The sequence below is a fragment of the Enterococcus dispar ATCC 51266 genome, assembly GCF_000406945.1.
GTDB lineage: Bacteria > Bacillota > Bacilli > Lactobacillales > Enterococcaceae > Enterococcus_C > Enterococcus_C dispar.
Genome location: NZ_KE136354.1, coordinates 1,693,249 through 1,808,591 on the forward strand (window position 1 = coordinate 1,693,249; position 115,343 = coordinate 1,808,591).

Annotated in this window: 99 protein-coding genes, 1 tRNA gene, 2 pseudogenes, 1 riboswitch and 3 other annotated features; of the genes and pseudogenes, 24 read left to right on the forward strand and 78 right to left on the reverse strand. The window is 36.3% G+C overall.

The window, feature by feature from the left end; genetic code table 11:
- Positions 1 to 79: 79 nt before the first annotated feature.
- The 4 genes from csn2-St to cas9 form a co-directional block, all read right to left on the reverse strand.
- Positions 80 to 1,117, reverse strand: coding sequence for a CRISPR-associated protein Csn2-St (csn2-St, locus tag RK01_RS08150; protein ID WP_016172818.1), 1,038 nt, complete (start codon positions 1,115 to 1,117; stop codon positions 80 to 82).
- The gene (cas2, locus tag RK01_RS08155; protein ID WP_016172819.1) at positions 1,117 to 1,425 is read right to left on the reverse strand and encodes a CRISPR-associated endonuclease Cas2; all 309 of its coding nucleotides are present in this window, start codon (positions 1,423 to 1,425) and stop codon (positions 1,117 to 1,119) included. Before cas2 ends, csn2-St begins: the two co-directional genes overlap by 1 nt.
- Before the next feature lie 11 nt (positions 1,426 to 1,436).
- A complete protein-coding gene (gene cas1, locus RK01_RS08160) occupies positions 1,437 to 2,342 on the reverse strand; it encodes a type II CRISPR-associated endonuclease Cas1 (RefSeq protein WP_016172820.1) in 906 nt (301 codons plus the stop codon).
- A gap of 144 nt (positions 2,343 to 2,486) precedes the next feature.
- Positions 2,487 to 5,852 carry a type II CRISPR RNA-guided endonuclease Cas9 gene (gene cas9 / locus RK01_RS08165; RefSeq protein ID WP_016172821.1) on the reverse strand — a complete coding sequence of 1,122 codons (3,366 nt, stop codon included), beginning with the start codon at positions 5,850 to 5,852 and terminating at the stop codon, positions 2,487 to 2,489.
- Positions 5,853 to 6,026: 174 nt separating this feature from the next.
- On the opposite strand from cas9, the gene RK01_RS08170 reads away from it, so the two are divergent.
- On the forward strand, positions 6,027 to 6,866 hold the full coding sequence (locus RK01_RS08170) for an aldo/keto reductase (RefSeq protein WP_016172822.1): 840 nt from the start codon (positions 6,027 to 6,029) through the stop codon (positions 6,864 to 6,866).
- Positions 6,867 to 6,925: 59 nt separating this feature from the next.
- Here RK01_RS08170 and RK01_RS08175 read toward each other — a convergent pair whose 3' ends face one another.
- From RK01_RS08175 to maeA, 5 genes and pseudogenes are all read right to left on the reverse strand, one after another.
- Complete coding sequence (locus tag RK01_RS08175; protein ID WP_016172823.1) at positions 6,926 to 7,711, reverse strand: Cof-type HAD-IIB family hydrolase; 786 nt, start codon at positions 7,709 to 7,711, stop codon at positions 6,926 to 6,928.
- 111 nt (positions 7,712 to 7,822) lie between these two features.
- Positions 7,823 to 9,127: a coiled-coil domain-containing protein gene (locus tag RK01_RS08180; RefSeq protein ID WP_016172824.1), complete on the reverse strand. Its 1,305-nt coding sequence runs from the start codon at positions 9,125 to 9,127 to the stop codon at positions 7,823 to 7,825.
- A 12-nt stretch (positions 9,128 to 9,139) separates the two neighbouring features.
- Entirely contained in the window at positions 9,140 to 9,655 is a 516-nt protein-coding gene (locus RK01_RS08185; RefSeq protein ID WP_016172825.1) for a hypothetical protein, read from the reverse strand.
- A 195-nt stretch (positions 9,656 to 9,850) separates the two neighbouring features.
- Entirely contained in the window at positions 9,851 to 10,816 is a 966-nt protein-coding gene (locus RK01_RS08190) for an AEC family transporter (RefSeq protein WP_016172826.1), read from the reverse strand.
- Between the two features lie 17 nt (positions 10,817 to 10,833).
- Positions 10,834 to 12,521 (reverse strand): annotated as a pseudogene (gene maeA, locus RK01_RS13940) (oxaloacetate-decarboxylating malate dehydrogenase).
- A gap of 148 nt (positions 12,522 to 12,669) precedes the next feature.
- On the opposite strand from maeA, the gene RK01_RS08210 reads away from it, so the two are divergent.
- Entirely contained in the window at positions 12,670 to 13,560 is an 891-nt protein-coding gene (locus RK01_RS08210) for a LysR family transcriptional regulator (RefSeq protein WP_016172830.1), read from the forward strand.
- 109 nt (positions 13,561 to 13,669) lie between these two features.
- On the opposite strand, the gene RK01_RS08215 is transcribed toward RK01_RS08210, so the two are convergent.
- The 8 genes from RK01_RS08215 to RK01_RS08250 form a co-directional block, all read right to left on the reverse strand.
- Complete coding sequence (locus tag RK01_RS08215) at positions 13,670 to 14,002, reverse strand: hypothetical protein (protein WP_016172831.1); 333 nt, start codon at positions 14,000 to 14,002, stop codon at positions 13,670 to 13,672.
- An 8-nt stretch (positions 14,003 to 14,010) separates the two neighbouring features.
- A riboswitch (SAM riboswitch) is annotated at positions 14,011 to 14,106 on the reverse strand.
- A 63-nt stretch (positions 14,107 to 14,169) separates the two neighbouring features.
- A complete protein-coding gene (locus tag RK01_RS08220; RefSeq protein ID WP_016172832.1) occupies positions 14,170 to 14,637 on the reverse strand; it encodes a flavodoxin domain-containing protein in 468 nt (155 codons plus the stop codon).
- Between the two features lie 331 nt (positions 14,638 to 14,968).
- Positions 14,969 to 16,816 carry an ABC transporter ATP-binding protein gene (locus RK01_RS08225; RefSeq protein ID WP_016172833.1) on the reverse strand — a complete coding sequence of 616 codons (1,848 nt, stop codon included), beginning with the start codon at positions 16,814 to 16,816 and terminating at the stop codon, positions 14,969 to 14,971.
- Positions 16,817 to 16,828: 12 nt separating this feature from the next.
- Entirely contained in the window at positions 16,829 to 19,219 is a 2,391-nt protein-coding gene (locus RK01_RS08230; protein WP_016172834.1) for an ABC transporter ATP-binding protein, read from the reverse strand.
- Between the two features lie 14 nt (positions 19,220 to 19,233).
- Entirely contained in the window at positions 19,234 to 19,920 is a 687-nt protein-coding gene (locus tag RK01_RS08235) for a TetR/AcrR family transcriptional regulator (RefSeq protein WP_016172835.1), read from the reverse strand.
- 462 nt (positions 19,921 to 20,382) lie between these two features.
- A complete protein-coding gene (locus RK01_RS08240; RefSeq protein WP_016172836.1) occupies positions 20,383 to 21,123 on the reverse strand; it encodes an alpha/beta fold hydrolase in 741 nt (246 codons plus the stop codon).
- Between the two features lie 13 nt (positions 21,124 to 21,136).
- Positions 21,137 to 21,664, reverse strand: a complete 528-nt coding sequence (locus RK01_RS08245; RefSeq protein ID WP_016172837.1) for a dihydrofolate reductase family protein — start codon at positions 21,662 to 21,664, stop codon at positions 21,137 to 21,139.
- A gap of 184 nt (positions 21,665 to 21,848) precedes the next feature.
- Complete coding sequence (locus RK01_RS08250) at positions 21,849 to 22,613, reverse strand: class I SAM-dependent methyltransferase (RefSeq protein WP_016172838.1); 765 nt, start codon at positions 22,611 to 22,613, stop codon at positions 21,849 to 21,851.
- A 424-nt stretch (positions 22,614 to 23,037) separates the two neighbouring features.
- Between RK01_RS08250 and RK01_RS08255 the strand changes: the two genes are divergently transcribed.
- On the forward strand, positions 23,038 to 23,331 hold the full coding sequence (locus RK01_RS08255) for a hypothetical protein (protein WP_016172839.1): 294 nt from the start codon (positions 23,038 to 23,040) through the stop codon (positions 23,329 to 23,331).
- 331 nt (positions 23,332 to 23,662) lie between these two features.
- Here RK01_RS08255 and RK01_RS08260 read toward each other — a convergent pair whose 3' ends face one another.
- The 4 genes from RK01_RS08260 to RK01_RS08275 all read right to left on the reverse strand — a co-directional run bounded on the left by RK01_RS08260 (position 23,663) and on the right by RK01_RS08275 (position 27,685).
- The gene (locus tag RK01_RS08260; protein WP_016172840.1) at positions 23,663 to 24,406 is read right to left on the reverse strand and encodes a hypothetical protein; all 744 of its coding nucleotides are present in this window, start codon (positions 24,404 to 24,406) and stop codon (positions 23,663 to 23,665) included.
- 46 nt (positions 24,407 to 24,452) lie between these two features.
- Positions 24,453 to 25,745, reverse strand: a complete 1,293-nt coding sequence (locus RK01_RS08265; RefSeq protein WP_016172841.1) for a hypothetical protein — start codon at positions 25,743 to 25,745, stop codon at positions 24,453 to 24,455.
- Positions 25,746 to 26,085: 340 nt separating this feature from the next.
- Entirely contained in the window at positions 26,086 to 27,369 is a 1,284-nt protein-coding gene (locus RK01_RS08270; RefSeq protein WP_016172842.1) for an MrcB family domain-containing protein, read from the reverse strand.
- Positions 27,370 to 27,436: 67 nt separating this feature from the next.
- Positions 27,437 to 27,685 (reverse strand): helix-turn-helix domain-containing protein, encoded by a 249-nt coding sequence (locus RK01_RS08275; protein WP_034864780.1) that lies wholly within the window; start codon positions 27,683 to 27,685, stop codon positions 27,437 to 27,439.
- Between the two features lie 93 nt (positions 27,686 to 27,778).
- Here RK01_RS08275 and RK01_RS08280 point away from each other — a divergent pair, with 93 nt between their 5' ends.
- Entirely contained in the window at positions 27,779 to 28,156 is a 378-nt protein-coding gene (locus RK01_RS08280; protein ID WP_016172843.1) for a hypothetical protein, read from the forward strand.
- Here RK01_RS08280 and RK01_RS08285 read toward each other — a convergent pair.
- The 3 genes from RK01_RS08285 to RK01_RS08295 form a co-directional block, all read right to left on the reverse strand.
- Entirely contained in the window at positions 28,153 to 28,434 is a 282-nt protein-coding gene (locus RK01_RS08285) for a hypothetical protein (RefSeq protein WP_016172844.1), read from the reverse strand. The genes RK01_RS08280 and RK01_RS08285 overlap by 4 nt on opposite strands.
- A 331-nt stretch (positions 28,435 to 28,765) precedes the next feature.
- On the reverse strand, positions 28,766 to 29,752 hold the full coding sequence (locus RK01_RS08290) for a replication initiator protein A (protein ID WP_016172845.1): 987 nt from the start codon (positions 29,750 to 29,752) through the stop codon (positions 28,766 to 28,768).
- 85 nt (positions 29,753 to 29,837) lie between these two features.
- Positions 29,838 to 30,128 carry a MerR family transcriptional regulator gene (locus tag RK01_RS08295; RefSeq protein ID WP_016172846.1) on the reverse strand — a complete coding sequence of 97 codons (291 nt, stop codon included), beginning with the start codon at positions 30,126 to 30,128 and terminating at the stop codon, positions 29,838 to 29,840.
- Positions 30,129 to 30,327: 199 nt separating this feature from the next.
- Here RK01_RS08295 and RK01_RS08300 point away from each other — a divergent pair, with 199 nt between their 5' ends.
- Together RK01_RS08300 and RK01_RS08305 are read left to right on the forward strand one after the other, a co-directional pair.
- Positions 30,328 to 31,071, forward strand: coding sequence for a helix-turn-helix domain-containing protein (locus tag RK01_RS08300; RefSeq protein WP_016172847.1), 744 nt, complete (start codon positions 30,328 to 30,330; stop codon positions 31,069 to 31,071).
- Positions 31,072 to 31,135: 64 nt separating this feature from the next.
- Complete coding sequence (locus RK01_RS08305) at positions 31,136 to 32,299, forward strand: site-specific integrase (protein WP_016172848.1); 1,164 nt, start codon at positions 31,136 to 31,138, stop codon at positions 32,297 to 32,299.
- Between the two features lie 96 nt (positions 32,300 to 32,395).
- Here RK01_RS08305 and sufB read toward each other — a convergent pair whose 3' ends face one another.
- From sufB to RK01_RS08365, 12 genes are all read right to left on the reverse strand, one after another.
- Complete coding sequence (gene sufB / locus RK01_RS08310; RefSeq protein WP_016172849.1) at positions 32,396 to 33,787, reverse strand: Fe-S cluster assembly protein SufB; 1,392 nt, start codon at positions 33,785 to 33,787, stop codon at positions 32,396 to 32,398.
- A gap of 63 nt (positions 33,788 to 33,850) precedes the next feature.
- Positions 33,851 to 34,348 (reverse strand): Fe-S cluster assembly sulfur transfer protein SufU, encoded by a 498-nt coding sequence (gene sufU, locus RK01_RS08315; protein ID WP_016172850.1) that lies wholly within the window; start codon positions 34,346 to 34,348, stop codon positions 33,851 to 33,853.
- Positions 34,335 to 35,570, reverse strand: a complete 1,236-nt coding sequence (locus RK01_RS08320) for a cysteine desulfurase (protein ID WP_016172851.1) — start codon at positions 35,568 to 35,570, stop codon at positions 34,335 to 34,337. Before RK01_RS08320 ends, sufU begins: the two co-directional genes overlap by 14 nt.
- Positions 35,567 to 36,847 (reverse strand): Fe-S cluster assembly protein SufD, encoded by a 1,281-nt coding sequence (sufD, locus tag RK01_RS08325; protein ID WP_016172852.1) that lies wholly within the window; start codon positions 36,845 to 36,847, stop codon positions 35,567 to 35,569. The genes RK01_RS08320 and sufD overlap by 4 nt, the downstream gene beginning before the upstream one ends.
- Positions 36,848 to 36,862: 15 nt before the next feature.
- On the reverse strand, positions 36,863 to 37,633 hold the full coding sequence (gene sufC / locus RK01_RS08330; protein WP_016172853.1) for a Fe-S cluster assembly ATPase SufC: 771 nt from the start codon (positions 37,631 to 37,633) through the stop codon (positions 36,863 to 36,865).
- Positions 37,634 to 38,048: 415 nt separating this feature from the next.
- On the reverse strand, positions 38,049 to 38,888 hold the full coding sequence (locus RK01_RS08335) for a MetQ/NlpA family ABC transporter substrate-binding protein (RefSeq protein WP_016172854.1): 840 nt from the start codon (positions 38,886 to 38,888) through the stop codon (positions 38,049 to 38,051).
- 43 nt (positions 38,889 to 38,931) lie between these two features.
- Positions 38,932 to 39,618, reverse strand: a complete 687-nt coding sequence (locus tag RK01_RS08340; RefSeq protein WP_016172855.1) for a methionine ABC transporter permease — start codon at positions 39,616 to 39,618, stop codon at positions 38,932 to 38,934.
- Positions 39,611 to 40,645, reverse strand: a complete 1,035-nt coding sequence (locus tag RK01_RS08345; RefSeq protein ID WP_016172856.1) for a methionine ABC transporter ATP-binding protein — start codon at positions 40,643 to 40,645, stop codon at positions 39,611 to 39,613. The genes RK01_RS08340 and RK01_RS08345 overlap by 8 nt, the downstream gene beginning before the upstream one ends.
- Positions 40,646 to 40,720: 75 nt before the next feature.
- Positions 40,721 to 40,976: a binding site (T-box leader), on the reverse strand.
- A gap of 73 nt (positions 40,977 to 41,049) precedes the next feature.
- Positions 41,050 to 41,388 carry a glycine cleavage system H family protein gene (locus RK01_RS08350; protein ID WP_016172857.1) on the reverse strand — a complete coding sequence of 113 codons (339 nt, stop codon included), beginning with the start codon at positions 41,386 to 41,388 and terminating at the stop codon, positions 41,050 to 41,052.
- 1 nt (position 41,389) lies between these two features.
- Complete coding sequence (locus tag RK01_RS08355; protein WP_016172858.1) at positions 41,390 to 41,746, reverse strand: arsenate reductase family protein; 357 nt, start codon at positions 41,744 to 41,746, stop codon at positions 41,390 to 41,392.
- 46 nt (positions 41,747 to 41,792) lie between these two features.
- Positions 41,793 to 42,977 (reverse strand): FtsW/RodA/SpoVE family cell cycle protein, encoded by a 1,185-nt coding sequence (locus RK01_RS08360; RefSeq protein WP_016172859.1) that lies wholly within the window; start codon positions 42,975 to 42,977, stop codon positions 41,793 to 41,795.
- A gap of 386 nt (positions 42,978 to 43,363) precedes the next feature.
- Positions 43,364 to 43,603, reverse strand: a complete 240-nt coding sequence (locus RK01_RS08365) for a hypothetical protein (RefSeq protein WP_016172860.1) — start codon at positions 43,601 to 43,603, stop codon at positions 43,364 to 43,366.
- A gap of 126 nt (positions 43,604 to 43,729) precedes the next feature.
- Between RK01_RS08365 and RK01_RS08370 the strand changes: the two genes are divergently transcribed.
- Positions 43,730 to 43,802, forward strand: a tRNA-Thr gene (locus tag RK01_RS08370).
- Between the two features lie 318 nt (positions 43,803 to 44,120).
- On the opposite strand, the gene upp is transcribed toward RK01_RS08370, so the two are convergent.
- The 8 genes from upp to RK01_RS08410 all read right to left on the reverse strand — a co-directional run bounded on the left by upp (position 44,121) and on the right by RK01_RS08410 (position 52,633).
- A complete protein-coding gene (gene upp, locus RK01_RS08375) occupies positions 44,121 to 44,750 on the reverse strand; it encodes a uracil phosphoribosyltransferase (protein ID WP_016172861.1) in 630 nt (209 codons plus the stop codon).
- A 60-nt stretch (positions 44,751 to 44,810) separates the two neighbouring features.
- Positions 44,811 to 46,430: a hypothetical protein gene (locus RK01_RS08380; protein WP_016172862.1), complete on the reverse strand. Its 1,620-nt coding sequence runs from the start codon at positions 46,428 to 46,430 to the stop codon at positions 44,811 to 44,813.
- On the reverse strand, positions 46,423 to 47,181 hold the full coding sequence (locus tag RK01_RS08385; protein ID WP_016172863.1) for an ABC transporter ATP-binding protein: 759 nt from the start codon (positions 47,179 to 47,181) through the stop codon (positions 46,423 to 46,425). The genes RK01_RS08380 and RK01_RS08385 overlap by 8 nt, the downstream gene beginning before the upstream one ends.
- 296 nt (positions 47,182 to 47,477) lie before the next feature.
- Positions 47,478 to 48,728: a serine hydroxymethyltransferase gene (glyA, locus tag RK01_RS08390; RefSeq protein ID WP_016172864.1), complete on the reverse strand. Its 1,251-nt coding sequence runs from the start codon at positions 48,726 to 48,728 to the stop codon at positions 47,478 to 47,480.
- A gap of 129 nt (positions 48,729 to 48,857) precedes the next feature.
- Entirely contained in the window at positions 48,858 to 49,889 is a 1,032-nt protein-coding gene (locus RK01_RS08395) for an L-threonylcarbamoyladenylate synthase (RefSeq protein ID WP_016172865.1), read from the reverse strand.
- A gap of 201 nt (positions 49,890 to 50,090) precedes the next feature.
- On the reverse strand, positions 50,091 to 50,924 hold the full coding sequence (gene prmC, locus RK01_RS08400; RefSeq protein WP_016172866.1) for a peptide chain release factor N(5)-glutamine methyltransferase: 834 nt from the start codon (positions 50,922 to 50,924) through the stop codon (positions 50,091 to 50,093).
- Complete coding sequence (gene prfA / locus RK01_RS08405) at positions 50,917 to 51,990, reverse strand: peptide chain release factor 1 (RefSeq protein WP_016172867.1); 1,074 nt, start codon at positions 51,988 to 51,990, stop codon at positions 50,917 to 50,919. Before prfA ends, prmC begins: the two co-directional genes overlap by 8 nt.
- Positions 51,991 to 52,063: 73 nt before the next feature.
- Complete coding sequence (locus tag RK01_RS08410; protein ID WP_016172868.1) at positions 52,064 to 52,633, reverse strand: thymidine kinase; 570 nt, start codon at positions 52,631 to 52,633, stop codon at positions 52,064 to 52,066.
- Positions 52,634 to 53,033: 400 nt separating this feature from the next.
- Between RK01_RS08410 and RK01_RS08420 the strand changes: the two genes are divergently transcribed.
- The 3 genes from RK01_RS08420 to RK01_RS08430 all read left to right on the forward strand — a co-directional run bounded on the left by RK01_RS08420 (position 53,034) and on the right by RK01_RS08430 (position 56,653).
- The gene (locus tag RK01_RS08420; RefSeq protein WP_016172869.1) at positions 53,034 to 54,440 is read left to right on the forward strand and encodes a TrkH family potassium uptake protein; all 1,407 of its coding nucleotides are present in this window, start codon (positions 53,034 to 53,036) and stop codon (positions 54,438 to 54,440) included.
- Positions 54,441 to 54,615: 175 nt separating this feature from the next.
- The gene (locus RK01_RS08425) at positions 54,616 to 55,968 is read left to right on the forward strand and encodes a Mur ligase family protein (protein WP_016172870.1); all 1,353 of its coding nucleotides are present in this window, start codon (positions 54,616 to 54,618) and stop codon (positions 55,966 to 55,968) included.
- Positions 55,961 to 56,653: a type 1 glutamine amidotransferase gene (locus RK01_RS08430; RefSeq protein ID WP_016172871.1), complete on the forward strand. Its 693-nt coding sequence runs from the start codon at positions 55,961 to 55,963 to the stop codon at positions 56,651 to 56,653. The genes RK01_RS08425 and RK01_RS08430 overlap by 8 nt, the downstream gene beginning before the upstream one ends.
- Positions 56,654 to 56,838: 185 nt before the next feature.
- Here RK01_RS08430 and RK01_RS08435 read toward each other — a convergent pair whose 3' ends face one another.
- The 5 genes from RK01_RS08435 to RK01_RS08455 form a co-directional block, all read right to left on the reverse strand.
- Positions 56,839 to 57,645 (reverse strand): metallophosphoesterase family protein, encoded by an 807-nt coding sequence (locus tag RK01_RS08435; protein WP_016172872.1) that lies wholly within the window; start codon positions 57,643 to 57,645, stop codon positions 56,839 to 56,841.
- A complete protein-coding gene (gene phnE / locus RK01_RS08440) occupies positions 57,645 to 58,427 on the reverse strand; it encodes a phosphonate ABC transporter, permease protein PhnE (protein WP_016172873.1) in 783 nt (260 codons plus the stop codon). The genes RK01_RS08435 and phnE (RK01_RS08440) overlap by 1 nt, the downstream gene beginning before the upstream one ends.
- Positions 58,424 to 59,203: a phosphonate ABC transporter, permease protein PhnE gene (gene phnE / locus RK01_RS08445; protein ID WP_016172874.1), complete on the reverse strand. Its 780-nt coding sequence runs from the start codon at positions 59,201 to 59,203 to the stop codon at positions 58,424 to 58,426. Before phnE (RK01_RS08445) ends, phnE (RK01_RS08440) begins: the two co-directional genes overlap by 4 nt.
- Entirely contained in the window at positions 59,193 to 59,960 is a 768-nt protein-coding gene (phnC, locus tag RK01_RS08450; protein WP_016172875.1) for a phosphonate ABC transporter ATP-binding protein, read from the reverse strand. Before phnC ends, phnE (RK01_RS08445) begins: the two co-directional genes overlap by 11 nt.
- Before the next feature lie 84 nt (positions 59,961 to 60,044).
- On the reverse strand, positions 60,045 to 60,962 hold the full coding sequence (locus RK01_RS08455; protein ID WP_016172876.1) for a phosphate/phosphite/phosphonate ABC transporter substrate-binding protein: 918 nt from the start codon (positions 60,960 to 60,962) through the stop codon (positions 60,045 to 60,047).
- A gap of 220 nt (positions 60,963 to 61,182) precedes the next feature.
- Between RK01_RS08455 and RK01_RS08460 the strand changes: the two genes are divergently transcribed.
- From RK01_RS08460 to RK01_RS08475, 4 genes are all read left to right on the forward strand, one after another.
- Positions 61,183 to 61,839: a cyclic nucleotide-binding domain-containing protein gene (locus RK01_RS08460; RefSeq protein ID WP_016172877.1), complete on the forward strand. Its 657-nt coding sequence runs from the start codon at positions 61,183 to 61,185 to the stop codon at positions 61,837 to 61,839.
- Between the two features lie 112 nt (positions 61,840 to 61,951).
- Positions 61,952 to 62,593 carry an NAD(P)H-binding protein gene (locus tag RK01_RS08465; protein ID WP_016172878.1) on the forward strand — a complete coding sequence of 214 codons (642 nt, stop codon included), beginning with the start codon at positions 61,952 to 61,954 and terminating at the stop codon, positions 62,591 to 62,593.
- 140 nt (positions 62,594 to 62,733) lie between these two features.
- Positions 62,734 to 63,516: a hypothetical protein gene (locus tag RK01_RS08470; protein WP_016172879.1), complete on the forward strand. Its 783-nt coding sequence runs from the start codon at positions 62,734 to 62,736 to the stop codon at positions 63,514 to 63,516.
- Between the two features lie 79 nt (positions 63,517 to 63,595).
- Entirely contained in the window at positions 63,596 to 64,273 is a 678-nt protein-coding gene (locus tag RK01_RS08475) for an HAD family hydrolase (RefSeq protein ID WP_016172880.1), read from the forward strand.
- Positions 64,274 to 64,325: 52 nt separating this feature from the next.
- On the opposite strand, the gene RK01_RS08480 is transcribed toward RK01_RS08475, so the two are convergent.
- Together RK01_RS08480 and RK01_RS08485 are read right to left on the reverse strand one after the other, a co-directional pair.
- Complete coding sequence (locus RK01_RS08480; RefSeq protein WP_016172881.1) at positions 64,326 to 65,138, reverse strand: endonuclease/exonuclease/phosphatase family protein; 813 nt, start codon at positions 65,136 to 65,138, stop codon at positions 64,326 to 64,328.
- Between the two features lie 104 nt (positions 65,139 to 65,242).
- Positions 65,243 to 67,420: a PTS transporter subunit IIBC gene (locus RK01_RS08485; protein ID WP_034864864.1), complete on the reverse strand. Its 2,178-nt coding sequence runs from the start codon at positions 67,418 to 67,420 to the stop codon at positions 65,243 to 65,245.
- 337 nt (positions 67,421 to 67,757) lie between these two features.
- Between RK01_RS08485 and RK01_RS08490 the strand changes: the two genes are divergently transcribed.
- Entirely contained in the window at positions 67,758 to 70,025 is a 2,268-nt protein-coding gene (locus RK01_RS08490; RefSeq protein WP_016172883.1) for a glycoside hydrolase family 65 protein, read from the forward strand.
- A 195-nt stretch (positions 70,026 to 70,220) separates the two neighbouring features.
- Positions 70,221 to 71,240 (forward strand): LacI family DNA-binding transcriptional regulator, encoded by a 1,020-nt coding sequence (locus tag RK01_RS08495; protein WP_016172884.1) that lies wholly within the window; start codon positions 70,221 to 70,223, stop codon positions 71,238 to 71,240.
- Positions 71,241 to 71,306: 66 nt separating this feature from the next.
- On the opposite strand, the gene RK01_RS13835 is transcribed toward RK01_RS08495, so the two are convergent.
- From RK01_RS13835 to RK01_RS08565, 14 genes are all read right to left on the reverse strand, one after another.
- Entirely contained in the window at positions 71,307 to 71,471 is a 165-nt protein-coding gene (locus RK01_RS13835) for a hypothetical protein (RefSeq protein ID WP_211212135.1), read from the reverse strand.
- Positions 71,472 to 71,509: 38 nt separating this feature from the next.
- On the reverse strand, positions 71,510 to 71,722 hold the full coding sequence (locus RK01_RS08505; RefSeq protein WP_016172886.1) for a hypothetical protein: 213 nt from the start codon (positions 71,720 to 71,722) through the stop codon (positions 71,510 to 71,512).
- 162 nt (positions 71,723 to 71,884) lie between these two features.
- On the reverse strand, positions 71,885 to 72,841 hold the full coding sequence (gene manA / locus RK01_RS08510) for a mannose-6-phosphate isomerase, class I (RefSeq protein WP_195516729.1): 957 nt from the start codon (positions 72,839 to 72,841) through the stop codon (positions 71,885 to 71,887).
- A gap of 87 nt (positions 72,842 to 72,928) precedes the next feature.
- On the reverse strand, positions 72,929 to 73,960 hold the full coding sequence (locus RK01_RS08515) for a serine hydrolase domain-containing protein (protein ID WP_016172888.1): 1,032 nt from the start codon (positions 73,958 to 73,960) through the stop codon (positions 72,929 to 72,931).
- Between the two features lie 303 nt (positions 73,961 to 74,263).
- Positions 74,264 to 75,100 (reverse strand): VOC family protein, encoded by an 837-nt coding sequence (locus RK01_RS08520; RefSeq protein ID WP_016172889.1) that lies wholly within the window; start codon positions 75,098 to 75,100, stop codon positions 74,264 to 74,266.
- A 255-nt stretch (positions 75,101 to 75,355) separates the two neighbouring features.
- Entirely contained in the window at positions 75,356 to 76,123 is a 768-nt protein-coding gene (argB, locus tag RK01_RS08525; RefSeq protein WP_016172890.1) for an acetylglutamate kinase, read from the reverse strand.
- A 51-nt stretch (positions 76,124 to 76,174) separates the two neighbouring features.
- Positions 76,175 to 77,362 (reverse strand): bifunctional ornithine acetyltransferase/N-acetylglutamate synthase, encoded by a 1,188-nt coding sequence (gene argJ, locus RK01_RS08530; RefSeq protein ID WP_016172891.1) that lies wholly within the window; start codon positions 77,360 to 77,362, stop codon positions 76,175 to 76,177.
- Positions 77,363 to 77,378: 16 nt separating this feature from the next.
- The gene (gene argC / locus RK01_RS08535; RefSeq protein ID WP_034864860.1) at positions 77,379 to 78,410 is read right to left on the reverse strand and encodes an N-acetyl-gamma-glutamyl-phosphate reductase; all 1,032 of its coding nucleotides are present in this window, start codon (positions 78,408 to 78,410) and stop codon (positions 77,379 to 77,381) included.
- 193 nt (positions 78,411 to 78,603) lie between these two features.
- Positions 78,604 to 79,746, reverse strand: a complete 1,143-nt coding sequence (locus tag RK01_RS08540; protein ID WP_016172893.1) for an acetylornithine transaminase — start codon at positions 79,744 to 79,746, stop codon at positions 78,604 to 78,606.
- A gap of 324 nt (positions 79,747 to 80,070) precedes the next feature.
- Positions 80,071 to 81,387, reverse strand: coding sequence for an FAD-binding oxidoreductase (locus RK01_RS08545; protein WP_016172894.1), 1,317 nt, complete (start codon positions 81,385 to 81,387; stop codon positions 80,071 to 80,073).
- A gap of 31 nt (positions 81,388 to 81,418) precedes the next feature.
- The gene (locus RK01_RS08550; RefSeq protein ID WP_016172895.1) at positions 81,419 to 82,078 is read right to left on the reverse strand and encodes a methionine ABC transporter permease; all 660 of its coding nucleotides are present in this window, start codon (positions 82,076 to 82,078) and stop codon (positions 81,419 to 81,421) included.
- A complete protein-coding gene (locus tag RK01_RS08555; RefSeq protein WP_016172896.1) occupies positions 82,078 to 83,100 on the reverse strand; it encodes a methionine ABC transporter ATP-binding protein in 1,023 nt (340 codons plus the stop codon). The genes RK01_RS08550 and RK01_RS08555 overlap by 1 nt, the downstream gene beginning before the upstream one ends.
- Before the next feature lie 28 nt (positions 83,101 to 83,128).
- A complete protein-coding gene (locus RK01_RS08560) occupies positions 83,129 to 83,971 on the reverse strand; it encodes a MetQ/NlpA family ABC transporter substrate-binding protein (RefSeq protein WP_016172897.1) in 843 nt (280 codons plus the stop codon).
- Between the two features lie 85 nt (positions 83,972 to 84,056).
- Positions 84,057 to 84,297: a binding site (T-box leader), on the reverse strand.
- Between the two features lie 198 nt (positions 84,298 to 84,495).
- Positions 84,496 to 85,527: an aromatic acid exporter family protein gene (locus tag RK01_RS08565; protein ID WP_016172898.1), complete on the reverse strand. Its 1,032-nt coding sequence runs from the start codon at positions 85,525 to 85,527 to the stop codon at positions 84,496 to 84,498.
- A gap of 285 nt (positions 85,528 to 85,812) precedes the next feature.
- Here RK01_RS08565 and RK01_RS08570 point away from each other — a divergent pair, with 285 nt between their 5' ends.
- Positions 85,813 to 87,735 carry a fructose-bisphosphatase class III gene (locus RK01_RS08570; RefSeq protein WP_016172899.1) on the forward strand — a complete coding sequence of 641 codons (1,923 nt, stop codon included), beginning with the start codon at positions 85,813 to 85,815 and terminating at the stop codon, positions 87,733 to 87,735.
- Between the two features lie 288 nt (positions 87,736 to 88,023).
- Positions 88,024 to 88,317, forward strand: coding sequence for a rhodanese-like domain-containing protein (locus tag RK01_RS08575; protein WP_016172900.1), 294 nt, complete (start codon positions 88,024 to 88,026; stop codon positions 88,315 to 88,317).
- Between the two features lie 51 nt (positions 88,318 to 88,368).
- Here RK01_RS08575 and RK01_RS08580 read toward each other — a convergent pair whose 3' ends face one another.
- Positions 88,369 to 89,526 (reverse strand): AI-2E family transporter, encoded by a 1,158-nt coding sequence (locus RK01_RS08580; protein ID WP_016172901.1) that lies wholly within the window; start codon positions 89,524 to 89,526, stop codon positions 88,369 to 88,371.
- Between the two features lie 185 nt (positions 89,527 to 89,711).
- The gene (locus RK01_RS08585) at positions 89,712 to 90,119 is read right to left on the reverse strand and encodes a PTS glucitol/sorbitol transporter subunit IIA (RefSeq protein ID WP_016172902.1); all 408 of its coding nucleotides are present in this window, start codon (positions 90,117 to 90,119) and stop codon (positions 89,712 to 89,714) included.
- A gap of 255 nt (positions 90,120 to 90,374) precedes the next feature.
- Here RK01_RS08585 and RK01_RS08590 point away from each other — a divergent pair, with 255 nt between their 5' ends.
- The 3 genes from RK01_RS08590 to RK01_RS13750 are packed head-to-tail and all read left to right on the forward strand — an operon-like array spanning position 90,375 to position 91,947.
- Entirely contained in the window at positions 90,375 to 91,397 is a 1,023-nt protein-coding gene (locus tag RK01_RS08590) for a lactonase family protein (RefSeq protein ID WP_016172903.1), read from the forward strand.
- 26 nt (positions 91,398 to 91,423) lie between these two features.
- Complete coding sequence (locus RK01_RS08595) at positions 91,424 to 91,774, forward strand: hypothetical protein (RefSeq protein ID WP_016172904.1); 351 nt, start codon at positions 91,424 to 91,426, stop codon at positions 91,772 to 91,774.
- Positions 91,775 to 91,785: 11 nt separating this feature from the next.
- Entirely contained in the window at positions 91,786 to 91,947 is a 162-nt protein-coding gene (locus RK01_RS13750; protein WP_016172905.1) for a hypothetical protein, read from the forward strand.
- A 60-nt stretch (positions 91,948 to 92,007) separates the two neighbouring features.
- On the opposite strand, the gene abc-f is transcribed toward RK01_RS13750, so the two are convergent.
- Both abc-f and RK01_RS08605 read right to left on the reverse strand, forming a co-directional pair.
- Positions 92,008 to 93,519, reverse strand: a complete 1,512-nt coding sequence (gene abc-f / locus RK01_RS08600) for a ribosomal protection-like ABC-F family protein (RefSeq protein ID WP_016172906.1) — start codon at positions 93,517 to 93,519, stop codon at positions 92,008 to 92,010.
- Between the two features lie 1,062 nt (positions 93,520 to 94,581).
- On the reverse strand, positions 94,582 to 95,019 hold the full coding sequence (locus RK01_RS08605; protein WP_016172907.1) for a hypothetical protein: 438 nt from the start codon (positions 95,017 to 95,019) through the stop codon (positions 94,582 to 94,584).
- A gap of 141 nt (positions 95,020 to 95,160) precedes the next feature.
- On the opposite strand from RK01_RS08605, the pseudogene RK01_RS08610 reads away from it, so the two are divergent.
- A pseudogene (locus tag RK01_RS08610) lies at positions 95,161 to 97,907 on the forward strand (cation-translocating P-type ATPase).
- 194 nt (positions 97,908 to 98,101) lie between these two features.
- Here the strand turns inward: RK01_RS08610 and nhaC are convergent.
- The 6 genes from nhaC to metG form a co-directional block, all read right to left on the reverse strand.
- Positions 98,102 to 99,532 carry a Na+/H+ antiporter NhaC gene (nhaC, locus tag RK01_RS08615; RefSeq protein ID WP_051113721.1) on the reverse strand — a complete coding sequence of 477 codons (1,431 nt, stop codon included), beginning with the start codon at positions 99,530 to 99,532 and terminating at the stop codon, positions 98,102 to 98,104.
- A 49-nt stretch (positions 99,533 to 99,581) separates the two neighbouring features.
- Complete coding sequence (tyrP, locus tag RK01_RS08620) at positions 99,582 to 101,018, reverse strand: tyrosine-tyramine antiporter (protein WP_016172910.1); 1,437 nt, start codon at positions 101,016 to 101,018, stop codon at positions 99,582 to 99,584.
- 77 nt (positions 101,019 to 101,095) lie between these two features.
- Positions 101,096 to 102,967, reverse strand: coding sequence for a tyrosine decarboxylase (gene tdc, locus RK01_RS08625; protein ID WP_016172911.1), 1,872 nt, complete (start codon positions 102,965 to 102,967; stop codon positions 101,096 to 101,098).
- 461 nt (positions 102,968 to 103,428) lie between these two features.
- Positions 103,429 to 104,685 (reverse strand): tyrosine--tRNA ligase, encoded by a 1,257-nt coding sequence (gene tyrS / locus RK01_RS08630; RefSeq protein WP_016172912.1) that lies wholly within the window; start codon positions 104,683 to 104,685, stop codon positions 103,429 to 103,431.
- A 158-nt stretch (positions 104,686 to 104,843) separates the two neighbouring features.
- Positions 104,844 to 105,044: a binding site (T-box leader), on the reverse strand.
- 297 nt (positions 105,045 to 105,341) lie between these two features.
- Complete coding sequence (locus RK01_RS08635; protein WP_016172913.1) at positions 105,342 to 108,014, reverse strand: cation-translocating P-type ATPase; 2,673 nt, start codon at positions 108,012 to 108,014, stop codon at positions 105,342 to 105,344.
- Between the two features lie 342 nt (positions 108,015 to 108,356).
- Entirely contained in the window at positions 108,357 to 110,366 is a 2,010-nt protein-coding gene (metG, locus tag RK01_RS08640; RefSeq protein ID WP_016172914.1) for a methionine--tRNA ligase, read from the reverse strand.
- A gap of 297 nt (positions 110,367 to 110,663) precedes the next feature.
- Here metG and RK01_RS08645 point away from each other — a divergent pair, with 297 nt between their 5' ends.
- The gene (locus RK01_RS08645; protein ID WP_016172915.1) at positions 110,664 to 110,939 is read left to right on the forward strand and encodes a hypothetical protein; all 276 of its coding nucleotides are present in this window, start codon (positions 110,664 to 110,666) and stop codon (positions 110,937 to 110,939) included.
- A gap of 19 nt (positions 110,940 to 110,958) precedes the next feature.
- Positions 110,959 to 111,792, forward strand: coding sequence for an NUDIX domain-containing protein (locus RK01_RS08650; RefSeq protein ID WP_016172916.1), 834 nt, complete (start codon positions 110,959 to 110,961; stop codon positions 111,790 to 111,792).
- A 175-nt stretch (positions 111,793 to 111,967) separates the two neighbouring features.
- Here RK01_RS08650 and RK01_RS08655 read toward each other — a convergent pair whose 3' ends face one another.
- The 3 genes from RK01_RS08655 to rlmN all read right to left on the reverse strand — a co-directional run bounded on the left by RK01_RS08655 (position 111,968) and on the right by rlmN (position 114,994).
- Positions 111,968 to 112,900 carry an RNA-guided endonuclease TnpB family protein gene (locus tag RK01_RS08655; RefSeq protein ID WP_016172917.1) on the reverse strand — a complete coding sequence of 311 codons (933 nt, stop codon included), beginning with the start codon at positions 112,898 to 112,900 and terminating at the stop codon, positions 111,968 to 111,970.
- Positions 112,901 to 113,202: 302 nt separating this feature from the next.
- Entirely contained in the window at positions 113,203 to 113,760 is a 558-nt protein-coding gene (locus RK01_RS08660; protein WP_016172918.1) for an aminoglycoside 6'-N-acetyltransferase, read from the reverse strand.
- A 142-nt stretch (positions 113,761 to 113,902) separates the two neighbouring features.
- A complete protein-coding gene (gene rlmN, locus RK01_RS08665; protein WP_016172919.1) occupies positions 113,903 to 114,994 on the reverse strand; it encodes a dual-specificity RNA methyltransferase RlmN in 1,092 nt (363 codons plus the stop codon).
- Positions 114,995 to 115,343: the final 349 nt, after the last annotated feature.

The following is a 115,343-nucleotide window of genomic DNA, read 5'->3' on the forward strand; positions in this document are numbered from 1 at the left end:
GTAGTTTTACCGTTACTCAATTTTTAAGAGTACAAAAACCTCAAATGGACGTCTCCATTCAAAAGTTCTTGGTTTTTGGTCAATTATTAAGAAAATTGCACTCTAAATCATTCAATTTTTCATTATTTTGACATTGACGATTTAAAGTATCAATCCCTAATAACTCCTCTAACACTTTTAATAATACCATGTCCTTTTCTTTTAAGTAAGGATTCTTAACCAAGCCAATATATGGAAAAATTCTAAACAAACTAGCAATAAAAACTTCATCTTTCAACGTAAATTCGCAAGGATAATGACGCGCAAAGGATTCTTTCAATATTTCAAATTCTGGTAATTGTTGATATCCTTGAAATAATAATACAGTTTCAGAAATATTGCGCTGATTGAATTCTAAATCTAAATAATCTTCACTTAAAACAAATACAGACAATAATCCCGTTTCATCATTAATGGTTGAGAGTTGGCACAATAGATTTTGAAAAGCTTCACGTCCCATAAAGGCGTTTGGATTATTAATCCATAACCATGTCATTTTTTGTGATTTTTTAATATGTGTAGCTAGTAATGCACAATAATCTCCTATTAATTGGTCAATATCCAACATTTCAAGTGGATAAGCTACATCTTCTTCAAAAAATCCCAGTTCTAAAAATATCTTCACCATATCTGCATAAGTTACACTTCTTAAAGCTGGAACAATATGGTTAAAATCTTCTGTCATATAATTTTGTAAGATGGCCTCTAAGCTCAAAAATTCATTGTTAAGCTGCTCCAACTGTCGCTGTATTGTAAAATTTGATTCAGCCTCGCTAAGATAATGAGACATTAATGTATCTTTTTTTATACGACAGTTTTCTAATAAACTTTCTCGACAGTCTAAAAAGAACAAAGATAAGTCTTTTGCTTTAACTTGTTTATCGTTACAAATAATTACAATTCCGTCATCACCATACACATTTTCTTCTAAGTCAGACAAAGACTTACCTGAGCTAAACCGTTTCAAGCCTCGATAAAGCTTCCATTTAATTTCATGATTTGAACCTAGAAAATATGTAATATGTTCTGCATTAAATGTTAAATATTTTTTATATTCGTATTCCAGTTTCACCTCCACTAAATCACCACCATCTTATTGTTGCCAATTACTTCTTCTTGGTGACTTCGCTGTCCAACTAATAATTCCATTTCTTCAAACTGCTTTTCGCTAACATAAAGTAACCGAATTTCGCCGACTGGGGGAACCATACGTTTTAAAATAGTTTCAAATTTTTTTCCCGCTGATCGATTTGGAACTGCACGATAATAAATTGAATATTGTAACATCACAAACCCATTGGATAATAATTCTTTACGAAACATTCTATATTGCCGCTGCTCTTTTTTGGTTTCCACCGGTAAATCAAACATACATAAGATTCTCATCTGCTGATACCTCATCTTCCCACCTCAATAAAGTCATTCAACGCTATGTTATGAATAGCTTTTTCGTTACGATCGTTCATGGCTTTAACAAAACTATTAACGTATTTTAGCATTACTTGATCAACTGTACTTTTAGTTGATTTATACTGCATTGGTTGATGTAAAAATTCAATAATTTTTAGTCTTGATTGATAAGATAAATAATTAAATTGTGACAAGATTTCTTTATCAATCCAGTAATCCATAAGTGGCCTAAAAGGTTCCATTAAATCATCAACTAGATTAAAAGAATTATATTCATTGCAATGAAATACTCCCAACATTGTCATGAGACCTTGTCCTACAGTTAATCTTGCAATTGCAGCTCGAATAACGGCGTAGCCATAATTCATTGCAATATTAGCTAAATCATCAGTATCCCTTGTAAATTCCATCCCATATAACGAATTAAAATAAACTTTTGCAACGTGCCCTTCACGATTTGTTTCATCTCCTGGTTTTAACTGTTGGTACATTCCAATCATTATATCTAAACGGTTATCATCTATTCCTTTATATTTTGCAAATTGAATTTGATTTGAAATTTTTTGTCCGACGATATTCTGCCACATAAGTTGTTTAATCGCATCATCCCAAGTTAACTGTTCCTGTGATCTCTTTCCGCATCGATGATAGTTTCCATAATTCAAAAATAGCCCCGTTGGCAGATACTTATTATCACAAACGATCAACGCAATATTATATTTGCTAAACCGTGCAAGTAAATTTGTTGTAATAGTGGCGTTACTTTCAATAATCACCATACTAATATCGGCTAATGGAATATGATATTTTTGTCCTTTTTTCAGAATTTCAAGATTATCTAACTTCAAATTCAAGCTGTCACTTTCTTTAATATGTACAATCCGCCACGTCATATTTGTACCTCCAAAAAGTAATAAAAAAACCCACTCTGAAAACAGAGTGGGAAATTCGGCATAAAGCCTTATTTTTGTAGATTCTTAAAAATTGAATAACGGTAGCAAGCCGTCGCTTGCATAATTATCTTACCAAGATAGCGATTACATGTCAAGAATATCACTTGGTTCTTTTTCTCCGTTTTCAATATAAGTATTTCCCAACTCATCGGTATTTAGTTTTAAAATTTTATAGCCTTTTTTTGCAAATTTCTTTACAAATTGGCCGTTAGGTGTCACAGTTCCGTAAAAACTTACTTTTTCTTTTCCATCAAATTTGGTTTTATCTATTGGTTTAAGTTCTACGTACCCTTTTTGTGCTGGTAAAGTTCTTGACGAAAATAATAAATCTAAATTTTCTCCCAATTCATTTGTAACTTTTATTCGATCACCACGATATAATGAAAATAGAAATTTCGAGCCTTCAGAAATCTCCTCCTCCTGCTTTATTTCTTCATAGCGTACTTTTGGAACTCCGTATTTTCCATTTTTACCAAATTTTAAATCTGAATATTTTAATCCCATAATCTCGTATTCTTGATTTTCTTCGTTAAAATATACATCTGTACGCCACGGTTTCAGAGATTGTAAAATAACCTTTTTATTTTTAGCATTGTCAGGCGTAACATCTATTGATGAACCTAATTTTGAATCATAGTATTTTAATGATTTAACAGCAGGGCCATTATTTTTTTTCGCAAATTTAGTTACAAAACCATTGTCTTTGCGATAGAGTTCAAAGGGACTTATTTTTTGAACGTCTACTTTTCCATTATCTTGCACAACTTCGATTGATTCGGGATACTCCGCTACAATTTTTTCTAATTTTTCAAAAGTTTTAGGATCAATTCGCGCCATTAAAAATTTAGCTTTATCTTTATTGTAAATTTTTTTAAAGCTAACATACCCCTCTAGACTATATATATCTTTAATTGTTCCCAATACATAATCTGTTTCTTCTTTATCTTTCCCAACTTTTGCTTTACGGGTTGTATAAATTGTCGCATCACTTACTTTTCGATTTTTCTTTTTATCAACTTGATGTCTAAATTTGATATCTTTTTTTACTTTTGGTATCTGTTCTAAAAATTTTGCATAAGGTAATTCATATACATCAGCCTCGTAATCGTGATCTGTAATAATTTCTCCTGTTTTAATATCAATAACATTTTCTCCAACTTTATTTGGAATAATTGAAGCGCCTTTTTCCCACAAATTTAACATTGGAGATACCGCAATGACAGCAGCATCGACGGCATGATGATGATGTGTATCTCTCGATTTATTGATATTCCATTTTTCACGTAGTTTACTCGTAAATTTTCCTCTTATTACTGTAACTTTAGTGTCTAATTGCTTAGCTTTCACAAATTGCTGCAATTCATTTAAAACTACTCTAGAAGCATAGCGTGTATCTACTAGATTACGTTCAATAAACCGTTTACGTACTTCCAAGTCGTTAAGATTTTCAGTGAAAAGTAAATTACGCTTTTTTGCACTTGAAATTCGGTTATTATTTTTCAACATGGCATTCATTGCTTGAAAACCTTGCCCATGACCAGCATTAAAGAAGGCATATGGTGTTTGTTTATCTTTTTGTCGATTCATTTCCGCAAGACACAAGACTTTATTATTCATACCATCATCAAAAGAAACAGATAATGGGATCACGTGATCTATATCAGTAAAGTGATCATCACGAAAGACTCTTTCAGCTGGCATTGCTTTCCCAGAGTACAAACATCGTCCCATTTGCTGATACCAAAGACGTACTTTACTTCGAAACTTTTTCGATTGACGATATTTTGCAATCACTTCAGCTTCACTTTTACCAGATTCCATGATGAAATTTTTAAGTGCTGCATCTTTTTCTTTTTCGTTGTCTTTTTGAAATTTCACATAATCACGTCGCGCTTTGTCTTCATCATCTTCTCTTGGCATTTCAATTACAACATACGCAATATTAGGATATTTTTTTAGTAATGTATTGAAAAGTTTCATGGTTTGACGCGTAGATTTCCGTACAACTGGATTGTATAGATTTTCCAATAGTGCTTCACTGTCAATTTTATTCTTTCCAACATAGTTACGCTGATCTTTTTTCATTAAGCCCATCTCAGTTAAGATAGTCATCTGTTCTTTGTTAGTTTCCAGTAACTCTGGTATTAGAATTTTCATTGTCTTGTAGGAAAAGCGATGCCATTTTTGATTAGTACTTAATGTAAAAGCATTTTTATTTTCAATAATCAGATTAATTAGCTGTTGATCCAAAATTTTGTATTTATTCGCTAAATTATCCGTTAAAATACGACGAATCTCGCCATTTTCTGTATTTAAGCTTAATGCATCCCCAAGTTCGTCAAGTAATTGTGATGGCCACTCATTTATTTCATATCCTAATTCAAGAAACACTTTTCGAATTTTGCGATAGACAGCCATGTTATGAATTTCTGACTTTCCATCACGGTTAATGCGATAGCGACTGATTTGCTCAACCGTTACACCAGCTGTTTTAGCAATCAACTTCATCATATTGACACTTTTTTCAGTTGTTTTTAATTCCATGATAATTTTTTCTTTTTGCTGCTTAGTCAATTTTCCGGTCTCGGTATCATCAATTGCCAAGTTGTTTAAATCGTTTAAAAGATTGTAGACCTGTGCCGTATAGGAATTTCCCGCCGCTCGAAATTCATCTGGAAATATCTTATCTTTCCCAATTAAAATCGAAAATAGATTTTGTAGCGTTGTACCATCTGTCCGGTAAATACCATAATCTGTTCGCGATTTTTCTGAACCGGGTCCAATAAAGTAGTCTCGTTTACGACTGATAAAATCCGTAACTTGATTAATAAACGTCTCGTTAATTTCTGGATAAAATTCTTGTTGTGTGTACAATATTTGTTGCGCCTCATCCACGTAAGCATGGTTTGGAAAGACGTTTAGTAACACATCATTTTCGTCAATTGCGATTTGACCTCTAACCTTATGAAATTTTTTTAAACGCTGGAATTGAATTTCTGCTGGCGTTTTTTCTTTCAACAATTTCTGATTCTTTTTCACCCCTTCTTTATAACTGCCAGTGGTTCCTTCTTCTTCAATATCACCCAAGTCATAACTGACACCGCGACGTTTTACGATATGAAGTAAAGCTAATGCAATTTCTTCTTTTGATAATTTTTCCGTTAAACCTTTCACACGAATTTCATAAGGGTTTTCATTTAGCAATTCTCCATTGTATGTAAAACTTTGTTCTTTTAAATATTTTTTCAAATCGCTGATTCTATTTTTTCGACGACGCAGCAGTCTGCGACTTTGCCTAAAATTCCGTCGTTCTTCATTTTTTGCTGCTGAAGCACCTGAAAAAAGACTAACGCCACTTTCTAAAATTCGTCCTGATTTAGTAGCGACAACACTCCATCCGACACTTGAAATTCCAATATCAAATCCTATATTTACTTCTGTCCTATCCAATTTTTAGTCCTCCTCAACAATTTGTTAACGCTTACTTAATTTTATCAGATTATCCTTCAATTTTCATTTTAAACCACTACTTTGTTATATTTATCTTCTTTACTACCCTATCATTTCACTCAAATTCAATTTCATGATAAGTTTAAAAAAAGAACATTTTAAGGAGGATGAATGATGACTGTACCAAATTTTGTTTTAAATGACGGGAATTATATCCCCGCTCTTGGTTTTGGAACTTATAAAATTCGTGGCGACCATGGGATGCAACAAATTTTAAGTGCTATTCACGATGGCTATCGTGCCCTTGATACTTCGACAAACTACGATAATGAAGGAATTGTAGGTGAGGCAGTGCGCCGTTCTGGCATTCCCCGTGCAGAATTTTTTATCACTTCAAAATTACCGGGAAAATACCATCACTACGACGATGCACTGTTGTCTATTCAAGAATCTTTACGGCGGATGGGGTTAGCGTATTTTGATCTTTTCTTAATTCACTGGCCATTGCCAAAACGTGGTCTTTATTCTGAAGCTTGGCAAGCGTTGGTAGCCGCTCAAAAATTGGGACTTATCCGTTCAATTGGTGTTTCAAATTTTGAACCCGAACATTTAGATAAAATCATCAGTGATACAGGTGTCACCCCTGCCGTTAATCAAATTGAATTACATCCTTATTGGACACAAGAAAAAATGGTAGCAGAAAATAAAAAACGCGGTATTACAACAGAGGCTTGGAGCCCTTTGGGTCGCGCCAGCGCATCATTAAAAGAACCTTTGATTCAAGATTTAGCAAAAAAATACCATAAAAATGCTGGTCAAATTATTTTACGTTGGCACCATGAACGTGGGATTGTTCCTATTCCTAAAGCAAGTTCACTAACGCATCAACGTTTAAACTTGGATATTTTTGATTTTGCTTTAATGCCAAATGAAATTGAGGCGATTACGGCACTAAATAAAGCCGATGGCCGCATTAACGATCAAGATCCTAACGAATACGAAGAATTTGAATAAAAAGACACCTGCTTGTTACCTCGGTTTACTCCAAACCAAGTTAACTTGCAGGTGTTTTTTTATTGCACTAATCCTAATTTCTGACAGGCCAGCCAAATACCGTCTTCTCCAACTTTATCGGTGACAAATTTTGCTTTTTCTTTTAAAGCATCACAGGCATTTCCCATTGCAATTGGGTATCCAACTGCATCAAACATTGCCAAATCATTTTCTTCATCCCCGAAGGCCAACGCTTCTTCTGGTTTAATGTTTAATTTTTCCAGTATTTCATGAACTCCAGTTGCTTTTGATACGTGGGATAAATGTACGTCCATTACCACTGGTGCAACTTTTTCTGCAACTAGTAATTCACTTTCTAATTGAATATTTTTACGATCTTCTAGACGAACAATTAATTGGATGACATCTGGTGGTAAACTTTTGATATCTGCGACATACTCGATATATTTTGCAGCAGCATCTTCTGTCGCCACTTTTTTACTGGTCGCCAAAAAACGCTCTGGCGTTTCAATAATATAGCGGATTTGTTGGCGGTCAAATTCCAGCATTGTTTCTTTTAAGAGTGAATGTGCAATTGGATGACAGGCCACTTCTTTTCCTTTGTACAAAACTTGTGTGCCGTTGGAGGCAACTAAACTTTCAACACCTAATTTAGAGGCAAATTCTCGCAACATTAAATGATTGCGCCCTGAAGCAATCACAGGTTCAATCCCATTTTGTTTTAGTTGACGCAATGCTTCTTTAGCAGATAAAGGAATTCTTTCCAAAATGCTTAAATCATGGGGTAATGTATTATCTGCTAATGTACCATCAATATCAAAAAATGCAATTTTAAATTGTGTCATCTCGTCCCTCTTTTCATTTTTGTCTTCTCTTAATTTTAGCAGTTCATAAAAGAGATTACACTGCCAAATAAAAAAAGATTGAAGAGCAGCAATACTACTCTTCAATCTATCTTATTGTTTCGCAGAACCATTACCATGCCCTGGAGTATAATTTGCGGCTTGCGCTACCGTAATTAAACTAAAGTTATCTGGATTTTTTACTTGACCATAAGTTTTACCACTTTCTACTTTTAAAAATTTATATCCACTGGGCGCTTGGTGCCACCCGCCAGATGTTGGAATAGCCGTAGGGGTGTCATTATTTGAAGGGGTGTTCACAACTGTTTGCGCCTGCGCTTCTTTTTGGCGTTCTGCTTTTTCTTGTGCTTCTTTTACCGCCTTAAGTTCGGCTGCTTTTTTTCGAGCAGCGGCTTCTGCTGCAAGCTGTTTTGCTTTTGCCTGACGTTCATTACTTACTTTAAAGGAGCTATCGTAATTGGTTTTCAGGGTAGTATAGCTGTTACTTAAGTCACCAGGTCGATAATTTTTTAAGCTTAAGGAATCACTTAGTGCAGTTCTAACTTGATTGAGTTCTATTTTCTCGTCAGAATTCAAATCTCCTTTGGCTAATAATTCATTTGTTGCTTTAATCAATTCCCGCGCAATTTTTTCATTTTCTTTAAAATCTTGTTCCGTAGCAGTGGCACGACTTTGTAAAGTTGTCACGATATTTTGGGAATTGTCACGATGGCTTTTTAAGACATGCAAATCGTTGGCGTCTTTAAAATATTTTTCATTTTCCTTTTGTAATGTAGCCAATTCTGTCTTATCTGTTTTGGTTAAGAATTTATGATTTTGCAACGTTTTGACTGTCTTATTATCTTCTTTTAAGTTAGCTACAAAATCTAGCATTTCTGCTTGATTCTCTTTCATTTCTGCTGCTAATTTTTCTGTCTTGGTCGCTAACGTTCGGACAGGTTCCACCTTTTGCGGTGAACTAATTTCAGTTAATTCATCGGTTAAGACAGCAACGCGTTTTTCATCATCATCTGTAATAAAGGGCTCTTGGCTTTTTTCTTTTAAGTCAGCCAAATCTGCTGTTACAGTATCATATTCTTGTGCCGCTACTTTGGCTTCTTTTTTGATCAACCTTAAGTGAACTTTATGTAACAATTTTTCTTGTTGCTTTATTTTTTCTTGAAGTTTACTACGATTTTCACTGGTTTTTACTTTTGCAAAGGTTGTGACAGTTTGCTGCAATTCTTTTTTATCTGGAGGTGTAATAAATTCAGAGTTAAGTGCTTGTTGTACTTTTTGTTCTTGTTTCGCTTGTGTATCATAAACAGTTTGATATGCATCAGTATTTAAACCGGTTGCAACTAAACCCGTACTCATAAAAGCTAGCACTACACCTAAAACATCCCGTTTTAACTTCATATTTACTCCTTTCTAAACCAAATTTTGTTTGCGGTTTTCAATAGAATCGCGATACCATTGTAAAGAAATCTCAATATCTTCTTTTAATTCTTGATCATCAGAAAGATAATTATAATAGGCGATGATTTCCCCAATTATTTCATTCAACCCGATAATCGCTTTGACATCGTCCGCTGTATTTTTATTTTTCAAACGTGCAAGTAATTCGTGTGATTCCCGCTCAAAATAATGTTTTAACTGATAATCAATAAAGAAAACAAGTTCATCATTTTGAAGCGTTTCTGATTGATAGCGCTTTAAAAAATCAACTAATTGATCGTAGTTTTCACTTTCTCTTTTCATTTTCTTCATTTGAAATAAAACAATTCCCATGGCGATAAAATACCAAATCAGCGGATTCATCCGAAACAAATCCAATGCGACAATAAAACTTACACCTAACAATAAAACAGCTGTTAAAAGAGTTACTTTTAAACCATAACGTTGTTTTTCCTTGTACAAAGATAGAATATAGTAATACTCACTCATCTTTTCTCCCCCAATTCACTTTATTTTTTCATCTAATTCTATTTTATCCTATTGTGTAAAATAAAAGCAAAAAAATAAAATAAATATTCTAATTTTGATTTTTCGATCAAAAAAAACATTCAAACCACTAACACCCTTCTACCATTATAAAAATGATGAAAGTAGCGCTTGTGTTTGAATGTTCTATTTTTTCTGTTAAATATATTGGACGATAGCCATTAAGACTGGTACTACTACAACAAACAAAATGGTACTTGTGGTTACCAAGTTCGTTGCGTATTTAACATCGCCATGGGCATCTGCCGCTAAAATTGGTAATACGGCTAACATTGGTGTCGCTGATTGAACAATCAATGTTTGTTTTAATAAACTAGCCAAATGAATATCAAACATAGATGAACCTAAGCTAATTAAGCCAATCAAAATAACTGGTGATAAAACAAAACGACCAATTAATGCTACCACAGTATCTCGGTCAAAACGAATACTCTTCAAACTAGCATCGTATAAGACAATCCCAATATAAAGTAGTGATAACGGTGTTACAATTCCACCAACATAACCTAATGTTGCGTTGATGAAACTTGGTACAGGAATACTAAAAATTAGAAATATTAATGCCACAATAAAACCTAATAGTGGTGGTGGCAATAATTTTTTCCAGTTTAATTTAGCTTTTTGGCTTCCTTTTTCTTTTGTAGGGTCATCATTTGAAATTAAAAATACCCCAAAAGCCCAAGTCGAAATCGTATTCGTCACATAATAAACTAAAAAGTATGGTAACGCCTTATCACCAAACAAAGCAATATTTAACGGCAACCCAATGAAAATAGTATTCGCATTTACGACCCCATTCATAAAAATGCCGCGACGTCCTGGACGGATTTTCATCACTTTTACTAATAGGTAGGCGATAAGATAACCAATAATAACGCCTAAAACTGGAAATAAAAGACTACCGGATAATGAAACTAAACTATCTTTAGTCAAATATTTTAAAACGGAAACAAAAATTGAAGCTGGTAACGCAATTTTTGTAATTAAGCTGGAAATATTTTTACCAAAATTATCATCAAACCAACCTTGTCTTTTCAGGATATAACCTAATGCAATCATCAAAATAATACTAATAACACTTTGAATTGATTGAAAGAATACCACAATAATCCCTTCTCTCTTTAATATTCAGGAACCCATTTTGTTGCTTTAACGGCGGCTTTAATGTCTTCAATTGGTTCTTTGTTTAATTTTTGATCTAAGACACTTTGCCCCACAACTTCTGCAATTCGTTCTGAAAACTCAGCAAGTTTTGCAACTGGTGGTAAGACTGCGGCACCTGGTTTTGAAGTATCAACTAAACCACCTAAAGCGTGGCTTGCTTGTGATAACATTTCACCAGTTACCCGACTAGCAGTTGATGCAATAATGCCTAACCCTAAACCAGGATACATTAGTGCATTATTGGCTTGCCCAATTTGGTAAGTTACCCCGTTATATTCTACATCTGCAGCCGGAATTCCTGTACCTACTAAAGCTTTACCTTCTGTCCAATGAATTAAATCAGCTGCTGTTGCTTCAGCTAATTTGGTTGGATTTGAAAGTGGGAAAATAACGGGACGATTTGTATGTGCAGCCATTTCTTTTACAATCGTTTCAGTAAAAGCACCCGGTTGGGTTGAAGTACCAATCATAACCGTTGGATGAACAGTTTTTACCACATTTTCTAAATTGGTTAAATCAATACTTTGATCAAATTCCTCACGTTTACGTACAAAAGCTTTTTATCCTTCTGTCAAATCTGGTGTATCTTCAAACAACAAGCCTTGTTTGTCTACTAAATAAAAACGACTTCTTGCTTCTTCTTCACTTAAGCCTTCACGAATTAATTCATCTAATAATTGGTTAGCAATTCCAACCCCGGCAGTACCAGCCCCAAAAGTTAAAAAGGTTTGGTCGGTGAGTTTTTCCTGGGCAATATTCATTGCTCCCAAAACGCCGGCTAAAACGACAATCCCAGTTCCTTGAATATCATCATTAAACGTCGTAATTTTATCTTGATATTTTTCCAAAATAGTCGCGGCATTACTCCGGCCAAAGTCTTCCCAGTGTAATAACAGTTCAGGGAATAATTTTGTAGCAGCTGTCACAAATTTATCGACAAAATCCATGTAACGTTCACCATAAATACGTTCGTGTTTATTGCCTAGATATAAAGGATCCTGCAATAATTTTTCATTATTCGTTCCAGCATCTAAAGATACAGGTAAGACTTGACTAGGATCAATACCAGCTTATTACAACACACGGCTAAATCGAGTGATGCAAAAGGTAAGACTTGACTAGGATCAATACCAGCGGCTGCTGTATATACCATTAATTTACCAATCGCAATATCTACACCGTTGACACCCCAGTCACCAATCCCTAAGATACCTTCTGCATCTGTGACGACGATTAAACGAATATTTCTGCCGGCAGCTGCATTTTTTAAACTTGCTTCAATATCTTCTGGTGCATCAATTGATAAAAAGGCGGCATTTTGTGGTTGCACAAATAATTCATTGTATTGTTCAATTGAATCGGCTACGGTTGGATCATAAACAATAGGCATAAACTCTACAATATGTTGACCCATTAATTTATAAAACAAGGTACGGTTAGTATTGAAAATGTTCATTAGAAAAATTCGTTTTTCCAAGTCGCTAGTCTTACTTAAATATTGACCATAAGCTTGGACTGCTTGTTCTTCTAGCGTTTGTATATGACTAGGCAACATGCCGACCAAACCTAATTTTTCTCTTTCATCTTTTGTAAAAGCAGTTCCTTTGTTTAAAAATGGATTATTTAACACTTCAATGCCTTTCATACTATCTTCCTCCTATTTTTCATATCCTTTACACCGATTAGAATAGTTCCTGCCGCTTGTTATAGTCAAAAAGAAACGTTATGATAAATATTGTTTATATGAAAAGGATACAGGTTTTTATTTACATACGTCAATTAGGAGAGCTCAGATGAATATTCGTGATTTAGAATACTTTCAACGTCTTGCCTTAGAAAAAAACTATTCAAAAGTTGCCGCATTTTATCATGTGAGCCAGCCAACTATCACTTATGCAATAAAAAGATTAGAATCGGAATTGAATATTGCCTTAGTCAATCGTAGTCAAGCACATAAACATGTCGCATTGACCAATGCTGGCCGCCAATTTCTACAGCACGTCAATACAATTTTACGGGAATTACGGATTGCCAAAGAAGAAATCAGCCATTTGACAATCAAAAAAATCCCATTAGGGCTACCTCCTATTATTGGTAATTATTATTTCCCCAAGTTATCACCTCAATTGCTAAAAGCAGATATCTTACCTCACTTAATCATTCGGCGGGAAGGTTCAGAGAATTTGCTACGTCAAGTCAAACTTGGTAGATTGGATGTCGGTCTCATTGGATCATTAGATCCGATTCAAGAAGAGTCTTTATCAGCTGAAATTTTAACAAAAAAGAAATTCAAAATTGTAGTGGCTAAAAATCATCCCTTGGCACAGCAAAAAGAGATTGCATTTGGGAAGCTGGCGACAGAAAAATTTTTATTGTTAAGTGAGCAATATGTCCATCACCATGCTTTTTTACGTCTCAGTCAGCAAAATAATTTGGATCCCCAAGTCATTTATCAAAGTGATGATTTAGATATTTTAAAGGGCATGATTAAGTCTGGCATGGGAGTTGGTTTTTTAGCGGAATTGGCCATTAATCCAGATGATAATTTAGTTACCTTGGATTTGACCGATAACAATCAGCCTCAATTTCTCATCTCCCTTGTCTATCGCAATAGCAGTATTTTACCGCCCGCCGATAATGGAAAAACTATTCGAATTAATTCGTCAGGTTGTTGCCTCAGATGAAATAAAAAAAGTTCAAAAAGACTAGCCTTAGTGAATTACCTTTCAAAAATTAGTTTTTTAGCTAATTTTGGGAAGAAATCACAACTGTCTTTTTGAACTTTTTTATTCTTTATGTTTTTCTTTTTCGAAAAGTCACCACGTTATTAGGGATTGCCTGATCGTAATGCGATTTTTTTTGTTTTGTAGTTTGGGTTGGAAATTCCCCTTTAATCAATGTGCCTGGTGTCAGTGAACGAGTGAGTTTACGCAGTCTTTCATTTGCATCTTCTTTTTCTTCTTCCATTTGCACTTTCATAGCATCTAAATCTTCTTTTGAAATGGTCAAATGCTGAAATTTTTCCTTAACATGATGATATGCCATGGCTTCGGCAAAACTTCTAGGGCCACCCCGAACTAAAAAACGCAAATAAATTGCATAGTCACCTGTAAATCTTTTTTTCATCTTATTTCCTCCTATCTTTCCTTTGGGCAGGATGGAGCACCTTATCCTAAGACAGGTTGCTGAAGCGTCATAGAGCCTGTTCTCTTAGCTTCTCTTGATAGCTTGTTTTATTATAGCAAAAACTTTTTAAAATTCTATTAACACCCTACTTGCTTTTTACCGGTTATTTAAGAAAATTGCGCAGCTATTTCGTTAATTTTGTCTTCATCAAGTTGATTAGTATAGGTGGTTAACCCGGCGACTTTTTTCATCACCAGTTTACTGAAAAAACTGCATTGGGTTGGATCATAAATTCCACCAACAAAAGCTTTAACAGTGGCATGTGTTAATAATTCAGCAGAAAAATTTTCCACAAAAACTTCTGATGCTTGCTCCGGTTGCAGTCCACAAAGAAATAGACCTACGTTGTGCTGTTTTAATTTTTCCTGGTAGTTTCCCACAAATGCCTTCAGTTCTTTATCAACCATTCCGGCAGTTATAGGAGAACCAATAATAATATTTTGATAATCTTCTAATACATCCGCGTGCACAAAAGCTAGCGGTAAGACGGTAGCTTTTGGAATCATTGTTGCCAATTTTTCAGCTACCTTCTTTGTTGCTCCATATTTTGTCGCATAAATAATGGCTGTTTTCATCTTTTCTCCTTTATTCGTTTATTGTGTTAAAAACTTTTATTTCCCTTTGTGAGGGTGATTTTCCCTTATTAAAACTTTCTCTTTAATTACACCATAGACCCGTTTTTATGTGAAATAAAAAGGTAATCAAAAAAAGCTAAATGGTTTTTCAAATTTCTTAAAATTTCAGCTTGTTGTCCCGTAGATAGTGCCGTTCGGGTAGCTAGACAACAACGCCTTAGATAGCTCCGGCATTTTTTTTGGTGAAACTCACATAATTTCTTTACTTAAAAAAAACGTCTCTTACTTCGAATTATAGTGCGAAGTAAGAGACGTTTAGTGGTATTTAATTTTAGCCTGCTAATTCTTCAAATTGAGAATTATAAAGTTGAGCATAGTAGCCACCTTTGGCTAATAATTCTTCATGGGTACCTTGTTCCTTAATATCCCCATCTTGCATGTAAAGAATCTTGTCTGCATCTTTAATTGTTGACAAACGGTGAGCAATAACAAAAGAAGTTCTACCCGCCATTAAGTTATTCATGGCATTTTGAATTAAGACTTCCGTCCGTGTGTCAACAGAAGATGTCGCTTCATCCAAAATCAAAATCGGTTTATCAGCTAAAATTGCACGCGCAATCGTCAATAATTGTTTTTGACCTTGTGAAATATTTGAAGACTCTTCATTTAGTTCCATATTGTAGCCACCAGGTAATGTTTCAATGAAGTGATGAACATGGGCGGCTTTGGCTGCGGCATAAACTTCTTCATCAGTTGCATCTAAATTACCATAGCGCAAGTTGTCCATAATGGTTCCTTTGAACAACCAAGTATCTTGTAAAACCATCCCAATATTTTGGCGTAAATCAGCTCGGTTAAAGTCACGAATATCATGACCATCAATTTTAATAGCACCAGAATTCACGTCATAAAAACGCATTAACAATTTAACCATTGTCGTTTTACCAGCACCCGTCGGCCCAACGATTGCCACCATCTGACCTGGATCAACATGGCTGCTAAAATCGTTAATGATAATTTTATCTGGTGTATAGCCAAAGTGTACGTGTTCAAAGTCCACTTCACCTTTAACTTTCCCGATTTTAACCGGATTTTCAACAGTTTGGGCTTCTTCATCTTCACCTAAGAATTCAAAAACACGTTCCGCTGCTGCTGCCATTGATTGCAACATATTCGAAACTTGCGCTAGTTGCGCAATTGGTTGTGTTAAGTTGCGGACATATTGAATGAAGGCTTGAATATCCCCAACGGTAATTGTGCCGTTGTAAGCTAAAATCCCACCAATAATTGCCACTGCGACATAACCTAAGTTACCCACAAAGTTCATGATTGGTTGCATCAAACCTGAAAGAAATTGTGATTTCCATGCTGATTTAAATAAAATATCATTTTGTTCTTTAAACTCTTTCATGGCATTTTCTTCATCATTAAACAAATGAACAATGTTATAGCCACCAACAGTTTCTTCTACTTGACCGTTAATTTTACCTAAATATTTTTGTTGGGTAGCAAAATATTTTTGCGAATATTTCACGACAAACATAATTAATACTAAGGAAATTGGCACAATTAAAACCGAAATTCCCGTCATTTGAACAGAAATAGATAACATCATGATAATTACACCCACGATGGTAAATGTGGAGGTAATTAACTGGGTAACAGATTGGTTTAGTGATTGTCCTAAAGTATCCACGTCATTAGTAATACGGGATAAAACTTCACCTGTTGTCCGACTTTCAAAGTAATTCATTGGCATCCGGTTAATTTTTTCGGTGATTTCTTTACGCATACGGTAAGTAATTTTTTGAGTAACAGTCGACATGATCCAGCCTTGCATCACGCCAAAGAGTGCTGCTACCAAATACAATCCCAACATAAAGAGTAGAATCTGACCGATTTTATCAAAGTTAATACCACCAGTACCTTGATATTTTTTGATTAAGCCATTGAATAATTCAGTAATCGCTTTGGATAATATTTTGGGTCCCCAGATATTAAAAACAGTTGACGCTGCTGCGAATATCATGACAAACAAGACTGCAATCTTGTAATCTGCCATATAGGAGACTAATTTTTTAATGGTACCTTTAAAGTCTTTGGCTTTTTCGCCACCGGCCATGCCACCACCCATTGGGCCACGACCGCCACGGGGAGTTTGTTGTTTATTTTCTGCCATTTTCTTCGCCTCCTATTCTGCTTCTAAGCCCAATTCAGCGTTACTCAATTGTGAAGAAGCAATTTCTTGATAAACAGCAGATGTTTCCATCAATTCTTCGTGAGTACCCTGTGCAACAATCCGACCTTCATTTAAAACGATGATATTATCGGCATGTAAAATTGTCGAAATCTTTTGTGCCACGATAATTTGGGTAATCCCCTGAACGTTTTCAGCTAATGCCCGCCGTAAAGCCACATCAGTTTTATTATCTAACGCAGAAAGTGAATCATCAAAAATCAAGATTTTCGGATCTTTCGCTAAAGCACGAGCGATAGCCAAACGTTGTTTTTGACCACCCGAAACGTTCGTTCCACCTTGAGAAATAGCTCGATCATAACCTGCATCATTTGAATCAATAAATTCTTCTGCCTGCGCAATCATGGCTGCTTTTTTCATTTGTTCATCAGAAATACCGTCGACATCACCAAATTTAATATTGGATTTAATATCGCCGGAGAATAAAACACCTTTTTGCGGTACAAAACCAATTAAATCGTGTAATTTGTGTAAACTCATTTGACGAATATCCACACCATCAATGGTAATACGGCCTGTTGAAACATCAAACAAACGTGGAATCAAACTAACAACAGTTGATTTACCAGAACCAGTTGAACCGATTAAAGCTGTAGTTTGACCAGGTTTAGCCGTGAAATTCAAGTGATGTAACACATCTTCATCGGCATCAGGATAATGGAACGTAACGCCTTCAAATTTCACTTCTCCAGTAAAGTCATGATCGTCTTGTGGTTGTTCCGGATCAGTAATGGTTGGTTTTGTTTCTAAGATTTCATCCACACGTCCAGCAGAAACGTTGGCACGAGGTAAAATAATTGAAACCATTGAAAGCATCATAAAGGCCATGACAATTTGCATTGTATAAGTAATAAAGGCCATCATGTCCCCCACTTGTAATTGACCGGCATCCATATTGTGACCACCGACCCAAACAATTAAGACCGAAATACCATTCATTAGTAACATCATAATTGGCATCATGATAGACATTGCACGGTTAACAAACATTTGTGTTTTCATTAAATCAGTATTGGCACCGTCAAACCGTTTTTCTTCATATTTTTCACGAGAGAAAGCACGGATAACAGGTAACCCGGTAATAATTTCGCGGGAAACCAAATTTACACGGTCGACTAATTTTTGTAAGCTCTTGAATTTTGGCATTGTAAAACCAAGTAATGTCAAAACTAAAATCAAGACTAAACCAACGGCCACACCGATAATCCAGCCCATGCCCGTACCGGTTTTGTAAACTTCATAAATCCCACCAAGTCCTAAAATTGGTGCATATAAGACCATACGAATGGTCATTACTAACCCCATTTGGATTTGTTGAATATCATTGGTACTTCGGGTAATTAATGAAGCTGGTGAGAATTTTTCCATCTCTGCATTAGAGAAATTTAAAATCTGATTGAATTGACCCACCCGCAAGTTCTTACCTACTGAAGAGGAAACAAGAGAAGCAATTAAACCTACTAAAATTGCAGCGACTGCTGAAATTAAAGTTAAGATAATCATTTGTGTCCCTTTTTTCATCATGTAGTCGGTTTGAATTTGCTTAGTATCTTTGTCTAACGCTTTATACTCAGCTAAAGTTAGCTGGACGCCGACAGTTTTCATGGAATCTTCGCCCATGTCGCCCAGCCCTGCTTTGGTTTCTTTTCGCGCTTCGACTACTTTTTCAGGCAGTGCATCATTCGTTTTTTTCAACTCATCGCCGATTTTTTGGGCTTCAGCACCTTTCGCCTTGGCTTCATCACCAAGTTGTTGGGCTTGCGCGCCTTTTGTTTGAGCTGTAGCCATATCCCCCGCTGCTGCTGCCGTTTGGGCTTGTGCAGCGGCTGTTTGGGCTTGTTCGCCTAACGTTTTGGCTTGAGCGCCTAATTCTTGTGCTTTTTTACTATCTGTACCTAATTTTTGATAAGTATCCAAAATTTCTTTGGCGGCATTGCCATCTTTTGAATCTTTGGCCTGAGAAGAAGCCAGCATCATCATTGGCAATTCAAAAATTTTCGCCAACTTTTCTTTGGTCATACCTTCTTGTAAATTAAGGTTGTATACCTCAACTTTTTTGCCATCCACTGTTTTCGTGCCGGCTTTATAGTTTTCTTTAATCGTATCTTTTTCAGCATCAGTCATAAATAGTTCAACTGCTGAAAGCGTAGATTTTCGAATTGTTTCAGGGGTTGGATTTTCCAAACCACCTTGTTGAATCCCTACGTCGACGATGTCTGACGTAATGCTTGGTAATGTCAAATCACTGTTGGCTTGAATTCCTAAGAGTACGAGTGCCGCTAGGATTGCATACCAGTATTTGCCCAGATATTTAAATAATTTCACGTCTGCAACCTTCCTTACCTATTAAATTTTTCATCTTTTGTTTTGGTAGCACCACTTTTTAGCCAATTAAGCTTCATTGAGAAATCATACAAAGCTTCTTGCATATCAAAATCATCTTGTCCAATCAGATGACGATACCCTTCTGCAACAGTAGAAAATACTACATGCATCAACATTTTGACTAGAATTTTTAACTCTTTTTGATTTTGAACTTTTAAAGTTGTCAGATCAATCATGTTATAAAACGCCTGCATACTCTCTCGGTGTTCCTGCCGTGCATCAGCTGCATGAAATGGTGGCGGACTCTGCTTGCCAAAATGGGGCGCAACTTTATGAAAAGAACGATAATCCATATTCATAAATAAATTTTTGTAAAACGCCGCGTTTTCTCCATGTAAAACCTCTTTGACCAATTTGGTAAAGTAAATTTCAAAACCATCAAAAAGTTGTCCTTGCGCTTCTTTCATCGCATTATTCAGTTCTTGCTGACTATCTCGCCGCATACTTTGAAAATAATAATAATAAAGATCTTCTTTATCTTCAAAATACTGATAAAAACTGCCGCGAGGAATACCAGCATCCTTGATAATTTGCGCAATGGACGCATCCCCTAAAGGAACTCTGGAAAACTCTTTTTTCGCAGCTTTCATAATACGTTGCTGCTTTTCTTTTGTCAGATGAAAAAAGGTTTCCTTTGGCATGATCTCTCCTCCTTACTTTAAAAAATTTCACTTTAAATAAATGACGCCATGTCATGTGACAATGTGTCATTATACACCCATTTTTAGTAATTGCAAGCATTTTGCATAATAATTTTCATAAAACAAAAACCAAAACAAACGTTATTTTATCTGCTTAAAGCCTTTGATTTAATAGTGTTTTCCCTATACTGGATCATTATCTTTTTAATTTATTACGCCCATACTTAATTTTCAAACGAAAAAAAATCATAAATTCTTCACAGCTTCATTTGAAATAACGTTTTCAATTTTAAAATTTTTTTACCAACATCTTTAGCGAGGGAATAGGCCACTAGAAATAGAATACATAAAAGTTTATATAAACCTTTCTATTAAACAAAATCCATTGTTTACTTTCTAAATAAAGACGACAACTGATGATCTTTGGAGATTACTGCTACAATTACTTACAAGAAGATTTTTCTACTTGATTTCCTTTAACCAAGTAATAATATACTTGCTAAGCTCTTGTTGTTGTTGTGAATTAGAAATTGTGGCTTTGCCATCACCTTTTTGCGCACCATAACTGCCAAAACCAGCATGATTACCACCTTTAATTTCTGCAAAAGTAGTATTATCTGGCAAATAGGCTTTTGATTTTTGATATTGGGTTTTATTTAAAACCTGATCCTGACTTGCAGTAATAGATAAGACGGGAATATTCACTTTTTTGAGTGAACCTTTTTCATCAGGATAACTAGCTAAAAAAATCATACCGGCAATTTCCTTTTGATGATTTTGCGCATAACGACTAGCCATCACCCCACCTAATGAGTGGCCTACCAAAATATTTTTTGCTTGGGCATTTTTCGCTAGGACAACATCCGCCTTGTTTGGCGCAAGTACTGCTAAATTTAACGGCACATTCAAAATATAAACAGAATAACCTGCATCTGCTACTTCTTGGGCCCAAATCCGATAACTAGAAGGTGCCACCAAAGCCCCGGGATAAAAGATGAGGTTGGTTTGCTCTTCATTTTTATTTGGCTGTGAACTGACAAAAAGCGCATAGTCTTTTGTCACTTTTGTGGGTTTAATCACTTTTGCATCCTTACTTGGCTTATACGTATTCTCTTTTAGATATAAGCTACCACCTGCAGCCACAAATAGAAAAACAACCAAAATTCCCAGCAACATTTTTTGCCACCAATGCCATTTTTTCACGTCCACACCTTCTTTATTCCATTTTTTTACGATAATGGAGTTCTACCATTTCCCCCATCGCTGTGCTATCAACAAAATCAAGGCGCTGTTGGTAATCACCAGTTGGAAATAACCGTTTGCCATTCCCTAAGAATACCGGTGCAATTTGAATCCAGTATTCATCTAGCAAATCGGCCGCCATTAAATGTGTCAAGAGTTCGCCCCCACCTACAATCCAAATATAGCCTTGAACCTGCGTTTTCAAATCAACAATGACTTTATTAGGATCTTGAGCGGTAAAATACCCCTCATCAATTTCATCTGTACGACTACGGGAAAAAATAATCTTTTGTTTATGAGGATAAAGTGATTGACCATTTAGTAACTTTATTACCTCATCATAAGTCACCCGCCCCATTACCACCGCTGCAACATTTTCTTCAAAATTTTCATAAGTTGACACCCCAGCTAAATTCGTATCAAATAACCACTGCAAATTGTCCGCATTATCTGCTAAATAACCATCTAAACTAATAGCACCGTAAAAAACGACTTTGGCCAATCAAAAACCTCCTTTTGTAGCATTCCATCCTATTTCAAAACAAAATGAGTTCCACTTCAGTATACCAACAAGGCGAAATCTTATAAAAAGATTGGCTTATACAAAAAAATCGCGACATTATTTAAATAATGTCGCGATTTATCAATATGATTGAATTAAAACAGATAAAATTACTAGCGATTCCTTACTTCACGTTTTGACAAATAAAGACAAATCGATGTTGCAAATTGAAAATACTTTCTCGTCTTAGCAATTCTTGATGTAAATCAAGTAATTCAGCAAAATTGTTTACGACAGAAAAATCCGGAAACTCCCACGGAATTGTCCGCAAGTAGTAAATTAGACCATCCATATCATAAAATTCTTGTTTCAAATAGGCTTCATTTTGATACAAAATCTCAAAATCGTAATTTTTTAAAGCTTTCGTCACCAATGCAAGATGGAAATCAAAAGTCTCTTTTTTGTAGTCGGGAAAAACCCGCGAGGCTAGATTAACCCCATTAAAATCACCAACTTGTTGGGAAATAAAGATACCTCCAGGCTTTAATACACGTTTCACTTCAGAGATATCAAATGATTCATGGGAATTAATTACGATATCAAAAGCATTTTCAGGAAAATTTAGTTCATCTTGTTCATTAACAAATTGAACATTAACACCTCTTGGACGTAATCTTTCTAAAAGTAAACGATAATTTTTTTCATATCCTTCTGTCACAGCAGTTTTTTCATAAGGATGACCAAATGTTGCTAATAATTCGCCCCCACCTGTTCCCATATCCAATAACTGCATATCTTTTTTCAAATATTTTAAGACAATTTTACGATAATCCCAATCAGGAACTTCACAAAAATACTTATTTTCTAAATAAGAAAAATCCCAACCGCTAAATTTCTTTTGGTTTGCTTCACTTTGTAACCACTGTTTTTTTAATAATGCTATATTCATGCTTTCATCTCCTAATAAATTATCAGTGAGAGCGATATAGCTTAGATTGACAGGAAATTTTTACTCGATATAGTGCCCATCAAATAAAACTATATCGAGTAGCTACCTCGTTTAAACATCACAATCTCCTCCTTGTTATATTTAGCATAACAATTTTAAAGTAAAATTGCGAGCGCTTTCTTATAAAAGTTTTTTTAAAATAGCATAAAATTTAGAAAGGAGTTTAAACCGGTAGAAAAACTGGAAATAGATTTACAAATTTATAAGTCTATGTTCACTGATTTCTTAATAGAGACAATCTATAAAAAATTCACATTATCCATTGTTTATCTCAGAATAATCTATAAAAGTATAAAATATTCTATTTAGGTACTTAATGGAATGGTAAAATGAAACAAATATAGTCTACAAGGAGGAGCCGACCTTGAGTAAGGATAAAAAAATTTTTTTTATTGTAACACTCATTCAGTATATAATTTATGGAATCTCGTTAGTATGGGCATTTTTAGCTAGAGGAATTACCCCAAACTGGCCATTTTATCTCTTGTTGGTAGGAATATTAATAGGAAATTTTATCCCGCTTAAGTATCGTAGTAATTTCTTTTCAACTGAGCCCGGTTTCTTTTTTAAAACCAAGACACGAAAATTTGAAAATATTATTTACCTGACCACTACTTGTATAGTTATTTTGCTAGTTTTACTTCTTAATATCTTATAATTTACCAATGAAAAAGCTGCTGAGAAGGTAGAGAACGACTTCCCCAGTATCTTTATTTTCGTAGGCAATCTTAAAAAGCACAAAAAAAGAGTACCAAAACATTGAATTAACAATGTTTTGGCACTCTTTAAATTCCTATCCCACACTGCCTTCCATTCAATGATTCAGCGCGTAATAGCAATCAGAATCGCTGAGAATCAGTGTTTGTTATCTTTATCTAAACACAATTAGATCAATGATATTCAGTCAGAATCGACAAAATGGCATTCATTATGGCATTCATTCTTTCTTTTTGAGGAGCTATTTCAAAAATCAATGTTTAGTGGCATCTTCACATCATATCTTTAAAGGATGATGTCCTAAATTCTGTTCTTTCGTACAATTCCCTTAATCTTGATTGATTGACCTTATCGCTAAGACACAAAAGCGATTTTATATTCATTTCTTCTTTTATATCAAGCTGAAACACCTTAAAATAATTGTTTTCTTTCTGAAATCGACTGCCTGAACTTTCTTCAAAACACCCTAAAATATCCAGTAATCTGTTTTGTTTCTTTTCCTGAGGTTGAAAATTATGTTTATCATTTTTAGTCGATACTATAGTTCTTCTATCCTCAGATGTTTTTCTATAATGATCCTTAACTCCTACCAAAAAATGCTCAGAATAAGCTTTTTGATCTCCTTGAACAATATTACCATCAAGTTTAATGGTATTCAGACATTTTTCTATTCTGTATTCTTTATCAATAATTTCCCATTCATGACTTTTCTTCCAGGAAATAATTTTGTCTACTTCAAAAATTAAATCACAGTAAAGAGCAACTATTTTTCCCTCTTCTTTATATGGAACTGTCCAAATCAATATATCTTTTGGTTTAATAGTTTCCCCGCTATTTGATACTGGCTTATTCAAATCTCTTGTTTTACAAAAGGTAGTATAAAACCTCTCTCCCCATATATAAGGGTCTTGATTACCATTTAAGGAATCGCAACAAATTTTCTCTCCACTAGAAAAAGTAAGTGTTTTTCTACCACCATCTCCGTGACAAACTAACCAATAATTTTTCATACCCATAAAAATCCTCTTTTATAATCCAAGCCAACCCACCAAAAATAACGAATTAATTTTCCTTAATTAATATTTTCATTAAAGTTTTTTCTACACTCGAAGAATGTAAATACCGCTTCAATGAATCGTTATATCTTTTCAAAGCATAGATCATTTCCAAAGCATCATAAATATTAGAAGATAAAGTATTTTCCTCCTCACTTCTATATCTGTTTAAATCCTCTTTTGAACAATCGTGACGAACCTCGGTAGTATTTGATATCTTGTTTTCTATACCATATTTAGTTAAAAATAGATTATTCAATGCGTCAGGAGTTTTAAATCTATAAAAATCATAATAGAGTTGCCTCATATCATACCTTTCCTTATAAAAACGTCTTGTGAAAAAAACTAAATCTTCACTTGTAAGCTCTGAAAGTAACTCAGCTATTTTTTCAAATTCTGGTATTTCTTTAAAAAGGTATTTATCTACACTATCAATTTGACGATAATGTCTTTCTTCTAAATTATAAAAATTTTTTACTTTTTTACTTAGAACTAAATTTATTACCAATGATTGACAATTAATTACATAATCCAAATTTTCTGAGATAGAGTAAATAGATTTTGAAATTAATTTAGAAAGCTCATTATGTTTAACAACAATAATCTCAAATGAATCTTTGTTTTGTTTATCAATAATTTTTCGAACTTCTCTTTTTTGACTATAGAAATAGAAAAAGAAAAACACCGGTATTATTGTGAATAAAGCAACTATAGCTGGTAATTTAGAAAAAATATCTCCCAAGTTGATTTCAATTGATACAGCCCGTTTAAGAAAATCCCAAAAATGTTCAAACTGACTATACATCCAATCAATATTAATTCTATTCAGTGAAAATAGCGTGAGTATTATTGAGATTAGCATTGGAAAGCTAATCACAATCCGAACAAAACCGACAATCTTTTGAAATAAAGTCAATTTTGATATTCCAATCCAAACTGGACTTAGATCTGAACTTGCATATCGGACCCATCCTAACCTCAAAAAGCTATAGATCCTTGACATGTTATAATCCAATCTTATCAAGAATTGAGTCAATTTAATTCGCTCTGTTCTTATTCCAAATCTACAAAATGCAACGATACCTGAACTAATCCGAGGATATATTACAACCATCAAAGAATCATAAATTATAAGAACAAACATTATCTCGATAAAGTAAAGCGCGCATAATCCCCAAAAATTATCTTGAGTTAAATTCAAATTGGCCGTGATAATAAAATCTATTACTAAATCTATTTTCAGTATTAGAAATATAGTAACTCCAATAATAAATAGCCACTGCAATATTTTTTTATACATTTACTCCTCCTCACTCTTTATAAGGATTTAATGTTATTCTAATAATCAAAAACCTTATCTTTTCAACTTATCAATCTGTAACAAAAAGAACTACTTATTTTGGCAGGCTTTGTCCATGTGAACATGTTTACTGATTCAAAGTACTATTAACTGTTTTATTTTTTTCATAGACTTACACAATCATCAAATCAATACTCTGTTATGGAGAACAATCAAAAAAGTTCCGCTCATAAATAAAAAAATGACGATCACATTGCTATTTATGGTTTCATTCTTTTTAAAAATCAACTCAAGAATCAAAGGATTCTCAACCATCTTCATTAGTGATCAAAGGAAGGGTTCATTCCTTTTTCCATCCTTTAACAATATACGAACTGGGAACAATATTTAAAAATGGTTGGACAATTTCATCTATAGTTTTTGACTTGTCACTCTCATCAATATTTTTGAATAAGTTTAATTCGTCAAACTTTGGATTTTTTGATTTGAAATCATATATCCTGAGTATACGATATGTCTCTTTATCATTAATCGCTTGACTCAACTCATTTCTAGTCATAAAGAAGGGCTCTGTGCCAAATGGGCTCTCAGTAGCCTTCACTTCAACATGAATTTCTGTCTCTTTTCCTAACCTTAAGTCATCTAAGTCGAATGCTTTTATATCATATCCAAACCCATGATTACGACCTAAATTTTCAATTTTTGACTCAAAATTGACGAAATTTTTTTCACCAACAATTTCACGTGTGATATTTCTATAATATTCAATAGCCAGCTCTTCTGCACGATGTCCAATAGTGCGATTTTTAGCTAGTTTTTTCTGCAATTTATCGTCTGATATTGTGTAATTGCTGGACTCTTCACTAATTACGTTTCCTCCAAAATTTTCGTTATAGTTACTCATTACTTCTGAATGGACTATACTTTTTTCACTAGCCTCTTCCGCCTTCTCATTGTCTAAGGAAATGCTCTCTGAAATCCAACCTTTATATCTTGAAAGCAGCGATTGATATTGTTCAAGGTCAACATTTTGAACAAGCGAGGAATAAACTTTTAGCATTTCAATCAGATCATCCTTAAGCTGTTCATCTGTAAATTTATTAAATTCATAATACTTTGCTGCAATATTTGCATATTCATATCCAATTCCAAAATCATTGTAAGCATCAAGATTAATATTTGTTGTAATACATTTCGATAAATAGATTGGATCAATTTTATCAGCCAAAATTTCAGCAGACTTAGCAGCGATTGTTTTTGAACTAATTAATTGATCATTATCATCATAAATTTTTACCTTCTTTATATTCGTCCAGCTTTGATTTAAACTCAAATAGAATCCCTCACCGTTTGCCTTGAAAAGATAAACAACATAATAAAAGCTTCCACTTGCTTTAGTTATAAACCTTTCATCAAAAACCGCATACCAAGAAACCTCAGCCATAACTTTACTATGTTGTCCAGTACTTGCTCTTGTTCTATAATGACTATCCTTAGGTATAATCGAGTCAAACTCTTGTTTGATCTCCTCTCGAAAAATTTTCACTGCTGGATTAGTTTTTTTATTTGGTCTATTCTCGCCATTTTGAAGCATCTTCATAAATCGATTTAAGTTTGTTTTCATACTTACCTCATTAAACTTTTTATTTGAACCTTTTTCTCGCTAATAAAGCACTTCCAAGTATTATTTTTTAGTCATTTAGTAATGATTCGTAGTTTAAATGCAAAATATTTTTTATTCCTCTAAGTTGTTCTAATTTAATATGCTGCCTTCCACCTTCTATTTTTACAAGCGTTTCTCTAGTTATATCCACGTTATTAAGCTGTAACATCTTAACTAACTCAGTTTGCCCGATCCCTTTTTCTTTCCTAATGCGCTTAATATTTCTACCGATTACATTATTCGGATCAATTATTTTTTCTTCTTTCAAGATTAACACACCTTATGGACTAAAATAAGTCCTTTTTCTTGTTAATCTTAGAGAGAAACCATGATACAATGGGACTAGTTCTAGTCCACAAGGAGGTTACTCATGAATATTTCAAAAGCTTTGATTTTTGAAAATAGGGCGCAATATCTTAAAGCTATCATCATCAAAATTTTTTTGTCTCTTTTAGTGGCAAAACTATTTACTTACCAGGGCACTTTTATAGGCACATTATTTCTCAATTATTTTACTTTCAGCATGTTTTACTTTTCATTGAGGATTGCTAAAAACTATCTTATCGCAGTAATTCTATTATTAGGAATATGTATAGCAATCATGCTGACTAATGAGTATTTCCACAATGGATACTCTGTAGAAGCGAGTAATTTATTTTTTATGGTATTTGCTCTATTTCCTTTTATCTATGATCTTTTCATCATACTTTGGGTCACTATTAAAAAAATAAAACTCAGCCAATCTTAAACTGGCTGAGTTTTCACTTTATCTGTGATCTCATTGATATACTGATTCATATTTTTCCAGTATATCAACATTTTATCAAGTTCTCCCCTGTTATAACTAAATAGATCAATAGAGAGCATTCTTCTTAAAGTTGAAAGAATAGCAGAATATAAATTTGAACCATTTTTATCGATTCCATTATTCAAAATATAATTTAAAAGTCTATTGTAAATCCCATACGAAAACTCATTGATGATTTCAATTTTTGCTGTTAATTCGTAATCAATTTTGTAATCCATATTTCTCACCTCTTCAACTTAAAAATTCTCTATATCCAAACCTAAAAAATCTTAAAACAGTTCAAAATGTTTAAAATGTTTTTTTGATTTTGCTTCTTTCAATTTTACCACTAAAAATCGAGCAATAGCGACACAAAAAGTTGTAGAATATTCTACCAAGAAAAAACAACGTTTTAGGGCGTGTGCGCACACACCCGATGCTTGCCCTTCTAAAATCATTAGTGGTAATGGTTCTTTAATGCCCAAAAAAACAGATAGCCAAAAAAAGAATCTACGACTATCTGCTCTGCAACTTTTTTACTTTTAATAATTCTAACTTTTCAAAGTTTATTCAATGAAATGGTTCTTCATAAATCATTTCAAAACGAACTTTTCGTTTTTCTTTTTTGCTCATGTCTTTTGTGATTGCATTAAACTCAACAAAATTTTCTTCCAACTCTAATTGACCTGAATTATACAAAATATCTAATTCTGTAGCTCCATATTTTTTCTCCATTAGAAGAACATTTTCCCAAAAAGTTTCCATAGTGCTCGTCCAATATTTCTTAGGATTATTCATCGGCTTATTTTTGTGTTGATACTCTTTCAATTTAAAGTAAAATTTTTTTGCTTTTAGTTCAATACTTTTCTTCCAGATATCACCATAAATAATATGTCGATTTGATTTTGTGTTTTCTTTATTCTGAAAATTCTCGACTTTGATTTTAGTTGAATAAATGATATCCGCGTACTCCTTTACAAGAATTCCGTTACCAAATATAGATAAAAATTGGGCTGTTTCTTGCGAAACAAGTTCACTTTGAATGATCTTGTGAAAAATTTTTTTGTCAACTTGTCTTAAATCTCTAATAGTATCATTATTAGTATCAATGGTATTGTTATACTCAGTATCATTAGAGTAAAGTTTTTTAACCTCTGGGGGTAAAAAATCTTTACCCCCGGAATTTTTACTCTCGGAATTTTTTTCAACTGGACTAAGTATATATAGCCGATTTGGTTGATTCAGACCAACATATTCTTCTTCCAATAAACCATACCGTACTAACTCTTTTTTTATCTTTATTACTGTAGGTTTGCTTCTCTTAATGATTCTCCCTAGCTCTTCTACTGTGTATATAAAAAAAACAGCATTATTATTATCAATCCATCTATTTCTAATGCTTAATTCAAAACGATCCTGAAATATTGCATACACCAAAATTGATTCATTACTCAAATCTTGATATAGCTGACTATTAAGTAATTGCTTGGGTACTCTGTAGAATGTTTCTTTTGGGATAATATCTTCTATTCTTATTCTTCTGCTTGAATTTGTCATATTTTCTACTCCGTATTAATTGTGATAAAATAAGCAGGAAATAGATTTTCTATTTCCATGAGGACTTGATGTTGATCCGCCAAGATTACGCATCAAGTCCTCCTCTTTGTTTTGAAAGCATAAACTTTGTTACTTCCCTTTTAGAATAAAATTTCCTTCCTCCCATTGTGATTATTGGCATTCCTTCTCTTACATAAATTTTCAATGTATTTGGGCTTACTCCCAACCAATCAGACATCTCTTTTTGATTCAAAAAATCTTTATCCAATCCAACATTTTGAACCGCTTTAGAGATAGATTCTTGCGCCAATGAAAAAATATACTGCTGCAACTCTTTAGACTGTTTATCGTCTAATAAAACTTGAAAACCTGACATTTCAAATTCCTCCTCTTCTTTTTAATAGCTCCTCAAATAAACTTTACAAAAGGGAGAATTTTCTCCCTTTTGTTAATAAATCAAGAATATCATCAACTTATATATGCGTCAATACAAAAGGGGAGAATTTTCTCAATTTATCTGTTCAAAAACTCTTTTTAGTTATATACTGTCTTTATCCGGAGGTGAATTATTTACTATGACAAGTATTGACAACTCTAAAGTAGGAGAACGGATTAAAAAAATTCGTCTGAATTACAATGGAAAGAAATTGACTCAACAAGAATTTGCTGAACTTTTAAACCCAGTTGTAGATAAAAGTGCCGTCAGAAAATGGGAGAAAGGTCTTAATCTCCCTAACAAAGAGAGACTTTCGCAAATTGCACAAATTGGAAATGTCACGACAGATTACCTTCTTTTTGGTAAAACTCTTAATGGTCATGGCGAACGAATTAAGTCTATCAGAGAAGACTTGGGACTTACTTTAGAAGAATTCGGTCATCTATTTTCACCAGTTTTATCATCTCAGACAATCTCAAACTGGGAATCTGAAAATCTTTTACCTGATTTAAAGCAAATTAGAGTGATTGGAAATTTAGTTGGTATTGACTATAGAGAGATTCTTTTCGGCAACGCTCACCTTTCAGAATTTTCTCTAGATACGTATTCAAACGTAAACGATGTTGAAAATAATTTATCCAGCCTAGAACTTTCCCCTGAAGAAATATTGAAGTCGGATGAATACTTAATTAACATGAATAATCTTAGACTGTTACTGGGTGATACCCCTCAATCCTTTAACTATCTGCACCTGCTATCAAAAAGACTTACAGAGTTTGTTGATCAAAAGGAGAACTCTGATTATGACTATTTGAATGATACAATTGATGATCTTAAGAAGATAATCGAAAATTTCTGTACAATCTATTTTGAAGAAAAGTAACTCCCTCCTAATCTTGATTGATTTTTGAAATAGCTCCTCAAAAGGTAATCAAGGAGGAACTTAAATGGCTTCATTTACACAATACAAATTAGCAAGTGGTAAAAAGAAATGGAGATTTCAGGCATATCTCGGAACTGATCCAGATACCGGAGAACGAGTTAAAACAACTCGAAGAGGATTTGATTCAAAGAAAGAAGCTCAAATATCATTAGCTCAACTACAAGCAGAATTTGAGAAAAATAGTCGCAAACTGATCTCAGAGGAAATGATTACTTTCAAAGAGTTATATGATTTATGGCTTGTTCAATACCGTTTAAAAGTAAAACCTTCCACTATTGCTACCTCAAAGCGATTTATTGAAGGTTATGCACTAGAATACTTTGGAAGCTTGAAACTCGACAAGATTACTGTTCGCTATTGTCAAAAGATCGTTAATAAATGGCATGAAAAATACAAACAGTATCACTATTTTCGCAAAGTAGTTGGTCAGGTGCTACAATTTGGCGTACAAATGGAAGTGATTGACAGTAATCCAATGAGAAAGACGATATTACCTCGCAAGAAAGAAGTTGAATCATTTCCAAACTTCTACACTAAAAAGCAGCTAGAGACGTTTTTTGAGTGCTTAGAGGAGCATATTGAGCTATCTGGGCGTACAAGTACCAAACTACTCGCATTCTTTCGTCTGTTGGCTTTTACAGGCATGAGAAAGTCTGAAGTCTTAGCTTTGCAGTGGAAAGATGTGAATCTCTTCAATCAAAAATTGACGATTGGAAAAACTCTAGCTACTGATGAATTTGATCAGATTGTTGTTCAAGAGCCTAAAACTGCAAGTTCGCGGCGAACAATTAGACTTGATCGAAAAACAGTAAAAATTCTTGATCAGTGGCGGGTTAATCAAAAGGAATGGTACTTTAAATTTGGATACAATACATCGAGTGAAGATCAATTTCTGTTCACGAATAAGTTTAATGCCCTTTATTATCCTCAAGCTCCTAATGACTGGCTCTATAACATACTCGAAAAATATGAGCTGCCAAAGATTACATTACATGGTTTTCGTCATACTCATGCTAGCTTGTTGTTTGAATCCGGCGCAAGCATAAAAGAGGTTCAAGAACGCTTAGGTCATAAAGATGTCAAAACTACTATGAATATTTACGCTCATGTCACTCCTGAAAAGATTAAGGAGACTGGCGAACGGTTCGCAAAATACGTTAATTTTTGACGAATGGCATTCAATATGGCATTCGCTTATCTATGAATACAAAACAAAAAGCCCCGAAACGTTATCACATCAACGTTTCGGGTGCTTATAAAATTTCTACCCCACACTGCCTTCCATTTCATAACTAATCAAGCGATTTAACTCAACCGCATATTCCATTGGAAGTTCTTTGGTGAATGGTTCGACAAAGCCCATGACAATCATCTCAGTGGCTTCTGATTCTGATAGCCCCCGGCTCATCAGGTAGTAAAGTTGTTCTTCAGAGATTTTGGAAACTTTCGCTTCGTGTTCAAGTGACACTTGGCTGTTGTGAATTTCATTAAATGGAATAGTATCCGATTTTGATAGTTCATCCATAATAATCGTATCACATTCGATATGTGAAGCAGAACCAGTACTTTTCTTACCAAAGGTTACTTGGCCGCGATAATTCACTTCGCCACCATCTTTTGAAATAGATTTTGAGACGATAGAACTTGATGTGTTTGGTGCGTTGTGAATCATTTTGGCACCAGTATCTTGAATTTGGTTAGCACCGGCAAAAGCGATAGAAAGCATGGTACCGCGTGCGCCTTCACCATCCAAGTATACACTTGGATATTTCATTGTGGTTTTTGCACCTAAGTTCCCATCAATCCATTCAACGGTTGCGCCTTCATAAGCTTTAGCTCGTTTTGTAACCAAGTTGTAGACATTATCTGACCAGTTTTGAATAGTTGTGTAACGGCAGTAAGCGTCTTTTCTTGTATATATTTCTACGATTGCTGCATGTAAACTATTGCTGGAATAAGTAGGTGCGGTACACCCTTCTACGTAATGGACGCTCGCCCCTTCATCGACGATAATCAATGTCCGTTCAAATTGACCGGTATTTTCAGCGTTGATCCGGAAATACGTTTGTAATGGGGTATCAACCCGCACGCCTTTTGGTACATAAATAAAGGTTCCGCCAGACCAAACAGCAGAATTCAATGCCGCCAATTTATTATCTGTTGGTGGTACCAATTGCGCAAAGTACTCTTTAAAAAGTTCAGGATATTCTTTTAAGGCTGAATCAGTATCCGTAAAAACAATCCCCAACTTTTCAAATTCTTCTTTCATGTTATGGTAAACCACTTCTGATTCATATTGGGCAGAAGCTCCAGCCAAGTATGCCCGTTCTGCTTCTGGAATCCCAATTTTTTCAAACGTGTCTTTAATTTTATCAGGAACATCATCCCAATCACGAGCTGGTTTGTCACTGGCCTTTTGATAATATTTAATTTTATTAAAGTCGATGTCAGAAAGGTCTGGACCCCATTTTTGCATCGGCATTTTATTAAATGCTGCTAGTGATTTCAAACGAAAATCCAGCATCCATTCCGGTTCGCCTTTCACAGCGGAAATTTCCCGAACTACTTCTTCGGTTAAACCTTCACCAGTACTAAAAACAGGTTTGACGTCATCATGGAAACCAAATTTGTATTCTTCTAATTCAGGAACACCCATGCGATCACTACTCCTTACTTTATTTGGTATTGCTTATAGTTTCAGTCTAACAAGGAAAAATGTTTATTTGTCTTCCCCTAAGATATCTTTTTCATGTGGATGAACGGAACTTGTTTCCGCAATTCCACTGTTGGAATCCAAAACAGCTTTTTCCAACGCTTTCCAAGCTAATGTTGCACATTTAATGCGCGTAGGAAACTTTGCGACCCCACTTAACATGGCCGCATCTCCTAATCTGTCAGTATCAGATACATCTTTGCCTTGAACCAAGTCAGAAAACATTTGTTCCAAATTTTCCACTTCTGATAGTGGTTTTCCAATCATAGCGTCTGTCATCATCGAAGCACTCGCTGTACTAATGGAGCATCCGCTGCCATCAAAAGCAATATCTGAAATAATGCCATCGTTTACTTCTACTTCCAAATGAATAACATCACCACAAGTTGGATTGTTCATTTCAATCGTCACATTTGATTTTCCCAACGTTCCGCGATGGTGCGGATGGCTGGAATGATCTAGAATGACTTGGCGATATAAATTGTCTAATTTAGATAGAGCCATGTTGGAAAAACTCCTTTGTTTTGTGAATCGCATCAATCAAACGATCCGCGTCTTTTTTAGTATTGTAAAAATAAAAACTTGCCCGGGCCGTTGCTGGCACATTTAAATACTTCAATAATGGCTGGGCACAGTGATGTCCGGCTCTCACTGCGACACCCTCCATGTCTAAGGCCGTCGCCACATCATGAGGATGGAGCCCTTCAATATTAAAAGCGATGACACCGGTATGATCTTTTGGATCTTGCGGACCATAAACCGTTACCCCTTCAATCGCTTTTAATTTTGGCATCACATAATCAACCAAACTTTGTTCATACGCATGAATTTCATCCATGCCAATTTCAGTTAAGTAATCTACTGCAGCACCCAAACCAATTCCACCGGCAATATTTGGTGTGCCGGCTTCAAATTTCCACGGTAATTCTTTCCAAGTGCTGTCATAGAGGTTAACAAAGTCAATCATCTCGCCACCAAATTCCACGGGCTCCATTTGTTCCAACCATTGACGTTTGCCATATAACACGCCGATTCCAGTCGGTCCACACATTTTATGCCCACTAAAAGCATAAAAATCAGCGTCTAATTGTTGGACATCTACTTTCATGTGAGGCGCAGCTTGTGCACCATCGACCACCATGACTGCATCATTTTCATGGGCTAAAGCAATTAATTCTTTAATAGGATTAATACCGCCTAAAACATTTGATACATGGGCAATGGAAACAATTTTGGTTTTTTCTCCAATCTTACGCTTGGCATCGGCTAAGTCCAGATAACCTTCTGGCGTAATGTCAATGTAAATCAATTTGGCCCCTTTTTGTTTGGCTAATTGTTGCCAAGGAATGATATTGGAATGATGTTCCATATAAGAAATCACAATTTCATCGCCAGCTTCAACAAATTTATCTCCAAAACTGCTGGCTACCCAGTTTAAACCAGTCGTAGTTCCACGGGTGAACAATACTTCTGCTGTTTCTTTGGCATTGATAAAGGCGCGAACTTTTTCGCGGGCACTTTCATAAGATTGCGTTGCCCGTTCTGCTAAAGTATGAACACCGCGATGAACATTGGCATTATCTTGATGATAATAAGCTGCTACTTTAGCTAAAACTGCTTCTGGTTTTTGCGTAGTCGCAGCATTATCTAAATAAACCAACGGTTCATCATTAACCAATTGATGCAATATTGGAAAATCTTGTCGTAGTTTTAGCGCATCAATCATTGATTCAACTTCCCTTCAATCACGTCAATAAATTCTTTTTGGGCCTCTTTAACGGGAATCGCTGTAATCACTGATCCTAAGAAACCTCGAATGACTAACCGTTCTGCTTCTGTTTTTGGCAAGCCACGACTCATTAAATAATACATTTCTTCTGGATCTACCCGACCAACACTGGCAGCATGTCCAGCAGTTACTTCATTTTCATCAATTAAAAGAATCGGGTTAGCATCCCCGCGAGCTTTATCAGAAAGCATTAGAACACGACTTTCTTGTTGGGCATCTGCACCTTTTGCCCCTTTTAAAATATGGCCAATACCGTTAAAGGTTAGAGTTCCTTTTTCACGAATGACACCGTGTTGCAAAATATGACCGATAGAATGAGGCGCTTTATTAGTAACCCGGGTATCAATTCCTTGAATCTGTTTACCAGCGGAAATGGCTACGACTTTAATTTCAGAATGCGCACCATCGCCGACTAAATCCGTATCAAAATCTGCTACTACATCACCGTCGTTCATAACGCCAATGGCCCAATCCACCATTGCATCTCGCATCACATGCCCGCGACGATTCAAATAAGTGGTTAAATCTACGCCTAAACGGTCAATCGCAGAATATTTCACTTTGGCACCAGCTTTAGCAATTACTTCCACCACGATATTGGCAGCTTGTTTTTTAGCAACTTCGTCAGCTGAACTAAAGCGTTCTAAGTAAGTAAACTCACTATGCTCTTCAGCAACAATTAAAATGTGTTTGAAGAAGTGTTCTGTGCCGGTTTGATTTAAAATTGCTTCAATTGGTTCTTTTATGACAACATTTTTAGGAACATATAAAAACAATCCACTATTCATAAAAGCGGCATGCGCTGCAGTTAATTTGTCTTCAAAAGGTGTTACAGCTTTGGTCATATAATATTCTTTGACTAATTCAGGATAATCTTGCATGGCGGTAAAAATATCAGTAAAAATAACCCCTTGTGCCACTAAATTTTGCGGCAATTGTTCAAAAACAGTTGTATCGTCTGTTTGCACCAACATGGGATTATCTGCCATCACATCAAAAGCTGCGACCCCTGCTTCTTTTGGTTCCACAGTTAAATGTTCACTTGTCACATTTAATAGTGGCCAACGATGGAAACGTACGCGATCAATTTTGGGCAAAGCCAATTCATCCACTTTTTCTAAAGCCGCCAAACGTAATTCCAACATCCAAGTTGGTTCTTCTTTATAAGCAGAAAAGGTGGTCACATCAGCCAGTAACTTTTTCAATTCTGTCATTAATTTGACCTCCTCTTAAACTTCTTCCTTGTAATCGATACCCAATTCTTTACTGATACCGGCATAACCTTCTGCTTCCAAGCGTTTTGCAAGGTCAGCATTGCCTGTTAGCACAACACGTCCATCCATCATGATATGCACCACATCAGGTGTAATATAGTTTAACAATCGTTGGTAATGGGTAATAATTAACGCCCCAAAATCATCATTGCGCATTTCATTTACACCTTTTGCCACTACTTTTAAAGCATCAATATCAAGACCAGAATCAATTTCATCTAAAATGGCGAAGGTTGGTTCCAACATCAATAATTGTAAAATTTCATTGCGCTTTTTCTCGCCACCAGAAAAGCCTTCGTTTAAATAGCGTTCTGCCATTTCTTCTGGCATATTTAATAATTCCATTTTTTTATCTAATTTTTTCAAAAATTCCATGACGGAAATTTTATTGTCTTCTTCGCGTTTTGCATTAATCGCTGCCCGCATAAATTCTGCATTCGTAATCCCAGGAATTTCACTTGGATACTGCATCGCTAAAAACAGACCCGCCCGTGCCCGCTCATCAACTTCCATTTCCAATAAATTTTTCCCATCTAATAAAATCTCACCTTGGGTTACTTCATAATTAGGGTTGCCCATAATTGCTGCCGATAAAGTCGATTTTCCTGTTCCATTTGGCCCCATAATGGCATGAATTTCGCCGGTATTCAGTGTCAAGTTCACGCCTTTTAAAATTTCTTTATCTTCGATTGCTACATGTAAATTTTTAATTTCTAACGTTGCCATCGTCTCGCCTCCATCAATTTTGATTCTCACTCATTTTACGCTAATTGAGAATGATAAGCAAATTCAGATCCCCAAATTTGTTTATTCTTTTACTATTATAAAATTAATTATTTTTAATTTAGAATAATTATAAATTAAGCGCCCAAAAACCTAAAATTTCTCGCCTTGATTCTTAGCTATTTCTCATTTTTTTATTTGCTATCTTCAGTTTAATTACCCTCTCTTTTTTACTTGTAATGGCGAATCCACAACTTTTTATAAGGAGCATTTATTATCTTATAAAAAATATCCATCTCCACAAAAAATCACAGCGTTATTTTATAGTCAAATTAGAGCATAACTTGTTTTTTATTACTAAAAAAAATACCAAAAAAAGAGCAGCCCCCCTTTGGCGACTGCTCTTTTCGCAATTTCATTATTTTGCATCCACGATTTTAACGGAACCTTTCCATTTATCATCAACAAATTTTTTCACTTCATCACTGTGTAACGCTGCAATCAATTTCTTAATAGCCGGTTTATTTTCGTCTCCTTTGCGAACAGCAATAATATTTGCATAAGGAGAATTATCGTCATCGTGCAACAAAGCATCTTTTTCAGGGTTTAGTCCTGCTGTCAAAGCGAAGTTGGCATTAATGGCTACTAAGGCATCTTTTTCATTTTCATAGGTTGGCACTAATAGACCAGGATCAATATCATGTTTGAATTTTAAGTCTTTTTTGTTTTCAACAATATCATCAAAAGTAGCCGTTGTTTTTTCAACGCCATCTTTCAACTTAATTAATCCAGCATTTTCAAAAATAGTCAAAATACGACCCCAGTCGGTATTTGAATTAGAGGTAATCACTGTTGTACCGTCTTTAATATCGTCTACACTTTTAATATCTTTTGAGTAAATACCCATTGGTTCAATATGAATCGCACCAGCGTCCACAAAGTCATAACCATTTTCTTTTACTTGATCTTCAAAATATGGTTTGTGTTGGAAGTAATTGGCATCAATTTCTTTTTCAGCTAATAATTTATTTAACAATGTGTAGTCGGTAAATGATTTGACTTCTAAATCCACACCTTCTTTTTTCAATAGCGGTTTGGCTTCATTTAAAATTTCAGCGTGAGGACTAGTCGTAGCGCCTACCACTAATTTTGTTGTGTCAGCTGAAGAACTAGCGGTGTCATCTTTTGCACTGCTGCCGCACGCAGCTAATGTTACTGTGGCAAGTAATACTGTTGCTAAACCAAATAATTTTTTCATTTTCATTTCTCCTCTATAATTTAATTTTTAAACTCCAACACTTTTAGCGTTTATCTAATTTTTGTGTGAAGTAATCCCCCAGACCTTGTACGATAAAGACGATGAGTAACATAATCACGGTGGCCACCAGCGTGACAGTTTGATTGCCTAATTGGAAGCCTTCTGACCAAGCAAGCGACCCTAGACCTCCGGCACCAATCGCACCGGCCATTGCAGTAAAACCAATCATGGAAACAGAAGTCACGGTAAAACCAGAAACTAAAGCCGGCATACTTTCAGGTACTAAAATTTTGTAAATAATTTGCCCATAGTTTGCTCCCATTGCGTTAGCTGCTTCTAGTACCCCTGGCGAAACTTCACGAAAAGCAATTTCCACTAAGCGGGCGTAAAATGGCACTGCTGACAAAATTAAAGCCGGTAAAGCAGCACTCGCACCAATCATGCTACCGACCAATGTTTTAGTAAAAGGAATAATCAAAACCATTAAAATCATAAACGGTGTTGAACGGAAAATATTACTAATAATGGAGACGACATTGTATAAAATCTGATAACCAGCACTTTTTTTGCGTCCTAAACTATACAGCAACAATCCCAATAAAATTCCTAAAACAAAAACTACAATCATGGAAACAACTGTCATATAAAGGGTATCAAGTGTTGATGTCTGCATCTTTGCCCAATCGACTTTATCAAAATTCAGATACGTTTCTGAAAAGCTTTTATCCACGATGCAACACCTCCACTCCTACTTGTTGTGCTGAAAAGAAAGCCATTGTTTGGTCGATGGCATCTTCTTTACCGGTAATCAGTACTGTTAAAGAGCCAAATGAATCTTCTTTTGATTGGCGAATATTTCCATAAACTACGTTAATGTCGACATCAAATTGGCGAATTGCTTGTGAAATCACCGGTTCATTTGCGTTATCTGCTTTAAAAACAAGTGTAGCTAACACACCATTGGGATTTTCAGCGATAAATTCTTGCAAGACTTCTTTTGGATCTTCACTCGGTTTTAAGTCTTGCTGCACAAACCGCTTGGTAACTGCTTGTTGTGGGTTACGAAAGACCTCAGAAACTTGTCCTTCTTCGACAATTTTGCCTGCTTCCATCACAGCAACTTTATTACAAATTTTGCGGATAACATTCATTTCATGGGTGATTAAGACAATTGTTAAGTTTAATTTTTGGTTGATATCTAATAATAATTCTAACACTTCATCTGTCGTTTGCGGATCTAGGGCACTCGTTGCTTCATCACAAAGTAAGATTTTGGGGTCGTTGGCTAACGCTCTGGCAATGCCTACTCGTTGTTTTTGCCCGCCGGAGAGTTGAGCCGGATAAGCATCCCCCCGACCTTCTAAATTAACCAAAGCCAGCAGCTCTTGAGCCTTTTGTTGCCGCTTTTGCTTTGAAATACCTGCAAGTTCCATGGGCAATTCAATATTTTCTAAAACAGTCCGTGACCACAATAGATTGAAATGCTGGAAAATCATTCCGACATTTTTACGAAAGTCGCGTAATTCCTTATTTTTGAGTATCCCAATATTTTGTCCATCTACAATTACACTACCGCTAGTTGCTAATTCTAATCCGTTTAATAAACGGACTAATGTTGATTTACCTGCGCCGGAGTAGCCGACAATCCCATAAATGTCCCCTTTATCAACTGTCAAAGAAACACCATCCACCGCATGAATTGTCTGTTTTTTGACGTCAAAGCTCTTTTTGACATCTGTCAGTTGGATTAAAGCCATTTTTTCAGCCTCTTTCTTTTCTTTACTTTCACATCATAAAAAAACAGCTTTTCATCCTTGTAATTCTTTCAATTACAAAAGGACGAAAAGCTGTCGCAATTTCGTGTTACCACCTTAATTTGTTACAGTTTCACAACTATAACCTTATCCAGTACTTACCTTATCGGTGCATACTGTCGTGCTATAACGGGCACCCCCGTAATAAGCTTGCTATTGCTCACTTATTCTGCTCAAAGACCATCTTCCATCTTACCTTCATTACCTGTTTACAGCTTTCCCAGGCTCTCTGTGAAATGTTGGCGACATGTACTCTTCTTTTCAAAGCTTTCAAGTTATTGCTGAAATTATAACAAGCTAAAAATCACCTGTCAAATATTTTCAGAAAAATTTTACAGTTCAAAAATTTATAGTTCGTTGAATTCCGTCGCATCGACATCTTTAAATGCCACCAACCACGCATTCATTTCATCTTCATCATTTAAAGCATCGATATTTTCCAATGCTTTTTCATTTACAGAAGAAATCGTTCCCGTTAATGGGGCTGGAAATTCTTGGACTGCTTTTTCTGCTTCTACTTCAACTAGAGGTGTGCCTTGTTTGAACGTTTGACCGGCTTTTGGCAATGAGGCAAAAGTTACTTTACCTAAATCAGATTGCGCAGCTTCCGTTAAACCAACGACATACTCATTTCCATTGTACAATACCCACAAATTATCTTTTGTTTTCAAACATTTTTGTTGCATCTTATTTCGCGACCCCTTCATATTCAGTTTCTTTAAAGCCAATCGACAAAAGTTTGTCGTCACGCACTAAAATTGGACGTTTAATTAACATTCCATCACTTGCCAATAATTCACTAGCTTCTTGAGGTGATAGATTTGGTACTTGATCTTTTAGACCCATTTCACGGTACTTCATTCCGCTTGTATTAAAGAAGCGGCGTACTGGTAAATCACTTTCTTCCATCCATTGCAGCAAAGTAGCAGCGGTTGGTGGATTTTGTACCATATCAAGTGTTTGAACAGCAACTCCTTGCGAATCCAGCCAAGCTTTCGCTTTTTTACAAGTGCTGCATTTTGGATACCAATATAAAGTCAGCATAGACATTGCTCCTTTACTTTTATTTTCCGCATTCACTTTACCACGTTTAAGCTAAAGTAGCATCTTTTTTTGTTTCCGCTTGATAACGCATCGACAAAATCAGGCCAATACCAATCATATTACTCAAAATAGCCGAGCCACCTTGACTGATAAAAGGTAAAGGAATACCGGTTAATGGTAAAAGACCAATATTCGCACCAATATTTTCAAAAACGTGGAATAAAATCATCATAATGATTCCAGTCGCAATATAGGCATAAAATTCATTATTGGTATCAAAGCATACGCGAATCATATGATAAATTAAAATAAAATACAAGAGGATAACAAATGCACTGCCAATAAAGCCAAAATTTTCACTAATAACAGTAAAAATCATATCTGATTCTCTGACTGGCACGTAAACATCACTGACATTAAACCCTTTTCCTGTCATCCCACCAGAACCAATCGCCAGTAAGCCATAAGCTAATTGATAAGAGTTCCCTTGCATATCATGGAAAGGATTTAACCAGGAATCAATCCGGGCAAACTGATACGATTTGAATCCAACGTGGTATAAAAGCTCCCGTCCAACATCTGTTGTCACGAGAAAAATCGTCCCTCCCCCTATGATTGCAAAAATAGCAATCAGAGGAATTAAGATACGCCAGGATATCCCCGACATTAAAAAGACACCGCCAATAATGGCTACAAATACTAACATCGTCCCGAAGTCTTTTTGTAACATTACTAAAATCAAAACCGGTAATGAAACAGCTAAAATTTTTAAAATAAGTAAACCATCTGTTGGCAGATTACGGTTGCGATACTTCACATTGTGTGTCGTTACCACTAATGCCAACATCAAAATTAACGCAACTTTCATCAGCTCAGCTGGTTGAAAGTTCACGGGACCAAAAGTAAACCAGTTTTTCGACCCGGTTACATTTTCTAGATTCCGGTCATAAAATTTCAATAATAAGGTCATAATCACAAGACCAGCACCGTAAACGTAAGGCGTTAATTTCCAAATCCATTTTGATTTCATATGCATAATCACCACGACTGCCACTGTGCCCACGCCGTACCAAACAGCTTGTTTAGCCACGCCGGCTAACACTCTTGGACTGTTGCGATCATGCATTAAGGCGACATACAAAGCTGCCAACCCGATTAAGCACAACAGAAAGACTGGCAAAATCACACCATAATCAATCCGATTGTCATTTCTTGATCGTCTATTTTCCATGATTCCTCTTCTTTCCAAAAGGCTTTAAAAACTTACGTCAGCTTTTTGGTATCCAGACAAAATTTTGAGGCGTTGCTTTCTAATTTTAAATTATTCAAAACTTCAACTGAAAAAAGCACGTTAGTCCATAAAGCGAGACACCACTATCTACACAATAGCCGTGTTTTTCCTACGTTATATGATATAACTCTTGCCAGAGTAAAAAAGTACACTTCCTCATTATAGTTGTTAATGAAAAGAAAGAAAAGAAGGGAATAATACCCTAGGAAAAATTTAAAAAATTGCGGACAACTACCTTAATTTGAAGAAAACCAACTTACAAAAAATAAATTCCAAAAAAATAGGACCTAAGTCGACAGAGACTGTCAACTCAAGTCAAAAGAAAACTATTTTAGCTTTTCTAATTGTTTGTAATTAATAATCACAACACCATTGCTTTGGGTCATAAGTTGTTGATTTTCGCCGGTTTCGTCGATTTCAACCACTGCAGAATTTTTTAGTTGCTTAGTGACGGTACCGGTCTGCGGTTTTCCGTAAATTGTAAATTTCACATGGGTATCGACCTGAAATCCTCTGCCTGCATCTGATGGGATGATTGTTGTTTCAAACTTACCAAAACTTGCCACTATAGAAAACCTCCCTTTAATTAATACTAGTATACCACACTTTGTGAAAATTTTCTAAGTCATTGTTTCATAGAAGTGTTTTGTCTTTACAAATAATTTATTTTTGCTATAATTTCTATCGTACTCGCCAGCTTAGCTCAGTCGGTAGAGCAACGCACTCGTAACGCGTAGGTCACAGGTTCGATTCCTGCAGCTGGCATTGCTAGAAGCCTTGAATATCAAGGCTTCTTTTTTTGTATATTCGATCCAATTACAACTTGCAACAGGATTTGGGGCAGAGATTTATAATTGCTTTTATTTGAAAAGAAACGAATCCTGGTGAGTGAATATATTAACCTGTATTAGAAACAAACCAGCCTCTTCCTCAGATTAGTTTCTTTTACTTATACACAATATCAACAGACTTATCCACAATATATTGTGTCTTATCTGATAAGCCCATCAACATTTTGTGTTTACTTTTTTATTCCCATAAAAAAATACCGATTGGTTTACCAATCGGTATTTTTCAAAAGGATTATTTTGTACCAAACAAACGGTCACCAGCATCCCCTAAACCTGGAACGATATAACCGTGTTTATTTAAATGATCATCTAAAGCTGCTGTAAAGATATCAATATCAGGATGAGCTTCTTGTAACGCCCGTACACCTTCAGGAGCCGCTACTAAACAAACAAATTTAATATTGGAAGCCCCGCGCTTTTTCAATGAATCAATCGCCATAATAGCAGAACCACCAGTAGCTAACATTGGATCCACAACAAAGATTTGACGGTTGTCGATATCTTCTGGCATTTTGAAAAAGTATTCATGAGCTTGTAGGGTTTCTTCATCACGATACAAGCCAACATGTCCTACTTTAGCAGCTGGAATTAATTCCAAGATACCATCTACCATACCTAAACCAGCACGTAAGATTGGTACAATTGCAACTTTTTTACCAGTTAATGTTTTTTGTGTTGATTGTGCAACTGGTGTTTCAATATCAATATCTTCTAATGGCATATCGCGAGATACTTCATAAGCCATCAACATTGCGATTTCATTAACAACCTCGCGAAATACTTTTGTCCCTGTATTTTTATCACGAATAATCGTTAATTTGTGTTGGATCAACGGATGATCAATTACTTGAAATTTGCCCATTGTAAAAGCTCCTTTAGTTTTTATTTTATTTTAAAGCAAATAAGACGGTTTAACAACTCATCACTTCATTTTTTTCTGCCGCGCTAAGTCAATTTTGCGTTGCCAGGAAACTTGATCAAGTTTTTGCCAGAAATTATGACGATAGTAATAAATGAATCCAAAACTTACAATTACTATGGCCGCCGCTACAACACCATTTACCAAAGTGGCATTCACGAGATTTAAAAGTAGTACGTAGCCGCCAATTAATAAGGCCCCTACAATCATACTCCCCCACATCATAAAAATTAGACCTACACGGCCACTTCCCCGTAAGAAAAGTTGACTAAAATTCGTCCAATCCACCAAAAGCAAACGATAATCTCTGACAAAATAAAATTGCGATAACAGTATTGTTCCCAAAATCGCTCCAATTACAAAGGCCAGAATAAATAATAAAGAAGCTTTTAAAACCACGCCTGCCGCTAAAGCTAAAATTAACGTAATGCCGCCTTGAATTAAAAGTCCTGCTTTAAACTTTTCTACCAAGTAGTCTTTGCGGCTAATCGGCAAAGTCTGCATATACGTATAATTTTCGCCATCTAAAGAAATCAGATTCCCCACAAAAGAAGTTTGATTAATCGTCATTAAAGCTAAAACAAGACCACAAAAAAATGCAACACCGGCAAATTTTATTGGTAAATCTTTTAAACTTAAATCGCCATTCATGGCAAAAGTGGCAATAAAGACCACTGGAAAAACCAGAGATGATGAAAGGACTTGCGTAATTAAAGAAGGATTTTTTACTAGTTCAAAATTATAACGCCGTAAAACTTGTTGTAAGTTTTGGTTTTTCTTGTGAACTCGCCGTACGACTTGCTCGGTACTGGAAATATTTGTGACTTGTTCATAAAGTTGCGGTAAAATTTGCCACTTTACTAAGAAAGCCAAAATTAGTAACAAAGCGATAATTCCCACTAGGCTCAACAACCCCGTACTCGAAAAAGGGGCGTGAGTAATATGAAACAACGGTAACATTGGTAAAATAATGTTGCGGTCAGTTACATAACTGTCTGCAGTATCCTGATTCATAAACATGATTCCAATGATAACCAAGCCCATGGTCACCCACAAAAGCAATGTGGTCATCAACTTCTTATGTTTTTGAAAAACTTTTGTGCGTGTCAAACCAAAAACAATTAGACTGCACACTGCAAACAAGATTAAGAGTACAACGATAAACAATGCAACACTGATAAAAAGCGCCAAAATAATATTTAACCCACTTTTTAAGCTCGTTAGAAAAAACAATACCAGCAGTGGAATAATAAAAGGCACTACTGATAAAGCAACGACAATATTTTTGGCAATAAAAATTTGACTTTGCTTAAATGGTAATGGCAAATAACTTCCTAAATCTTTACTTTCAAAGAAAATATTATAGATAACACTTACACCTTGGGATAAACCCAATAGAGAAAATAACGTGGCAAAATACGTAAATGTTCCGGGCATTTTAGCAAAATTGGTCATAAAAAGCATAGAGCCATAAACTGCCAAAAAAACTAACCCAGATAACAAATATTGATTAATAATTGCCTGAGATAAATTTTTGCGTCCTTTTTTACGCAAGCGATCCGTTACTTGTGGATTGGAATAACGTAAACTGACGGCAATTAAAGCTTTTAATTGCTTACTCATCGCTCTCACCTGCTAGTTCTTTGACAATTTCTTCGCTATTTTTTCTGCCAGCCATTTTTAAATAAATTGCCTCTAAAGATTCTTCTGGATTTTCTGCTAACAAGTCTGTTACGGAACCGTTGTAAATCAGCTCTCCTTGTTTTAAGATTGCCAATTCATCACATAATTGTTGGGCTGTATCTAAAACATGAGTTGAAAAAATAACTGTCTTTCCTTTGGCCGCATGCTGTTTCATTAATTCTTTCAAATCAAAGGATGCTTGAGGATCCAAGCCTTGCATCGGTTCATCTAAAATCCAAATATCTGGATCTGGCAATAGCGCCCCAATAATAATGGTTTTTTGCCGCATCCCATGAGAAAAACTCGCCAATGTTTCATTCACATGATTTTCCATACTGAATAATTCTACTAATTCTTTTAGCCGACTTTCTTTATTTTCTAACTCATACGCTGCGGCAATCAAATCCCAATATTCCCCTGCTGATAACTGTAAAAAAATATCCGGCGTATCCGGAACATAGCCTATTCTTTTTTTGATTTCCATACGATTAGTCGATAATTCTTGACCGTCAAATAAAATTCGTCCCCGTGTCGGTTCAATGATACTGACTAAACTTTTAATGGTAGTTGATTTTCCGGCACCATTATGACCCAAAAAGCCAAAAATTTCGCCTTCTTTAATATTTAAGCTCAAATTCTGTAATGCTGTTTTTGTCCCATAATCTTTTCCCAACTGTTGTAACGCAATCATTTGATTCACTCCTTATGAAAACTGCTGATCATTACTTTTTTTAAACATTTTTTGCTTAATCCTTATTAATTAGTATCATACTACAATCTAACGCAGATAAAAATCAGCATTTGTTTATTAGTAGCATAAAAGATGATATTCCGCTTTTGCTAAAAGTAAGAAAAACTGTTGATTTCATATTGTTAATCAGCTTTATATCTTATATTTGTCACGATTAAATGCAAAATTTACCACTTTCATCTTAATTTACCAATAAAAAAGTGGCCACCACAAAGGGTCACCACTTGGTTAAAAAGCTATTTTTCTAAATCTTGGTAAATGGGAAAACGATCAGTCAAACGTTTTACGCTTGCTTTAATTTTCGCCAATTCAGCTTCATTATCGCGATTTTTCAAAGCACTAACCACTAATTGGGCAACTTGAGTACTTTCTTCTTCTTTAAAACCACGACTTGTTAAAGCAGGAGTTCCTACGCGAATTCCACTAGTTTCCATTGGACTTAATGATTCAAAAGGAATCGAATTTTTATTCAACGTAATATTGACAGACTCTAAAATATTTTCTGCGATTTTACCAGTAATATCCAAGCCTCTAACATCTACTAATAATAAATGATTGTCAGTCGCTCCTGAAACAAGACGCGTTTCCGGCGTTTGATTAAAGACTTTCGCCATCGCTTGGGCGTTGTTGATAACTTGTTGACTATAATCTTTAAAACTTGGATCTAACGCTTCTTTAAATGCAACAGCTTTTGCTGCAATCACGTGTTCTAACGGCCCACCTTGAATACCAGGGAAAACAGCACTGTTAATTTTTTTGGCTAAATCAGCATCGTTGGTTAAAATCATACCCCCACGTGGTCCACGTAAAGTTTTATGCGTCGTGGTCGTCGTAATATCGGCATAAGGAATTGGCGATGGATGTAAACCAGCAGCAACAAGACCGGCAATATGTGCCATATCAACCATTAATTTGGCTCCGATTTCATCGGCAATTTCTCTAAATTTGGCAAAGTCAATTGTGCGTGAATAAGCACTTGCACCAGCAACAATCAATTTAGGTTGATGTTTGCGGGCTAAGATTCGCACGACATTATAATCAATCACTTCTGTAGTCGGATCCACACCGTAACTGACAAAATGATAAGTTTTACCACTAAAGTTTACTTTAGAACCATGGGTTAAATGTCCCCCAGCTGAAAGGTCCATTCCCAAAATTGTATCGCCCGGTTGAACCAAAGCCAAGTATGCAGCCGTATTGGCTTGTGAACCAGAATGGGGCTGGACATTCGCAAATTGGGCACCAAACAATTCTTTAGCCCGATCAATCGCCAAGTTTTCTGCAATATCAACAAATTCACAGCCGCCGTAATAACGACGCCCAGGATAACCTTCTGCGTATTTATTGGTCAATACACTGCCTTGAGCTGCCAAAACGCCAGGTGAAACAATATTTTCTGAAGCAATTAATTCCAAGTTATTTTGTTGACGATTAAACTCATTGTCCACAGCTTCCCATAATTCTGGGTCAAATTCACGATAATCCATTTTAGCCACTCCTTTAATTAACACTCTTTTTCCTCGAACTTTTAGCCTAAGTATCAAAGCCACTTAGTATTGAAATTGTATCACAAAAATAAGGCGCAAAAGAAATCTTTCGCCCCTTATTTATTTGCGTTAATCTTCTGCAGTAAAATATTGTTGATTGGCAGATTTTTTCAAGCGATTCATGTAGGCGGCCCCAATTCCGTTTTCTGGATAAACTTCTGCTAAAATTACATCCAAATCTAATGCCGCATCATCTAGCGCTCGTAAGCCCGCAAACAAACCTTTTGCAGCAGCTGTTGCTGTATCTTTACTGTACATAAAGACACAGGCTGTATCATAGCGCATCTCTTCTGAAACTTTTGGGCCTGCCAAAACTCCCGCACGCAAATGATTGTCTTTTACCCACTCTTTGGCTTTTTGCCAATCCCCATCTTTTACTAATAAAACTTTTGTATCAGGTGCGTAATGTTTGTATTTCATCCCGGGTGCTTTGGGAGCTTCGGATTCACTAACTAAATGTTTATCCAGCAAAACAGGTATTCCTAAAGTTTTGCTTAATTCTTCTTGCGTAATAGCTCCAGGTCGTAAAATCACAGGGTCCTTGGTTGCATCACTTAAATCCAACACAGTTGACTCCAAGCCAATTTGGGCAGCACCATCATCGACAATTCCGGCAATTTTTCCCTTTAAATCATGATAAACATGCTCACTTGTAGTGGGGCTTGGTTTTCCAGAAGTGTTAGCGCTGGGTCCTACTAGTGGTACTTTGGCCAAAGCAATTAAATCACGTGTTTTTTTATTAGCAGGCATCCGAAAAGCAGCTGTGGATAAACCACCTGTAACGACAGGCGGTAAACTAGCTTTTTTAATGGTAAAAATCAAAGTTAATGGTCCTGGCCAATAAGTTTCAACGATTTTTTCAGTTAAGGGATGAAAGTTATCCACATAATCTTTTACCATCTCAAAGTTTGCTACCGTGACAATTAACGGATTGTCACTGGGGCGTCCTTTGACGGCAAAGACTTGCTTGACAGCTTCTGGTAAAAGTGCATTCGCACCTAATCCATAGACGGTTTCTGTGGGAAAAGCAATCAGCTCTCCTTCTTTTAATTTTTGTGCCGCTTCTTGTAGTTGGTCGGTTTGGTATACCTTCGTTTCCAATTCTTATCCACATCCTTTTTTAACAAAATAAGCGAGTTTTCAACAATTCTATTAAAGTTATCCACTTTTTGTGGATAACAGATTTGTCAAGTGTGCAAAAGTTTGTTAATAACTTTTTTATTTGTGAAACAGTTCTCCCTGCTATGTTTTTTAATCGTGAAACAATTTTAAAAAATTTTTTTCCACAAGTTTGCGTAATAATTAATACACATAGACCATTCGTTCATTACCACTTAAATCTTTTTTTACTTCAACTTTTTTTTGAGGAAAAGCTTGTTGAAAAATTTCAGCGACAGCTTTTCCTTGCATAAAACCAATTTCAAGAAAAATTTGACCCTCTTTAGCTAAAACTTTTTGCGCTTGCCTTGCCAATTTACGATAAATTGCTAAGCCGTTTTCAGCGGCAAATAATGCAATCTTAGGTTCAAATTCCCGCACGCTCTCATCCATCAACGCCCATTCATTGGCACTGATGTAAGGCGGGTTGCTGACAATCACATCATACTCTTCTTTAGCCCAAGATAAAGTATCCCCTAATACAAAATGCAATTTCGCACCTAAAGTGGACGCGTTTTCTTGTGCAACGGTTAATGTTTCTGGCACAATATCAACAGCAGTCACGTGCCAAAGTGGCCGCGCTAACTTTAAAGAGATTGCAATTGCACCTGTCCCTGTCCCCACATCCACCACTTTTTTACTTGGAGTCGCTGCATTTTTCTTTAAGACCCAATCAACCAATTCTTCTGTTTCAGGTCGCGGAATTAAAGTCGCTTCATTTACTTTCAATTGATGTCCATAAAAATACTCATAGCCTAAAAGATATTGCGGTGGCACATTTTGCAAAAGCTGTTTTAAATCAGCTTCAATTTGTGCTTGCTCTGCAGGAGAAATCGGCTGATTCATATTTAATAACCAGTTTGTTTTATTCCAACCTTTGCGCGCTAAAAAGACAAATTCAATGCTATGCCCTTCTTTGCCTGCAGCTTCTAAAAAAGAAGAAGCTCTTAACAGAGCTTCTCGATAGGTCTTAACCATTTTGCATCTCTTCTAATTTCGATGTTTGATCGTACATGATTAAGGCATCGATAATTTCGTCTAATTTTCCGGCTAAAATTTGATCTAGTTTTTGGATTGTCAAACCGATACGGTGATCAGTCACCCGATTTTGCGGGAAATTATAGGTGCGAATTCGCTCAGAACGATCTCCTGTTCCGACTGCAGACTTACGCGTTGCATCGTATTCATTTTGGGCGGCGTGAGAAATTTGGTCGTAAACACGCGCGCGTAAAATTTTCATCGCTTTTTCTCGGTTTTTTATTTGTGAACGCTCATCTTGCATGGCTACTACAACGCCAGTTGGAATGTGAGTCAACCGCACAGCTGAGGCTGTCTTATTGACGTGCTGTCCACCAGCACCAGAGGCATGATAGATGTCTGTACGAATATCTTTGTCTGCAATATCAATTTCAACTTCTTCTGCTTCTGGCATTACGACAACCGTGGCAGTCGAGGTGTGAATCCGGCCTTGTGATTCTGTTGAAGGTACCCGTTGGACACGGTGGGCACCACTTTCGTATTTTAGTTTTGAGTAGACATTATCACCGGTAATCATCATGATTACTTCCTTATAACCGCCGATACCCGTGATATTGGCATCCATCACTTCTACTTTCCAACCTTGCGCTTCAGCGTATTTTTGATACATGTTAAATAAGTCACCAGCAAAAAGTGCCGCTTCATCGCCACCGGCAGCACCGCGAATTTCCATAATGATATTTTTATCATCATTTGGATCTTTTGGTAATAATAAAATTTTAATGCGCTCTTCTAAAACTTCTTTTTCTTTTTTCAAATCACTTAATTCTTCTTTGGCCATTTCCGCCATTTCGTCATCTAAGTTTTCACCTAATAATTCTTCGGCATCTTTAATACCATCGACAACTTGCTTGTAACGACGATAAACTTCAACAGTTTCTCTGGTGTTAGCTTCTTCTTTTGAAAGCTCCATAAAGCGTTGTGTATCAGTGATTACATCTGGATCACTTAACAGCTCGCCTAATTCTTCGTAACGATCTTCAATTGCTTGCAGCTGATCATACATAATTTATTTTTGCTCCTTTATTATGAGATAGATAATTAGCGGTCAACTCAACCTGCTAAATATAATTTTTTTCTTATATTTCTGGATGAAAATAATGGTTGCGACAAACTGGATAGTAGGCTTCGTTGCCACCAATTTGGACTTGATCCCCTTCATAGACGGGTTTACCGTCGATATAGTGAAGATTCATAATTGCTTTTTTGTGACAAAACCAGCAAATAGTTTTCATTTCTTCGATTTTATCTGCATAAAGTAATAGATATTTTGAACCTTCAAACAACTCATTACGAAAATCATTTTTTAAACCAAACGCCATCACGGGAATATTCAATTCGTCTACAATTCTAGTAAAATCTAAAACATGTTGTTTTTGCAAAAATTGTGCCTCATCAATCAAAACACAATATGGCTTAAACTGTAAATTACTGATGGTTTCAAAAATATTGGTTTCCGCAAAAATTGGCAATGCTTCTCTTTCTAAGCCAATGCGACTGGAAACTTTCCCAACACCAGAACGTGTATCCAAACCACTAGTCATAATGACAACTGGTTTGTCTTGCTCTTCATAGTTGTGGGCAACTTTTAAGATTTCAATTGTTTTACCACTATTCATTGCGCCATATTTAAAAAATAATTGTGCCATTCACCAATTCCTCCGCTTCACTCTTTGATATTATAGCGGAAATAGTCAGCTTTTTACAGTAGGAATTTCTTTGGTGAAGGAGGGACAGTTTCTTAAAAACTTATTCCCCCTTGGAAAAAACAAAAAGCTGCCGTCAAATTTTTGACGGCAGCTTTTCAGGGAGTAAGAAAATGAAAAGAAAAGTTTGTTGGTATGTGTATATAGTAGTCAGAAAATGTGAACATTTTATGACAAGAGTTTGGCAAAACAGTACTTTTTTTCTAATGCTCAGCTTTAATTTTAAAAATTTTTCACCTTTTAATTTCCAAAGACAGTGGATTAAGGCATATGAATTTACCGCATTTTCTCTAGTTGTCTGCTATACTTAAAGAAAATGAATGCGACTTTAAAGGAGTTTTTTATGCATATTATGCGAGTGCTACGGCAAAAATCGCGTCGTGCACGTTTTTTTATTGCCAGTAATGTTTCTTCTATCCAAGTGATTGTAAGTTACTATTTAATTATGACGGTAATCTCATTACTGCTTTTTTATTTGCCTTTTTTCCGACAACCCAATGTTCATGTTCCTTTTTTAGACATGGTATTTATGGCAATTAGTACCGTGAGTGTGACCGGCTTAACGACCTTCAATATCAATCATGTATTCAATGATAATGGCGTTATCTTGTTGGAAGTTTTATTTCAAATCGGTGGTTTAGGCATTATGATGATTTCCACCTTCTTTTTTATTATTTCCCGCCGCAAGATTTCTTTAAAACAACGGCAATTGATTATGACAGATATGAATCAACCGCGTTTAAGTGGGATTGTACGCTTGATCCGGATTACTTTCACGATGATTTTAGTCTTTCAAGTGAGTTTTGGCCTATTATTTGCTGGCTACTTTTTGTGGCAAGGTTATTATCACAAACTTGGTGATGCGCTGTTTTACGGTTTTTATCAAGCAATTTCTGCTGTCACCAATTCTGGCTTTGATGTAACGGGAGACTCCATCATGCCTTTTGCCCATGATTATCCTTTCTTATTAGTCATTATGTTTTTGATTTTTATTGGTGGGATTGGTTTTCCTGTTTTAATGGATTTTTACGAATGGGTGTTATACCGGCGCAAGAAAATTCAAAGACGGCTTCCTTTTCGTTTTTCACTGTTTACTAAGATTGCTGTCTTAGCCTTTGTCATTTTATTTATTGGTGGCACACTTTTAATTTATTTATTGGAAAGAGATCACCTCTTTGCCGCCATTGATCCTTTTGGTCGCTGGGTGAACAGTATGTTTTATTCCATGACGACCCGTAACGCTGGTTTGCAAATTCATGACCTGGGAGAATTTCAAGTTACCACCTTGATTATTTTTTCCTTATTAATGTTTATCGGTTGCAGCCCTAGTTCTGTCGGCGGTGGTGTACGAACGACAACCATTGCAATCATCGGCCTGTACATGACCTCATTTCTAAAAAGTGAAGATAATATTAACATTTTTGGCCGTCGTATTAGTGATGCGGATGTGAGAAAGTCAGTTGTGGTTTTTATGTTGTCACTGGCCATGTGCTTTTTTAGTGTTTTATTACTAAGTGCCACTGAAGAACAATCTTTAATTGCCATTATTGTCGAAGTCACTTCCGCTTTTGGAACTACCGGGCTATCTCTTGGTATTACCGCTGATTTATCCGTTGTCGGAAAAATCGTTATCGCTTTATTAATGTTTATCGGACGTATCGGCATGTTATATACGCTGTTATTGTTCATTCCAAAAGAAACCCGCGATCAGGGGTATGAATACCCGACAGAACAAATTATTATTGGCTAATTTAAACGCAGCTGCAGGAAAATTCCTGCAGCTTTTTTTACACTTAAATTATCGGTTACAAGCAAAATTTAAGAAAAAGCAAAGGTGTTACCGTAATGTATTCAGACTATGGTATGATAAGTTGAATTTATGAAACAATTTAACGTTAGTTTAACCAAAAGGAGTAACAGAATTTATGAGCTTACGTAGTCACCTGGCGATTTTTGCCGGTAAAAGTGCCCAATGGATTTTAAAAACATTTTTTAAAGGCGGTTCTAGTTATCCCGGCCAACTTGCTTTAAAAATTGATCCCAATGTTTTGGATCACTATTCTGACCTTTATGAGGTAGTTGTCGTGACCGGTACCAACGGAAAAACGCTTACTACTGCTTTAACGGTCAATATTTTGCAACAGCAATTTGATGAAGTGTTGACCAATCCGACTGGTGCCAATATGGTTCAAGGTATTGTTTCGACCTTTTTATCCGCAAAACCAAAGAAAAATCAAAAAAACTTTGCGGTCTTAGAAATTGACGAAGCCAGCCTAAGCAAAGTAACCGAATATATTAAGCCGGAATTATTTGTTTTTACCAATATTTTTCGTGATCAAATGGATCGTTACGGCGAAATTTATACAACTTATCGTTTAATTGTAGAAGGCGCTGCACAATCCCCCAATGCCCCAATTTTATGTAATGGCGACTCACCTATTTTCAATTCCGTGGATACGGTGAATCCGCGAAAATATTATGGTTTTGATCACTTGCCTGACAAAGAACAAATGGCCCACTATAATACCGATGGCGTTTTATGTCCGCAATGCCATCATATTTTGCACTACAAAATGATTACTTATGCCAATCTTGGGAAATATTATTGTCCTAACTGCGGATTTCATCGACCTGAATTAGATTATAAACTAACCAAAATGGTATCCATGGACAATACTTCCGCAGATTTTATTATAGACGGTCAAGAATATGGCATTGAAGTAGGCGGCATGTACAATGTCTACAATGCGTTAGCAGCAACTGCTGTGGCGGAGTATTACGATGTACCTGCGGAAAAAATCAAAGCAGGTCTTGGCTATGATGAAAAAGTTTTTGGTCGACAAGAAATTATCGACATTGATGGCAAAAAATGCACCTTAGTCTTAGTCAAAAATCCAGTGGGGTTAAATCAAGTTATCGACATGATCGGCCTCTCCCCTTATCCTTTTTCACTAGTGGCGTTATTAAATGCCAACTACGCTGATGGAATTGATGTCAGCTGGATTTGGGATGGTAATCATGAAGCTTTTGCTCAAATGAACATTCCCGCAGTGATTGCTGGTGGTGAACGTCACAAAGATATGGCTTTACGCTTAAAAGTAGCGGGCATTACTGACGATAAATTAACCGAAACAAAAGATTTAGACGAAGTTATTGAAGATATTAAGAAATTACCAACTGAAAATGTTTATATTTTGGCAACTTATACTGCCGTGTTACAATTACGAAAAAAATTGGCGGAAAAAGGTTACATTAAAGGAGGAATGGATCGTGGCTGATTATGAACTAACATTAGCCCATCTATACGGCAACCTGTTAAACACTTATGGGGATAACGGTAACTTATTGGTTTTACAATATTTGGCAAAAAAAATGGGGATTCAATTAGATACAGAAATTGTTAGTATCCATGAAAAATTTGACGCAACCAAGTATGACTTAGTATTTTTTGGCGGCGGTCAAGATTTTGAACAATTAATTGTTTCAGAAGATATTCAGCAGAAAAAAGCCGACTTAACCGATTATATTGAAAACGATGGAATCATGTTAGCTATTTGTGGTGGTTACCAATTATTAGGCCATTATTATATGGGAGCCAATGGCGAAAAAATCAATGGGATTGGCGCATTGGACCATTATACTTTGAATCAAGATAACAACCGCTTTATTGGCGATATCGTCATTCACAATGAAGAATTTGACGAAACTTATTACGGCTTTGAAAATCACAACGGTCGCACTTTCCTAGGCGAAGGGGAACGTCCCTTGGGTAAAATTGTCGAAGGTAAAGGCAACAACGGGGAAGATCAAACTGAAGGTGTCATTTACCGCAATGTTTATGGTTCTTATTTCCACGGGCCAATTCTAGCTCGCAATGAAAAATTAGCTTACCGCTTATTAAAAACTGCTCTGGAAAAAAAATATGGGGCAATAGATGTACCAACTTTAGCTGAAATTGCTTAAAACAGGAAAAGCGGAACAAACGTGCTCAACTCTCAATTAATAAGCTGGATTGAGAAAATCTAAAGGCAGCGGCTAGCTCTTTGGAAAAATCTCAGAAATTTGATTTCTGATGCTCTTTATCACATCAAAAAGCACCTTATAAAGTCTTGTCATTGACTGACTTTATAAGGTGCTTTTTAATTTCATTAACACAACCGCATATCTACTTTTTGTAAAAAGCGTCCACTCGTCACTACTTCTGCGTTAATTTCTGCAAATTGTCCCTCGTTTAATTCATAAAGACTAAATCCTGCATGCTGAATAAAACGCACAATTCCGGCCCCTTCATCTTGCCCTAAAAAGGAAAGACCATCAGCAGTATAATAAGGAATTTCACTTACTGTCCTTTGATAATGACTATGGGTGTGGCCATTTATAACTGCTAAAACATCATAACGTTTTAAAATCTGCCATACTTGCTGAGACTGGGGTAATGGGGGCGTCGCATATTGCTTTTCAAGTAAATGATGATGAGTCATAAATAAAACCGGTTTATCGTGATGGGTAGAAAGAATTTCTTCCAGCCAATTTAATTGTCCCCGATCAATATGTCCGTCAGCTTTACCATACACCGAACTATCAAAGGACAACAAATAGAAATCTTTAAATGCGTAGACAAAATTATAGTAATGGGATGTTGGAACATTTTTCAACCATCCCTGGTAAAAATTTTCTTTAATATCGTGATTTCCTAATGTCACAAAGACAGGCGTGTTGGGAAATGATTTGTCAAAATATTTTTTTAAAAAAGCATAATCTGTCACTTCACCATCCTCGGTCAAATCCCCCGTAATTAGAACCAAATCAATTGTTGCTTGTTCTTTCGCTTTTTTTATCGCAACATCGATATAATGGAAAGGATTTTCCATTTTCGTCAGCATCTCTTGGTACCCATTTTCTGCGGGTAGATATTCTTGACGATAATGCAGATCAGATAATTGTAAAATTTTCATTAGCGTAACTTCCTACGAATCCAGCCAGTAAACAAATCTAAGGAAAAGACAGTTACCACGACTCCTAATAAAATGATGCTCACGCGATCCCAACTTCGAGTTTGGATGGCAAATATCAGCGGTGCCCCGATTCCGCCAGCACCAACTAAGCCCAATGTTGCAGCACTACGAACCGCAATTTCAAAATGATTTAATGCTAACGAGCTATAAATTGGCAGTAAGTAAGGAATTCTTACTGAAAAAACAATCTGCCAAAAATTGGCACCAATCGCTGTTGCATCCTCTACCAAGGCTTCATTCATCCCTTCTGCTTCTTCAGTAAATAATTTACCTAGCATCCCAATTTGATGTACTCCAATCGCCATCACCCCAGCAAAAGGTCCTGGTCCGACAACTTTGACAAAAATAATCGCATATACCAGTTCAGGAAATGCTCGTAAAATGTTACAAATAAATTTGCCAATTTTGGCTACCCACGGATAACTTTGCCATAAGTTGCTGGCACTAATTAAAGTTAGCGGCAATGCTAAAATAGTTGCGATAAAAGTTCCTAAAAAAGCAATACCAATCGTCAGTAGCAAAAGACTGATTAAATCTTCGCCGCTGCCGTCATAGAAATAGCGCCAATCTGGATGGGCTAATCCTTGTAAAACTTCTTTACCCATCGCAAGAGAAAAAGTTTTTAAACTACTATAGTCAATTCCTATTGCAGAATAAATTACCAAAATTAAAAGTAACAGGAGGAAAAAATATGTTTTTTTACTAATTTGGTTGATTATCATCCCAATCTCCTCCTAACTGCTTCACTTAAACCGTCCACAATCGCTACTACCACAAATATCGTCAAAATAATAATCGCTACCCGATCGTAACGCATTAAAGCCAAGGAAGAGTTCAAGATTACACCAATTCCGCCAGCTCCAACATAACCTAAAACCGTTGAAGCCCGCACGTTCACTTCAAAGGCATAAAAAGTGTAGCTAATAATCTGATTAATGACTTGCGGTGCAACAGACCAAATAGCAATTTGCATTTTATTGGCTCCCACAGCTTCATTGGCTTCGATTGGGCCAAAGTCAATGGTTTCAATGGCTTGAAAAACCAACTGAGAAACCATGCCAAATGTAAAAACGGCAATCGTTAGGACACCAGTTGCTTCACCAATACCAAAAATAGCAACAAATAATGCTGCCAACAGCAAATTAGGAATTGTACGGATGACACCTAAGAAAAAGCGGATAATATAGGACAGCATACGCTGTTTTGTTACGACCTGGGTGGCTAAAAAGCTAATTGGAACGGCAAATAACATCCCTAAAAAAGTTCCTATAACAGACATTTGCAATGTTTTGACTAGAGGCATTAAAAGATTTGGCAAGTAGCTAAAATCCGGCTTTAAAAAGCGCGCTAAAAAAATTCCCATTTGATTGGAATTTTGAAAAACTGCCTGAAAGTCAGCCCCAGTCAAAACCACGCTACTTTGAAAACAGACCAATAAAACAACGACAACAAAGAGGTGCTTGTACCAATTAAAGTGAACAGTATCTTTAATTTGCATTGGCCGCCACATCCTTTTCATAGGCCTTACCATAAATCTCACTAAGACGCTGCGCCGTTAAGTTTTCCGCTGCGCCATCAAAGACAATTTCGCCACTTTTTAAGGCAATGATCCGAGTAGCATAGGCTTTTGCCAACGGTACAGAATGAATATTAACAATAATCGTTTTGTTTAAGCTCTGATTGATTTGTTTTAAATCTTCCATCACTTTTTCTGCCGTCACTGGATCTAAGGAAGCAACAGGTTCATCGGCTAAAATAATTTCGGCTTGTTGTACTAATGCTCTGGCAATTAAAACCCGCTGCTGTTGCCCACCACTCAATTCGTCACTCCGGGTATGCAATTTATCAGATAAACCCACTTGTGCCAAGGCTGTCGCTGTTTTTTCATAATCTTCTTTGGTAAACAAGCCCAAAATACTTTTCCACGTGGAGTAATAGCCCAGTCGACCAGATAACACATTTTTTTGGACGGTACTGCGTTTGACAAGATTAAAACTTTGGGAAATCAAACCAATATTGCGGCGAATTTGGCGCAATTTTTTCTTGCCCGCTTTTGTAATCGACTCATCATTAATAATAATTTCACCCGCAGTTGTGGCAACCAAGCGATTGATAGAACGTAACAACGTACTTTTTCCTGCTCCACTCAAGCCGATGATTGCAACAAATTCCCCATCTTGAATCGTTAAATTAATATTTTGTAAACCTTTGACGCCATTAGGGTATACTTTGGCGACATTTTTAAATTCAATCATGTATCTCGCTCCTAATTTAGTAGAAATTAATTTCTAACAGCCAAGCAGTTAGAAAAAGCCAGCTCTTAAGAACTGGCGATTTTGTTATTCGGAAGCTTTTTTAGTATATTCGCGAATTGTATCATAAGCACTATCTGCTGCTGCTTGATAACCTTTGTGTCCCCATAAAGCCATTGCTTCTTGACCGGCTTCATCTTTTGGCATCGCTAAGAAAACATCTTTAATTTCTTTTTTTAGTTGGCTAGCCATTTTCGGTTGCACTGCAATTGCATCATTGGGAATATCCCCTTGTGTTAATGATAAAACCCGTAAATCTTTCATGAGATCTTGATCACTAAATTTTGATGCAAAAACATTGCGGGCTCCTTCAAAAACAAAAGCAGCATCCATTTGACCATTTAAAACTGCCGTCATTTCACTCGGAATATCATTGACAGTGGTAAGGGTGGCATCTTTTGTAGGGTCAATACCAGCATCTTTTAATTCTGCTACTGGATAAATGTAGCCACTCGCTGAATTTGGACTTAAAGTCGCAATCTTTTTCCCTTTTAAATCAATTAAATTTTTTAAATTACTATCGGCTTTCACCAAAATTTCACCTTTAAAAGTATTCGTCAATTTATCGGTGGGTAAGCCTGTTTTTCGATCGTATGCACCTAATTGAGAGGTTAATAATGCTTCTGCTGCATCCATGTCTTTTGCCTGTACATATGCTGCTGGAGGCATAATGCCTACATCTACTTGACCAGAAGCCATTGCTTCCACAATAGTAGAGTAATCTGTTGCTAATGTTACACTGACATCTCTATCTAACTTTTCAGATAAATACGCTGCAAATGGTTTTGTTTTAGCTTCCATGGAACCATCATTATTAGTAGGAACAAATTGAACTACCAATTTTTCTTTTGTATTCCCTTGTGCTTTTTGCTCATTACCACATCCTGCAAGACCAACTAAAATTCCTAGCGTTAAAAGACCGGTCGCCAACATTTTGAAACGCATTTTTTCTCCCCCTATTGGAAAATGATTTATATTGCTTCCACATAATAGCAAGAATTATTCGAAACAAAAATGACCTGTGTCACTTTGACGGTAATTTTTTTGTAAATTTTAGGTAAAACCCGAACATTACCGCCATAAAGAAGCAAAAAAGGATGCTTTTTTACTTATTTACCGTTATAATCAAAAATAACAAAACGCACATGTGAGAAAGGACGCTTTTATGAAACAGCTATTGGATAAAAGCCAGTTAAAAGAAGCGATTATTAGCCATAACTTGCAAGATTACTTAGATACCGATTTATTTTCAATTGCGACTTTGCGTACTTTTGAAAAAGATGAGGATTTAATCCAAGCGGGCACACCATCTAAGTACTTGTATTTTCTTGTCGAAGGTTCGGCCATGGTCTATTCTTACGCCTACGATACACAAAATATTTGTATCAATTATTGTTACGAAGCGACCATTATCGGTGAAGCCTCTTCCTTATGGGAAACCACCCCCAGAAGTAGTGTTAAAGCTATGACGCCTTGTACTTGTGTCTGTGTGAATTTATTGCAATACCGGGCACTTTTACAAAATGATTTACGTTTTTTAAAACATACCTGTCAACTTCTTAGCTATCGCTTGAATACCGGCATTAGTCTAGCCAACTCCTTAAGCGAACCGGTGGAAACACGCCTTGCACGTTTTATTTTAGAACACGAAAAAGAAGGCCGTTTTTCTTTTCAGTTGAATAACTGCGCCGCTATTTTAAATGTGAGCTATCGTCATCTTTTACGTACTATGACAAATTTCAAAGAACAAGGTATCTTGCAAAAAGGCCGTGGGGGCTACATTATTTTAAATAAAAAAGAATTGGCAGATTTAACAGCTTAAGTTGATAGCAATACGACAGATGTCTTCTTTTGTCGTATTGCTTTTTCATGGTAAGACTCTTTTTTTGTACCTTCATTCAATAAGGTATAGGCTTTGATTGAGGTGAAAAAAGATGAAAATTTTAATTTTAGGTGCCCATGGAAAAATAGCCCAACTTGTCAGAGAAAAATTATCAGAAACGTCTGATTCTTCTAATTTGATTCGGCTATTTTTACGCGATGCTAACCGAATCCAAAATATCCGCAAAAATGAAGAAGTGATGGAAGGCGATGCCGCTAATTTTGATGATTTAGTCAAAGCTTTAGTAGATGTTGATTTCGTGTACGCAAATTTAGCCGGTAAAAATATTGAAGACCAAGCCAAAAATATTGTCAAAGCAATGGATGCTGCTAACAAGAAGCGTTTAGTCTGGATTTCTACTTTAGGCATTTACGATGAAGTCCCTGGCGAATTTGGCAAATGGAATCATCAAATGTTAGATGGTGGCTATTTGGAAACTTACGCTGCCGCAGCTGAGATCATTGAAAATTCTGATTTGGATTACACTATTATCCGACCTGCTTGGTTAACCAATAAAGACGAAGTTGATTTTGAATTAACCCAAAAAGGAGAACCTTTTAAAGGAACAGAAGTATCACGAAAAAGCATTGCCGCTTTCGTGACTGAAATTATGCAAGAACCAAACAAATATATCAAACAATCCCTTGGTGTAAATAAGCCAAATACTGCTGGCAAAAAACCTGACTGGTATTAATCACCTTAAACAAAAAGCTAGAATAAGGAACTAACATCCCTATTCTAGCTTTTTTTGCGTATAATAAAATTAATAGTAAATTATCAAAAATAAGGCTTACCCAAGCATCCCAATGGGGTAAATCCAAAGGAAGATAGAAAATGAAGGAAACTCTTGCTGATGATTTAAATCTTTTAAGCACTTTTTGCGGTGTACGAGATCTTACTACTTTATCGCAAAGTGCTCTTTATCAAAAATACAATAAAACCAAAGCAGACGCTTTTATTTTATTCGGCGGCAGTATTTTAGCTGGAATCGATGTCATGATAACCGCCATGAAGAACCAGGTGGCCAAACATTACTTAATTGTTGGTGGCCAAGGCCACACCACCGATGCGCTACGTTCAAAAATTAATCATTTTTATCCTCAAATCCAAACAAAAAATGCTAGCGAAGCTAAAATGTTTCAAGATATTCTGCAACTAAAAACAGAACATACCACCGATTATTTAGAAGAAAAATCGACTAATTGCGGTAATAACATTTCCAATCTACTGGAGGTATTGGCAACAAATCACCTGCCAAGCAATACGCTGATTTTATGCCAAGATGCAACGATGCAGCGCCGCATGGGAGCTACATTAACTAAAGTTGCTCCTGAAACCACTGTTATTAATTACGCCAGCTATGAAGTAAATGTCATTACCAAAAACAATCAGCTACAATTTGACCGCAACCTCTTGGGAATGTGGGAGTTGGAGCACTACATTACTTTACTGCTTGGTGAAATAAGTCGGCTGCAAAATACTCCTACCGGCTATGGTCCAGCCGGCAAAAATTTTATCGCTCCTGTATTTATCCCAAAAGATGTACTAGCGGCTTTTTATCGGGTTGCAAAATTATTTCCCAATCAAATACGCACTGCCAATTCGGCCTATGCTTAAAATTTAAGTGAGTAATTTTTTCTCTATTTAAATAAAAAAATGGTTTATCAAAATACTTTTTAATCCTTGGAGGTTGATTATGAAAGGCATGCTTTTTGACTTTAATGGTACGTTGATTAATGATACAAAAAAACACGAAGACGCTTGGCAAACATTTATTACTCAAGTTACCGGCTCCTCTGTTTCTAATGCTGACTTTGCCAGATATTTTCATGGTAAAAATGCGAAACACACTTTAGAACATGTTTTTAACCGCCCCTTAACATCAAAAGAAATTGAGGATTATGCAGAAGAAAAAGAAGCAATCTATCGTAAAATCTGCTTGGCCGATCCCCATTATACTTTGCTAAAAGGTGTGCCAGAATTTTTAACCCGGTTGCAAAAACACCAAATTCCTTTTACCATCGCCACAGCTTCAGGTAAAACAAATTTAGATTTCTATTTTGAAACACTGGGGTTAAAACAATGGTTTGATCTGAATCAGGTTGTCTATGACGATGGCACTATGATTAGCAAGCCCGATCCGGACCCTTATTTAAAAGGGGCTGCGCGCTTAAATCTTCCTGTTGCAGAATGTGTCATTTTTGAAGATGCCCCCGCTGGTCTTGCGAGTGCTTATAATGCTAATCCAGCAAAAATAGTTGCGGTTGCGACATCTGTCAAAAAAGATACTTTAGCTTCATTACCAGGTGTTTCGCTTGTAATTGAAGATTTTACCGATTCAGCCCTAGATGAATTACTCACCCACTTTATTTAAAAAAACAACAGCCATCTTTTTTCTCCCAGATGGCTGTTGCTTTTTTATACTTTTACTGCCATTGTGCCGTAACACTCACGCCAAAATGATCACTCACAATTGGTGTTTTGTCACCATCAAAAATGACTTCATGATCAATTACCTTAAATTCAGGGGTCATAAAAATATAATCAATCCGTTCTCCTGAACTTTGTTCCCACCCAGCGATTTTTGCTAAAGTTGTGTGGTCGCCAACTCGTTTTGTGGCCGCGTAAAAACTATCTTGCAGCTGCCAATCACTTGTTAAGATTAATTCATAACCTGGTGTATGGGCTGGGTTATTAAAATCCCCCATTAAAACAAGAGGATAAGAATTATTTGCAAAAAAAGCTTGCGTCTTTTCCCATTCAAAAGAAAAACCTTCTGTCCACCACGAAAAATGACCACTCACTACTTGAAGAAGCTGCCCTTCTACTTCTGTTAAAGCCGTTAAAATTCTTCTGGTATGATAATCCGCTACATCACTTGTCTTTGAAACCAAACTATCTTTGGCAAAAAAAGGTGTTTTGGCTAAAATCGCGACGCCTTCATAAAAGCGATCATAACCAATATGGTTATAGCACCAACTCCAGTAATAGTCTTTTTCTAGACATTGCAATTGTTCTTGTAGACGCAAAGCAAAATTGTCCTCATGAATGGTCACATCTGTACTACTGGGAATAAACCAATCATCTAAAACAGCTATTTCACTGGTCATCAGCTGATTAACTTCTTGTAAACAAATGACATCGTAATCATTTGTGGCAATATTTTGCACAAGTTGTGTTAATTTTTCTGCTTGATTTTCTTCCAGCCAACTATGACAATTTAAAGTTAAAAATTTCATTTCATTGCTCCCATCTTTGTTCTTTCAAGAATAGCACACTTTTATGCCTAAGAAAAAGGACTGCACCTTTAGACGCAGCGTCTTTTAGCGCAATCCTTTCCTATTTACAGTGCTACTTTGGCTACTTCTGTTTTACCTGTAAGTTCTCCAGTTTTCGTCAATGTCACAGACTTAATTTCATCTGCATTGGTAAAGGCTACAATAATGGTCGTTTGCTTATCAGCTGCTTTAATGGCGGCTAAATCCATTTGAGCAATCACATCGCCAGCTGAAACTTTATCACCATCTTTTACATTGACTGTAAATGGCACACCTTTCAAGTCTACTGTATCAATTCCCATATGCACTAATACTTCTAAGCCATTATCTGTCAGTAAACCTAATGCATGTTTCGTAGGAAAGACACTGGTAACTGTCCCAGAAACAGGCGCATAGACAATCCCATTTTTAGGCTCTACACCAAAACCGTCTCCCATCATTTTTTGAGAGAAAACAGGATCATTCACTGCTGAAATCGCCTTAACTTCACCATCTGCTACGTTAACAATTGTTTCTGTTACCCCTTTATATTCTTGGGGTTCTTTTTCTTCACTAATTTGAGCAATCACTTCTGTTTGTGGAATTTCCATTCCGGAATCAATGGCATCTTGAATATCTGATTTTAAAATATCCGCTTTTGGTCCATATACAGCTTGAACCCCTTTGTCTTTCACCAATAATCCCATCGCTCCGGCATTTTTCCAATCTGGCTCGCCACCAACTTTGGCAGGATCTTTGACGGAAACGCGCAAACGCGTCATACATGCATCAACATCCATAATGTTTTCTTTTCCACCTAAAAGATTGATAACTTTCACAATTTGGGAGTTTGGATCCAATTTACCATCTGCTGTGACAGTAGTGGTATCGACATCTTTATTATCATTTTCATAATTGCCGTTACGTCCTGGCGTAGCAAAATTGAATTTTTTAATTAAGAAATTAGCGATAAAAAACATCACGACGCCAAAGACTATCGTTACCCAAATGAAATTAAACAAATCTCCCCCTAAACCAGCTTTAATAGCCATTGGGGTTCTGGTTAACAATTCAATATTCCCAAACGAATGGACTCGCAAATGAACGATATCGGCCATCGCAAAAGCTGCCCCTTGCACAACTGCATAAACCACATACAATGGAACCGCAGCAAACATAAACATAAATTCTAGTGGTTCTGTTACCCCAGTTAAAAAGACAGCCAATGCAGCAGAAAGATACATGGATTTATAAGCATTGCGTTTGTCTTTATCCACATTGCGATACATAGCCAATGTTAGACCCATCAAAATACCAGAAGCACCAATCATTTGTCCAACTTTAAAACGTGCTGGTGTAAAATGATTTAATACATATTCATATTGAGACATATCCCCTTGACCTTTTAAGTTAACCAAATCAGTGGCCCACGCCAACCATAATGGATCTTGGCCAAATACTTGTTGTCCGGCTTGTGCCCCTGACATAATCGTATAGGCACCGCCCAATTCCGTATAATTAATGGGAATCGTTAACATATGATGCAACCCAAATGGTAGGAGCAAACGTTCCAATGTTCCGTATAAAAACGGTGCCAAAATTGGCGCTGTTTCTTGTGATTGTGCAATCCATAAACCAAAATTATTAATACCTGCTTGAATTACAGGCCAAACAATTGCTAAAGCTAACGAAACTAAAATCGAACGGAAAATAACCACAAAAGGTACAAAACGTTTTCCATTGAAAAAGGCTAATGCATCCGGTAATTTGCGGAAATTGTAATATTTATTGTAAGCTGTCGCCCCTACAAACCCGGCAATAATCCCGACAAAAACCCCCATGTTTAATGCTGGAGCTTCTAAAACGCTGGTAAAAAAACCATTTACCATAATTTTAGTGCCAAATAACGTTTTAGTTAACGCTTCTGGATCAGCTAGCATTTCACTTGTCACACCAAAAACCGCTCCGGTAATACGGTTAATTAAAATGAAAGATAATCCGGCCGCAAAAGCACCACCCGCTCTTTCTTTGGCCCAACTTCCCCCAATTGCTAAAGCAAATAAAAGATGAAGGTTTCCGATAATGGACCAACCAATGTTTTCAATTACACCACCTGTTGTCACTAAAGCCGCCATCTCCGGATTCATCATAGGAATTGTTTTCCCAATACTAATCATTAAGCCCGCAGCTGGCATAACTGCTATGACAACCATTAATGCTTTACCAAATTTTTGCCAAAACTCAAAACTAATTAATTTTTTCAGATTTTCTTTCACAGACCTTCACTCCTTTAATAATTTCCCGTTGTTACAATGAATAATTACATCCTTTTCCAATTGCGCAAACAACGCAATCGGTTTCGTTGCAAATTATTATAGCGGAGTTCGTTTTTGCTGTAAAGGTAAAATTAGATTTTTATTTATACCCAGGTTTTCAAAATAAATTAGAGAATAAACAAAAAAGTCCCTTCAGTGGAAAATAATTCTTTTTTTAGTTAAAAAAAAACTTTCGTAGAATTTTTTTGCAAATTATTGCTTGACTTGCGCAATCGATTGCGTTTATTATTTAGTTAACGAAGACAACACAAGGAGGATTATAAAAATGAATCAGATTCAGCGCCTATTTGACATTGACCCCTGGAAAATCACTACCAAAACTTTTGACAAACAAAATCGTCGCTTGCAAGAATCACTGACAAGTACTGGTAATGGTTACATGGGGATGCGGGGAAATTTTGAAGAACAATACTCAGGTGACCATCATTTAGGTACTTATCTAGCAGGTGTATGGTATCCAGATAAAACTCGCGTTGGTTGGTGGAAAAATGGCTATCCTGATTATTTTGGCAAAGTCATTAATGCTATCAACTTTCTAAAATTAAATATTACCGTCAATGGCACAATCATTGACTTAGCGACAATCCCCCACGAAGACTTTCATTTGGAACTAGATATGCAAACGGGGATTTTAACACGTCGCTTTACGATTAAATTAGCTGACGCGACAGTGCGTTTTAATTTTGAACGCTTCTTATCCATTGTCAAAAAAGAACTAGCTGTTTTGAAAGTAACTGCTGAAGTAATTACTGGGGCTGCTGAAATTACGATTGATTCTGCATTAGATAGTAATGTCCGCAATGAAGACAGCAACTATGATGAATTATTCTGGGAAGAAAAAGACAGTGGTACACAAGGTGATGGTACTTATTTAACAGTCCAAACGATTCCAAACAACTTTGGTATTGAACGTTTTAGCGTGACGGCTATGATGAAACACGACCAGCCCGCCCTTGAAACTACACCTGCACCATTAGGGATTTCACAATCTTTTCGTTATGAAGCAAAAGCAGGCGAAACCATTTATTTTGAAAAACGAATTATCGTTTTAACCAGTCGTGATGTGCCAGAAGAAGACCAAGCGATGAAAGCTTATGAATTAATGACTGCGTATAGCGAAAGTTTTGATGTTTTAAAAGAAGAACAAGTTGCAGCTTGGAAGAAACGTTGGGAATTAGCCGATGTGGCAATTAATGGTGATCCAGCTGCACAGCAAGGTATTCGTTTTAATTTATTCCAATTATTTTCAACCTATTATGGCGACGATGAACGTTTAAATATTGGTCCAAAAGGCTTTACTGGCGAAAAATATGGTGGTGCCACTTATTGGGATACTGAAGCTTACGCGGTACCTCTTTATTTAGCCTTGGCAGAACCAAAAGTTACCAAAAATCTTTTGAAATATCGTCACAATCAATTACCAGAAGCTCATATTAATGCACAAAAACAAGGTTTAGCCGGCGCTTTATATCCAATGGTAACCTTTACTGGAATTGAATGTCATAATGAATGGGAAATTACCTTTGAAGAAATCCATCGGAATGGTTCTATCGCGTATGCGATTTATAACTATACCAACTATACTGGTGATCAGACATATTTACAAAATGAAGGTTTGGAAGTTTTAACTGCGATTGCGCGTTTTTGGGCGGATCGCGTTCACTTTTCAAAACGGCACCAAAAATATATGATTCACGGTGTTACGGGACCTAATGAATACGAAAATAATATTAATAACAACTGGTATACCAATATTTTAGCTGCATGGGTATTGCGATATACCTTGGAAAATTACCGTCGTTTTGAAGATGTGGCGACTGTTTCAATTCCCCAAAGCGAACAAGATCAATGGGAAGACATCTTCAACAATATGTATTTGCCAGTCGATGAAGAATTAGGTGTTTTTGTCCAACATGATACCTTCTTAGACAAAGACTTAATGCCTGTAACCGATTTAAATCCAGCTGATTTACCTTTAAATCAACATTGGTCTTGGGATAAAATTTTACGTTCTTGCTTTATTAAACAGGCAGATGTGCTGCAGGGAATTTATTATTTCTCTGATCAATTTACCTTAGAAGAAAAACGGAAAAACTTTAATTTCTATGAACCAATGACCGTCCATGAATCTTCTCTTTCTGCCAGCATTCACGCTATTTTAGCAGCTGAACTAGGCATGGAAGAAAAGGCTTTGGAAATGTACGAACGCACGGCCCGGCTAGATTTGGATAATTACAATAACGATACTGAAGACGGCTTGCATATTACATCGATGACTGGTAGTTGGTTAGCCATTGTACAAGGCTTTGCACAAATGAAAACCGATCACGAAACACTTTCTTTTGCACCATTTTTACCAAGCAAATGGGAAAGTTATGCCTTTCATATTAACTATCGCGGTCGCTTGTTGGCTGTAACAGTTGAAAAAGAAAATGTTACCTTAAAACTTGTTTCTGGTGACGCCATATCTGTGACTCTTTATGATGAAAGTTATGAATTAGCAGACGAAATCACAGTTGCTATGAAAGACTAGTTCTTGCGCCCGCACTCTGCGGGCGTTTTCTGATTTTCCATTTTAAAATGACAACAATTATTTTTATGAAATCAAAGTAGTGAATGCACAATAAAAAAGTATCTGTTATTATTCCGTTAATTTGGCTAGTTTTCTGGCGTTAAAATTGCTATGATAGCAAAAGAATCCATTTCAATTAAACTTGGAGGCAGACCCATGAGTATCACTGTAAAAGATGTCGCTAAAAAAGCCGGTGTTGCAACTTCCACGGTTTCTCGCGTCATCAACGACCACCCAAGCATCTCAGAAGAGACCAAGAAAAAAGTACGTAAAGTTATGACAGAATTAGGCTATGTACCAAACGTTACTGCACGAAATCTGGGCAAACAAATTGCCAGTGCCATTGGCATCATCTTGCCTCCTTTAGATTCAAAGGAGCGTTTGGGCAATCCTTTTTATTTGGAAACTATTGAAGCTGTGAACGAAGAAGCCAGCATTTATCATATGTCAGTCGCCGTCGCTTCGGCTAACAATTTTGAAACGCTTTTGGAAAATGTCAAACGCATGCATTTACAAAAGCAAGTTGACGGATTTATTTTAACGTATTCGGATAATCACGATCCTGTTATTGCTTATTTGGCGGATAACAAAATTCCTTTTACTTTAATTGGACAGCCTTATCAAAAAGAAAGTGAAATTATCTTTGTCGATAACGACAACCAATTATTAGGAAAACAAGCAACCGATTATTTGATTCAGCGGGGGCATAAAAATATTTTATTTGTGACAAATACTACACGAGAAAATCTTTATTTTGAGCGTTATTTTGGCTATCAAAAAGCCTTAATGATTGCAAATTTAACTACACATGCTGCCGTTAAATTTGAGGCTCCTGAAGATTATATTTTATTTGAAAATACTTTAGAGGCTACTAAAGCTACTGCGCTTGTCGTGATTGATGATTTATTTGCGATGCGTATTATGCAGTTGGTCCAAATGTATGGCAAAAAAATTCCTGATGATATCTCTTTGATTAGTTTTAATAATTCCATTTTTTCCACCTTAGTTCATCCTTATATCACCAGTTTAGATGTGGATGTCTCACGCTTGGGAAAAATGGCTACACAAAAATTAATGGAACAAATTAATCAACAACTGACAGATGGCATTAAAGTGATTGTGCCTCACCAACTTATTCAACGGGAAACTGTTTTAGATCTAACAAAATTAAATTGAGTTCAGTAAAAGCAGCTGGTAAAAAAGGTTCTTCATAATCCTTTTTACCAGCTGCTTTTTTAATTACTATTGCAATAAATAGACGCCAAGTAAACAAAATAAAATACCAGCTGCCTCTTTTAACGAAAAAGGTTCTTTGAAGATAAAAATCCCAATCGGAATTAAAAGCAGTGTTAACAAGCTTGTCACTAAAATTGCTGCCACACTCATCGGCCAACCAACTCGATACAACCACAAATAACCTACTTCGACAAAAACAATCGCAATTCCTAATAAAATCGTTCCCCATTCAAATAATGAATTTCTTGGGCGATAGTATTTTTGTCACTGCGAAACAAAAATGACACCAGACAAATTAACCAAGCAATCCCATAGACAACTAAGAGTGAAAAAAATAAATTACTTTTTACAGTTACACTTTTTGAGGCAAAATGATACAACAAATTTGCTACTACAGTTAAAAGTAATGGTGCATAAAACAAAAGCCTCTCCTCCTTTAACGTTTTACCCCACAGCTACCATTCTTCCTAAAACACTTCTCTCATTTGCTTAAAATCAAATGGGAAAAAGAAATGACAATCCAATTCTTATTCAAAAAAAACAGAGAAAAAATCCGCTAGACTGAATTTTTTCTCTGTAGAAGACTATTCTTTTTTGCCAGGTTCGGAGGCGATAATGCTGCATTTGCCTTCAATGGTCCAATTGGAAATACCATTTGGCATAATACAACTGGTGCCCATTGGCATTTCATAAGATTTTCCATTTACTTTCAATTCGCCAAAACCATCAATCACTGTCAAAAGCGTATAAGGCGCATTGGCTTGTAAATGAAGCTCACCATTAACTTGCCATTCATACACGTTAAAGAAATCTGTCTTTAAGTACGTAATAATACTTGATTGCCCTTTTTTTACTTCTGTTACATTTAATTCCGGTTTACGAGCAGGAACAGTTGTTACATCAATGGATTGCTGAATGTGTAGTTCTCGCGTATTACCTTGATCATCTTGACGGTCATAGTCATACACACGATAAGTGGTATCAGAGCTTTGTTGAGTTTCTAAAATCATGATACCTTTACCAATGGCATGAATCGTGCCACTTGGGACATAATAAAAGTCACCTTTTTTAACAGGTACTCGTGTTAATAAATCATCCCAACGTTCATCATGAATCATTTCAGCTAATTCTTCTCTTGTTTTAGCATGGTGTCCGTAAATAATTTCAGCACCCGGTTCAGCATCAATAATATACCAACACTCTGTTTTACCCAGTTCCCCTTCATGTTTCATACCATACGCATCATCAGGATGTACTTGCACCGATAATTCATCTTCTGCATCTAAAATTTTAATTAATAAAGGAAAAACCGGCTCTGTCGGATTGCCAAATAATTCTTTATGGTTCTGCCACAATTCATCTAGTTTTTGACCAGCAAATTCGCCGTTTTCAATCACACTCACCCCATGCGGATGTGCACTAATTGCCCAATCTTCTCCAATTTTATCACTGGGCAGGTCAAAACCAAAAACTGTGTGTAGGCGATTGCCCCCCCAAATTTTCTCTTGAAAAACAGGTTTCATAAATAATGGTTCCATTATCAATTTCCTCCTAGTTGTACTATTTCATTTTGTGTTAAAAAAGAATAATTCTTCTCTTTATAACTTATAACAACTTGTCTTGAAATATTATACCACTTTTCCAAATTTGTGAGCCTTTTCTTTTAAATATAAAGCCAGTATTTCATCTCTTTTTTCCAAATAAAGAGCCCGATCGTCATGAGGATGAACACGATTACTTAAAAAGATAAACGCACTTTGTTCTTTTGGATCTAATAAAAGAAAAGTGCCGGTATAGCCGGTATGAAATAACAAATGACGCTTTTGTCTATCTTTTGTATCCTTTAAGTCCCAGCCTAAAGATCGTTTTCCGTCATGATGGGGTGTTTGATCCCTTAAAAGCATGGCAATAGTCTCTTTTTTTAGATAGTCTTTGCCTTTGGCTAAATACATTTGGGCAAAAATTTCCAAATCTGCTAAATTGGTAAATAGACCGGCATTGCCTGCTTCTTCTTTTAGCACTCGTGCCTTGGGATCATGGGTCACACCTTGTAAAATTGTTCCACCTGGTAAAACTTCAGTCGGAGCAATTTTTCTCTTTAATCTTTCTGGTGGCAAAAATATACTATTCTTCATACCAAGAGGGTTTAAAACTTCGGTATAAAAAATTTCTACCGTTGATTTTTGATAAATTTCCTCTAACATAAAGCCCAGTAAAATTGTTCCAGCATCGGTATATTGCACCACTTTACCCAAATTTTCTCCTGGCTGCAGTTTTAAATAAGCCGCTTTTAACTCCTCTTTATTTAGCTGATCACGATCTTTTATCCACGTTTGAATATCTGAGGTGTGAGTCAGTAAATGTCGCAATGTAATCTGATGGTTTTGAAAAGTCGGTAAGTAATTTTTTAAAGGTAGATCCACATCAAGACGTCCTTGTTCTACTAATCGTAAAATGACGCTCGTTGTACAAACTACTTTTGTTAATGAAGCCACATCAAATAAAATGTCTTTTTGCAGCTGTTTTGGACGAGGGACTATCATCTGTTGCCCCCAGATGGTTTCTTCTATAGCCTCTTTTTCAATAAAAGCAAAAGCTACACCAGGAAAAATAGCCGCTTCCAACTGCGCTTGAATGAATGCTTTGGTTTTTGGATACATCTTTTCACCTTTTATCATTTTTCTTTGATTTTACCATTACTTTTCATAAAACAACGAGATAGTCGTTGGCATATCTAAAAAAAATTATTTATTATCGTTTAACTTAGAAATCTGCAGATAAAAACAGACATAAAAAGGCTGAAGCCACTCGCTTACTTATCTAGCAACAAGCCAGAATCTAGATAAATGGCTCTCATATTTCCAAAATTTTGACTTATCTCCATAGAGAGGTGCTACATGAAAATCATATAATCTCTTTACCTAGGACAAAAAAAATCTGGACGAAAAGTCCAGATTTAAGAATTAGTGTCGTTTTTTCTCTTCACTTATGAACCACCATTCAATTCCGGTCGGATCATAAATTGTAATAATTTGCTGTTTGCGATCGATGAAAAATTCTATCTCGCTATTTTTTAAGTGATCTGCCAACGCCAAAATATCAGCTTGCGGCACACGGAATTGTAAAAAATCCAAGCCTAAAACATCATCAGTTGTAAGATCTAAAGTGCCACCTTCTCCAGCGGACAATCCTACGTGAAAATTCCCACCATTTAACGCTAAAATGCCACTTGTTTCATCTTGAACTTTCAATCCAATTACATTTTCTAAAAAGTCTTGTTGTTCTTTTAAGCGACTGGTATTTAAATGGATTTTGTCAAAATGAACGTCTTCTGATAGCTGCGGGAATTCCCCGGTTGCTTTTTTTGCTAAAGTACTAAGATCGAGCTTTACCGGATTTTGATGTTCTTTTTTAGAGCCAAAATAAATTTCTAACTGGTTGCCTTCTGGATCTGCTACTAAAATTCCAGTCGATTCCTCATCTGTTAAGGCATCTTTAATGGGATAGTTTGCTTTAACAAACCGTTGCGCTAAATCTGCCATTTCATTTTCAGAAGGAATTACCAAACACAACCGTTGTAGTTTCTTAATTTCCCCTGTATGGTCATCTGCATAAGGGCTTTCTTCCAACCATAACAGTTCGCTTTTAACTTTAGTATTGCCAAAGATTGCTAATTCATTTTCTTCTCTTTTCAAATTAAAACCAATAATATCTCGGTAGAATTCAATCATTAAGTTCCGATTTTTAACGCGTAATGCCACGGTTTCAAGCCCCGCCGCCGATAGTGCAAATTCAGCCATTTTTCTTTACTCCCCTTCCGACAAGATTATTGTACTTAGAAAACAGTCTTGTCGCAAATGATATCCCTTCTTGTTTTCAAATAACAAACGTGTTTGCTTGCAAACTCGTCTTTAAACATTATACCAAATTGCATTTTATCACTTTTTCGGAAAAAAAATACAAAATTATCTGATGAAATGACGTTTTTTGATTATTTGACTTAAAAAGGATGTCTATAAAAAAATTCTGCCTCTTTTTAATGGCAGAATTTATGCTTATACAGAAGAAAGGGCGTGTATGTGGTTTAAAATATGGGTTCCTTTACTATTAATCGCATCTGTAATGCAAACGGAGTGGACGCCAGCCAACAAGGCTTTTTGCGCACTTTTTATTTTGGGTACCATACCACCGGTAACAATCTTTTCTTTTAATAATTGGTTTAATTGTAGTAAATCTACTTCCTCTAGCCACTCATTTTTCTGCTTGATACCTGGTACATCGGTTAATAAAAAAAGTTTGTCTGCTTTTAGACTGGCTGCTACTTGGCAAGCAACTTCGTCAGCATTAATATTTAGCCACTGCCCTTTTGCTGTAACACCTAAAGGGGCAATAACAGGTATTTGTTGTGCACAAAATAATATTTCTAGCAGTTCATTGGCAATTTGTGTGACTTTTCCAACATAACCTAATTTTTCCTGATCAATAAAATCGCCTTGAATTAACTGATTACAGCCTGCATTTAAACCTACTGGCTGGAGACCGGCTTTTTGGATAGCAGTGGTAATCAGCGGTTGAACTTGTCCCAAAAGCACCATTCGGGTGAGCTCTAACGTTTTTTTGTCAGTAATACGTAATCCGTCTTTTACTTCGACCTTTAAGTTCATTAATGTCATCATTTTGGAAATATAGTGCCCACCCCCATGTACGATCACAATTTTTTTATTTTCTTTATGCCACTGCCTTAATTGTTGAAAAAAAGCGTCACCCAAGTTATCAGAAGCGACGCCGCCCATTTTAATTACAATGACCTCACTATTTTCCATTTTTTCACTCCTTTAATTTTAAAATCGTTTGCTAATTTGATTTTAAAATTGTCATGTGTGATAGAGTGCATTGATTTTGACGTAATCATAAGTCAAATCACAGCCCCAAGCTTTTCCTTGTCCCCACCCTTGATGTAATGTGACAAAAATTTTAATAACTGCTTTAGAAAGTTCTGCGGCCATTAACTGGCCGTCAAATACAGTTGGAATTCCATTTTCATAAACAATTTGATTGCCCAATTCTATTTTAATGGCTTCAGGATTAATTGGGACGCCACTGTAGCCAATTGCACAAAGAATACGGCCCCAGTTAGGATCTTTACCAAAAATCGCCGTTTTGACCAATGGTGAGCCCACTACAGACTTACTGATCATGCGGGCAGTAAAATCATCTGGTGCTCCATTTGTTACAACTTCAATTAATTTCGTAGCACCTTCCCCATCTTTTGCAATCATTTGAGCTAAATCTTCCATTACGGTTTGCAAAAGTTTTTTGAACTGCTCATAGCCGGCTGTATTCACCTGAATTTCTGCCGCTTTTGCTTCACCATTGGCCATTATAAGTACCATATCATTCGTGGAAGTATCCCCATCCACAGTAATTTGATTAAAGGTGACCTCTGTTAGCTCTGAAAGTAATTGTTGTAAAGTAAGACTCGAAATCGTTGCATCACACGTAATAAAGCCTAACATCGTCGCCATATTGGGATGAATCATTCCAGAACCCTTGCCACAGCCAGCCATGGTAATACAGACACCCTCAATCTCTGTCTGATAAACGACATTTTTAGTAAATGTATCGGTGGTCAAAATGGCGTTGGCGAAATTCTCGCCATCTCCTTTGTGTAAGCTTTTAATTCCCATCGCAATTTTTTCCATCGGGAGTGCCTTACCGATAATTCCTGTTGATGCTACTGCTACTAGGTCTGGGACAATTTCTAATTTTTCAGCAGTTAGTGCTGCCATTTTTTGTGTATCTTTTAACCCTTGAGTCCCAGTACAGGCATTGGCATTGCCGGAATTGACTACAACAGCTTGTAATTGTCCATCTAATAAAATTTCTTTTGTATAAATAATTGTTGCTGCTTTAACTTGATTAGTAGTAAAAACTCCCGCTGCTGTGGCCGGGGTTTGAGAGTAGATCCAACCGATATCGGGATTTTTGTACTTTAAACCACAATGATTACCATCGGCAAAAAAACCTTTGGGGGAGGCAATCGTTCCATCAATTTTTTGCATCTGCTTTTCGCTCCTTTTAAGGATAAAGGGGGATATCCTTTAAACCTGTGTCTTCGTCTAATTGCGCCCACAAATTAAAATTTTGGAGCGCTTGGCCGCTGGCACCTTTGACTAAGTTGTCAATGACACCTACCACGGTTAAAATACCGGTTTGGGGATTCAATCCCATCCCGATATCACAAAAATTGGTACCCACCACTTGGCGCAACTGGGGCAGCTTGCCAAGTGGCTGCATTCGGACGAAGTCACGGTTGTGATAACAAGAAGTATAAGCTTCATAAAGTTCTAATTCTGTAACATCTTTTTTTATTTTGGCGTAAAGAGTCATCAGAATCCCTCGTTTGACGGGAATTAGACTAGTAGTAAATTGAATTGTCTTTAAAGACGAATCAAATTGTTGCAAACCATGGATAATTTCTGGAATATGCTGATGCTCGTTTAATTTGTAAAGTGTCATGTTTTCATCAGCGGTAACAAAATGACTATGATCTGATAGAGATTTTCCCGCACCGCTTAAGCCTGATTTCCCGTCAAAAATAAGAGGCATATCCGTTATCAAGCCGGCTTTTACTAACGGTATCGCACTTAAAAGTGCTGCGGTAGCGTAGCATCCGGGATTGGCAATCAAGTTCCCCGGTTTAGTCTCCATAAATTCAGGTAAACAGTATTGTGCTTTTTTTAATAATTCCTTTTTGGCAGGTACGCTTTTATACCATTTTTTATAAACTTCACCATCTTTTAAACGTAAATCACCTGATAAATCAATGACGGGAAAATCGGCGGCGGCAAAAGCTGCGACTTCATTTTTAGTGACGCCTGCTGGAGTTGCAAAAAAGACGATCTCATTTTCTGCCATTACTTTTTCAGGTGTATAAGGAGTAATTGCTTGTTCTACAAGCCCTTGTAAATGGGGATAAAAGGCTACACTGTTTGCTGTATGTTGCGAATGGCTGTGTAAAGTCCCCAATTGTAAAATCGGATGTCTTTGAATTAACCGGACCAATTCTAAGCCTGTATACCCGGTTACACCGATTATGGCTGCTTTCATCATTTTGTCACCTCGTTTCCAAAAATCATTCAATAAAACAAAAGTTATTAAATTAATCTGATTATAAACATAAGCGTTTAACAGGTCAATGGTTTTTTATTAATTAATTAGCTATTTTTTATATTTTTATACAAAAACGCACATAAAAAATATTAAACTTAAGGAAAAAAATGCTTTTAAACACAGTATATTGTTATTTCCATTGAGAAAACATCTCCGATAAAATATGCAAGGCGTGATTAATCTCGCTTTTGGTGATTGTCAAAGGTGGCAAAAGACGTAAAACGTTTTTTCCAGCGCGTAAAGTGAGTAAGCCCTTTTCCTCTAACGCTGTCAAGACGAGTGGTAACATCTCCGCATCTTTTAAAACGATCCCAATCATTAGTCCCTTCCCGCGAATTGTCTTAATCAGTGGACTGTCAATTTCTTTTAAGCCCCAGAATAGTTCTTCGCTGCGAGCAGTAACATTTGCCAAAATATTTTGTTCGGCTATTTCATTGATAACCATTTTGGCTACTGTCATTGCCATTTTATTACCGCCAAAAGTTGAACCATGACTACCAGGACCAAAGGCTACACCAAGTTCTTTTCTGGCTAACATTGCACCTACTGGAAATCCATTTCCCAAACCTTTCGCCAGAGTGACAATATCTGGTACAATGCCATAATCTTCAAATGCAAAAAAAGTCCCACATCGGCCGATTCCTGTTTGGACTTCATCGACAATTAAAAGGCAATTATTTTTTTGACACAATTTTGCTACTGTGGCTAACCATTTTCTATTTGCTGGCAGTACCCCCCCTTCGCCTTGTACAACTTCCAACATCACTGCTGCTGTCTTGTGATTTATGGCTTTTTTTACAGGTTCAAATTCGTTATAAGGTAGATGAATAAAGTCAGGAACTAAGGGTACAAAGTCTTTTTGAATACTTTTTTGTCCAGTAGCAGACATCGCGCCATATGTTCGCCCATGAAATGAATGCCAAAAGGTAATAATTTGCTTCTTACCAGTCGCTTTACGTGCTAATTTAATCGCTGCCTCATTTGCCTCTGCTCCACTATTGCAAAAATAAGCTAAGTAATTGTAATTGCGACAAAGCTTTTCCGCGACTTCTTCTTGCAAGTGATTTTGATAAAGATTGGGCGTATGCCACAATTGATCTACTTGGCTTTTTAATGCTGCGTTTAATCGTTGATTGTTATAACCTAAATTACAAACCCCAATGCCACTGGTAAAATCCAAGTATCGCTTTCCTGTATCATCAATTAAAAAACTGCCAGAGCCCGCCATAATTTCATAAGATTTCCTTTGATAATTGGAAAACAGAAATGTCATAAAATCACCCACCTTAATTTTTATCACTATACATAAATATACAAAATATAGCAACTTTTATTTTAAAATACCGTCATAAAATACAAAATAAATCAATATTATGTATATAAACCAACAAAAAAGCAAACAGACTTACTCAGATTTCAAACAATCCAACGAAACCTTGATAAATCACGCTTACATCTCTTGAAATTTCAGGTTAGTGCTCTAGAGATCCTTCCCATAGCGAGATCAATAACCTTGGCATATTCTCCTTATTCCTTGTGAAAACAATATTCTTTTTAAGTAAAAGGAGTGTCTCCATTCATGGAGACACTCCTAAAATTAGTCAAATATTTTACCAGGATTTAATAATCCCATGGGATCAAAAGCTGTTTTAATTTGCTGCATAAGTTTCAATTTTTCTGCAGCAATATTTTCAATAAAATATTTTTTCTTCAATAAACCAATTCCGTGCTCAGCAGAAGGCAATCCCCCTCTTGCTGCAATTTCCCGGTAAAGCTGACTTAAAAAGCTTTCCAAACGTTTTTGCCAAAGCACATCACTTAAATTTTGTCGCATAATGCAAGCGTGAATATTGCCATCCCCAGCGTGTCCAAAGAAGACTCCGGCTAATTCCAATTGCTGCGCCAATTTTTTCATATATAAAATCGTGCTGGTAATTTGATTAATCGGTACCACAATATCCAGTGGTTCTTGAATGCTAATCGCTTCTACACCTGACACAATAGCACCGCGCAATTGCCAAATTTCTGCTGCTGTTGTGTCAGTTAAAGTGCTAAAAGCTACTATATCGGCGGCTATTAATAATTCTTTTAAACTATCAATTTGCTCTTGGCATTCTTTTTTATTCCCATCAACAGTTAATAATAAAAAAGCAGCGCCGGCTACACTTGGTACTGGAATTTCCAGCAAGTTACTAGCATACGTTAACCCACTTTTTTCAAAAAATTCTAAGGCTGTCGGGGTAATGCCGGAAGCTAAAATTTGATAAATTACTGGAGCTAACGCTGCTAAATTACTAAAACCAATTAATATACTTTGAGCGGTAGCGGGTTTTGGTCGTAATTTTAATTGTAATTTGGTAATAATTCCCAATGTTCCTTCTGAACCAATAAATAAATCTTTTAAATCATAGCCGGAACTGGCTTTGTTATTCAAATCGCCAACTAAAAGCAGCGTTCCATCTGCTAAAACAACTTCCATCCCCCGCACGTTATCCCGGGTCACGCCATATTTTACTGCGCGCATCCCACCGGCATTTGTCGCAGCCGTTCCCCCAATGGTTGCTTCTTTAGAACCAGGATCCGGTGCATAGAAGTATGGTGTTTTGTCCAAATAAGTTTGAATAGCTTGTAAGCTTGTGCCGGCTTCAACGGTTAAAGTTAATGTTTGCGGATCAAGTTCAATAATTTGTTGCATTTTCTTTAAACAAAGTAATACTTCGCCTTGGCTGGCAAAAGTAGCTCCTGTTAAGCCTGTAAAGCCACCAATCGTAATTATTTTTTGTTTTTTTTCATTTGCTTTTTTGACGCAGGCAACAACTTCTGCTGTATTTGTGGGATAAAAAATACCCGCGGCATTCCCCATTTCGCCGGTTATTTTATTTTGTAAATATTCTGCTGGTACGTTTTTGTCCACATGTTTCACTTCCTAACTTGAAGGCTAAAAATTAATGGGTAAAGTATTGTGCTAAGCGATCTCCACCCCATTGAATCAGTTGTACGACAATGACCAATAGCAAAATAATAACGACTAAAACCATTGTTTCATAACGGTAATAGCCATACTGAATCGCTAAATCTCCAATCCCACCAGCGCCAATTGTACCTACCATAGCGGAATAGCCAAGCAGACTAATAATCGTCAATACGACGCCGCGAATTAATCCGGGCAAACTTTCTGGAATAATCACACCTAACACAATTTGTTTTGTGGTAGCCCCTTGTGCCACACTGGCTTCCAAAATACCCGCCTCTACTTCAGCAAAGGCTCCTTCTGCGACCCGGGCAAAAAAAGGAATGGCTGCAATAGACAACGAGATTGCAGCTCCTGTTGGTGTATAGGGATCTCCTAAAATGGCCGCTAAAAAAGGAATTAACGTAACAAGTAATATCAAAAATGGTAGCGAGCGAATGGCATTGACCAAAAAACCAACTGTTTTGTGCAAAATAATGTTTTGATAAAACAAAACATTATTGGCTAAAAATAGCAGTAAGCCAATCAAGCCCCCTATAACAACGCCGATGATAGTTGCGACAGCGACCATATAAAAAGTATCTGCCAACGCTTTAGGCAAATGATTTTGTAAAATTTCTACTGTTTCAGCCATCAGATTGCCTCCTTAATTTCTTTTGTCGCAAATACTTTTTGGGATAATTGCAAAAATGCCTGTTCTACCGCTTCTTTATCACCAGTTACATATACTAATAAGATACCGATCACGTCATTTTGAATGTATTCAATTTTGCCATGGATAATTGAAATGGCAACATCCCATTGTTTAGCGACATCTGTAATTAAAGGAGCGAGCGTGTTGTCACCTTGATAGCGCAATTCAATTAAACGTCCTTGCGCCAAGTCAGGTAAAAGTTCACTTGGCAAATGTAAATTTAAGTATCGCCCAACTAATTTTTGCGTAATGCCTGCCTTGGGATTGGCAAAAATATTATAGGTCGTGTTCACCTCTATCACTTTGCCACGTTCCATCACCGCCATGCGCTGAAACAATTTTTTGGCTACTTCTAATTCATGTGTAATAAACACAATTGTAATGCCCAGCTTTTGATTAATTTCAGCTAAAATTCGTAAAATTTCTTCTGTTGTTTCGACATCTAGCGCACTTGTAGCTTCATCACAGAGTAAAATTTCCGGGTTGTTTGCTAGCGCTCGTGCAATGCCAATCCGTTGTTTTTGACCCCCAGATAACTGATTAGGATAACTATCCATTTTGTCCCCTAAGTCAACTAGATCCAATAATGCCTTAATCCGTTCTGGTAAAGCTTTTTTATCGTAATTTCCCGCTTTCAGGGCAAAAGCAATATTTTCACCAACTGTTTTATTATGAATCAAATTGAAATGCTGAAAAATCATCCCAATTTTTTGCCGCAATTTACGCACTTTGTCTGCTGGTAGCTGGGTAATTTCTGTCCCATCAATTTTTATGCTCCCAGAGCTTGGCCGTTGTAATAAATTTAACGTGCGAATCAAAGTACTCTTACCTGCCCCACTAAGTCCGACAACACCAAAAATTTCACCTTGTTTAATAGTAAGACTGACATCATCCACTGCAGCAAAATTCTTTTTTTTCTGACTAAAATTAACAGTGACATGTTCCAAAACGATTTTATCCATACCCAAAACTGTCCTTTCTTTAAGACGTTTATTGCCAATCAGCCGGTTTGTCAAAGTCTTTAAAGTCTGATTTGGCAATGGCATCTTTAAATGCTTGACTGGTTAAGACTTTCTCCACCGCTTTCGCTAACTTCCCCTCTTTATCGGCAGTGGGAACGACAAATACGTTTTTATATTCTTCTTTTAACTTTTCTAAGGCCAATGCATCTGCCGGATCTAGTTTTGCCGCCCAGGCAAAATTCCCAGGGACTAACGCTAAATCAACGGTATCAATAGCACGCGCCAATTGAGCAGCATCTAAAGTTTTAAATTCCAAATTTTTAGGATTTTGCGCAATATCATCTACTGTCGCTTTGGTTTCATCAATATCAGCTTTGATGGTGACTAAATTATTGGCTTCTAACAATTGTAACGTCCGCGCTAAATTAGAAGCATCATTGGCAATAGCTACAGTTGCCCCATCTTTTACATCTGCTAAACGGGTGATTTTTTTAGAATAAATTCCCATTCCCAAGGTAGGAACCGTACCAATAGCTGTTAAATCTAAATTGTTATCCGCTGAAAATTTTTCCAGATAAGCGGTGTGTTGAAATAAATTCGCATCAATTTGTTTTGACGCAAGGGCTTTATTAGGCTGGACATAATCATTAAATAGTTTAGTCGTGAGTTTATACCCCTCTTTTTCAGTCAGCGGCGAAATAACAGCTGTCACCATATCTCCGTAAGGTCCCGGCGCTACCCCCACCACAACTTCTTTTCCCGCACCATCAGCAGCTGTTTGTGCGTTTTTTTCATTGCCGCTGCTACAAGACGCTAATGTTACCAGTGCTCCTAAAGTAATAACCCCTGTTACAAATTTTTTTAATTTCATCTTTTTTCCTCCTCATTTCACTACCTTTTTAGCGTGATAAAACTTTCAGCAATAAAAAACTCCCGTCCTTATCTTGCTTAAGCAAAATAAGGACGGGAGCACAAGCTTCCGTGTTACCACCTTTATTCATCAGATATTTCATCTGACCTCATTGTAGTACGTGTTCATACTACTGTGCTGTAACGGGCACACCCGTCAACTGCTTGTCAAAAACTTACAGTTCCTTGCTCAAAGACCATTTTCCAGACGCCCTTGTCTACTTCTTCTCACCACCCGAAGCTCTCTGTGAAACTCATCATCTGTACTTATCTTATCCTCGCATTTGTGTTATTGCTAGCAATGATAAAGGATTCTAAAGGATACGTCAACACAAATTTGCGAATTTTCTGATATTTCTGTTAATAAAAAAACTTTGATTAACATTTATTGGCATCAAAAACCTATGCGCCTCCTCACTATCGCAAAAATAAAATAGATGCATCAAACGTCAAAAAATATTTTATCGTCTGCTGCGTCTACATTCGTTATTCTTCTATAGCAAGTTCTGCTTCATATGCTGCAACTTTTTCAGGATGATGCTTTTGTAAAAAGCGCTTTTTAAAAATAAGAAACTCTTCTAAATCCATCAATATATGGTATAGGCGGGCTTTACGCAAAAATTCTTCTTTTGTTTGCGGTAATGGGGTTTCTTCCATTTTTTGTACCAATTGATCGACCATCTGTAACTGGTGGATGGGCTGACTCAACTCACCAAAATGAGTGGCAATTTCATTTAAAAATGTCACAATAACAGCCGAATCCCGTTTAATTAAACGTAGCTTTTTAATTTCGTAATGCAGGTTGTGCAATACATTACATTGTTGGGTCCGCATTTCAAAATAGTCAAGATAAAAGTCATCTGTTACGGGCAAGCGATTTTGCTGATAAGCAAATGCCACTTGCGTGTAGTGATGGAGCTCTTTTTCTAGATTAATAATGTCATCCCAGACATGGTTTTGTATCTCACTATTTGCTAGATAAACAGCTAATTTTTCAAAAATTACTTTGAACTTCTTTTCACTCGTCTGGCGACAGTAATCCAAATACTTTTTTTGACTTTCATAATGTTGGAAGTGATTGACGACAATAGCAATCACCAAACCGATAACTAATAAGCAAAATTCATTGAAAATAGCAGTAGACGTGAGGGCATTTCCCGCAATTAAGTGAGTCAGGACCACGGCATTGACAGATAATGTGGGCAATAGATTGCGGGCACTTAAACCAAATGCCAATAAAACCAAAATCACGCCATAACTAATCCATTCCAGATGATGAATCGGTTGAATCAAAAAAGCCAATAATACAGTTACCAAAAAAGTCCCCACCCGTTGCACACATAGACGCCACGTTTGGACTTTGGTTGTGGAAATGGTCAACAAAGTAATAATCCCCGCTGAAGCCGCATAATTCAAGCCAAGCAGCTCGGCCAATAAAATCGCCAATGCACTGCCAATCCCGATTTTTACAGCATATCCTAAATGTTGTTGCCACGTATTTTTCGTTAATAAATTCATCCATCGTCTCCTTTTTTATAATGTTCTTCTTTTATCATTATTATACTGGAAAAACAGTTGTAATAAATGCTTCCTTTGTTCTTTCAGAGTTCTTTATTCTGCGCTGTTTTTGAGTAGAGCATTTTTAATCTTTTAGAGCTTAATTATTATTTCATACGGCGCCTTTTGCAAACATAACTATACCAATAAACAAATTTATGTAATAAATACTTATTTAAAAGCATTTTACAAACTATACACAAGTGAAATAATTTGCTATATTATTACCGTGACGGAGGTGTTAATTTGGAAAAGAAGTACTACCAGTTGTTAAAGGAAAAATTTCCTCAAAAAGAACAAGTCTTAACAGAGCTCATCAATTTAGAAGCAATCGTGCAATTGCCAAAAGGAACAGAACACTTTGTTAGTGATCTCCACGGGGAATTTGATGCTTTTGATCATGTTTTACGTAATGGGTCTGGCAGCGTGAAAGAAAAAGTGAAAGAGTGCTTTCAAGATGCGCCTCAGGTTCCTATTACCGATTTGTGTACGCTAATTTACTACCCAGAAGAAAAATTAGCTTTGCAAAAAGCCACATTAAACAATACGCAATTAGTTACTTACTATCAGAAAAATATTCCTTATCTTTTACAGGTTACCAATTATGCCGGGCGTAAATATACCCGTTCAAAAGTTAGAAAAGCACTTCCTTCCCAATTTGCGTATATTATTGAAGAATTGCTGACAGAAGTCGATACAAAAAAAGATAAAGTGGACTATTTCGCGACTATTATTCAGCGTATTATTGCATTAAATCAAGCACCAGCTCTTATCAGCGCATTATGCAAAACCATTCAAAGACTTGTCGTCGATCATCTCCATGTTGTCGGAGACATTTATGATCGCGGTCCAAAACCTGATTATATTATGGAACGCTTATACAATTTGCCTTCTGTTGATATTCAATGGGGCAATCATGATATTGTCTGGTTAGCTGCTGTAGCAGGATCTCCGGTAGCTGTCATGAACTTACTACGAATTTCTTCGTGCTACGGCAATTTAGATATTCTAGAAGAACGGTATGGTATCAATTTACGTCCCTTAATAACTTATGCACAAAAGTACTATCAACCAAAACCTGCTTTTAATTTAAAAGCAGAAGATATTCACGAGTTTTCCGATAGCGAGCAAATTTTATTAAATCAAATGCAACAAGCAACCGCTATTTTACAATTTAAACTAGAGGGTCAATTAATTCAGCGCCGACCAGAATTTTTATTAGACAAACGCAATATGTTAACGTGCATCGATTATTCTTCCCAGACGATTACTTTAAATGGGCAGCAATATCCGTTAATTGATTTTCAAGCGCCAACAATCGATTCCAAACAGCCACTAACTTTAACTTCTGAAGAAAAAGATTTAGTTGCACGACTGCTGTCTTCAATTCAAGAATCAGAAAAACTAAAGCGTCATATGGATTTTCTGTTAGAAGCAGGTGCCATGTATTTATGTTACAACGATAATTTGTTATTTCACGGCTGTATTCCTTTACATGAAAATGGGGATTTAAAATCACTTCGGATTAACGGCCATAATTATGCCGGTAAAGCATTACTGGATTTTTATGAAGAACAAGTGCGAAAAAGTTATATGCATCCTTGCGAGCATGAAGATTTGGCGACAGATATGCTGTGGTATTTATGGACCGGAGAGTGTTCTTCTTTATTTGGTAAAGAAGCGATGACGACATTTGAACGTTACTATATTGCTGATAAACACACCCATATTGAAAAGAAAAATGCTTACTATCAGTTACGTAACGACGAAAGTATTTGTCAAGAGCTGTTGGCAGAATTCGGTTTACCCACCCATGGCCATATTATTAACGGGCATACTCCGGTAAAAGAGAAAAAAGGTGAAGATCCGATTAAAGCGAATAATAAATTAATTGTGATCGATGGCGGTTATGCAAAAAGTTATCAAAAAACGACCGGAATCGCTGGTTATACGTTATTATCCAATAGTTACGGTATGCAATTAGCAGCACACCAACCTTTCACGTCTGTTGCCGATGCAGTAACAAATGGCACAGATATTATTTCCGTGAAGCGTTTGGTTGAAGAAGTTCCTAATCGTACAAAAGTGAAAGCGACAAATATTGGCAGCAAAATTTGTGGGGAAATGGCTGACCTCCACTATCTCTACCAAAACTTTGATAAAATTTAAATAAAAAATCACAATATCCGCCGAAACCCCGAAGAACCCTAATCCCACGCTTGTTCTTGCGTATTCTCTTTAGCAAAGAAAAGGATTTCATGATGAAAAACAAGAGTTCCCTCTCTTTTTTTCTTTTTATACATTCTTTTATTCATAGCTAGTCGTGTAATGGCGCTTTGAAAATCGCTTACATTTATTTTCTTTTCATTATTTTATCAGATAAAAAGAAAAACATTGAATTTTTTAGTGAAATAACCTAAGATACTAACATCTTACAAAAAGAAAGAAGGATGAAAGATGACTTCAATTTCCGTACAAGATTTTAACTTGCTACGTCAAAACGAAGCGCTGAACATCTTAGATATTCGCGACCCGCAGGACTTTGAAATGAGCCATTTGCCCCATGCCATTTCCGTACCAGCGACCAGCTTACCTAATGAATTAAAAAGATTAGATAAAAATGCGACCTATTATGTGATCAGCTATTCCGGACGTCGCTCAGAAATCATCGCGAATTTCTTAGAAAATCACGGTTTCAAAGCTGTCCACGTAATTGGCGGTATGCGTGATTTAAAAGAATTAGCAGCTTAAAAAAAGGATAAACAGCGCAAGCAAATGCGGCTGTTTATCCTTTTTTTCTTTCTATTTTTCTTCTTCTGCTTTTTCTTCTTCATGATAGTATTGCGACACGTCTTTATACCATTCAAAGAGATGGGTAATTAAGACCTTGGCAGCTGCATAGACAGGAATCCCCAAAATAACCCCCACTACGCCGAATAACTTACCAGAAGTTAATAGTACCAGTAAAATGGTCACCGGATGAACAGAAAGTTCATTGCCTAGTACCAATGGCGAAATTAAGCGGCCTTCAATGGTCTGTTCAATCACAAATACCACTAATACTTTGACTAACATAACAGGACCGGCGACAATCCCTAAAAATATAGCCGGAACCATGGCTAAAAAGGAACCTAAATAAGGAATCAAATTTAAAAATCCTGCTACTACACCTAAGGTAACAGAGTAATCCAATCCGATAATGGAAAATCCAATAATAAACATAATCGCCACTGCAAAAGCGACAGTTAATTGCCCTCGAATATAAGAAGAGACTTGCTCGTTCATTTCTTTTAACACTTTTAAAGTAGGTTTACGTATTTTATTTGGCAAAAATTTGACAAAATAAGGCGTTAAATTTCGACCATCTTTTAAAAGATAGAACAAAATAAACGGCATGGTAAAAATAGCGACCAGCGTCGAGGCTACTGCTCCGACAATTTTACCTAAACTAGAGATAGTCGAACTGGAGACATTGCGGATAAAGTCCGTAAGCCATGTTGTAATTTTATCCCCATAACTATCAAATTGATCTTTAAAAGTACCAAAAATCGGATCATTTAAAATTTCATTGGCTTTTTGGTCAATAACATCTAGATAGTTAGGAAAATTATCAATAAAGCTAACTGTTTGCTCACGAATTTTCGGTACAATCACCACGACACCCCACGTAATTAAACCAATGACTAGTAAAAACAAAAGAAAAATACTATAAATTCGTTTTAGACCTTTCTTTTCCAGATAGTCAACAGCAGGATTCATTAAATAGTAAAAAACCCCGGCTAAGACAATTGGTAAACCAACAACGCCGACAAATTGCGCAACCGGCTCAAATAGATAAGAAACCTTAGTAAAAGCATTTAAAATTAATAATATTAATAAAATAATCAACAATGCGGTAACAAACTGATTATTTAAAAACCATTTCCAAAACCAGGATAACCTTTTTTTATCTTTCTCCATTACAAACCTCCGGATTCCAATATTCTTAGTATTATAAAAATAAGTTCAACTGCAACTTTAATCCTTTTTTTGATTGAAGGCGTGCTCAATTTACGTTTTATTTTGAAATTTTTCAACACGATTTTAGCTGCTGTTTGTCTGTATAAAAAAGCCAAAGTCAAAATCGTCTCTTTGCTTTTTTATTCTTACTTACCAGGATACGTAATGGTCAACCCTACTTCTAACTGCGGCACTTCAAAAGGTGATAAGTAAACACCGTTTACAATGCTGTCAGATTCTGGCACCTCATCAAATACAAATGAAGCATGTTGAATTTCATGAAGACCTTTTAAGGCAGTATTGCCCACGTGGTTCACTGTATATTTCATATCCCCAAAACGGATTTCGTCTCCTTTTTGAAGAGTGATTTCTGCGGCTTTTGGTACATCTTGGATGATTGCGTAAGGTTTTAATCCATTCGTCGCACTTTCATCAAAAAAAATCAATAATTTTTCATTGACATCAATTGCTTGTTCCCCAATTGCTGTAATTTTTCCCGTTATCATTTTGTCATTGCCTCCTGCATCTTTTATCCAATTACTTTTTAATTTCATCTTTTCATCCTGTGAATAAGTTGCAAATTCATCCAATCAGAAAATTGTGTATCTCCCTTACTTTTCAATCCATTAAACGAATTTTTCGCATTTTCACTCATTTATTAGCACAGTTTTAACAGTTTTCATTATAACATATCTAAACTTTTCTCTAACTTCTAAAGCGGATTCTTTGTGGTAAAATAGAATCAGCATAGCTTATTTGAAAGAAAAACTTTTTTTAAAGTTTGGCAATAATTGTTTAGGAGGAAAACCATGTTACAGCATTTATTATTAGGAACTTATACACGACGTGACAGCAAAGGAATTTATCGGATTACATTGGATACAGACAAAGAGCAATTGGTCAATTTAAGTTTGGCTACTGAAGAAAACAGCCCCACTTACTTAGCGCAAAGTAAAGCTAAAAACCTTTATACCGTTACTGCAGTGGATGGCAAAGGCGGCTGTGGCGCATATGATAAAAATTTCAACTTTTTAAATGCCGTTACAAAAGAAGGTGCGCCATTGTGCTATGTGGCTGTCGATGAACAACGGCAACTGGTCTACGGTGCAAATTATCATTTAGGTGAAATTAGTGTCTATGGTTTAAAAGAAGATGGCAGCCTCGAATCCAAAGTCATTATTAAACACGATGAGCCAACCGGCAGTAATGAAAATCAAGATAACCCTCATGTGCATTATACTGATTTAACTCCAGATAAACGACTTGTCGTTTGTGATTTAGGTACCGATCGGGTTTATACGTACAATGTCAGTCAAGACGGAAAATTAGATGAAGTTGCAGTCTATCAAACAGAAGATGGTGCAGGACCACGTCATTTAGTTTTTCACCCTACTAAAAATATTGCTTATTTATTAGGGGAACTAAATAGCACCCTGACGGTTTTAAGTTATAATCCTGAAGATGGTAGTTTTGCTGAAATCATGCAAGATTCTTTATTACCAAAAGACTTCACGGGAGCAAATGGTGGTGCGGCTATTCGCATTAGCGCAGATGGTCGTTTTGTCTATGCTTCCAATCGTGGTCACAATTCGATTGTCGTTTTTGCTGTTTCAGCAGATGGTTTAACCATTGAAAAAATCCAAACAATCAGTACCGAAGGCGAATTCCCCCGTGATTTTGCCATTGATCCGAGTGGAAGATATGTAGTTTGTGCAAATCAAAACAGCGACAATTTGTCACTTTATACCCGCAATGAAACAGATGGCTACTTAACTTTAGTTCAAAAAGATGTTTATGCGCCAGAGTGTGTCTGTGTTTTATTTGAAGACTAGCAAAAAAAGAATTGGAGGAATCCCCCATGTTTACCAAAACACCTATTGAACTTTTACTAAAGGACTTTTCAAATCTATTAAACAAATGTCAATCTGTTTTTGATTTAGTAAGCAGTCGTCGTTATAACGAAAATTTAGCGATTCTCACGACAGCCGAAGGTTATGCTATTGCTGAAAAAGCCTATATTCGTTGCGACCAAAACAATGAACTGCAAACCAAAGAAGTAGAAGCTTTTGTCAATGCCTTTGATGATTTCTACTTTGAACTCAAACAAGTTTTATTTCATGATGATGACGACATTACAAGCTTAAAGAAACGTCTGACCACCATGCAAAAACAATATGAAGCATTAACCCAATCATTTAATTTGTTATAGGAGAACATATTATGAATCAACAAGAAGCTTTGGATCGTTTAAAAGAAGAATTAAATATGCCTTTTTTCAATGGTAAAATTGAAGAAAAAGAATATAGCGAAGAAGATTATCAAAAAATGAAAAGCGATTTGATTAAATACTTTGACGACTACGTTCGTAACGTCGAAAATTGAAAAGACAGCCGCGCCTTCCTTTACGGAAATGTGCGGCTGTCTTTTATTTTGCAGTTACTGTTAGGGCTGCTTTTTAAGTTCCAAAAATTTTGTCGCGACATTTTTCAAGAACGTTTCATCGTGTTCCACAATTAACATAGTAGGCTGAACTAATTTAATGGCCTCTTCTAGTTGTTCTTGGTTAAAGACATCCAAATAATTTAAAGGCTCGTCCCAAAGAAATAACTCTGCTGGCGTTGCCAGTGATTTGGCAAGTTCAACGCGTTTTCTTTGGCCCATACTCATGTCTTCAATTTTATTATAAAAAACTTCACGCTCAACGCCCAGTTTGCGTAGATTATTTAGCAAGTCTTCATAATTCAAATGATGACTTGCCGCAAATTCCGTTAACGTTCCCTGATTATCCTCATAATTTTGGCGGACATAGCTGATATTTAATTTTTGAGGTTGATTTACGCTTCCTTCCCCAATGCCCTTGAAGTGTCCCATCAAATAATGGATTAAAGAAGATTTTCCAGCACCATTTGCACCGGTAATTGCCAGCCGTTCTCCTTGGCGCAATTCAAATGATACGGGTTTGAATAAGGCTTTACTATCGGGATATTGGAGAGTGAAATCTTCTACTTGTAACAACAACTTATGATAAGTGGGTATAAAGTTCATTTTTACAGTATCTACCGTTTCAATATCTTTTAATAACTCCGCCTTTTTGGCTGCCTGCTCTTCTATGCGATTGATAATCGCTTTTGAGCGTTTCATCGTTCTAGCCGCATCTGCTCCCACGGCACCTTTATTGACGCGACGCATTTCAGTATCGATGAAGCCTTTTGATTTTTTGGTTTTATCGCCTTCACGCGACTGTGCCCATTCGGCTTTTTCCGCTGCTGTTTGTTGGAGTCTGCCAATTTCTTTTTTTAACTTACTGTTTTGTTCCAATTCAAACTTATCTCGTAACCCTTTTTGTTCCTCATAAACAGAAAAATTCCCTTGATATAAAATTATCTGACTTTTTTCTATCGATAAAATATGATCGACCACTTCATCGACAAAATGCCGGTCATGGCTGACTACGATAAATCCCTGCTTTTTTCGTTTTAAATATTTCGCTACTTGCTGGCGTCCGAGTACATCCAAATGATTAGTCGGCTCATCAATCAAAGGAAAATTTGATTCATCGACAAACAATAATGCTAGTAAAACTTTGGTCTGTTCTCCTCCAGAAAGGCTAGAAAACGGGCGCCACAAAATCAGCGGATCTAGGCCTAACAAATTGAGTTCCCGTTCCAACTGCCATTGTTCGAAAGACGCGACTTCATTTAGCGCATAATAAGTTATTTCGTTTTTATCAATTAATTTTTGCGGAAAATACGTAAAGGTCATTTGATGCGTAATCTTACCTTCGTAAGGAAATTTTTGCTGCAATAGATTTAATAAAGTCGTTTTCCCACGACCATTACGTCCAATTAACCCTAATTTCCAACTGCTATCAATCACTAAATTACTATGATCAAAAAGCAACAATCCTTGATTATCAAAACCAAAAGTTAAATCATGTATTTTTATCACTGACATATTATCACCTCGTAAAAGGGCTTTAAAACCGGCTTTCTGCGTAAAGGATTGCTTTTTAAGCAAATGCGTTATCCTTTTTTTCCTGCAAACACCTGTCTCATTCCCCTATAAAAAAGACCGTTCCTATTTTCAGGAACGGTCGCCGCAGAAGCGATGATAAATAAGGCAGACAAAAAGACCTCCCATTATCATTCAACCAATCCTGAAAATCTGCACACGAAACCCTTGGTCGTTCCAAGTTTTCCATCTAAATGCAGCTTCAACAAATTGGTTAAAATTTCAATGCAAGATCCCTCATTTCGTTTTTAATAGTTTAAGAGTAGCATGACTTTAAATATTTGACAATTTTTTCCATAAAAAATTAAAAAATATTAGATATTCTCTATCTAATATTCCACTGGTATGCTATAAAAAAACATTTATTTAATTTGTATTTAAATTTTTGATTTATAATTTCTTTTCCATTTTTTTATGACGAAAAAGCATTTCACATCTATTTATCTCAAAATATAAAATAAACCCCACTTTTTTAGTTTTTAGACACAAAAAAAACCATCGGGTTGGTTAGGCCCAATGGAAAAAGGAGTAATTACTCTCAAATGGAGTAAAATGAAAAATAAAAAGGTTGTTGTTGGTTATGTATTTAATATAAACGACAACGTATTTTTTGTCATAAAAATAACGTTATAGTTAAATTAGATAACTCTCGTTTTGCTAATACAACTGTCCTTTCAAGGTTGGCTTCAGTTTTTTCTAGGCTGCAAATGTTTATTTTTGTTTAAAAAATGCATGTCTGGAACTCTACAATCACCAATTTATTTGTAAAAAAAGAGCGAAGTGTACCATAAAGAAAAGCGAAAAGCAGCGGGTAGCGCTGCATGTACCAGACGACTAAAAAGCGAAACAAACGCAGTTAACTATTTCGCCTCAACGCCACTGAGTAGATCCCCCTATTTCTGGAGAGGAGGATATCATTCCTTTTACTTATAAAGAAAGAAACTTGAAAAATCGAAATTCAATTTTTCAAGTTTCTCTTTTGCTAAAAAATAGCAGATTTAGCTTTTATTTTTTACCTAGTAGCAAATTGGTCATCCGTTGAATTGAAAATGAAATTTCATCTGTTGCTTCATCTTGTTTTTCTTCGGCCGCATTAAAAGCTGGGGTATCAATTCCTTGTGCAGTTTGTAAGCTGGCAATCATTTCATCACAGCCAGCCACGTATTTCTCATAAGAACGTTGAAATTTTTTATGGATTCCCATTACTTTAGCGGGCGGACGTAATTTTTCAATTTGTGCCAGCATGGCTTTGTATTTTTTGGTGCCAGCTGTAAAGACATCTACCACTTCAGTAATTTTCTCTGGGGTTAATTCAGTTAATGTGTCCGCATCAATGGCAGCACGAATAATTTCATAATGAGGGTTCATTTCTTCCCCAATTTTTTCAGTATCTTGTACGATATCATTAATATTTTGGACATAATAACCAAGATTTGGTCTCACAGTTATTCCTACTTTCTTTTTTGGTGATAATTTCATTTTAGCGGTTTTTCTACTAATAAGAAAGTATTCTCGAAAAAAAGGGTTATTTTTTGCATTTTTTTTAAGAGTCTTGGAAAATATAGGCAAAGGTGGTGATGTGAGATGACACAAACAAAATCACTACAAGAATATGCCAAAATAAGCAGTGAAGATAGTTTCGCAAAGATAGATAGTTCAAAAAGTGGGCTTACCGATCAAGAAGCCCAAAAAAGAATGGAAAAATATGGTAAAAATGTGATTGCAACCACACAAAGGCAGTCTATGCTCAAAACATTTTTGACCAATTTTACCAGTATGATGGCCATTTTACTATGGATTGCCGGCTTTATTGCCCTTTTAACTGGCACGCCAGAATTAGGGATTGCGATTTGGCTCGTTAACATCATTAACGGCGTCTTTAGTTTTTGGCAACAATATCGCGCGCAACAAGCCACAAGCGCACTTCAAAAGTTGCTACCCAGCTACGTTAAAGTCGTGCGAAACGGCCAATCAAATAAAATTTTAGCTTCTGAATTAGTCCCAGGTGATATTGTTACCTTAAACAGCGGGGACAATATTCCCGCTGACGGTCGTTTACTAACCGCTGACAGCTTAGAAGTCAATCAATCTTCATTAACGGGAGAATCTACTACTGTCAATAAAGAAATCGATATTCAAACAGAGGAAGCCCTTAAGCGTGCTGGTAAATATGCCGAAGCAAATTTAGTTTATGAAGGAACTTCTGTGGTTAACGGCAGTGGCGTGTTTGTCGTTTTAGCTACTGGGATGGCAACTGAATTTGGACAAATCGCCTCTTTAACAACTTCTGTAACCGATGTGAAAAGTCCTTTGCAAAAAGAACTGGATATTTTAACTCGTCAGCTTTCAATGATTGCTATTGTGATTGGTATTTTATTTTTTATTGCTGCAGTCTTTTTTGTTGGTTATCCTTGGGCAAAAGCATTTATTTTCGCGCTCGGAATGGTCGTAGCCTTTATTCCAGAAGGATTACTGCCAACAGTTACACTGTCTTTAGCGATGGCGGTTCAAAAAATGGCAAAAAAGAATGCTTTGGTTAAACATTTGAATAGCGTGGAAACACTAGGTGAAACAACAGTAATTTGTTCAGATAAGACCGGAACTTTAACCAAAAATGAAATGACAATTGAAAAAGTATGGCTCCCGAATGCAAACTATACAGTGTCTGGTACCGGCTATGAGCCAAACGGTATCGTCAAAAAAGGCGCTAAACGAATTGATCTGTCTCAAGAAAAAGATTTGCTCCAACTATTGCGCATTGGCAGTTTATGTAATGATTCTGCCATCGAAGAAAAAAACGATTACTATCAACTCGTTGGCAGCCCCGATGAAGGTAGTATTCTCATTTTGGCTGCTAAAGCGGATTATGATTTAATTGATGAACAAAAAGATTATCCCCGAAAAAGTGAACTACCCTTTGACTCAAAACACAAACGTATGTCCACCATTCACACTCATGATAATCAGCAATACGTTTTTACCAAAGGTGGGATTACCGAAGTTTTAAGCTGTTGTCAGAACTATTTAAAAAATGGGCAGATTGCTCCATTAGACGACACCCTCAAAAAACAAATCTTGACTCAAAATGACAGTTTTGCCAAAGATGGGTTACGAACCTTAGCTTTTGCCTATCGTCCGTTAAAATCTAACGAAGAATTGACGATTGAAAATTGCGAACAAAATTTGATTTTTGTTGGTATTACCGCCAGCCAAGATCCACCACGAGAAAATGTGATGGATGCGATTCAAAAATGCCACGATGCGGCCATTCGCATCATTATGGTAACCGGAGATTATGGACTAACCGCTGAAAGCATCGCACGGAAAATCGGCATTGTAAAAAGTGACGATGTCCGGGTCATTACCGGTGATGATTTAGCTGCCATGAGCGAGGCGACTTTAAAAGAAAATTTACGTCATGAAATCATTTTCGCTCGGGTGGCCCCTGAACAAAAATATCGCGTCGTTTCCACACTGCAAAGTTTAGGTGAAGTAGTCGCTTCAACTGGTGACGGGGTGAATGATGCTCCAGCATTGAAAAAAGCCGACATTGGTGTTGCCATGGGCATTACTGGCACAGATGTTGCAAAAGAAGCCGCCGATATGATTTTAACCGATGATAATTTCACTTCAATTGTTAATGCGATTGAAGAAGGACGCACTGTTTACAACAATATTCGCAAATTTTTACTTTATATTTTAAATAGTAATATGCCTGAAGCAATTCCTTCATTATTATTTTTAATATCAAAAGGTACCATTCCTTTACCTTTAACGGTTATGCAAATTTTGACCATCGATCTTGGTACAGATATGCTGCCCGCATTAGGTTTAGCTACGGAACAAACTGAAGCAGGGACAATGAAAAAGCCACCACGGAAACAGTCTGAACACTTGTTAACCAAACAGATTATTTTAAAAGCATTTGCTTGGTATGGCTTGTTGGCTTCCCTTATTTCCATTGGTGCTTACCTTTTTGTGAACCACTTAAACGGCTGGCCCTCTGTCGCATTAGCATCAAATGGTAAAGTTTATGCCATGGCTACCACCATGACATTAGCGGCAATTGTTTTCTGTCAAATCGGCGCTGTTTTTAACTGTCGTACTGAAAAACAATCATTGTTCCAAATTGGCTTATTTTCAAATAAGCGCATTTTAGGTGGAATCATTTTTGAAGTGATCTTAATCACATGCTTGATGTATCTTCCTTTCTTACAAAAATTATTCGGGACCCGGGCATCCAATTGCAAGATTGGCTATTTCTAATTTGTATCCCGCTCCCACTTATCTTGATTGAAGAAATCCGCAAAAAAATTATTCGTCGTCATTAAATTTTATGCTTCAAGAAGAAGTTGTGCCAGAAGTGATCAGTTGAAAGAAGTAAGAGGGAATTTCAAGAAAATTGCTGCTCAAATTTTTGCAAGATTTCCGCTTATTTTCGAAGAAGCTGCTTTTGGAGTGCCATTGATTCATAAAAAAGGAGGTGTGACAAAACATTTGTCACACCTCCTTTTCATTTCCATTTTTAATTTACTGGATGGGTTGCCTGCGTATGCCGTTGATTTAAAAGAAAACCTACCACAATCGTAATCACTGGAGCCAATAAAGGGAAAAAGGCAAAAGGTACATATTCCATCGCACTTACTTTCAAAGTCCCCGCAATAAAGGTACCGCTGACGCCCCATGGAATTAAGGCATTTACGCTCGCGCCGGCATCCGCTAGCGTTCTAGTTAAATAGCGTTTGTCTAACTTCGCTGTTTCAAAAGATTTTTTAAAGGTTTCCCCCGGTAAAATCACAGATAAGTATTGTTCACCTACGATAATGTTTACGCCAATACTACTTAGTGCAGTCAAACCAATTAAACGAGAAGGTCTATCCATCTTATTTTTCAACGCTTCCACAATGTTTTCCACTATTTTATATTTTAACAATAAGCCACCTAAGGCTAAAGCTAAAATAATCAAGCTAGCCGAACCGAGCATACTCATGATGCCGCCCCTGGATAAAAGCGTATTTAATTTTTCACTGTCGGTTTCTGCTTTAAAACCATTCATCAAAATATTGGCTACTCTTTGAACCGTTAGACTTTGGTCGTGAATAAAACTAATGACCACAGCCACAGTAGCCCCGGTTAAAAGGGTCGCAATCGCAGGAATTTTTTTTACTGCCATTACAAATAACACCACTAACGGAATTAAGGTCCAAGGTGAAATCCAAAAATTGTTTTGCATGCTCGTAATCATATCATTTACGCTGGTCAAATTCGCTGTTTTATTCGTATGACCTAAGAAAATATAAAGTAAAAAGCTAATCGCAAAGGCTGGCAAATCCGTAAAACGCATATTTGCGATATGTTGAAACAAATCGATTTCGCCAATACCAGCGGCCAAATTCGTTGTGTCCGATAAAGGCGAGATATTATTGCCCAAAAATGCCCCTGAAACGACAGCACCGGCGGTATAAGCATCGTGAAACCCCAAAATATGACCAATCCCTAAAAAAGCAATACCAATCGTTGAAATAGTGGTAAATGAGCTTCCAACTGTTAAACCCACAATCGAACAAACAACAAAAACTGTCGGTAAGAAAAAGCGAACTGAAATAATTTTAAAGCCATAGACCATAATAGTAGGAATCGTTCCGGCTAAAATCCAAGAAGCGACTAATACCCCAATTAATAAAAAGATAATAATGGGGATAATTCCAGGTGTAATCCCATTAATAATCCCCCCATGAATATCATCCCACGAAAATTTTTTCAGACGTCCATATAAAAGTAATAACATAAAAACAAATAAGATTGGAATATGCGGACTTAATTGAAATCCGATAATTAATATTCCGAGAATAGCTAACATGGCTGCTAAAATCGCAGCACTTTCTTTAGTAGAAATTTTTTTCACAACAATACCTTCTTTACAATTTATAAAAATAGGACAGGGTTTTGAATACATTAAAAAGCGCCCGGCCGCAAGGACTTACGACAGGACGCTTAGCAAGTTGTTAATGACTATGGTGCAAGTGGTCTGTAGAATTGTCACTAACAGCAACTTTCCAGTCATTTTTCTTAAAGTGATTAATGACCAAAGGAATAACAAACATCACAATTGCAATTGCTGCAACAAGTAATGCATTTGCTAAAGTAGAAGTTCTCAATGTAGCATAAGTAACAACTACAATTGAAAATAATAACATCAAGCTAACAACCCAAACAAAGGCGTTACCTTTTTTACCAATCCGGTAAGGACGAGCCATTTCAGGACGGTGTTTGCGCAATTCCAAAACAGAAATGGCAATTAAAACATAAACGATACAATAAACAATTGTTGTGGCATTTGTTAAAGTTAAGAAAACCGCACTAACGTCATCCATTACGCCATATAATAAAGCAAACAATGAAATGACAATGGATTGGGTTAAGACAACATTTTTAGAAACACCGTATTTGTTTTCTTTTTGGAAACCAAATTTTGGTGGTAAGAAACCTTCTCTAGCAACTTGAATAATTGTTTTTGAAGGACCGGTTACCCAAGCAGAAAGTTGTAATAATACCCCAATAAAGACCATGAAACTGAAAATATTGCCAATAATTGTTGGTAATCCTAAAATTTCGCAATAAATAATGATAGGTTGCGTAATATTAGCTAATTCCATTTTGCCTGCAGGAACCACATTTGCGACTAACATCGCATTAATAACATTTAATAAAACCAAACCAATTAAAGCGATGAAAACACCTTTTGTATAGTTCTTAGTTGAATCTTTTAATCGAGGCATATAAACAGAACTCATTTCAATACCAACGAAAATAAAGCTAATCCCAGCTAAATATTTTAATGTTTCAATATGTTGCAAGTCGGGTAATATTTTAGACCAAGAAAAATCACCTAAATAGCCATTTGAAACCAAGCCCACTTTGAAAAATGAAAATAGGCCTAAGACAAACATAACGACAACTGGAATATAAACTCCTAACCAAACACCGATGTTCCCACCAACTTTGGCCATATCAAATTTTAAATTCAAAATGGTAATAATCCAATAAATAATTAAAATACAAGCTAAAACAAACCAGTGATTATTGCCTAACGCAACATTACCAAATGTATTACCTAAAAGAGGCCCTAATGTAGAGGCAACCATTACCATTCCTGGGAACATTTGCACCCATAACAACCAAGCAACAACAAATCCCCATTTACTACCTAAAGCAGTTTTCACCCATAATTGTGGACCGCCTTCTTCTGGCAACATGGTAGAAAGTTCACCGGAAATCATTGAAATAGGGCCCGCAAAAAAGACAACAGCAAAAATTGAATAGAAAATTAACGTCCATCCAACGGCTGCTAAAGTTGGGATACTACGAACTGTGGCACACAATGCCATTGTCAGTCCGATAAAAGTACCCAAGCTAATTTTATTAATATCTGACTTACTCACTTTTGACACGCTCCTTAAAATTGGACCGCAGTCGATCAGTTGCCAGACGGCAACTGATCCTGCCGTCTACTAACTGATTAGTGTGCTGAATGTACTAATTTTTCTGCATAGATTTTTTCCAATTTTTCTTGAAGCGCAACTTTAATTTTTTCAGCATATTCTTCAAAGTTTTCTTCTTTGTTCATGTATGGTGTCATAACGCTGGCACGTAAAACGGTAACTTTTTCAACCCGGCGCCATTCTGCATCTGAAAAACCAAGTTGGTTCACAAATTGTAATGGGCTATCACCATAATCCGGAATAGCAAAGTCGGTATGAGAAGTTAAGAATTCATTGCCGTAAATGCTACCTTTGACATATGAAGAATAGTCATAAACATCATGATTTAATTTGTTCATCGCTTCTAAGTCATCGTTGCCTTTTTCTTTAAAGACATAATCCACCATGTTGAAATCAGGATAAGTTAAAGGATGTACTTCAATTTCTTTATCGCCAACTTTAAAGGATAAGTTGTTTAAGAAATTAAAGAAACGATGTGAGCCTTCGATTGATGCGCCCATTAATTTACCATAACCAGCAACGTTTAATGGCAATACATGATGTGCAGCCCAAACGCTGGCAGCTGTCGCACCGGCTTTAGAACCTTCTAAAATGTAAGCGCCAAGTAAGGCTGGAATATCAGCACCTTTTTCAAATACATATGTTGCAAAGTATGAGATAACGTCGCGCATGCGGATATCTTGGATAACAATCCCACCAGCTGAATAAGGAACATAGCCCATTTTATGTGGGTCAATTGTGACAGATTCAGCTTCTTCAATGGCACGATAAGCGTTATAAACTTCTTCTAAAATATAATTTTTATTTTCAGTGAAAACACCTTTTTCAAAATGAACATCTTTTAGATTTTCAAAAGGAATGAAGTCATTGTTTTCATCTAAGAAAATAGCACGACCATAACCACCATAAGCAGCATCGACATGTAAATAGAAGTAAATGCCGTCTTTAGCTAAAACATCACGTAAAGCAGCCATTTTATCAATTGGGTCGATGGCACCTTCTTCAGTTGAACCAACAACACCGACTACACCTAAAATTGGTGTTTGTTCTGCAGCTAATTGACGCACGATTTTTTCTAATTCGTTTACGTCTAAGCGATAGTTGTGATCTACAGGTACAGGAATAACTTGATCTAAACCAATCCCGATAATATCTGCAGCTTTTAACCATGAATAGTGTTTTGTTTGTGGCACTAACCATTTTCCTAATTTTTCTAAGTTTTTACCACTACGAGCAGAAGCAGCTTTAATATCGTCAATCTTTTCTGGTACGCTTTCTAATAAGTCCATAATTTCTTTTGTAGACATATTTAAAAGTTCCCATTCAGATTTACCGCTAACTAATTCTGGTGTTACTTCTTTCATAGCAAGTGGCAATGATTTGATGTTGCGGGCATACCATAAACCTTCTAAGTTTGCTAGTGAACCGTCAGCAACGATATGTCCCCAACCATTTTTATAGCTCATTAAGTGGGCAAATTCATGTCCTACTTCTTCTTCCATTTGGCTTGTTGCTGGTGATGACTCATAAGCCACGTTGTTCCCATTCCAAAGCATAGCAAAATTGTAAGCTAGTAAAGAAGGCATTAATGTTTCTGAGTTCATATGTCCCCAGTAACGGCCTGCAGTATGCCATGGCACAGAATGACTGCGCATGCGAGAAGAAATTTCTGATAAAACATCTTCCATTTTGTTGACAGTGTTTTTAAAACTTTCACTGCTTTTTTCTTCCGGCGTAATAATTGGCATGTCTTGTGGCATGTAGTTTTGACGCCAGCCTAAATGCTCGTCTACTAATTCATTTAACAAAGCTTTGTAAATTTGGCCATTTTCAGCTTTGTCCCCAATAAATAGGGCATTTAGATTCAAATCGTTTCCTTGTTCACTCATGATGAACTCCTCCTAAAAAAGTATTGATAAAAATTTTGTCGTTTGTAGGTTACACCTGTTTTTTTTAAAAGTAAAATCAAAACTTGCTCCTTTTCTAATCAATTTCTTAATTATTAAATTGTTTTAAAGTTATAGTCAATTGCGAGAATTTAATAAAGGAAAAAGTGGCTTGTTTTTTATCTGAAAATTCAAAACAAGAAAATAACCACAGTTATTTATTTGTTTAAAATTATCTGTCTTTTCCCCTTTCGTGAATTAATTTGAATTAAGCCTCATTGTTATGGCAAATAACTTTGTGAAGTGATTTTAATTTAGCTACGATAAAAAAAAGCGCGGCCTGTAAAGACAGGTCGCGCGCTCTCGTAACGTATTAACAGTGATTTTTACTTTTTTAAGACCAGTTCATCATTTGAATTGGAAAATGAAAACCATTGTTTTTCAAGGCAAAAAATTATTAAATTCTAATTTAATACTTTGGCCAAAAAGTATTTTTTCTTGCCTTTTCTTATCACAACGAATTTCCCTTCGAAATGATCAGATGGTGTTACGACAAAATCTAAATCAGTGATTCGATCACCGTTAATACTTATAGCTCCGTTTGAAACATCTTCTCGTGCTTGACGTTTAGATGGTTCAATGTTAGTTGCTACTAATAATTCCACGATGTTTACAGATTCGTTGGAAATTTCAACCGTCGGCATTTTACCAAAGCCTTGTTCGATTTCAGTAGCATTTAAATCTTTGATATTACCAGAAAATAGTGCTTCGGTAATTTTTTGTGCTTCTTTTAAATCTTCTTCGCTATGAACAAAGCGAGTAACTTCTTCAGCTAGACGACGTTGTGCTTCGCGTTTTTCTGGTTCAGTGGCAACTTTTTGTACCAAAGCATCAATTTCTTCTTTATCTAAGAAAGTAAAGAATTTCAAGTATTTAATGACATCACGATCATCTTGGTTCAACCAGAATTGGTAGAATTCAAATGGTGAAGTTTTCTTAGGATCTAACCAAACAGCACCGCCGGCAGTTTTACCGAATTTGGTACCATCTGCTTTTAACATTAATGGAATAGTTAAACCAAAAGCTTCTGCTTCTGGGCCTTCCAATTTACGAATCAAATCAAGTCCTGCTGTAATATTGCCCCATTGATCTGCACCGCCGATTTGCAATTGCACACCGTAAGTTTTAAATAGGTGTAAAAAGTCGATGGATTGTAAAATTTGGTAAGTGAATTCCGTAAAGGAGATACCCACTTCTAAACGACTTGAAACAATATCTTTGGCTAACATTGTGTTGATGTTGAAGTTTTTACCGTAGTCGCGTAGAAATTCCAATAATGAAATCTTAGATAACCAATCAAAGTTGTTCACAAAGCTGATATTGGCATCTTTCCCAAATAATTTACGCATTTGATTGGATAACGCATCCACATTGTGTTGGACCGTTTCCATTGTTTGTAACGTTCTTTCTGTTGTACGACCACTAGGATCTCCGATTGTACCAGTCCCACCACCGATTAAAATATATGGACGGTGGCCCGCCAATTGAAATCTTTTCATCATCATGAAAGGAATTAAATGTCCAATGTGCATGGAATCGCCGGTTGGGTCGACACCACAATAAAGCGCAATGCTCTTTTCATCTACAAGTTTGCGTAGACCTTCTTCATTGGTTTGTTGGTTGATGGCATCCCGCCACGTTAATTCATCAATAATATTCATCTTGTTGACCTCCGTCTATATTTATGAAAGCAGTAAACTGCTGGCATAGCAAAATTAAGTTATGTTATTAAAAAATGTTTTTAAAGCGTTTTATGAAAGAGCAACCATTTAAAGTCCCTTAGAATTTTGAAGAACAAAAAAGTCCCTTGGCAAAATTGCCAAGGGACGAAAATTCGCGGTACCACCCAAATTATATGTTTTAAGATAAAACATATCACTCAAACATTTAACGCTGTCGCGTGGCTTTACGCCAAGACTCCGGAAATGTAATTCACACAATAGCGTGTACTGGTTTGCACCTCCACCAGCTCTCTTAAACAGGGGCTATTATCCTACTGTGTTTCCATCACAGTCATCATTTATTAATGTGTCTACATCATAAAACTGTAGAATCGGTTTGTCAACCAGAAAGACGTTATTTTTTTCAGAATAACATTTTATGAAAAAAAACAAGTCTGGATTATTCCCATAAAAAAAATGATTGTCACAGCATAATTATTCATGGTCAAAAAGTTGGGAAACTTCACTTTGACATCCATTTAAGCTCCACCAAATTTTTGTGCTGTCACTTATCAAATTGATTTTATAAAATAACAAAATAAAAGTATAGTTTTTATAAAAAAAAGCTGAAGGAATTTCCTTCAGCTTTTAAAATACTATTCTTTACCTGCTGCACGCTGGATTGCTTTAACGATTTCCACTACTGGAATAATCGCAAAGGAAGAACCAACGACAATACCCCATTGATATAAATCAAGATGAGCAACCCGGAATATATCATTTAAACCTGGAACAACAATAATGACCATCATTAAGAAAAATGAAAGTAAAATTGCCCAGTTAAAGGATTTGTTACGGAATGGTCCTACTTTGAATAAGGATTGATGAACAGATTTCACATTAAATGCATGGAACAATTGCATCAAACCTAATGTTGCAAAAGCCATTGTTAATGCATCACTATGGATTGCTTCATACGTCGCATGAACTGGCCATTGAATAGCAGACCAATATACAAACAAGACCGTAGCAGCTTCTAAAATCCCTTGATAGATAATACTTGAGAATACGCCCCCAGAGAATAAGTTGGAGTTACGCCCCCGTGGTTTATGGCTCATTAAATCTTTTTCAGCTGGTTCCATCCCTAACGCAATGGCAGGGAATGTATCTGTAACAAGGTTAATCCATAATAAATGGATTGGCAATAATGTATCCCAATTTAACATTGTGGCAATAAATAATGTTAAAACTTCCCCTAAGTTAGCAGCCAATAAATATTGTACTGCTTTTTGAATATTGGAAAAGACTTTGCGGCCTTCTTCAACAGCCACAACGATTGTGGCAAAGTTATCATCTGCTAAGACCATATCGGAAGCACCTTTAGAAACTTCGGTACCGGTAATCCCCATACCAACACCAATATCAGCTTGTTTCAGCGCTGGCGCATCATTGACACCATCACCGGTCATTGCAACAACTTTACCTTCTTTTTGCCAAGCTTTAACGATACGAACTTTATGTTCTGGAGATACGCGTGCATAAACAGAATAGTTAGCAACCTTTTGAGCAAATTCTTCATCAGACATTTGGTTTAATTCCGCCCCTGTTAAAACAGCAGCGTCATCCCCTGCTTTAATAATGCCAAGGCGGGCAGCGATTGCTTCTGCAGTATCTTTGTGATCGCCTGTAATCATAATTGGACGAATCCCCGCAGATTTGGCAACTTTGACTGCATCAGCTGCTTCTGAACGTTCTGGGTCAATCATCCCCACTAAACCAGCAAAAATCAAATCATTTTCTACTACTTCTGATTGTAAGTCAGTTGGAATAGCATCCACATATTTATAGGCCATACCTAAGACACGTAACGCTTGTTTGGCCATATCTTTATTGTTGTCCAAGATTTTTTGTTCTTCAGCATTTGTCATTGTTTTTACTTCTTCAAATACTTGATATTGTGTACAGCGTCCAAGTAAAACATCAGGTGCACCTTTAACAGCAACGAGATAGCGACCATCTGCTTCTTGGTGAATTGTAGACATCAATTTACGTTCTGAATCAAAAGGAAGTTCAGATACGCGAGGTTCTTTGGCTACTTTTTCAGTAACGTTAAAGCCTTGATCTTGCCCAAATTTTACTAAAGCCGTTTCAGTTGGATCACCAATTAATTCACCTTCTTGGCTGAATTTTGTATCATTGGCGTAATTCATAATTTTAAGGGCCATATTATTATCTGGAATATGCTCACTTGATGGATATTGACGATCATTAGTATAAAGCTTTTCGATGGTCATTTGGTTCAAAGTCAACGTACCCGTTTTATCAGAAGCAATAATATCTGTTGAACCTAACGTTTCTACAGCTGGTAATTTCCGAATAATTGAATTACGTTTTGCTAAAACTTGTGTTCCTAAAGCTAAAATAATTGTCACAATTGCAGGCAATCCTTCTGGAATCGCAGCAACGGCAAGAGATACTGATGTTAACAACATATCCATCCAAGGAGTCCCATTAATTAATGTTCCAAACAAGAACATAATTACGGCAATCACTAAAATTGCAGCTGTTAAGAATTTACCCAAGTGATTCAAATTATTTTTTAGTGGTGTTTCTGTTTCATCAGCAGCTGCCAACATTCCAGCAATCTTACCAACTTCAGTATTCATCCCGGTGTTAACCACAACACCCTTACCACGGCCATAGGTAACATTACTATTGGAATAAGCCATATTAATTCGGTCACCAATTCCAATTTCATTACCTTCTAAAACTACCAATTCTTTTTCAACTGGGACAGATTCTCCTGTTAAAGCAGCTTCTTCAATTTTTAATGAGCTTGCTTCAATTAATCGCATGTCAGCAGGGACAACATCTCCTGCTTCTAACAACACGATATCCCCCGGCACAAGGTCTGTACTCTTAATGGATAACGCGTGGCCGTCACGCATGACATTAGCATTGGGAGTTGACATATCTTTTAAAGCTTCAATCGCGGCTTCTGCTTTTGACTCTTGCACGACACCCATCACAGCATTAATAATAACAACTAACAAAATGATGATAGAATCAACAGGTTCGTGGGGCGCAGAGATAATAGCGGCAACTAGCAAAACTAAAATCATTAAGTCTTTGAACTGTTCAAAGAACTTTTGCGCCATTGATTTTTTCTTGCCTTCTTCTAGCTCGTTTTCACCGTATTCACTTAGACGCTTTTTGGCTTCTGCGGCACTAAGACCGTCAGCAGTTGCATCTAACTCTTTTAGAACCTCTTCTGGCGTTTGGGAATAAAACGCTTGGCTCAACTGCTGTTTTTTGTTTTCTTCTGACAATTTTGTTCCTCCTTTGAAATTATCCTCCACAAGTCAGCTAAAAAAATAGACTTGTGTATGTGCGTAACATACATAAGTCTCACTAATTAAGGCAACACCAGAAAGTAAATTTCGGTTGGTGATGTTGCCGCAGCTCATGCTGCTAGTTACTCCCTCATGAAAACATATAAATACAAGGAATATTATATAGTAGAATGCACTCACGAGCAAATACTTTTAACGAAACTCCTGTGTGGAAGCGGAATTATTAACGACCTTTTTGAAAAAAATTCTAAATGCAATGAAATAAAAAAATATCGTGCTGCCTCGCTATTTAAAAGACAGAGACAACACGATTATTTTTTAAGCAATCACAGAACCATTTGGCATTTGTTTTGGTGCTTCTACAATCGCCAAGTTTCCTTTTTCATCTTCAGCGGACAAAATCATGCCTTGACTAATTTGTCCTCGCATTTTACGTGGTTTCAAATTTGCGACAATCACAACTTTTTTGCCAATCAATGCTTTGGGATCTGGGTAAAATTCTGCAATTCCTGACAAAATTTGGCGATCTTGGCTGTCGCCGGCATTCAGACGAAATTGCAGCAATTTATCTGCTCCCTTGACTTTTTGACAATCGATAACTTCTGCAACTTTTAATTCTACCTTGTCAAAATCATCATATTTGATTTGTTTGTCTTTGACAGAAATTAATTCAGTTTCTTCAGGCTCCCATTTTACTGCTTCTTCTGGGTTACTTACACCTTCAGTCATTTTCTTTTGAATATAAGCGACTTCCACTTCTTGATCCAAACGCGGGAAAATCGGTGTGCCTTTTGCGACAACTTTTGTATTGCGAGGAAACTCGCCAAAATGCAAATCTTTTAATTCCATTGTTTCAGCATCCAAACCTAGTTGTTGGAAAATTTTCTTTGGTGTTTCAGTCATAATCGGTTGTAACAAGATAGCTGCAATCCGCAGACTTTCAGCTAAATGCACCATGACACTATTTAATTCGGCTTGGCGTTCTTCGTCTTTAGCCAATACCCAAGGTTCGGTTTCATCAATGTATTTATTGGCTCGTGAAATTAAGGTCCAAACTTCTGATAAAGCAACACTAAATTCCATTTTATCCATTGCTTGATGATAACGACCAACTACATTTGCAGCTGTTGTCGATAATTCGCTGTCAAAAGCGGTCACTTTGGAAGCATAAGCTGGCACATTGCCTTCACAATATTTATTAATCATGGCAATAGTCCGGTTCAACAAATTACCTAAGTCATTAGCCAGATCGTAATTTACCCGAGCGACAAAATCTTCCGGAGTAAAAACACCATCAGAACCAAAAGGCATTGCTCGCAACAAATAATAACGCAATGCATCTAAGCCATAACGTTCGACTAACATTTCTGGATAGACAACATTTCCTTTTGACTTACTCATTTTGCCATCTTTCATTAACAACCAGCCATGACCAAAAATTTTCTTTGGTAATGGCAAATCTAAAGCCATCAACATAATTGGCCAATAAATGGTATGGAAACGTACAATTTCTTTACCAACCATATGCACATCAGCCGGCCAGTATTTATCAAATAAGGTGGTGTCTTGTGAACCATAACCTAAAGCAGTGATATAATTTGACAAAGCATCAATCCAAACATAAACGACATGTTTTGGATCGGATTTTACCGGAATTCCCCATTTAAACGTTGTCCGGGAAACAGCCAAATCTTCTAAACCTGGTTTAATAAAATTGTTAATCATTTCGTTTTTGCGTGATTCTGGTTGAATAAATTCTGGATGTTCATTGTAATATTCCAATAAACGATCTGCGTATTTACTCATGCGGAAAAAGTAAGACTCTTCTTTGACTAACTCTACTTCATGACCACTTGGCGCTTTACCACCAATTACTTTACCTTCTTCATCCCGATAAACTTCTGCTAATTGGGTTTCGGTAAAATATTCTTCATCAGAAACAGAGTACCAGCCTTCGTATTCTCCTAAGTAAATGTCACCTTGTGTTAATAATTGATCAAAGATTTTTTGAACAGCCGCTTTGTGGTAGTCGTCTGTTGTACGTATAAATTTATCGTAACTGATATCTAATGTCTTCCACAATTTTTGAATATCAGCTGCCATTTTATCTACGTATGTTTGTGGTTCAACACCTAATTCCAATGCTTTTTTCTCAATTTTTTGACCGTGTTCATCAACACCGGTTAAGTAAAAAACATCAAAGCCCATTAACCGTTTGTAACGTGCAACAGCATCACAGGCGATTGTTGTGTATGAATTGCCAATATGCAATTTGCCGCTGGGATAATAAATCGGTGTCGTAATATAAAAAGTTTCTTTTCCAGCCATGGATTTTCCTCCTAATAATAAAAAAGTGAAGATGACTTCTCCTTAGCCTTCCGCTTTTAGACCAAGCCGGCAAAATAGCGAAAATGGCTTCTAACGGTATTTTGACTAAGTTTATCACCTAAATTTTTGAGTACACATCACGTAAATGATTCTTAGCTAGTATACCACAATTCCAACTTTCTTTAAGTCCTTTTCCTTGCAAAAAAACATTGCCAAATACAAATCCCTGGATTTCACCGCCTTAAAAAAAATTTTTTTGGTATAATGAGAGAGATTAACGAAATTGAGGGAAATAATATGACTAAAAAACACCGTCTTTTAATCGCATTGATTACCGTTTTAACACTCTTTCATATGGTTTTTTGTGCTTTTTACAGCCGCCTATACGGCTACTTTAATTTACATGATAACTTGCAATCTTTTTTAACCACAATACTTATTATCCGTGGCATTTTATTAGGGGGGATTGCCTTTGCTGGCTTTATCAGCTTAAAGGACGAATCCCGTAAAACAACTCCTTTTTATCTGATTTTCTTTTTATTCAATTTGATTATTCCTTTTGTTTTTAATTAATAGTAGAGGTGAGCGCTTTATGCCAGAGTTTACAACAAAAGCTGAAGAAAAACATTATTACGAACAAGTTGCCACTGAAGAAGAGTTTCTTCAATGGTATAAAAAACAAGATCATCCAGAATATGAAAAACCTTCTTTAACAGTTGATATGGTATTAATGTGTTACAACAAAGAAGAAGAGCAATTAAAAATGCTTTTAATTAAACGAAAAAGTCATCCTTATCGTAATTCTTGGGCTCTTCCCGGCGGTTTTGTTATGCCAAACGAATCTACTGATGACTCAGTATTACGAGAAACACTGGAAGAAACTGGGGTAGAAATATCCAAGACAAATATTGAACAGCTGCATACTTTTAGCACACCTAATCGCGATCCCCGTGGCTGGGTCGTTACTGTCAGCTATTTGACATTTATTGGGGAAGAACCACTGAGTGCCGGTGATGATGCCGATGAAGTCCGTTGGTTTACGATGGAAAGAAAAGGGAGCGAACTTTATTTAACTAGTGGTCATGACGTTGAAATTATTTTGAACTTAAAATCAGGGATTTCTTCAGGCAGTGATTCTTTAGCATTTGACCACAGCCAAATTGTCTTAAAGGCCTTTAAACGCGTCGCCGAAAAAATGGAACATGAACCAAGAGTTTTACAAGTTTTAGGACCAACCTTTACTATTACAGAAGCTCGTAAAGTTTTTGCCAAATTCTGGGGGATGGATTTCAAAAGTATTGACCATTCCAACTTTAAAAAAGCCATGTTGCAATATTTTGACGAAATTGGTGAAAAACCCCTGGGGATTGGCCGTCCTTCTAAAATTTACCAATTAAAAAAAGACGTCCTTTCAACCAAATTTTAATTTTCAGCCTAAAAAAGCGTCATTGAAATCTTTCATTGCAAGAAATGATTGATTTAATGACGCTTTCTTTTTTAGGTTTATCATAATTAGTGGACGGATTCCTAGAAACAAAGTCAGACTTTTATATACCCTAGGCGATCACTGGAGTCCCTTCCAGTTAATAAGTGAGCGTATTTCAAATGACTTTTTCTGCTGCTGCGAAAATAACCTTTTTATCATACCAAGTAGCTTTATATTGTAGTTTGACCAAAAAATGTTGCCAATCTGTCAAGGTAAAGACGCCCTCTTGAATGTTGTGAGGTACTTTGATATATAAAAAATCATATTTTTTAATTAAGTGAAGGGATAATTCATCCATCCACGCTTTTTTTTGCTGCTGTTTATGATGATACAACTGTTGCACCTTTACTTTTTGTTTTTGATAATTTTGCGCTGCTGATAACTTCACCCCTCGTTGCTGCGCACTTTTAGCTTTGATTTCTAATTTACGTTTGGCCTTAGTAAGCTTATTTTCAACGTTTTTTTGACAAAGGGTGCGGAAAAAAACCAAGTCGCTTCCACTCACGAGCTGATCAGGTGAAAAATGCAAGGTAGTCGTTACATTAGTTTTAGGTAAAGGCGTTATCTGTTCTTCACATAACAAGGAGACAAAGAATTGCTGGCCATTTTTTGCCATAATAGTAGCTGATTTAATTTGACCTGTGACTGGGCGATGACAATGGACCGCAATGGGCTGTTTTAATTTAGGTACTTTCAGTAAATCATCTTTTAACCAGATTGTCTGTTTTTGATTATTGGTAGTGTAAGATTGCCAAACACTTTTTTTTAACTTCAATTTTGGATAACCACTCCGACCTTGATAATAGTTTTGAAAGGCGCGCTTCAAATTTTGCTGTGCATTGGCAAGCGCCAAACTATCGGTTACCTTTAAAAACAAAAATTCCTTTTTCAAACTGGCAGGGGTTAACTTTTTACTTTTTCCTCCACCGCTTTGCTGATGGTGCTTCAAAAGTGTGTTATAGGTGAAACGCACGCAGCCAAACGTTTGAATTAAAAATTCCTTTTGCTCATTTGTTGGATAAATGCGAAATTTATAAGCTTTTAGCACCGAAATGTCCCACACTTTCTCTGAAAATTTACTCTAAACAATCCACTTTTTTATTGTATGATAGTCCCATTCTTGCTGCATACAGGGAAAGCTCAAACACAACCAGATTTTTCTGAATATTTCGTCTTTTATCCTTGTGAATAATTTTAAAGAATCTTGCAAAAAATTGCAAGTGGGTTTTTCATTTAAAAAATACTCTGGCATTTTTTAAAGCAATCGCTATAGAAAAATACTCGAATTTTCTGTTGAGACATTTTGCTAAAAATGCCTTCAAAAGTTAATTCGAGTATTTTGGGTATAAGCTATTCATCTTCAGTTAATTCTTCAAAATCGCCGATTCGTTTGGACATAATAATATCTGGTTTAAACCAACCATTGGCATCGGGAATCACACCGGTAATTTGATACCCTAATTTCTCGTAAAAACTGTAAGGATGGGCTTTAAGATTTTTAATATTAGCGATTGCTTGCAACGGCTCATTATATAAATTCACTTGGCTTAAAGTCGTTTCATCATTTTCATCATCCGTGCCCAAATAAATAGTAATTCCGCCACGAGATGCAATTTCAGATTCTAAAAAAGAAACTAAACGAGCGCCAATTTTTTGACGTCTAAAATCTGCTACAACAACTAACGGGTGCATCTCCCAACCTGTTTGACCATATTGAGGAATGGCTCCTACAAAGCCGACTAAATCATCATCCACTAAAGCCGCCACTGCAATTCGCTCTGGTGCTAGTAATTTTTCAACTTCATTTTTTGCGGTCTGCCCATAGTCATTTGGCCAAGTCTTAGCTAAAAGATCCGCCAGTTGATCTTTTAAAATACGATTATCGCGTTCAAATTCTGTAATTAACATTGGCATACGCCTCCTGTAGTGTTACGGGTAGTTTACCAATAATTCAAAAATGGCGGAAATAAAATGACTTTTACCAGCTAAAAATTTGAAATAAAAAAAGCGGATTTCTCCGCTTTTTTTAAACAACTTACTTTCGAATAGGCTAGGCACGTTGTTTTTGCTTTTTTTGTTCCTGCATTTTTTTGCTGCGTAGTTGCCCACAAGCAGCATCAATATCCGTTCCATGTTCTTTACGGATCACACAATTAATTCCATTGCGTTTTAAAATATCATAAAAGCGCAAAACATCGGCTTTATCACTACGAGAATATTGATCGTGTTCACTTACTGGATTATAAGGAATTAAGTTTACATAGGCCAATTTTTTCTTGTCTTCCAATAAAGCTGCCAGCTCTTTGGCATGGTGGGGGCGATCATTGACATTATTTAACATAATGTATTCAAAAGTTACCCGACGATTGGTTTTTTCAATATATTCATCAATTGCTTCCATTAAGACTTCAATAGGATAGCTTTTGTTGATACGCATCATGGAACTTCTCACTTCATTATTTGGTGCATGCAATGAAATCGCCAAATTAACTTGCAAACCATTATTGGCAAATTCTTTGATTTTGCGCGCTAAGCCACTCGTTGAAACGGTAATATGTCGTGCTCCAATAGCTAAACCTTTTGGATCATTAATAACTTGGATAAAGTTCATGACATTATCGTAATTATCAAATGGTTCCCCTATCCCCATCACCACGACATGAGAAACCCGGTCCCCTTGACCACGTTCGTCAAAGTAATGTTGGACCAACATAATTTGTGCGACAATTTCCCCAGTTGTTAGATCCCGTTGTTTACGTAAAAGACCACTGGCACAAAAAGTACAGCCAATATTACAACCTACTTGTGTGGTTACACAAACAGACATACCATATTCTTGGCGCATCAAGACTGTTTCAATCATTAATTTATCCGGTAATTCAAATAAATATTTAACAGTCCCATCACTGGCTTCTTGAACCACCAATTGTTTTAAAGGATTAACGACAAAATGTTCTTCTAATTTTGCAATTAAATCTTTGGACAAATTCGTCATTTGTTCAAATTCTGAGACGCGTTTTTCATATAACCATTCCCAAACTTGGGTCGCACGAAATTTCTTTTCGCCATTTTCAATAAACCAGTTAATTAATTCCTCTTTATTTAAACCATAGATTGATGGTTTCGTTGTTGGTTTTTTCACAATTTTTCCCCTTTTTGACAGATTCGCTCCATACTATAACAGATTCATTCCCTATCTTTCAATAAAAGGAAGCATTTTTTAAAGAAACAAAAGGTTTAAAAGAGTAAATAACTATTTAACATGGCAAGAACCAGACGGTAACTTATCTTCTGTTATTTGAAGCTTCGATTATATTTTTTTATTCCTAGAAAAATGAAGATATGAACCCAACAAGAAAAGCTAAAGGGTCGTGGTCAGCTCGTAAGCAATAAAAAAAGTTTTCCGAACAAATTTTAGCATTAGCTAAAATTTGTTCGGAAAACTAGATAGGAGAGACAATGACTAGGGGTAGGTGACGCTTGGGTAAAAG

What these genes read in the sequence shown, in the direction of transcription:
- cas2 (WP_016172819.1), bottom strand. Translation starts at nt 1,425, where the DNA reads ATGAGAATCTTATGTATGTTTGATTTACCGGTGGAAACCAAAAAAGAG.
- cas1 (WP_016172820.1), bottom strand. Translation starts at nt 2,342, where the DNA reads ATGACGTGGCGGATTGTACATATTAAAGAAAGTGACAGCTTGAATTTG.
- RK01_RS08170 (WP_016172822.1), top strand. Translation starts at nt 6,027, where the DNA reads ATGACTGTACCAAATTTTGTTTTAAATGACGGGAATTATATCCCCGCT.
- RK01_RS08175 (WP_016172823.1), bottom strand. Translation starts at nt 7,711, where the DNA reads ATGACACAATTTAAAATTGCATTTTTTGATATTGATGGTACATTAGCA.
- RK01_RS08180 (WP_016172824.1), bottom strand. Translation starts at nt 9,127, where the DNA reads ATGAAGTTAAAACGGGATGTTTTAGGTGTAGTGCTAGCTTTTATGAGT.
- RK01_RS08185 (WP_016172825.1), bottom strand. Translation starts at nt 9,655, where the DNA reads ATGAGTGAGTATTACTATATTCTATCTTTGTACAAGGAAAAACAACGT.
- RK01_RS08210 (WP_016172830.1), top strand. Translation starts at nt 12,670, where the DNA reads ATGAATATTCGTGATTTAGAATACTTTCAACGTCTTGCCTTAGAAAAA.
- RK01_RS08215 (WP_016172831.1), bottom strand. Translation starts at nt 14,002, where the DNA reads ATGAAAAAAAGATTTACAGGTGACTATGCAATTTATTTGCGTTTTTTA.
- RK01_RS08220 (WP_016172832.1), bottom strand. Translation starts at nt 14,637, where the DNA reads ATGAAAACAGCCATTATTTATGCGACAAAATATGGAGCAACAAAGAAG.
- RK01_RS08225 (WP_016172833.1), bottom strand. Translation starts at nt 16,816, where the DNA reads ATGGCAGAAAATAAACAACAAACTCCCCGTGGCGGTCGTGGCCCAATG.
- RK01_RS08235 (WP_016172835.1), bottom strand. Translation starts at nt 19,920, where the DNA reads ATGCCAAAGGAAACCTTTTTTCATCTGACAAAAGAAAAGCAGCAACGT.
- RK01_RS08250 (WP_016172838.1), bottom strand. Translation starts at nt 22,613, where the DNA reads ATGAATATAGCATTATTAAAAAAACAGTGGTTACAAAGTGAAGCAAAC.
- RK01_RS08260 (WP_016172840.1), bottom strand. Translation starts at nt 24,406, where the DNA reads ATGGGTATGAAAAATTATTGGTTAGTTTGTCACGGAGATGGTGGTAGA.
- RK01_RS08265 (WP_016172841.1), bottom strand. Translation starts at nt 25,745, where the DNA reads ATGTATAAAAAAATATTGCAGTGGCTATTTATTATTGGAGTTACTATA.
- RK01_RS08270 (WP_016172842.1), bottom strand. Translation starts at nt 27,369, where the DNA reads ATGAAAACAAACTTAAATCGATTTATGAAGATGCTTCAAAATGGCGAG.
- RK01_RS08280 (WP_016172843.1), top strand. Translation starts at nt 27,779, where the DNA reads ATGAATATTTCAAAAGCTTTGATTTTTGAAAATAGGGCGCAATATCTT.
- RK01_RS08285 (WP_016172844.1), bottom strand. Translation starts at nt 28,434, where the DNA reads ATGGATTACAAAATTGATTACGAATTAACAGCAAAAATTGAAATCATC.
- RK01_RS08290 (WP_016172845.1), bottom strand. Translation starts at nt 29,752, where the DNA reads ATGACAAATTCAAGCAGAAGAATAAGAATAGAAGATATTATCCCAAAA.
- RK01_RS08295 (WP_016172846.1), bottom strand. Translation starts at nt 30,128, where the DNA reads ATGTCAGGTTTTCAAGTTTTATTAGACGATAAACAGTCTAAAGAGTTG.
- RK01_RS08300 (WP_016172847.1), top strand. Translation starts at nt 30,328, where the DNA reads ATGACAAGTATTGACAACTCTAAAGTAGGAGAACGGATTAAAAAAATT.
- RK01_RS08305 (WP_016172848.1), top strand. Translation starts at nt 31,136, where the DNA reads ATGGCTTCATTTACACAATACAAATTAGCAAGTGGTAAAAAGAAATGG.
- sufB (WP_016172849.1), bottom strand. Translation starts at nt 33,787, where the DNA reads ATGGGTGTTCCTGAATTAGAAGAATACAAATTTGGTTTCCATGATGAC.
- sufU (WP_016172850.1), bottom strand. Translation starts at nt 34,348, where the DNA reads ATGGCTCTATCTAAATTAGACAATTTATATCGCCAAGTCATTCTAGAT.
- RK01_RS08320 (WP_016172851.1), bottom strand. Translation starts at nt 35,570, where the DNA reads ATGATTGATGCGCTAAAACTACGACAAGATTTTCCAATATTGCATCAA.
- sufD (WP_016172852.1), bottom strand. Translation starts at nt 36,847, where the DNA reads ATGACAGAATTGAAAAAGTTACTGGCTGATGTGACCACCTTTTCTGCT.
- sufC (WP_016172853.1), bottom strand. Translation starts at nt 37,633, where the DNA reads ATGGCAACGTTAGAAATTAAAAATTTACATGTAGCAATCGAAGATAAA.
- RK01_RS08335 (WP_016172854.1), bottom strand. Translation starts at nt 38,888, where the DNA reads ATGAAAAAATTATTTGGTTTAGCAACAGTATTACTTGCCACAGTAACA.
- RK01_RS08345 (WP_016172856.1), bottom strand. Translation starts at nt 40,645, where the DNA reads ATGGCTTTAATCCAACTGACAGATGTCAAAAAGAGCTTTGACGTCAAA.
- RK01_RS08350 (WP_016172857.1), bottom strand. Translation starts at nt 41,388, where the DNA reads ATGCAACAAAAATGTTTGAAAACAAAAGATAATTTGTGGGTATTGTAC.
- RK01_RS08355 (WP_016172858.1), bottom strand. Translation starts at nt 41,746, where the DNA reads ATGCTGACTTTATATTGGTATCCAAAATGCAGCACTTGTAAAAAAGCG.
- RK01_RS08360 (WP_016172859.1), bottom strand. Translation starts at nt 42,977, where the DNA reads ATGGAAAATAGACGATCAAGAAATGACAATCGGATTGATTATGGTGTG.
- upp (WP_016172861.1), bottom strand. Translation starts at nt 44,750, where the DNA reads ATGGGCAAATTTCAAGTAATTGATCATCCGTTGATCCAACACAAATTA.
- RK01_RS08380 (WP_016172862.1), bottom strand. Translation starts at nt 46,430, where the DNA reads ATGAGTAAGCAATTAAAAGCTTTAATTGCCGTCAGTTTACGTTATTCC.
- RK01_RS08385 (WP_016172863.1), bottom strand. Translation starts at nt 47,181, where the DNA reads ATGATTGCGTTACAACAGTTGGGAAAAGATTATGGGACAAAAACAGCA.
- glyA (WP_016172864.1), bottom strand. Translation starts at nt 48,728, where the DNA reads ATGGATTATCGTGAATTTGACCCAGAATTATGGGAAGCTGTGGACAAT.
- prmC (WP_016172866.1), bottom strand. Translation starts at nt 50,924, where the DNA reads ATGGTTAAGACCTATCGAGAAGCTCTGTTAAGAGCTTCTTCTTTTTTA.
- prfA (WP_016172867.1), bottom strand. Translation starts at nt 51,990, where the DNA reads ATGTATGATCAGCTGCAAGCAATTGAAGATCGTTACGAAGAATTAGGC.
- RK01_RS08410 (WP_016172868.1), bottom strand. Translation starts at nt 52,633, where the DNA reads ATGGCACAATTATTTTTTAAATATGGCGCAATGAATAGTGGTAAAACA.
- RK01_RS08420 (WP_016172869.1), top strand. Translation starts at nt 53,034, where the DNA reads ATGCATATTATGCGAGTGCTACGGCAAAAATCGCGTCGTGCACGTTTT.
- RK01_RS08425 (WP_016172870.1), top strand. Translation starts at nt 54,616, where the DNA reads ATGAGCTTACGTAGTCACCTGGCGATTTTTGCCGGTAAAAGTGCCCAA.
- RK01_RS08435 (WP_016172872.1), bottom strand. Translation starts at nt 57,645, where the DNA reads ATGAAAATTTTACAATTATCTGATCTGCATTATCGTCAAGAATATCTA.
- phnE (WP_016172873.1), bottom strand. Translation starts at nt 58,427, where the DNA reads ATGATAATCAACCAAATTAGTAAAAAAACATATTTTTTCCTCCTGTTA.
- phnE (WP_016172874.1), bottom strand. Translation starts at nt 59,203, where the DNA reads ATGCAAATTAAAGATACTGTTCACTTTAATTGGTACAAGCACCTCTTT.
- phnC (WP_016172875.1), bottom strand. Translation starts at nt 59,960, where the DNA reads ATGATTGAATTTAAAAATGTCGCCAAAGTATACCCTAATGGCGTCAAA.
- RK01_RS08455 (WP_016172876.1), bottom strand. Translation starts at nt 60,962, where the DNA reads ATGCGTTTCAAAATGTTGGCGACCGGTCTTTTAACGCTAGGAATTTTA.
- RK01_RS08460 (WP_016172877.1), top strand. Translation starts at nt 61,183, where the DNA reads ATGAAACAGCTATTGGATAAAAGCCAGTTAAAAGAAGCGATTATTAGC.
- RK01_RS08465 (WP_016172878.1), top strand. Translation starts at nt 61,952, where the DNA reads ATGAAAATTTTAATTTTAGGTGCCCATGGAAAAATAGCCCAACTTGTC.
- RK01_RS08470 (WP_016172879.1), top strand. Translation starts at nt 62,734, where the DNA reads ATGAAGGAAACTCTTGCTGATGATTTAAATCTTTTAAGCACTTTTTGC.
- RK01_RS08475 (WP_016172880.1), top strand. Translation starts at nt 63,596, where the DNA reads ATGAAAGGCATGCTTTTTGACTTTAATGGTACGTTGATTAATGATACA.
- RK01_RS08480 (WP_016172881.1), bottom strand. Translation starts at nt 65,138, where the DNA reads ATGAAATTTTTAACTTTAAATTGTCATAGTTGGCTGGAAGAAAATCAA.
- RK01_RS08490 (WP_016172883.1), top strand. Translation starts at nt 67,758, where the DNA reads ATGAATCAGATTCAGCGCCTATTTGACATTGACCCCTGGAAAATCACT.
- RK01_RS08495 (WP_016172884.1), top strand. Translation starts at nt 70,221, where the DNA reads ATGAGTATCACTGTAAAAGATGTCGCTAAAAAAGCCGGTGTTGCAACT.
- RK01_RS08515 (WP_016172888.1), bottom strand. Translation starts at nt 73,960, where the DNA reads ATGTATCCAAAAACCAAAGCATTCATTCAAGCGCAGTTGGAAGCGGCT.
- RK01_RS08520 (WP_016172889.1), bottom strand. Translation starts at nt 75,100, where the DNA reads ATGGCTGAATTTGCACTATCGGCGGCGGGGCTTGAAACCGTGGCATTA.
- argB (WP_016172890.1), bottom strand. Translation starts at nt 76,123, where the DNA reads ATGGAAAATAGTGAGGTCATTGTAATTAAAATGGGCGGCGTCGCTTCT.
- argJ (WP_016172891.1), bottom strand. Translation starts at nt 77,362, where the DNA reads ATGCAAAAAATTGATGGAACGATTGCCTCCCCCAAAGGTTTTTTTGCC.
- argC (WP_034864860.1), bottom strand. Translation starts at nt 78,410, where the DNA reads ATGAAAGCAGCCATAATCGGTGTAACCGGGTATACAGGCTTAGAATTG.
- RK01_RS08540 (WP_016172893.1), bottom strand. Translation starts at nt 79,746, where the DNA reads ATGACATTTCTGTTTTCCAATTATCAAAGGAAATCTTATGAAATTATG.
- RK01_RS08550 (WP_016172895.1), bottom strand. Translation starts at nt 82,078, where the DNA reads ATGGCTGAAACAGTAGAAATTTTACAAAATCATTTGCCTAAAGCGTTG.
- RK01_RS08555 (WP_016172896.1), bottom strand. Translation starts at nt 83,100, where the DNA reads ATGGATAAAATCGTTTTGGAACATGTCACTGTTAATTTTAGTCAGAAA.
- RK01_RS08560 (WP_016172897.1), bottom strand. Translation starts at nt 83,971, where the DNA reads ATGAAATTAAAAAAATTTGTAACAGGGGTTATTACTTTAGGAGCACTG.
- RK01_RS08565 (WP_016172898.1), bottom strand. Translation starts at nt 85,527, where the DNA reads ATGAATTTATTAACGAAAAATACGTGGCAACAACATTTAGGATATGCT.
- RK01_RS08575 (WP_016172900.1), top strand. Translation starts at nt 88,024, where the DNA reads ATGACTTCAATTTCCGTACAAGATTTTAACTTGCTACGTCAAAACGAA.
- RK01_RS08580 (WP_016172901.1), bottom strand. Translation starts at nt 89,526, where the DNA reads ATGGAGAAAGATAAAAAAAGGTTATCCTGGTTTTGGAAATGGTTTTTA.
- RK01_RS08585 (WP_016172902.1), bottom strand. Translation starts at nt 90,119, where the DNA reads ATGAAATTAAAAAGTAATTGGATAAAAGATGCAGGAGGCAATGACAAA.
- RK01_RS08590 (WP_016172903.1), top strand. Translation starts at nt 90,375, where the DNA reads ATGTTACAGCATTTATTATTAGGAACTTATACACGACGTGACAGCAAA.
- RK01_RS08595 (WP_016172904.1), top strand. Translation starts at nt 91,424, where the DNA reads ATGTTTACCAAAACACCTATTGAACTTTTACTAAAGGACTTTTCAAAT.
- RK01_RS13750 (WP_016172905.1), top strand. Translation starts at nt 91,786, where the DNA reads ATGAATCAACAAGAAGCTTTGGATCGTTTAAAAGAAGAATTAAATATG.
- abc-f (WP_016172906.1), bottom strand. Translation starts at nt 93,519, where the DNA reads ATGTCAGTGATAAAAATACATGATTTAACTTTTGGTTTTGATAATCAA.
- nhaC (WP_051113721.1), bottom strand. Translation starts at nt 99,532, where the DNA reads ATGTATTCAAAACCCTGTCCTATTTTTATAAATTGTAAAGAAGGTATT.
- tdc (WP_016172911.1), bottom strand. Translation starts at nt 102,967, where the DNA reads ATGAGTGAACAAGGAAACGATTTGAATCTAAATGCCCTATTTATTGGG.
- tyrS (WP_016172912.1), bottom strand. Translation starts at nt 104,685, where the DNA reads ATGAATATTATTGATGAATTAACGTGGCGGGATGCCATCAACCAACAA.
- metG (WP_016172914.1), bottom strand. Translation starts at nt 110,366, where the DNA reads ATGGCTGGAAAAGAAACTTTTTATATTACGACACCGATTTATTATCCC.
- RK01_RS08645 (WP_016172915.1), top strand. Translation starts at nt 110,664, where the DNA reads ATGACTAAAAAACACCGTCTTTTAATCGCATTGATTACCGTTTTAACA.
- RK01_RS08650 (WP_016172916.1), top strand. Translation starts at nt 110,959, where the DNA reads ATGCCAGAGTTTACAACAAAAGCTGAAGAAAAACATTATTACGAACAA.
- RK01_RS08660 (WP_016172918.1), bottom strand. Translation starts at nt 113,760, where the DNA reads ATGTTAATTACAGAATTTGAACGCGATAATCGTATTTTAAAAGATCAA.